We start from the raw sequence: 105,006 nt of genomic DNA, 5'->3' as shown, positions 1-105,006 counted from the left end.
TGCAACTATTTGTCCCTTTCGGCGAGCCAGATTCCCTTTCGCGCGAGGAATAGTCCCTTTCAGAGAGACAGATTCCCTTTCAACAGCTGATTCAATCAAAAAAGGAATCGTCCGAATAGACGATTCCTTTACATTTTATGGTTCTGTTATTTCTTTTTCTGCTTCTTTCATCGCTTTTTTCGATACCTTTTGACCTGATACTTGGACGCGTTTTAAGAAGAACGCTAGAATTAATGCCGCAATTGTAATAAACATTGCGATTAAGAATGAGAAGTTAATCCCTTCAACCATTGCTTTATCCACAAGTGGTTTTGATAATGATTGCCCTAATTCTTTTGCATATTTTAAGGTACTTGGATCTTCAGCTAGTTGCTTACCGTAAGCTGCTAATTCTGATTTAGACATTGGCGTACCTGCTTGTGCTGCTTCTGTTGCTTTTTGTGTAACTTGTTCTGAAATACGTTCTTTCACTTTTTCAGCTACTTGACCTTTTACTTCATCTTCGACACTTGAAGCTTCACTCTTTGTACGAGTTGTCATGATTGTAATCATAACTGCTGAACCAATCGCGCCTGAAATTTGTTGTAGTGTATTGTTCATCGCTGTACCGTGCGGATTTAATTGCATTGGCAATTGGTTTAAACCGTTTGTCATAATTGGCATCATTACCATCGACATACCAAACATACGCACTGTATAAGCAAGCATTAAATATGTGTACGTTGTTTCTGTTGTTAATTGTGATAAGAAGTGTGTTGAGATTGTCACGATTGTTAAACCGGTAATCGCTAAAATTTTCGGACCAAACTTATCGAATAGCTTACCTGTAATTGGTGACATCAAACCCATGATAACCGCACCAGGTAACATTAATAGACCTGAATCAAGTGGTGTAAAGCCACGAATATTTTGTAAATAAATTGGTGTTAAAATCATACCGGAGAACATCGCCATTGATACGACGATTGAAATGATTGAAGCTAATGCGAACATTGGGTATTTATAAACACCGAAGTTTAACATTGGATCTTTCATTTTTAATTGCATAATGACAAAGATAATTAATGCGATTGCACCAATTGTAATTGTACCCCATACATCTATTGCTCCCCAGCCATCTTCGCCTGAAGCTGAACTGAAACCGTATAATAGGCCACCAAAACCAATTGTTGATAATACCAGTGATGTATAACTTAATTTGACTTTGCGTGTATCCATAATATTACGGAACTTAAAGATCGCGATAATTAAAATCGTGATTGATAACGGTAAAATCATTTCGAATAATACATGCCATGTCCAAGTTTCAACAATCCAACCTGATAATGTTGGGCCGATTGCTGGCGCTGTAATCATAACAAGACCAAAAATCCCCATAACTGCACCACGTTTGGCAATTGGGAATGATACAAGCATGATATTCATTAATAGTGGACCTAATACGGCAGCACCTGCTGCTTGAACCATACGTGCTGTTAATAGGACACTAAATGTTGGTGCGTATGCTGCTAAAGCTGTACCGATTGTAAAAATTGATAATGCTGTAATAAATAACGTTCTGTTTTTAATACGTGTAATAAAGAAGGCGCTTGCTGGTACTAAAACTCCTGATACCAACATATAACCCGTTGTTAGCCACTGCACCGTTGAAGCATCTACATCGAAGTCCTTCATAATAGAAGGTAATGCTACATTCAATAATGTATTGTTAAGTAATGCTACAAAAGCACCGATGAACATTAATACAATCATTGCATATGGTGGCTTTTTCTGTAACTGTTCCATATCCATTTATTAATCCCTCTTCTGCTTTATATTTCGTGTATAAAAGTTTACTTTCACTATAATATACTCATAGTCCAATTTTGGCAATAAGAAAATTAAGTTTTCGCAAAAAACATTGCTATTAAAGTATTTTACAGTTAGAATGACAGTATAATATAAAGATTAAAGGTGGACATATGAATAATCGAAAACGCCAAGTTATCTTGGCTTCACTAAAACTATTTGCTCAAAAAGGCTTCCACAGTACATCGATTCAAGACATCTTAGATGAAGCACATATCTCAAAAGGCACATTTTATAATTACTTTTCGTCCAAAAAAGATTGCTTAGTGGCGATTTTAGAAATTGGACGTTCAGATGCAACACTTCGAAAGGCTGAATTATTAATCGGAAAGAACCTATCCGATAAAAGTGTACTCGCAGCCCAAATTTCGACCATCATGCAAGTGAATCGTGAACGCGACTTACTACCAATCTTTGAATCAATTCTGCATTCAGGCGATCAAGAACTCAAAAAAATCGTCAAAGAATACCATTTAAAAGAGATGGAATGGTTATCTAGAAGGTTAGTAGATGTATATGGTGAACGCATTGTACCGTATCGCTATGATGCCACGATTCTTTTGTTTGGGATGATTCATCAGATGCTTCATATTGGAAGCATGACAGCTGGTGAGGCAATTGATCCTGTTGTGACATCAAAGTATGCATTACGTCAACTAGACTTAATCGTGCCTTCACTAATCGAAAATAACGACTATTATTTGGGACCTGACTTACAAAATTATATTTTCGAGAATACGAAGTATGAAGTACCTACACGCGATGAGATTTTAGATCAGTTAAAAGGATTTAGAAGTTGTTTAGAATCCGATATACCCGAATCTTGCATTGAGTACACGGACTGTCTAATAGAAGAATTCTCGATGGAAAAACCGCGTTACTATATTATTGGAACGATTGCGTATCAATTTTACAATAGCTTCCGCGATTCAAAGCACGCACTTGAAACAATTGAAATCGCCAATGAGATTTGGAAAGTCACACGCGCAAATAAAGGCAGTATCCTTAAAAAATAAGAGGCTTGGGAGCAATTCCCAAACCTCTTTTTTATGAATTCTTTTTTGAAAATAAATTCGCTGTTTTTAGGGCAATCCGAACCGCCTTACGATTCAATGTACCTTCTAAATGTTTTGTGCGTACTTGATGGCTTTTCACCTGACTTTTCAACTTTATAATGCGTTCATTTTTTTGTTCTAATACATTACTCATGACCGCCTCAAAGCGCTCTCCCATCTCAGCTGCCGAGCAATGAATAAAGCTTTTTACTGGTGGAAGTAATTGAATTTCTTGTAGCTGTTTGTCGAGTGGCGCTTCCACTAAATCAAGGTCTTGTTCATAAATATGTGGAATTCCATTATGATTTAAGAAATGAATAAAACGATTAAAATTTTCTTCATGTACATGCTCACAACGGTGGAAGTCACTCTTTTCAATTAAGTCCATAATCTGTGTTTGCTCTGTTAATTCGTTCCCAGCCACATCATTTAAAGCATGGTAATCTGTTAACTCACGCATGCGCCCATCTTTTGGAATAATTAAGCTTGGTGTCCCAGCAATTGTCGCTGTAATGTTCCCATGCAGTCGAGCGCCAAAACTAAAGTCCGCTTCACCTATAAAATCAATCCATGATTTAGCATTCAAGAAATAACGCACACGGTCTTGGACATATAGTTCATCTGTTGTCTTCCCTTGATAATATGGCTTTGGCTTTTCGAGATTGGGACCGCCTAAATAAATCATTTTCAACTCTTTATACCACTGCGGAATAAAATAATGATGTTTGAATTCATTTTTGCTTCGATCGATAAATTCTAAAACATGATTTGGAGAAAGTTTAGATGAGTTGATGGTAACAATAGAATTTTCATTAATTTCTGTATCGCGTATACGTAAATGACGTCCATTTGCATACATTGATGGACAACCAATAATGACATGGTCAACCCCCTCTTTAAATCCTAAATGTGTTAAGTAACGTGATGTGAATTCTCCACGTACGCCAATCATAGATGAACGTTTTAATACTGCTTTAACAAAATCGACAACTGCTGGATCATATGGATTCTTTTTTGTGAAGTCTGGCTCGAAGTCAATGCGTACACCAACACCAATGACGTAAACAGGTATTGTCAAACGATTAATTAGTTTCGTGTAAGATTTTAATGTATTTTCAAAATCTGGTCGGAAAGCATCTGCTAATGGAATGAAATATGCATCATAATTCTCGTTAATATAAGGCGCATCTGATGGATTTACACGATAGTAGTCAGGCACAAATTCAACATCTTCTGTCATCAATGTGCGATAAATGCTATATGCATAGATTAAGTTTCCTACATTTCCCCCAATTGAATTGTTGGCAATGATTTTAGCAGCATCAAACACATCTGTCGGTAACATACCGCTACGAATTAAATATTTTTTCATCAACCATTAAACTCCCTTCTATGTATCTATTTTGATATTCTCTTACTTATATTACCTTTTTCAAGGAATATTTGCTTCTTTTAACTCTTTTTTCGTAAATTGTAATTTAGCTGTTATAAAATTTATAGAATCGTTACTTATTTTTTGTTTATATATAACTTTTAAGGGAATTCATAAAAAAGAAAAAGTTGTATAAAGCCCATTACATGACTTCATACAACTTGTATATGCCCCAGGAGGGAATCGAACCCCCAGCCTAAGAACCGGAATCTTATGTTTTATCCATTAAACTACTGAGGCGTATGACTATTATTATACAAATATAAAGTGCAATTGACAACTTGATTTAGACTTTTCAATATTTAACACAATATATTTGACCTTTTTTGACTATGCAATGTACAATAAGAGTACAGCTGATTCTAATCAGTAACTAGATTGAACGGAGGAGAATTAAATGAACTTAATTCCTACAGTAATCGAAACAACAAATCGCGGAGAGCGTGCATACGATATTTATTCTCGTCTTTTAAAAGACCGTATTATCATGCTTGGTAGCGCAATTGATGATAACGTTGCAAACGCAATCGTATCGCAATTATTATTCTTAGAAGCAGAAGATCCAGAGAAGGATATCTTCTTATACATCAACTCACCAGGTGGTTCAGTAACAGCTGGTATGGCAATCTACGATACAATGCAATTCATCAAACCAGATGTACAAACAATCTGTATCGGTATGGCTGCTTCAATGGGTTCATTCCTACTAACAGCTGGTGCAAAAGGTAAGCGTTTTGCATTACCAAACGCTGAAATCATGATTCACCAACCATTAGGTGGCGCACAAGGTCAAGCGACTGAAATCGAAATCGCTGCTCGCCACATCTTAAAAACACGTGAAAAACTAAACAAAATTCTTTCAGAGCGTACAGGTCAACCTGTCGAAGTGATTGAAAAAGATACAGATCGTGATAACTTCATGTCTGCTGAAGAAGCATTAAACTACGGTTTAATCGATAAAATCATGACAAATAACGAAACAAAATAATGTATAAAAAAGAGGTGAAGGGTTTAAAACCCCTCACCTCTTTTTTGTTTATAAATTAAGCGTGTACAACATTACGTAATTCATTCAATTCATAAAAAGATACACCTGATTTTGAGCCGACATTACCTGCTTTTAACGCTTTACCGAATAAAATTTTTGGTTGAACTGCCTGTCCATTTAATTGTGCGTTCGCTTTAAATACATCTACATCTTCTGTTGGTAATGGTTGTACATCTGTATAACCTAATTGACCCAGAATATTTTTTACTTGGAAATCGCGTGCAAGTTCAAAGTCGATTAACTCTGAAATTCCTAAGTCTACTATTTGTTCTGGTTGACCTTCTGTTTGTACATGTGCAACGATTGTAATTTCCATCATGAATGCCTCCTAAATTGCTTCATATACACTTATTTTAGCACTGACATTTTATTTATCAAGGTAAACAAAAAGCGGATTGTCGCTTATTTTGAAACAATTCAACATGAAATAGCACACACTTACGAAAAATAAGTTAAATAATGCACACTATTTTTCACCATATAAAAACAGGAATCGCCATCATGACGATTCCTGTCTATTTAAGCTCTACGCACTCTTTTTACGTCCACGCGCAAATACAACAAGACTTGCTCCAAGTAATGCAATACCCGCTAATGTGTATAATAAGAAGTCGCTTGAACCTGTTTGTGGTAGTTTACCATCTTTGCCAACTTCAGCTGTTACATGCTCACCTTTTGATACGAAATCGTATTCACCTGGTGGTAAGTCTGCGCTAATGTTACCGTCTTTATCAACTGTTACATCACTCGCCACTAAGTTACCATCTTTATCATATACATCATAATGGTCGCCTGGTTTAACACCTGGTTTTGACGGTTTAGAAGAATTTGTATTCTCCTCCGTATCGCCACCTGTGACTACTCCTGGTTTCGATGGTTTTTCTGGCGTTGTTGGTTTATTTGGTTTTCCTGGTTCTGTTGGTTCTTCTGTTTCACCATCTGTAACTGGCGCTTTAAAATCAATCGTTACATTACAACTTGTCATTGTTACAGTTTTTGTTTCTTTTCCAACTGTCACTTTGACTTGATACTCTTTTGTTGCATATTTCGGATCAATTTTCGCATTTCCTTTTGCATCAGTTGTTACGGTTTCAATTAATTTTATAGGATCCGCGAAAGAATAGATACCGAATAATGCATAACATACATCTTTAAAATAAAAAAATACGAGATAGCATCGCTGCTACCTCGTATTTTTACTAGTCTTCTGATTCAATCATTGCACGTAAACCGGCGATTGCCTCTTGCTCGTCTTTTCCATCTGCAAACAGCGTAATCTCTGTTCCATGTGCAACAGCTAAACTCATAATCCCCATGATACTCTTCGCATTTACTTTACGCGTACCTTTTTGTAAAAATACATCCGCATGGTAGCGGTTTGCTTCTTGTACAAAAAGAGCGGCTTGTCTTGCTTGAAGACCAGATTTGAGTTTAACCTCTACCTGCTGCTCTACCATTGCTTACTTCCTCCTTATGTTATGGCAATTGCCGTCAAATTTATCTTATTTCTTCTATTATACATCATTTTATGTTCAGCTTCTCACCAGCTCGTAAAGAATCTGCAATTTCGTCAATTTTTCTTAGGCGATGATTAATCCCTGATTTAGAAACAGATGTTGACATCATCTCACCAAGCTCTTTTAATGTCACATCTTGATACGCTACACGCAATCTAGCAATCTCTTGCAACTTCTCTGGTAGCTGCTCAATGCCAATTTGCTTGTCGATGTACTTAATATTTTCGACCTGACGAATCGCTGCACCAATCGTTTTATTCAAGTTCGCTGTTTCACAGTTCACTAAACGATTCACACTATTTCGCATGTCACGTACTATGCGCACATCTTCAAACTTCATCATCGCTTGATGTGCTCCTACTAAGTTTAAGAAATCAGAAATTTTTTCCGCCTCTTTTAAGTACGTCACGAAACCTTTTTTACGTTCAATCGTTTTTGCGTTCAGATCAAAGTAATTCATCAAGTTCATTAAATCCGTACCATGTTCTTCGTATAATGAATAGATTTCTAAATGATACGCTGACGTTTCTGGATTATTCACTGAGCCACCTGCTAGGAACGCACCACGTAAATACGCACGCTTGGATAAATCCGTCTTAATCAAATCTGGTGAGATATGATGATTCATTAAAAAGTTACCTGATAGAATTTCTAAACTCTCAAGTAACTCTCTCGTACCTTCTCGTACACGACAAATGTACACATTATTCTTTTTTAAACGCATCTTTTTACGAACGAGTAGTTCAATTTTGTAGTCGTATAACTGCTTCATAATCGTATACATCCGTCTTGCAATCGCTGCGTTTTCAGTTTGTACATCTAAACTGAATTGACGATTGGTCAGTGATAGTGAACCATTCATACGAATCATTGCGGAAAGTTCCGCTTTTAAATTAATTTCATTCGACTCAATTTGCGTTAATTCTTTTTTCATTTCTGAAGCGAAAGACATCGTCGTCCCTCCTTTCTAAATTAATAGGACATTAACCACTCCGCTACATTCGTTGCTTCGTGACGAACGCTTCCTTTTTCACTTAAAGTAGCTATTGCACCTTTTTCAACACGAAGTCCCATTCCTTCTAATAATCGGACATCGAAGCGTACAGGTTCGGCATTTTCTTCTTCGTATGCTTTTTGCACTTCTTCTGGTACATCTGCATCATCATTAATTAAGATAGTTTCGATAAAAGGTTCTCCTACATGTGTATGAATCGCACGCACATGATCACTTGCTGTATAGCCTGATGTTTCACCGCGTTGTGTCATGAGGTTACAAATATACACCTTTCTGGCAGATGAACGAAGTACTGCTTTTCGTATATCTTCTATTAATAGATTAGGAATAATGCTCGTATATAAACTCCCTGGACCAATAACAATGACATCTGCTTGCTCAATCGCTTCTACTGCTTCTGGTAGTGCATGGACATGATGTGGCTTTGAAAATACTCGCTTAATCGGTTTACCATATGAAGGGATTTTTGATTCCCCCTCGATGATTTTTCCGTCCTCAAATTCAGCGAATAGTGTTAGACGCTGATTCGCTGCTGGAAGCACACGACCATTAACATTTAGTACACGACTCATCTGTCGAATAGCATGAGAAAAATCACCGGTAATTTCCGTGAGTGCTGTTAGCATTAAATTCCCGAGTGAATGACCATTTAGATGTTCTTTTCCTTGTCCTTTAAAACGATATTGAAACATCTCCTCAACGAGAGGCTCTACTTCTGAAAGTGCGGCAATGACATTTCGAATATCGCCTGGCGGTGGCACATGATAGTCATCGCGTAAGCGTCCCGAACTACCACCGTCATCCGCTACCGTCACAATCGCTGTTAAATCCGTATTGAATTTTTTTAGTCCTCTCAATAATGTTGAAAGACCTGTTCCACCACCAATCACGACAATACGTTTTTTCTGTTTTTTCATCGCATTAGCCCTCTTTTTTCGCAAGATCACGATGGAACACAACAGTTGAAGAAATCTTCGCTAATTCATGTCCAAAGTATTCGGCTAATGTAACAGAACGGTGTTGTCCACCTGTACAACCGAATGCGATAACTAATTGTGCTTTACCTTCGTCTTTATAGCGCGGAACCATAAATTCAAAAAGGTCTGTCAGCTTCTCAATTAATGCTTTTGCATCCTGCTGTTTTAATACGTAAGAAGAAACTTCATCATCTAGACCTGTTTTCGGACGTAAATCTTCAATATAGTAAGGGTTTGGTAAAAAACGCACATCAAAAACTAAATCGGCATCGATTGGCATGCCATGTTTAAAACCAAAAGACATCACGTTAATCGAGAATGTATTTTTTGTTTCGTTTGAAAACTGCTCTAGTAACAAATTGCGCAATTCTTTTGGCTTCATAATCGACGTATTATAAATCTGCTTTGCACGCCCTTTAATATCTGCCAGTAATTCACGCTCTTTTTTAATCCCATCAAGCGGTAATGATTTAGAAGCAAGGGGGTGCGCACGTCTCGTCTCTTTATAGCGTCGCACAAGAGTTTCGTTATCTGCATCTAAAAATAGAATGTACGGTTTAATTTCATCTTCACGTTCTATTTCATCTAGTGCATCCATTAAAGTAGAGAAGAAGTCACCACCACGTAAATCCATTACGACAACTGTGTGTGTAATTTCTTTATTCGAATCTTGCATGAGACGAATAAAAGTAGGAAGAAGTGCAGGTGGTAAATTATCGATACAATAATAGCCTAAATCTTCAAAAGAGCGCACAGCTACTGATTTACCTGCACCCGACATTCCTGTAATGATGATTAATTCTTTTGATTCATCTGTTTGTGGCATGGTTTATTTCTCCTCTGTTGATTGCTGTATTTTTTCGGCTAATAGTTTGAAATCTTTCGTGTATGTGAATGTACCATACTGCATACCACTTTGTTCTACAGCGAACAATAAATTTGTACGGTCTCCTTCAGCCATTGGTAATGTTTTTAAATCTTCAATTGGATGCCACTCTAAAATACCTTCTCGTGTTTCGGTATAGGGTTCTCCAATTAAATCATTTGCTACAAAAGTATAAAGCATCCATTCGTCAACGAATTCACCGTCTTCTTGAATGACCATTGTATAAATTCCTTTTAAATGTGGTTTGACAGCACGCGTCCCTGTCTCTTCAAAAAACTCTCTAGCCGCTGCTTCGTAAATGGATTCACCACTTTCAATTTTCCCACCGGGCGCCACATACCATCCACGTCTAGGTTTTTTCAAAAGAAGTACTTCATCACCTTTACGCACAATTAAATTTGCAATTCGTTGCATACGCGCCACCTCATCTCTATTTTCATATTCTTAGTATTAAAAAAATCCTATTTTCTATTATACACTGTTCCGGGTGTTTCTTACAAAATTTAAAAATTCACACCCTTTTTATTTACCACGAAAAAGAGGAAACGCTCGCCAGCGCTTCCTCTCATTCTGATTTCATCTACTTGAATAGAATCATCTTCACCAATAGTATTTCAAAAAGGGTTATTACACTTTATACTATACAGTTTGAATGTTTCATTCGGGTTACAGAAAGATTAAGAACAAGTATCATCTGTATCTTATGGTTATTTATGCTAATGTTTCTTTTAATTCTTCAACATAATGTTGCACAGCTTGAGCTGCGATACTACCATCACCTGTAGCAGTTACGATTTGGCGTAAAGTTTTATCACGTACGTCACCTGCTGCGTAGATTCCAGGAATTTTCGTTTCCATTTGTTCGTTCGTTGGAATGTAACCCGCTTCATTAGTAATACCTAATGATTCAAATGGTTTTGTTAGAGGGTTCATACCGATATAAATGAATACACCGTCTGCATCGACAGTTGATTCCGAACCATCAACTGTATTTACTAATGTGACACTACCTACTTTACCATCTTTTTCATTGATTTCTTTTACAGTATTATTCCAAATGAAATCAATTTTTTCGTTCGCGAATGCGCGATCTTGTAAGATTTTTTGTGCGCGTAATTTATCACGACGGTGAACAATTGTTACTTTTTCAGCAAAACGAGTTAAGTACATACCTTCCTCAACTGCTGAGTCTCCGCCACCAACAACGATTAAATTTTTGTTTTTAAAGAATGCACCGTCACATACAGCACAGTAACTTACACCACGACCACCTAATTCATTCTCACCAGGTACACCCATTTTTTTATATTCTGCACCTGTTGTAATAATGATTGCGCGTGTTTTATATTCTTTAGAACCTGCTTTAATTGTTTTATATTCTTTACCATCGATGACTTCTGAAACGTCACCGTATGCATATTCTGCACCGAATTTTTTTGCGTGTTCAAACATTTTAGTAGAAAGCTCTGGTCCTAAAATCGTATCGAAACCTGGGTAGTTTTCTACTTCTTCTGTATTCGCCATTTGACCACCTGGAATACCACGCTCAAGCATTAATGTAGCTAAGTTTGCGCGTGAAGCATAAACCGCTGCAGTCATACCTGCTGGACCTGCACCAATAATGACAACATCATAAATTTTTTCTTCTGACATATTTAACTCCTCCTACTAAAAAAACTTCTATATACCCTAGTATGGTATAGCATTTTCTATACCTACTCAAGTTATTTGCTCATGGACGAAACATCGGTAAAAAAGGAATGAGTTCGTTCACATATTTCGTCAACGTTTGCGGTGAAATATGATATTCTTCCGCAATCAATTTCTTCGTTACTTTCGCACGCGATGATCGATACATATATTCAACTGCTGCAGCTAATGCAACCGTATTTTTAAATGCATAACCTTGATCTAGCGCATTTTCACAGATGATGAACCACATTTGGAATGGGAAGGTATCTTCAATTTGCATCGGCTCTACTCGTTGATACAAAATTTCAGCTACTTCGACCATGTGAAATAAAGGTTTTAAGACTGCTTCATCTTCTAAATCGTGCCCTAATACAAAAGCGAGAAATACTTTTTCAATCGCTGTATATTCCTCTACCTTTATAATCGTCGGGTTCGCTAAAATTTCATGTTTATGAGGTGATTTTTCTAATAAAAATAAGCCAAATAAACGTTCCGAGCGTTCATCATGTTGTAATAAACTTTGAATATACTCCACATCACGAAGTAAATCATCTTCTTGTACAATTGCATGTACCCATGGTTCGAAACCTTCTTTTGATGGGTCAACTTCTAATAACTGTGTCCACACTTTACGAGATAGCGCTTCATCTCCTGCAAAATAAGCAGAATGTGATAACCAAAAGTAGAAACTGCCATCACCTGAGAAACCATTCTTATATAAACTTTTCAACCACTTATAAGCTAACTCATACTGTCCAATCAGTGCAAGTGTCGCGCCTAACTTGAAGCGATGTTCAAATTTATACGGATGTAATTTAATAAGTAAACTCTCTAAATAGACGAGTTCTTCATCTTCTTTTGCATAATATGCCATAACCGTTAAGTTACATAGCGCATGTAAATTCCCATAATTCCCATGTAATACTTCACGCAACAAGGCACGTGCCTGTTCTTCCTCTCCCTGATAAAAATAAGCGAGTGCTAAATTATTATAGGCAGACCAGAAGAATGGGTTTTCTGCGATAATCTGTTCAAAAATCTCAATCGCTTGTTCGTGATGTCCTTCTTCCATCAGTTGACGCGCTCGCTCTTGTTCATGTATATAGACGCGATTCACATTCGGTTCTTCTGATGGAATCTTCTCAAGTGTGGCATGTGCAAAATCTAAAATATCGTTTGCCTCTGCTGTAAATTCGCCGCCTTCATCAAAATCTAAATATAAATTAGCATAATAAAGTGCATCTTCTAAAAAACCTAATCCTGCTGAGGTCTCTGCTAAAAAGATAACCGTCTCAGGATTTCTCGGCTCTAATCGATCTGCTTCTAATAGTAATTCGCGTGCCTTCTCAACATTTCCTTGCTCTAACTCAACAACAGCATACTGCAAATAAATCATCGCATCTGTTGGGCTCAGCTCAATCGCTCTTTGTAAATAGATCGCTGCCTTCCCTAAATCGCCACGTCCCATAACATCCTGTGCTTTTTGATAGTAGAAATCTCCCGATGGCAAGAAATATACGATATTCGGTTTTGGCTTTTGTTTGTCGTTAAATTCTTCCAAGAAATATTCCTCCGAAAAGAAAAGCTTGGGACGAAAGGTTCGCAACAAAAAGGAAAAACCGCGTCAATACGCGATTTTTCGTTTTTCATGCGCCATACACATAAGACCAACCTTAAGCCAATCCCAAGCTTTTGCATAATACCGTATATTATAACATAGTTAAAATAAAGTACACTGTGAATTAATGTTTTTCATGACGATTTTGTAAGACACCTAATACATCATATAAATCTAATTTTTGCTCTTGTAATAAGACGAGTAGGTGATACAATAAGTCGGCTGCTTCCCACTTCAATTCTTCTGCATCACGATTCTTCGCAGCGATGACAACCTCCGTTGCTTCTTCGCCCACTTTTTTACCGATTTTATCGACACCTTGTTCGAATAAATACGTTGTGTACGCATTCGCTGGCATTTCTTGTTCGCGCGTTTGAATAACATTCTTCAATGTTTCTAAAATATCGAGTGAACCAATCGCAAGTGATTTTTCAATCACATCTTCATGGAAGCAAGATGTTGCACCTGTATGACAAGCAGGTCCATTCGGTAATACTTCCACAACGAGTGCATCTTGATCGCAGTCTGTACGCATCGCAACGACTTTTTGTGTATGTCCACTTGTAGCTCCTTTATGCCAAAGCTCTTGACGTGAACGCGAGTACAGCCAAGTCTCTTTTGTTTCGAGTGTTTTTTTATACGATTCTTCGTTCATATAGGCTAAAGTTAATACTTCTTTTGTACGTGCATGTTGAATGATGACCGGTACTAAATCATCTGCTCCAAATTGAATTTTCATCGAATCGACACTCCTTTATTTTTTAAATAACTTTTCACTTCTTCTACACTTGTCTCTTTATAGTGGAAGATGGAAGCAGCAAGTGCTGCATCGGCATCCGCATTTTCAAGCACTGTATAAAAATGTTCGGCATTCCCCGCACCGCCACTTGCGATAATCGGTACATTGACTTCTTTTCGTATGGCTTTCATCAATTCTAGATCGAATCCTTTTTTCTCACCGTCTGAGTCCATCGATGTAACAAGTAATTCACCAGCCCCAAGTGCAACAGCTTGTTTAGCCCATGCAACTGCTTCAACATCAAGTCGGTTACGTCCGCCATGCGTGAATACCATCCACGTGTTGTCTTGTTCACTCCACTTCGCATCAATTGCTACAACGATACATTGCGAGCCAAAATAGCGCGCACCTTCTTCAATGATTTCTGGATTTTGTAGTGCAGCTGAATTAAGCGATACTTTATCAGCTCCCGCTCGTAGCATGCGCTTCATATCTTCTAGCGTTCGAATACCACCGCCTACTGTGAATGGAATGGATAATGTAGCGGCTGTTTGTCGCACGACATCTTCCATCGTCTCTCTTCCTTCGTGTGTTGCAGATATATCTAAAAACACTAATTCATCCGCACCCTGTTCATTATAAAAAGTAGCGAGTTCTACAGGATCTCCTGCATCACGTAGCGATACAAATTGAACCCCCTTTACGACACGACCATCTTTTACATCGAGGCATGGAATAATTCGTTTAGTTAGCATTATTCTGCCTCCTTCAGCGCTTCTTCTAATGTGAATTGTCCTGTGTATAAAGCTTTACCAATAATCACACCCGCAATCGTTGTTGATTTCGCAGCTTCTTTCACTGCTTGAATGTCAGCTAAACTACTCATTCCACCCGATACAATAATATTTGCACTTGTTGCACGCGCTAATGCTTCATTTGCTTCAATATTTGGTCCTTGAAGCGTTCCGTCCGTTGCGATATCTGTAAAAACAAAGTGCTTTGCGCCTTTACTTGCAAAATACTTTCCAACTTCAATCGCTGTTTGATTCGATGTTTCAAGCCAGCCATGCGTTGCGACCATACCATCTTTTGCGTCCAATCCAATGACAATACGCTCTGCACCGTATTTTTCAATAAAGGAAGCAACAAGTTCAGGTTCACGAATTGCGAGACTTCCAATAATGACACGTTCTACACCTTGATCTAAATAAAATGAAACATCTTCTTCTGTTCGGATACCGCCACCAATTTGTACGCGCAGAGGTAATTCCTTTGCAACACGGACAACATCTTTTGCATGTACACGTTCACCGTCTTTTGCACCATCTAAGTCAACCATATGTATGAACGTCGCACCTGCATCTGCAAAACTTTTTGCCATATCAAATGGTGAATCACCGTAAACAGTTTCTTGCGCATAATCTCCTTTAAATAAACGGACACATTTACCACCGCGCATATCAATCGCTGGGAAAATTTGAATTGCTGTCATGATTGCGTCTCCCCTTCTACTTGTTGTAACCAATTTTTTAATAGTGTCATACCGCAAGTGCCTGATTTTTCAGGGTGAAATTGCATACCTGTTACATTGCCTTTTTGTACAATTCCCGGAACACGAATTCCTTCATATTCTGCGTAGGCAACTAATTGTTCGGGTGCTAAATCTACACCGTAATACGAGTGAACAAAGTAAACATAATAATCTACTAATTCCTTTGGTTCTTGCCAATTAGGTGTGAATGTAAGGTTATTCCATCCCATATGCGGAACACGTACTTTTTCATCATCAAAGCGACGAATTGTCCCTTTAAAAATACCTAAACCTTTAAAGAAACCATTTTCTTCACTATCTTCAAATAGTAATTGCATACCTAAACAAATCCCGAGTAGCGGTTTTTGTTGTTCCGCTATTTCATAAACAAAGTGATTCAATCCTGTCTTTTCTAAACAACCAATCGCATCTGCAAATGCACCAACACCAGGTAAAATGAACGCATCTGCTTGTTTTAGCTGCTCTATCTCTGAAGACACAATTACTTCATAGCCTAATCTTTTAACTGCTTGCTCCACACTAAACAAGTTTCCCATACCATAATCAACGATTCCTACTTTCATCCAAGTAACCCCTTTGTTGACGGTACGCCTTGTACACGTGGATCAATTTGAACAGCATCATCAATGGCACGCGCAAGTGCTTTGAAAATCGCTTCAATAATGTGATGTGTATTATGACCATATGGCACAATAACATGTACATTCATACGAGCTTCTAGTGCAAACTTCCATAAAAATTCATGTACGAGTTCTGTATCGAATGTGCCGACTTTTTGAGCTGGTAAAGTGGCACGGAATTCTAAATGTGGGCGGTCTGAACAATCCACATAGACTTGTGCTAGCGCATCATCCATTGGTACAAAAGCATGTCCATATCGTTTAATACCTTTTTTATCGCCAAGTGCTTGTCGAACCGCTTGACCTAAAACAATACCTAAATCTTCTGTTGTGTGGTGGTCATCAATTTCAACATCGCCATTCGCTTCAATTTTCCCGTCATATAAACCATGCTTCATAAATAAATCGAGCATATGGTCCATAAATGGTACACCTGTATTGACCGTTACTTGTCCCGTACCATCTAAATCAAAATCAATCGCAATTTGTGTTTCATTCGTTTTACGTGTAATACTCGCTGTACGTGTTCCCATCACTATTCACTCCTTCTCCCAACCTCTTGATTCAACTGCTCTCGCATGTCCTTCCAATCCTTCTAAACGTGCGAGACGTGCAATTTTCGGTGCGTTTTGTTCCCATGTTTTTTCGGTATAATAGACAACACTTGTTTTCTTAATAAAATCATCGACATTTAACCCCGAAGCAAATCGTGCTGTACTATTTGTCGGTAGGACGTGATTTGTTCCTGCAAAATAGTCACCTACAGGCTCTGAACTGTAACGTCCTAAAAAGATGGCACCTGCATGGCGAATTTGTTCACTTACTGCTTCTGCATTTTTCGTTACAATTTCTAAATGTTCGGGTGCTAACTGATTAATAGCTTCTACTGCTTCCGCCATCGAACTTGCTATATAAATACGACCAAAGCGTTCAACTGATTGACGAGCGATTGATTCTCTTGGTAATGTCTGCAATTGTTTTTCCACTTGTGTTGCAACAGCTTGAGCGAGTTGTTCACTCGTTGTAATTAAGATGGAACATGCAAGGGCGTCGTGTTCTGCTTGAGATAGTAAATCGGCTGCTACTTCATCAGCATAGGCAGTTTCATCTGCTAAAATAGCGATTTCGCTGGGCCCCGCGATCATGTCAATTGCGACATCACCAAACACTTCCCTTTTTGCAAGTGCTACAAAAATATTTCCTGGACCTATAATTTTGTCGACGGGTTGAATCGTTTCTGTACCATATGCGAGTGCTGCAATTGCCTGCGCACCGCCCATTTTATAAATTTCTGTAATGCCTAAAATCGAAGCTGCTGCAAGTACTGCATCGGGTAATTTCCCTGTTGCATCACATGGCGTTGCAATGACTACGCGTTCTACACCCGCAACTTGTGCTGGAATCACATTCATCAATACAGAAGAAGGATAGGCTGCTGAACCACCTGGTACATATAATCCAACTGATGTTAGCGGTAAAATGCGCTGCGCTAAATATGAACCATCTTGTAATGGTAGTTTGAATCCTTGACGACTTTGTTGTTCGTGATAACGACGAATATTGGCTGCTGCTTCGCGTAAGTCTTGTAAGATGACTTCATCTATCGCCTGAATAGCTGCAGCGATTTCTTCCTGTGTCACACGAAGATTTTCTAAACGAAAATCATCCCATTTTTCTGTATACGCTTTTACTGCTTCATCACCTTGCTGCTTTACATCTTCAATAACTGCACGAACTGTTTGCAGCTGCATCTCATTCCCTGTTTCAAGTTGACGCTTTAAAGAAATACCTGCTGTTAATATTTGAATATCCATCTACTCACCCCTATTTTACACACGCTTTTAGACGTTTTACTAAATCTATAATACGTTCATTCTTCATACGGTAACTTGCTGGATTGGCAACTAATCGTGACGACACATTCGTAATATATTCATATTCTACAAGTCCATTCTCTTTCAATGTTTGACCTGTTGAGACAATATCGACAATGCGATCTGCTAAACCAATCATCGGTGCTAACTCAATCGAGCCATTCAGTCCGATAATTTCTACTTGTTCGCCGCGCTCACGATAGTAGGCTGACGCAATATTCGGATATTTTGTCGCAATACGTGGAGCAATCTCATCTAGTACGGTATTCGGTAAACCAGCTGATGCAATATGACATGTACTAATCTTCAAATCAAGTAATTCATGCACATGGCGTTGTTGCTCAAGTAATGTATCTTTCCCCGCGATTCCAATGTCTGCTACACCATGCTCAACATATGTAGGTACATCCATCGGTTTTGCTAAAATGAAGCGAATATTTTCAGAAGGTACTTCCAACATGAGTTTACGTGATAAATCAATTGTTTCAGGTAAGTCGAAATTCGCTTGAATTAATAGCTCATATGCTTCTTCAAAAATACGTCCTTTTGGCATCGCAATTGTTAATGGCTCATTCATAACTTGTACCCCCTTGTCCAACACGTACTACTTTCGTAAACTGCTTTTCATATTGTGCGAAATTTTCGATTCCTTCTAAAGATTGCATCGTCGTACGATAACCCTGTTCGCGCAATTGCTGTGTTTGTTCAAGTGCCTGTGCCAATTGTGTCGATACAAATAGAATAAGAACACTCTCTTTTTCATCTTCTATTTTCGGCATTGCTTCTAATAAATAATCAATTCGCAGTGCGAAACCTACTGCACTCATATCTGCACCGAAATTTTCAAGCAATCCATTATAGCGTCCGCCATTCCCAATTGGATAACCTGTATTCGCCGCAAATACTTCAAACATCATGCCTGTGTAATAATTCATATGACTTGCGATTGTAAAATCAAATGCCACGTATTCTTGTACGCCAGCAATTTCCAAAATCGAAGCGAGTTGTTCCATATAAATGAGCGCTTCTTTTTCATAAAGATATTTTGAAATTTGTCGCATATTGGTAAGGGATGTTGCTTCCTCGATAAATGATTTTAATGTGCTAGCCTGTTCAGTCGTTAATACAAAACAATCCACTGCTTCTTCAAAACCAACATAGTTACGATTCACGAGTAGTTGATGTAATTCAGTAAACTGTTCTTCTGTTTGAACATTTTTTCGAATGATCGCTTCTAAAATTCCCGCATGACCAATCGTAATCTTGAATGATTCAATACCTAAGCGCTTCATTAAATCAATCGTCGTTAGAATGACTTCTGTATCTGCGTAAATTGAATCATCACCAATTACTTCAATCCCCATTTGTTCGAATTCTGCCGGCTTTCCACCTTCCAATTCTTGCGCGCGGAAAACATTTGAAAAATAAGCTAATCGCTGTGGTACTTTTTCTTTTAATAGTTTTGTTGAGGCAATACGTGCGATGGGCGTTGTCATATCTGGACGTAACACGAGTGTGTTTCCTTGTGAATCAACTAATTTAAACAAGTTCGACTCTAAAATTGCTGAAAAACGACCAACTGTTTCGTAATATTCCAATGTGGGTGTCTTAATAAAGTCAAATCCTCTTAAAGAGAAAAATTCACGTCCGACTTGGCGTATCCATTCTTTCTTTTCAAAAATCCCTGGTAATGTGTCACGCATACCTAATGGCTTTTCGAATGGGCGAATCATAGACATACTTCCACTTCCTATCTTTTACTTTAGTTCACTAGAGTACTAATGTGATGATGTATAGTATTCTAACGCAATTCTAGATAACCGTCAAATTTCATATATATAAAAAGACATGCTCACGTAAAATAATTCGTCTTTCAACTACTCTATTTCCTCAAACATGCCTTTTTTTCTTTTATTTCGTATTAAGATTTTTCAGATAATTTCTTTTCTCGTTGTTCCTTTGTATAAATAATTTGCATAGGATTTCCACCAACCATCGCGCCTGCTGGTACATCTCGGTTCACAAGTGTCATTGCCGATACTACTGCATCATCGCCAATTGTAACACCTGGTAGAATCGTCGAGTTTGCACCAACCATGACACGACTCCCAATTTTCACATCGCCTAAGCGATACTCATCAATTAAATATTCATGCGCTAAAATTGTCGTGTTATAGCCAATAATCGTATCGTCACCAACTGATATTCGTTCAGGAAACATCGTATCAGGAACAACTTTTAAAGCGAAAGCTGTTCGCTCACCGACTTTCATATGTAGTAGATGGCGATAGAGCCAATTTTTCATCGCGAGAAATGGTGTGATGCGTGCGATTTCAATTACTATAAAACATTTTGCCACTTTCCAAAAAGAAACTGTCTTGTAAATTTGCCACAAAGAAGAGGCTCCCTTTACTTTATAGCGTGTCGTTTTGCGCATAGGCTTCCACTCCTGTAATTTGATATAAATCACGCATATGGTAAAGCATATAAGTTGGGTGTAGTGCTTCTAAAAATGCGGCTCCCTTCAACGACCAAGCGACACCTGCTGTATGAACACCTGCATTTTGTCCGCCTTCAATATCATGGTAGTTATCACCAATCATAATGACTTCATGCTTTTGTAAACCAAGTTCTTGTAGAGCGAGTAAGACAGGTTCTGGATGTGGTTTAGTATGTTCAACCTCATCGTTACTAATAATTACATCGAATAGTTCTTCTACACCTAATACATGTAAACCAGTTAAAATAGCCTCACGTCTTTTTGTTGAGACAATGGCTAATTTCAAACCAGCTCGCTTCAATTGTGTTAGTACTTCGACTACACCGTCAAATTCTGAGACCAATTCGTCATGGTGCACACGATTCCACGTAATATATTCTTCGATTAAATTTTCAGCATTTTGTGGATCAATTGCTGTAAACGTTTCTTTTAAAGAAGGTCCGATAAATTGAGCCATATCTTCTTTTTTATATTTCCCAGGAAATTTTGGTGATAAGACATGATAAAAAGTTTCCATAATTAATTCGTTTGTATCTAATAACGTACCGTCAAAATCAAATAATAATCCTTTATAATACATAGCTAGCACTCCTTTTATATAAAACAACCCGGGCTACGTGATGTAGTTCCGGGCTTTCTACTATTTATCTTTATAACGTACAACTGGATTCATCTTCTTACGACGATAAATCATAACAATTACCGCAATAACTAACGCGATTAATGATACCATCTGCGCTGTACGAAGGGGGCCAATGTACAAACTATCTGTACGAAGTCCTTCTACGAAATAACGCCCGAATGAATACCACATCACATAGATTAAGAAAATTTCCCCACGTAATAGATTCACTTTTCTAAGTAGTAATAAAACGATCAAGCCGACAATATTCCACATTGATTCATAAAGGAACGTCGGGTGATGATAAAATCCTTGAACATTCATCTGTTCAATAATCCAGTTTGGTAAGTATAAGCTTTCTAAAAATGAACGCTCTACGACACTACCGTAAGCTTCTTGGTTCATGAAGTTACCCCAGCGCCCGATAATTTGACCGATTAAAATCGACGGCGCTAGAATATCGGCTACTTTCCAGAAGTTGACGCCACGCTTTTTACAGAAGATTAATACAGTAATGGCACCACCAATCAGTGCACCATGAATGGCAATACCACCTTGCCATATTTGAACAATCTGTCCTGGATGTTCTTTATAGTAGCTCCATTCAAATAATACATAATAAATTCGGGCACAGATGATTGCAATTGGAACCGTCCAAATTAATAAATCTGTTAAAAAGTCGTCTTTAAAACCTCTTTTGGTCATTTCACGCTGCGCAACTACATAGGCAATGATAATACCTGTTGCGATTAAAATTCCATACCATCGAACTGCTACAGGCCCTAAATTAAAGGCTACCGGATCAATTTGCATTAATAAAAAATCCATCTCTTTCTCCTTCCGCGTACAAGACTTACCCCTGTCCTTGAATTACATCTTCTAGTCTCTTTGTAAATTCTTCCGCAGAATTAACACCAAGATTTTTTAGACGGTGATTCATTGCCGCTACTTCAATAATAACTGATAAGTTTCGTCCTGGTCTTACAGGAATTGTCAGCTTCGTTAAATCGGTATCTAAAATACGCATTGTATCTGTCTCGATTCCTAGTCTATCATATGTTTTTTCGGAATCCCAAACCTCAAGGTCGATGACAAGAGAAATTCTTTTATGGCGACGAACAGCTGAAGCACCGAACATTGTCATAATATCGATAATTCCAATACCACGAATTTCTAACATATGTGCAATAAGCGGTGGTGCATTCCCAATCAGTGTGTTCTCACTCTCTTGGTAAATTTCAACACAGTCATCTGCGACAAGGCGATGGCCTTTCTTTACAAGCTCTAATGCTGTCTCACTTTTACCGACACCACTATTTCCTGTAATGAGTACGCCTATTCCATAAATATCAACCAGTACACCATGTACAGCTGTTGAAGGTGCTAAACGACTCTCTAAATACGTTGTCAGCTTACTTGAAAAACGTGTTGTTGATAGATTCGTTGTTAGTACTGGCACATGATTCTCTTCAGAAGCCATACGTAATTCTTCAGGTACTTCCATGTTATGCGAAATAATAATAGCAGGTGTATCTTCTGCACATAACTTTTGCATGCGCTCCATTCTTTCCGCCTTCGGTAACATTAAAAAGAATGATAACTCCGTCTTGCCGAGTAACTGTACACGCTCTGCTGGATAGTGCGTGAAATAACCAGCCATCTCTAAACCAGGTCTCGAAATATCACTTGTTAAAATGTGTCGACCAATTCCTTCTTCACCACAAATGAGATTCAAATTAAATACTTCCATTATATCTCTCGTACATACTTGTTCCAACTTGTTCACGTCCTCTCAATCGTACGTTTATTTTATCATGTCGCGTTCGGAATTTCTTCCTTAAAACGATACAAAAAAACAGCTTGATTGTCATTTCTACAATCAAACTGTTTTTTAAATTACTTTTGAGTTGAAAGCCATTCTGCAACTGCTTTTGCTTCGTCGCCTTTGACAATACCACCAGGCATGCCACCTTGACCATTTTCAATAATGTCTAAAATCTCTTTTTCAGATTTTTTTGCACCGATATCTTTAATTGAAGGCGCATTCCCGTTATTTAATTCATTCCCATGACAGCTAATACATTTCTGTTTTGCAATCTTTTCGCCATCTACTTTTGTTGAATCACCTGATCCTGATTCACTTGAACCACACGCACCTAAAAGTAATGCCGAACCGAGAATAGTTGCAAAAAACACTTTTTTCATGTCTTTCCCTCCAGTACAAGTTCTTCATTCTAACTTATTATACAATAACAGGATTCATACATAGATTTCAATTATCACGAAAAAAGGAACTTTCTACTAAACCAATTGGAAGTTTGTTACCCATTGATTTGCTTTTTCTACAAATTCAAATAGTTCATCTTTTTTTAATTGAAGCTTATCCTCTAAACGTGTTACTTCTTCCCAATCTAAACGTTCTAGTGCAATTGCCATATCTAAAACAGGAGATAAGGATGTTTCACTTCCTGAAATCGTTTCAACAATTTCATCTGACAAAGGTAACTGCGCCAAAATAACGTTCATTGGTTTTTCTAATAAAGCATCAATTAATGAGAACATACCCACTAAAAAATACTCTGAGTTATTACGATAACCAATTCTTTTCGCCATGAGCTCACATATTTTGGCACGACAAAGTGATGTCTTCATTAATTCTTCATACATATCCGCTTTAGGCTTTTTACTCCATTCACGATAAATTAAAATTTGCACCCATCTTTGTAAATCCGTTAACCCGAGTAGTAAAATTGCTTGTTTAATCGAACGGATTTTTCGTTTCGTTCGTTTAGAAGAATTATTAATGAGCTTTAATAATTTGAAAGAAAGCGCAACGTCATGTTCAATATGATCAACTAGCCCATCAATATCTGGTTCTGCACTATTTAATAAAGCAATTACTTTATAATATTGCAGCATATTTGCTGGAATTTCATTACCTTTAATAATTTGAGGCTGTTTAAAATAGTACCCTTGAAACAACTTATACCCAATCGTTCTAGCTTCTAAATATTGTGCTCTCGTCTCTACTTTTTCTGCAAGCAATGTGATATGTGGATAATGTCTTAATACTTTCTCTTCAATTTCATGTCGTTCTACTTCTGTCGATAGCAAAAAATCCACTTTTATGTAATCAACATATTGAAAGAGCTGGTCATATAAACTCACATGATTTTGAAGAACAAAATCATCTAAAGCAATGCGAAATCCCCTATTATGAACCTCTTTGACACGCTCCACTAACTCAGCTGTAATTGGCACATCTTCTAATACTTCTACTACCACTTCTCGCGGTGATAAACTTTCAAATATATCACTTTTTAATAGTGCATCCGTAAAATTAATAAAGCAGGGCTTACCACTCGCTAATTCATCAAAACCAATTGAAAAGAATGAGTTTATAATGACCTCTACCGTTGCTAAATCGGAGTCTACAGCCATATATTCATTCTGTTCTTGGTCATTTCTATATAAGAGCTCATAAGCAAATAATTTTTCATTTTCATCGAAAATCGGTTGTCTACCGATAAAAATCTCCATTTTCCTACTCCCTCACTATTTCGTCCATTTTATTATAGCAATATTTATGACTTTAGTCTTTACCTTCTATATAAAATATATAATTTTTGTACCATACATACAGTTATTCTAACCTAATAAATAGAAAATATTTCACATTTAATTATTTTTATGATAATATCATTTGGATTATTTGGTAAATATTATAAATTTATTCTATCATAAAAAAGGGAAATCGGCTATTTTAGCGATTTCCCTTTCATTTTTATTTTATTTTAATATAACAATTAGTTACTTAGTCTCATTAAAGATAATTGACCATTCTGCTTTCTTATCTAACATCTCTTTCGCTAACTGTTTTGCGCCTTCTAAACTATGGCTTGCTGCCCAGCCACACTGAACTTCGTTACATGCTGGGACTTCTGTTGCGTCTACAACATCTTGTAATGTATTTTCTAAAATTGTTAATACTTCATCATAGTCTGTATGATTAATCATCGATAAATAAAAACCTGTTTGACATCCCATCGGACTTAAGTCTACTACGTAATCTGTATGGTTACGAATATTTTCAGCCATTAAATGTTCAATTGAGTGAAGTGCAGGCATCTCCATATGCTCTTTATTCGGTTGTTTAAAACGAATATCGTATTTATATACCTCATCTCCGTGCTGACCTTTTTTAATTCCTGCTAGGCGAACAAATGGTGCCTGTACTTTTGTATGATCTAAATTAAAACTTTCTACATTCATTTTTTCTGTCATCATGAAAACTCCTTTTAAATTCATTATTAAGAATATTCTAACATATATTTATTTAAAAAAAGACCTTTGCTATTTTTTAAGCAAAAGTCTTTTTATTTTACGATATAGTTGATTTTCTCGATTTGATAAAGCCAACGAATGCTGGAATAACCGAAAGGAAAATAATCACAATTAATACGGTAGAGAAATTCTCTTTTACAATTGGGATATTACCAAAGAAATAACCAAGTAATGTACAGCTTCCCACCCATAACGTCGCGCCTACGATGTTATACATTAAGAAGTAGCTATACTTCATTCGACTTGCACCTGCAACGAATGGAATAAATGTACGAATAAAGGGCATAAATCGTGCGATGACGATTGTTTTACCGCCGTGCTTATTAAAGAACGCCTCTGCTTTATTCATCTTTTCTTGATTAATCATTTTTCCCATAAGTGTACCTGGACGAATCGTCGTCCCTACTTTTTTACCGATTTCATAATTTAATGAATCACCAATTACAGCAGCAAAGAAGAACACAAGAAGCAATGTTGGTAAGCTTAATGAACCAATTGCGGCAAATGTTCCTGCGGCAAATAATAGCGAGTCCCCTGGTAAGAATGGAAAAATAACAAGACCTGTTTCAACAAAAACGATTGCGAATAAAATACCGTATGTCCAGTTGCCAAAGTCTCGAATGATTTCTACAAGATGTTGATCGATGTGTACGATAAAACTAATAATATATTCAATCATGCTAATCATCTTTTTTCATCCACAATCCTTTTCTATGATTTCTTTGTCTATCATACCTTTTTGTATATAAACTGTCATGTGAAATTGAACGTCACCATCATGGAAAAGTTGCTATTTTAAAAAAAATTACAATTTCTTAACAAACCAATTTTGAATGGCTTCTAATCGCTGTAAACGCAAATTCGGTAAACCAGTTCGTGATAAATCATGATTTGCCTGTTCAAAACGAATAAACTCTACCTCTTTCCCCATTGACTTCATTGTTGCATACAGCTGTTCTGCTTGTTCAATCGGACAACGATCATCTAATTCTCCATGTAGAATCATCAGTGGTGTTGTACTATTTTTGACATATTTTAATGGCGAATGCTCCCAAAGTTTGTTTACATCATGCATATCCCCTTCAATTTGCCATGGTGTGAAATAGTAACCGATATCGGATACGCCAAAGAAGCTCACCCAATTTGAAATAGAACGTTGCGTCAATGCAGCTTTAAATCGGTCTGTATGTCCAATAATCCAGTTTGTCATAAATCCACCATAGCTACCACCTGTTACACCTAGACGACTTGAATCAACCCATTCGTATTCTGATGTTGCTAAATCCACTGCTGCCATTAAATCTCGGTAATCACCGCCACCATAGTCACCACGACAACCATTTACGAACTCTTGGCTATAACCATGACTACCACGAGGATTCATGTATAGGACACCATAACCTTCTGCAGCGAGTAACTGCATTTCATGCATGAATGTATTCGCATACATCATATGTGGACCACCATGAATCGCTAACAACAATGGATATTTCTGTCCTTCTTGATACTGAGTTGGCTTCATCAACCATCCCCATACAAGTTGTCCCTCATTCTCCACTTGAATAATTTCTGGCTTAACTAGATGATGTGTTTGTTCATAGTTTTCATTGAATTGTGTAAGTTGATGACGTTCGCCTGTTGTAACTTCATGTAAATAGAGGTTACTAACGGTTGTCGGTGACGAACAAGCAATCAATGCATATTGTCCGTCCTTTGTGATGTCATACCCGTAAATATGTTCTTCTTCAGGTGTAGCAGGATAGATTGCCCCACTCAATGTTGCGTAATACAGGCGTACATCGCCCATTGATGACATTTGGAAGTAGAGATCATTTCCTTCCGTCCAAACAACAGAAGGTGCTTGAACACTCTGTTGTACATCGCCAATTGCATAGTCTCCAACAGGTAAGTCCATCATCGCGGTTAATGACCAAGCGGATTGCTGTGTTACATCGTATACATACACTTCATTATGTGTGGCATTACGATAGGGTTCGTTTGGCGACACCTCAAAAGCAATGTAAGCTCCGTCATGTGAGTACGTTGCTCCACCTAACGAACCATCCATATCAAAGATTTTTTCCATTGTTTTTTCTTCTATTGAATATTGTAAGAGTTGCATCGAAAAATCGTCATCTTTTGCTGTAGACCAATTCGTTAATAATACTGTCTGACCATCAGGCGAAACATGCTGTACACTATAATTCGTTTCATCTTTTATAAGCGGTGTTATTTCTCCAGTTGTTACATCCAACTTCGCAAAAGCAGCGTATTGTTTCGTATTGAGTAAACCTGTACCATTCAATTTATAGCGCATACGATCGACATGATAGGCTTCTGGTCGTTTCTTTTCTCTCTTTTCTTCGAAAAAATCTTGCTCTATTTTTGCTGTAAAATAAATTGTCGCACTATCTATATGCCATTGATAAGAAGTAATGTGACGTAATTCTTTTACAACCGCTCGTGCTTCTCCGCCATCAATCGGTAAAATGTATAAAGTTGCCTCTTTCTCCCTTGTTGAAATAAAGGAAACCATCTTGCTATTTGGAGACCATTGAACCGAAGAAATACGTTCTTTTCCAAAAGTAAGCTGTTGTATCTGTCGTGTTTGTAAATTTAATTGATACAAATAGTTATAGTACGTATTTTCTTTTTCGTCTATTACTGTTTTCAGAAAAACAGCCTGTAACTGATTCGGTGCGATAATAGGTGTCGCAACTGATACCAATTTAAATAAATCTTCTTTTTCTACATATTTTTTCATCTAATTCACACTCCTCTACTACCATTATAAACCTGTTATAGAAAATATCACAAATCTAATTAATACACATTATTTCTCGTTATACTTTAAAAGTAAATCAAAAATACATAAATTTTCTATCTTGCCTATTTTTTCATATCAGTGTACACTTTTTAAGTATTATAAGTGCTTGAAACCACTTGTATTTTCTGAATTTTTAAGAGATATAATCTATTTATATCATGTGAATTGGAAAACATTATGCTATCATGTTATGGAAACACAAAAAATGCACTAAGGAGAGTTGTTTTTTATGAGTAATAAGCAACCAGAACTCAAGCGAGGTCTCGAATCAAGACATATTGCATTGATGTCGCTCGGCGCTGCCATCGGAGTAGGTTTATTCCTCGGTTCAGCTGGCGCTATCAAAATTGCGGGTCCAGCGGTCTTACTGACATACGCAATGGGCGGTCTTGTTATTTTCTTTGTTATGCGTGCTTTAGGTGAAATTGCAGTTGAAATTCCTGTAGCAGGATCATTCAGTCGTTATGCACAACAGTTTTTAGGACCACTAGCTGGATTTATTACGGGGTGGAATTATTGGTTCTTATGGATTGTAACGTGTATGGCAGAAATTACAGCAGTCGGTATTTATATGACATTATGGTTTCCAGATTCACCAAAATGGGCTTGGGCACTTGCAGCACTTGTTGCGATGACATTAGTCAACTTAATTGCCGCAAAAGTATTTGGTGAATTCGAATTCTGGTTCGCCTTTATTAAAGTATTTGCGATTATCGCGATGATTGTAATTGGTTTAGCCGTTATTCTATTTGGAATTGGCAACGGTGGTGTTGCAACCGGTTTCTCTAATTTATGGTCACATGGTGGATTCATGCCAAATGGATTCTCAGGCGTAATCGGCGCATTACCAATTGTTATGTTCGCATATCTAGGGGTGGAGATGATTGGCGTAACAGCTGGTGAAGCCAATAATCCAAAAAAGACATTACCAAAAGCAATTAATACGGTATTATGGCGTGTGTTGATTTTCTACATAGGTGCATTAACCGTTATTCTGTCGATTTATCCTTGGAGTGATATGGACGGTCAAAGTAGTCCATTCGTTATGATGTTTGATCAAGTAGGTATTCGCTACGCTGCTGGTATTATTAACTTTGTTGTACTAACAGCTGCTTTATCAAGCTGTAACAGTGGTATTTTCAGTACAGGTCGTATGTTATTCAACCTGGCTGGTCAAAAACAAGCACCGAAAATTTTCCACAACGTTGGAAAAACAGGTGTACCAACTGTCGCAATTCTATTCTCAGCTATTGTTTTATTAATTGGTGTTGTTTTAAACTACTTCGTAGATGAAAAAGTATTTATCTACTTAACAAGTGTGTCGACATTCGGTGCCATTTGGACGTGGCTCATTATATTATTTGCGCAAATTAAATTCCGTAAAACGCTGACAGGCACTCAAGTAAATAAGTTGTCATTTAAAAATATTTTCTATCCATTAGGTTCTTACTTTGCAATCGCTTTCTTATTCATGGTTGTTGTGCTTATGTATTTCAACGTGGATACTCGTATTGCACTCATCGTAGGCCCTATCTGGATTGCCTTACTCATTTTCTTCTACTTTGTTGTTTACAAAAAGCAAAAGAATCAAGGCGATTCATTCTAAATTTCAATACGAAACAGACTGAAGCATATATGCTCCAGCCTGTTTTTTATTTTGAATCCGTATTTTTTTGTTCAGTCTGTTCATTGTATTTTTGCTCTTGTTGCACTTTTTCACGCGTTTGTGAAATTGGATTACGCCCATCTATATCAGGTCTTGTACCGGAAGTCGCCTCATCAAATGGTGCATATATGTGATCTGCTTTATTGTGTCGGAATAAATATCTAAAAATCACATAAATCACAAGAATAACGAGTATTAGACTAATCGCTCCCCAAACAATTGTTGCAATCATCTCAGTTCCTCCTCTGCTAACTGTCTTTTCAATACCTTACCTGTAGAATTCTTTGGTAATTGCTCGACAATTCGTATTTCTGTAGGACACTTATACTCTACTAAATGCCCTTCACAATACATTTTCAAACGTTCTGGATGAATTTCTTCTTTCAACGTAATATATGCACATACCTTTTCACCGTATTCTACATCATTTAATCCAACAACAGCTGCTTCTAATACCGCTTCGTGTTGATATAAAACTTCCTCAACCTCTCGTGGATAAACATTATATCCACCTACAATGATTAAATCTTTTTTACGGTCAACAATAAATACATAACCCTCTTCGTCCATATAGGCTAAATCACCTGTGTATAGCCAGCCATCTTTTAAGACATTAGCGGTTTCTTCAGACATTTTATAATAACCTTTCATCACATTCTTACCACGTACTGTTAATTCACCAATCTTCATACGCGGCACTTCGAATCCTTTTTCATCTACAATACGATTTTCTACATGAACGATACTCTGCCCAATTGAACCCACTTTTTGTTTACCTAAAGGATTAAAACATGTAACTGGAGAAGCTTCGGATAAGCCATATCCTTCTGAAATACGAAGCTGGAATCGTTCTTCAAATTGTTCAATCACTGCTCTTGGTAAAGATGAACCGCCTGAAATAGCTAAACGAATTGAACCGAGTGGCTTTTCATAACTAGATTCTGTATGTAGTAAAAAATTATACATAGTAGGAACGCCCGCCATAACAGTGGCTCCTTGTTCATTTGCTGCTTCGAAAATTCGAACAGGGCTAAAATGTGATTGAAGAAGTAGTGTTGCGCCTTGTAAAAGTGGCGCATTGACAGCTACGGTCAATGCAAATACATGAAATACAGGTAATACTGTAATCATACGATCATCATGATAAATACCTAGAAATTCTGCTACATCTCGAGCATTTTCAAATAGATTTTCATGCGTTAACATAGCTCCTTTGGGATGACCTGTCGTACCTGATGTATATAAAATAACAGCCACATCTGCCATAGAATGTATATGAGTATCTTGTAAACAGTTGTTTATAGAGAATAATCCAACCATTTCCACAGGACATACTATTGCCTCTAATGCTTGATATTGTTGTGTGACCAGTACAGTCTTTGCATCACTTTGTTCTAGAATGTATTGAATTTCATGTTTAGTATAACTTGGGTTAATCGGAATAGCTGTTGCACCCATTGCCCAAATGGCATAGAGTGAAAAAATAAATGTTGGTTCATTGCCCATCATAATCGCAATATGGTCCCTTGCTTTGTACCCTTTCTCCTTTAAATCTCGTTGAATTCCTTCGATTACACGACTCATTTCTTCGTATGTATAAGATTCACGTTCTGCTTGAATCGCTAATTTAGTTGGGTTTTTTCGCACATTTTCAATAAAGCTGTTCAAAAGACTCATATCATCACGCTCCTATTACGTTACATTGTATGTTAATTTTTTGCATTTCACAATGTTAAGAGAAAAACAGACTGGGACAAAACAGTTCATCTTCTTTTTTAGCGTTCGCAATGAAAAACTGGAACCGCACCATAGCGCGATTCCAGTTCTTCTTATGCTCATGTAGGTTCATGTTTTTACACTTATACCCTTATTTATCTTTTAGTTAAATATTTATTTTTAAATGCGCTAAATAACGCCAGCGAATGAGATAAAAATAGAGCAATTGTAAGAGTGATACGCCAACCATCACTAAAATAATCTCCCTCATAATTGATAAATCTGCAATACCTCGCCAAAATACTTGTAAAGAGATGAAGGCAAATAAGCTATTCACCATCGCAATTGCCCATGGTAAAAAGAACTGTGGAATGAGTTGTCGATTGACGAGTTTACGAATTTCTTTCTTCGTTACACCCATTCGATATAATGTTTCGTATTGTTTTTTCTCTTGTTCTAGATTCGTATAAAGCTTAAAGTAAATAAAGCTTCCTGCTGCTAAGAAAAAGACCGCTGCAGCTAATAATCCAATGAATAATAACAGTGCGAATGTCGAACGAATAAACGAATAATCTAAACCTGTATTTTCAAAATAAAAAGGTAATGATGCTTCAGTTCCCATCGCATAAGCAGTATTAATCATCATTTCTAAGTCATGTCCTACGTATTTAGTATCTTGCCATTTTGGGACATTAAAAATATAAATATGACTTGAAGACTGTGTACCATTCATGCCCGTCATAGGTGCATAAATACGTTTAAAATCTTCATCACTGACAATAATTTGATTCGTCCCTAACTTATCTGCTGGGAATACAATTTTCGGATAGGCAGAATCAATATGTAGTTTCACATTTGATTCTTGTAGCGTTGTATAAACATTTTCTTTTGATAGCATTTTTAATGATTCTTCCGAATACGCTAAGAAAAGTGCATGTCCTTTTTCTAGTGAGACAAGTGGATAACCTAACGAAACAGCTAAATTATTCAAATCTTTTTCGCTAATAATCTTAACAGGTGCATGCGTTTTAGAAGAAGTCTGCCTTTTTACGACGACACGATCTAATCGATAACTTAACCCCTCTTCTTGTAGTTCATGTTGAAGGTTCGTAATATGACGATGTTCATACGGGTTGTCAGCCGAACTTGTGTACACGAGACTGAGTGGATTCAGTTGATGATATTTATGCGAAAATGTTGATAGTGAACTCAATGTGCCAATCGCTAAAAAAGCGAGCGTTGATACCATCGACGAAATGAAGAACATGCGTGCATTCTCTTTTAACATCGCTGCTACTTCTGAAACAGATAGTAAACGATATTTACGCCAGTAAACATGTTTATTTTTCCGAATGAGCTTTAAAAAGACTTGTACTGTATCTGTAAAGAATAAATACGTACCGAGTGTCACGATTGGTGGTAATAATCCTGCTAATGTCACTAAGTTACTCTTCGTCGCATTGGCAGCTAAAACGTACCCTACAACCAGTAGTACCATACCAAAGATTGCACGCGCCCATGAGAATGTGACATCTTCTGGTTTTCGCTGTGTTCCTTTAATTAGTTGAATGACATGATCGTCTTTAATCGTAAAAATACTCACATAGGAGATGACGATAAATAGTGTCATAAACGTACCAATCGTAAGTGCAAAAGGCTTCCATGAAAAATAAAGTGCAAGCGATTTAATCTCTAAAATTTCACGTACAACCATGAAAAAGAACTTTGAAAAAACAAAGCCAAATAGAATACCTAAAATGACTGAAGTCATACCAATAATTAGAATTTCTAAAAGAACTAAACGATTCAACTGTTTTTTTTCCATTCCTAATTGCATTAAAATACCGAATTCTTTTGAACGCGCTTCTAAAAAGGCACGTACAGAATAGAATAAAAAGAACAGCATAAATAACACTAAAATAATTTCCGCAATAAACATCCCACGAAATGCAATCTCTGTTACAAATTCATTCTCAACACGCGGATGATACATGAGCATGGAATAAATGAAAAATACCATGACCGATGAAATACTTGCCATAAAAAAGGCCGCATATACACGGCTATTTCGAATGACATTACGGAAGGCGAACTGACGTAAAGTCACCAACATTCCCCCCTAGTAAGCTCAAGACATTCAAAATCCCTTGGAAGAATGTTTGTCGCTGATTGTCTTTATAAATTTCATTGAAAAACTCTCCGTCTTTAATGAACAGTACGCGGTCACAATAACTTGCTGCAATCGGGTCATGTGTTACCATAACAATTGTGGCGTTTTCTCGTTGATTAATGCGTCCTAATAACTCTAGTACATCCTTTGTTGATTTAGAATCTAAATTCCCTGTTGGTTCATCAGCTAAAATCAGCGTAGGACGGTGAATTAATGCACGACCAATGGCTGTCTTTTGTGCCTGACCACCTGAAATTTCGTTCGGTCTTTTTTCTAAAATTTTCGTTAAGTCCAGTTCTTGTGCTAATACATCAATACGACGCTGCATCTCCTCTACATTCATACCATCAAGTGTTAGAGGTAGCACCATATTTTCTTCGACATTGAGCATGGGAAGTAAGTTGAAATCTTGAAATATAAAGCCGAGTTCTTTTCTTCTAAAGTAAGCAAGCTCTGTTTTATTTAAGTCATGTGGATTCACACCGTCTAATTCAATCACGCCAGAAGTCGGACGATCAATCGTGGAGATAAGATTGAGAAGTGTCGTCTTGCCACTACCAGATGGTCCCATAATCGCTAGAAACTCACCCTTCTCTACTTCAAAGCTAAATTGATTCAAAGCACGATGCGTCACTTTACCTTCGTATACTTTCGTCACATCTTCAATTTTCAATAAAGCCATTTTCATCCCTCATTCTAAGCGTATTTAAAACAAACGGTAATTGTTGTTCCTTCTCCGACCGTTGATTCAATCGTCAATTTATGTCCTAATTTTGTGCAGATTTCCTGTGCTAAATAAAGCCCCATTCCTGTCGATTCTCCCGTTTTACGACCATTCTCTCCTGTAAAGAAAGCTTTCGTAACACGTTTTAAGTCCATCGCTGGAATACCAATTCCTTCATCCCGAATTTGAAGTGCAATTCCTTCTTCATGTTGAATCGCTGAAATATATATTTTTTTGCCATCTTCAAACGTATATTTCACCGCATTCGTTAAAAACTGCCCTATCATGAACTTGAGCCATTTTGGATCAGTTGGTACTTCAATATCATCTGATACATCAATACTTGGAAAGACATGATTCGAGATAAAAAGGCGTTTGTGTTGATTGACGACTTCTGTCACGATTTGTTTCAAATGTGTTTGCTCAATTTTTAAATCTTCTTCAAATGTATCCAATCGTGCATTCATTAATACCATTTCTAAACCATGTTTTAGGCGTTCCATCTCTTCACGTGTACTTTTTTTATCGAGTGGTTCATCTTCTTGCAACATCAATTCCATCACTGCAATTGGTGTTTTCATCTGGTGTACCCATTGATTCATAAACTGAAGATGACGATTTTGTTTTGCATATAATTCTTGCGCTTCTAGCTGATAAATACGATATAACTCATGCATGTACTCCTCGACTTGTACTTCTTCTGCTGTTTTCGCATTTTTTTGAAGCGCATCATCCATCGTCGTTGGTAAATGCACAATTTTTTTATAGAATGCTTGGCGCATCATATAACGTAAAGCTAAAAAAGTCAGCGTAAACACAATCGTTACGATGATGGAGTAAATAGCTGTACTCGTATTACGAAAGCCATCTAACCAATAAAGTAGCAGAATAAATGCTACAAGAAACAATTCGAACACGAAGAAAATAGCGTGGTCACGAATGAAAAGCTTAAGTGCTGCCATGCTACGCCTCCTCCTCATGCAATAAAAAACGATAACCTGCTCCTCGTACAGTTTCGATGGTTGACTGTACGTCATAATCCGCTAGCTTTTTTCGAACGCGCGTCATATTTACATTTAGCGTATTTTCATCAACGAAAGCTTGGTCGTCCCATAATTCTTCTAATAAATGTTCACGAGAGACAACTTTTGGTGCTTCACTCATAAGTAACCCTAAAATGACACATTCTTTTTTCTGTAAAGGAATCATCTCATCCCTTACTTGTAATTCCATACGTTCTAAAAATAATTGTAATTGCCCTTGTTGTACGGTTCTCTCCTCTTGTTTTGAAGCATATTCACCATACGTTCTTCTTAAATGACTTTTAATTTTTGCAAGTACGATTTCATAGTGAAATGGTTTCGTAATAAAATCATCGCCGCCATTTTCAAGTGCAAAAATTTGATCCATTTCGCCCGAACGAGCAGATATATAAATGATGGGTACTGTTGTGAATTGTCGTAATTGGCGACACCAATAGTAACCATCATAAGAAGGTAAGTTGATGTCTAACAAAACAAGATGAGGAGAGAAAGCCTTAAACTCTTCTATAATCTGATCAAAGGCCTGTACAGTTTGGACTTCATAATGGTATTTTCGCAATGTATCCGCAAGCATAGAAGCAATTTTCAAATCATCTTCTACAATTAAAATACGGTGCTTGTCCATTTTGTTCCCTCCTTCTCTATTAATACATTAATTGTACAAATTCTTCTTCTGTCACGCCACCAAAGTAAGTTGGTAAATCAAATGGTTGAAGTGCCTTTCGTATAGCGCTTGCTTCATATCGAACACCTTTTAAAGCTTGTTCTAAATCTACCATATCGCCAACACCGAAGAAATCGCCAAAGATTTGAATATCTTCAATCATACCTTTTTTCACTTCAATGTGTAAGTCGATAAAGCCCGATGCAAACTTTTTTGAACGCTGTGTATTGAATTTCGGTGATTTCCCGTAATTCCACTCCCACTTTTGATAGCGTTCTTCTGAAATTTTATGAATCGCTTTCCAATCTTCTTCTGTTAGTTCATAGTAGCGAATTTGATCCTCTCCACCAAAAATAGCCTGTAAAATTTCTAAACGGAAATCTTCGATTGTAACCGTTTGGTCATCTAATAAATCAATAATATTCGTAACGCGTGAACGAACTGATTTAATCCCTTTTGACTCCATTTTTTCCTTTTTAGGGCGTAAAGCGCGTACAACTTCTTCAATGTTTGCATTGAACATCAGTGTACCATGACTGAACATGCGGCCATTTGTTGAAAACATCGCATTCCCTGAGAATTTCTTTCCTTCAGCTAAAATATCATTTCGCCCTGATAATTCTGCTTTTACACCCATGTGATTTAGTGCGTCCACTACAGGTTGCGTGAATTTCTTAAAATTTTGGAAATTATCTCCTTCATCTTTTGTTAAAAAGCTAAAGTTTAAATTACCTAAATCATGATATACAGCACCACCACCTGAAAGACGGCGAACGACAATAATATCATTTTCTTCGACATAGTCCGTATTGATTTCTTCGATTGTATTTTGGTTACGACCGATAATAATCGACGGTTGATTTATGTAAAACAGTAATAAGCCCTCTTCTACATCTAAATTTGTCAGTGCATATTCCTCAATTGCTAAATTTATACGTGGGTCTGTAATCCCTTTATTATCAATGAATAACATAGATTCGTTAGCTCCTTTTTTAAGTTCTCACATCTATTTTACTTTATTTTTTATGTTTTGTATTGACTTTTCATTCTGTATTATAATACAATGTTAAATAACAAATCAGTAATATAACAGATTGCTTAGGAGGCGAATTCAAATGTTAGAAAACGTTGTAGAATTTTTCAAGAACCTGCCGGACAAACACTGTGCCAAATGTGGAGAGAAAATCGAAGAACAAAGTGAGTGTTACTCAAACACTTGTCATCATTGTGAATCACTGTAATCAATACTGTTATGTGCTGAGCTAGAAATTCCCCAAAATATTTCTAGTTCAATCACTACCGTTTATATTCTAGACTGAACCATAGAATATGAACCTATATAAAGTCGCTTAATTTTATGGAGTAAATCCAAAAACGCTTAGAGATTCTGAACCAATCTCTAAGCGTTTTTTCATATGTAAAAAGCGCTTCTACCTCCTATATAAAGGCAGAAACGCTTTTATTTTTATGCTTGTGTTTCTTCAGTTGGTGTACCTGAATAGCGTTTTTTGAATAGTAATTGGAAGTAACCGAATGTTACAAGTAAACATACGACGATAATTGAACCGAGTACGGCGATGTTTTCCCAATAGAAGTCAAAGTCACCTGTTGAAATGGCTGCTTTGAACGCTTGGATTGTATAGGTCATCGGCATGAATTTATTCAATTCTTGTAGCGGTTCTGGAATTAATTCAAGTGGGAATGTACCAGCACTTGATGTTAATTGCAGAACCATTAGAATAAGTACGATGTAACGACCGACATCGTTGAATAATGTTACAAACATTTGAATGATTGCCATGAACGTGTAACTTGCGACCAACGCAAGTAAGAACACAGCACCTAAGTTTTGAACTTCAATACCTAAGAATAACTTCACAAGACTTACAACAATGACAGATTGTAATAAACCAATTACAGCTAATACACTTGTTTTACTTAAGAACCAAGATGTTCCATTCGTTGGACGAATAGCTGGGTGAACAATTGAAAAGATGACTGTTACAACAATACCACCAACAAGTAATCCCATTGAGATGAAGTATGGTGCAAAACCTGTACCATAGTTTTCAACATGGTTGATTGGTTTTTTATCCACTTCTACTGGTTTACTTACCATGTCGTATGTTTCATTTGTTGCATGGATCTTTGCTACATCTGATGAGGCATCACCCAATTTTGTTTGTAATGTTTTCGCGCCATTTTGAAGCTTTTGTGTACCATCAACTAGTTGACCTGAACCATCTTCTAACTTCAGTGTACCACTTAGTAATGACGTTGTTCCATTTGATAATTTACCTAGACCCGCTACTAAACTTGTCGAACCTGTTTGTAATTGTCCCATACCATCTGTTAATTTAAATGCACCGTTTGATAACTCACTTAAACCTGATACAAGACTATTAGAACCTGTTTGTAATTTTGATAGACCGTTATTTAGAGATGAGATTCCTGTATTTAATGAACCTGCACCTTCGTCTAATTTTTTAGCACCTGCAACCGAGCTACTCCAATTCTGTTCAAGTTTTTCTGTACCAGCTGCTAGCTCCGTTGTACCTGGTTTTAATTTATTTTTCACTTGATTACTTGCTGTAGCTGCACCTTCTGCTACCTGTGCTGCCCCAGATTTTAACTTACTTAAATCGCCAGCTTCAGGCACTTGTATTTTTGATACTTCTGAATTTAATACCGCTGTATTAGAGCTTAAACTTGCCGCTCCGTCACTTGTAGCTTTTGCACCTGCGCTCACTTGTTTCGCTGTTGCAAGTAATACAGCCTTCTGTTCTTCTGGAATTTCTAAAGCCGCAATTTGTTGTTCAAGTGCTGCTGTTCCATCTGCTACATTTTTTGTACCTGCTGCTACTTTTGCTGCACCATCATTAATACCGGATACACCATTTTGTAGTTTTGATACAGTTTGTGGTAAGGCTCCTAAACCATCCACAAGCGCTGTCACACCATCTGATACAGATTGTGAACCATTCGCTAACACACCTAAACCTTTTTGTAGAGAACCTACACCATCATTTACTGCTTGTGCACCGTTATTTAATGCTTGAATATTCGATGTGTTATTTTCTAAACCCGATACAAGCGTTGCTGTACCATTTTTTAATTGCTGTGAACCATTTTGTAATTGTGTTGAACCATCTGAAGCTGAGCTAATCCCATTATTTAATTGGCTTGCTCCGTCTTTCGCTGATAATGTACCATCACCTAGCTGTGTTGCACCTTTTGCAGCAGAAGCAATTCCTGTACTTAACTGTCCCGCACCATCTTTTGCTGATAATGCCCCGTCGTTTAACTGGCTTGCTCCCTCTTCGGCGCTAACAATCCCGTCTTTCAGTTCATTCGCACCATCTTTTAATTTCCCGGCACCATTTTTTAATTTTTTAGCGCCGTCTGAGCCTTCTTGGAATCCATCGCCCAATTTAGCAATGTTTTTAAAAAGTTGCTCAGCATATGTTTTTGATACTTCTTCATTTACCTCTGTACGAATCGTTTCAATTGCACTCTTACCGATTTGACTTGCTAAGAAGTTAATTCCTTCATTCGGTATATATTTGATTTTTAGTTTTTCAGGTTTATCTTCTAATAAAGTACCTGCATTTTTACTAAAATCTTTCGGAATGCGAATCGTCATATAATATGTACGATCCTCCATTCCTTTTTCAGCCTCTTTTTCAGAAACTAATTTAAAGTTCAAATTTTTCTTATCGAGTAATTCATTTGTCAAATCGTCGCCTAATTTTAATTTCTTCCCATCAACTGTTGCACCGCGATCCTGATTCACAACTGCAACTGGTAGCCGATCTAAATGACCATATGGGTCCCAAAAAGACCATAGGAACATACCGGCGTAAATGATTGGAACAAATAAAATTGCTACTAATGAAATGAGCATCATTTTATTTTTGAATATTTTCGTCCACTCTGCTTTAATCAATTCCATTTCCCTCCTAAATATTTAATGACTAAAAACCTCATACAGTCATTCGATTGTTTAAATACACTCTATGGTGTTAAACCACCAAAGAGTGTATTTTTAAATAAATCTACAATTGTATGTTCATCAAGTTCTTCGTCATGTGTTTCTGACCATTCTACAACAAAAGATAAATAAACTTTAAAAACTAAGTATGCAACATGCTCAGGATTACATGGTTTGATTTCTTTTTTATCAATGGCAATTTGAATCTTACTTGAAATATACGTTAAGATTTCGTTTTCGATTTTTTTCAGGACATTTTCTACTTGTGGTGTGCGAAGTGCATGACCTTCTTCTACAAGCTTCGCATAAAGTTTATGTACATCCCTAAATTGCAAGAGCTTCATTAAAATTTGATGTGTATTTTCTAAAAAACTAACATTTGGATTAATAATACGCTCTGCTTCGTTTTTCATTTCTTCAATCATACCCATCACAATCTCTTGAAACAGTACATCTTTATTTTCGAAAAATGTATAGATAGTTCCCTTCCCAACATTCGCCATACGCGCCACTTGATCCATCGTTGTAGCTTTATAACCGAATAATGTGAAAGACTTATTTGCCGCGACCAATATTTCATGTCGACGATCCATTTCCTCACACCCTTTATAATAAGTAAAAATGACCAGAAACCACTTTCGGTCACCTAGTCATTTATTTTATACCTACATAACGAATTTAGCAAGCACTAAATATATTCTTTTTCTTATCTTCTATTGTACTTCAATTTTTTGTTTTGGCATAATGTGCAGACCATGTGCTTCTGTATGTGCATAGACATAATATACGCCTTTTTTCTTTACTGTAGCCTGCGCAGTATAGTGACCTTCTCCTATATGTTTCGCATCAATCATACGACTATCTTTTCGCTCACCATCTCGCCAAATTTCAAATCGTACAAAACTTGCATCTTCCACAGGCTTTTTGTCTTGTGTCACTTCAACTTCTAACGGAATCTCTTTTTTCTTAAATTCATCTGGGTTGATAAACTGAACCTGTACTGCCGCAATCGTCTGGTCTGCTTCTACTGAATCTTCTATTGAACAACCCGAAAGAAGAAGGAGAAAGAATGCAGCCAACATCATTCGAATTTTCATTCTTCCATCTCCTCCATTAATGGTAGGAATATGCATATAGTCGTCCCTTCATTCAAAACACTCTCAATTTGAACACGTCCACCGTGTGCTGTTACTAACTGTTGAACAATTGATAAACCGAGACCACTTCCGCCATCTGCACGACTTCTCGCCTTATTCACACGATAGAAACGTTCCATAATATGTGGTAAATCTTGTTCTGGAATACCAATTCCATGATCTTCAACTTCAATACATGCTTGATTCTCTACTTCATAACTTCGTACATAAATAGATGTTCCTTCATTTGAATAGCGAATCGCATTTTCAAGTAAATTAATCAAGATTTGTTTCATGCGCAGTTCATCTGCATTCACAATCACATGATCGTCTAAATTCGTATGAATCGTAATATCAGCTTGTTTCGCACGTCCCTCAAGCATATGCACTACTTCTCGAATCGTTTCAGATAATGGTAGTGGGTACAACTGCAATATTTCCTTTTGTTCAATCGTACGTGATAACTGTAGTAGTTCATTCGTCAACTTTTCCATACGTCCCGCTTCTCGAACAATTAATGCTAGTTGGTCGTTACGCTCTTGTTCAGATATATTACTTGTAAGTAATGTCTCACCATACCCTTTAATATAGCTAATCGGTGTACGCAATTCGTGTGACACATTCTCTAAAAATTGGCGCTGTCTCTGATCTTCTTCTTCAATTGCTTGTGCCATCTCATTGAAAGTTTGTGCTAATTGTCCAATTTCATCTTTTGATGTACTCATGACACGCGTTTGATAATGCCCCTGTGCCATTTCTTTTGCTGCATATTGAAGCGACTGAAGCGGCTTCATAATGACACGAATTCCTTTAAATATAATAAAGCTAATTAAAATTAAAAAGACAATTGCTGAACCAATTAAAAAAGCAACTTCTTTTGAAGCAAGTTCTGTAATTTTTTCCAGTGGGAAATAGAGATATAAAATCCCTTCTAGCCTTTTTTCATCTACAAGCGGAATCACAACAGAGATCACTTGACGATCAAATCGCTTTTCATATCCTTGCTTCGTAATGATATTCCCTTTTAATAATTCATGTCGTTCGTCCGGTCCAATTAACGTATCATAATCAATATCAAACGGGACACAGGCACTCAATTCACGTGGATTTCGTACAGCAAATACATTGACATTCGCATATGTATTATAACGGTCTACATGGTCGATTAATTCGTCTGTTACTTTACCACCTGTATACATCTTTGAAAGCTTTTCACCGATTTCGATCATGGAGTTTTCTGCATCTTTTACATACAATCTTTCGTATAAAAAATTAGTTAAACCATACATAAATAGAACCGTCACTGCTACTGTGGCTAATACAAATACCCATATCTTCGTGGAGATTTTTTTCATCGTTGTTCCTCAAAGCGATAGCCAATACCCCAAACTGTTTGAATAAGCCGACTATATTCTTTTCCAAGCTTTAAGCGCAATGTTTTAATATGTGTATCGACTGTTCGTGTACCACCATCATAATCAAGCGACCAAATTTTCTCGAGTAATTGTTCGCGTGTATAAACAATATTCGGTTGTTTCATAAATAAATGTAGTAAATCGAATTCTTTTAATGTAAGTGGAATTTCTCTACCTTCCACTGTCACACGTCTCGCAATTTCATCTAGGCAAATATTACCGCGTTGAATAATTTGTGTATGTGTTACATCTTGTTGTGGTTGGTAGCGACGTAAAACTGCTTGAATACGTGCGATTAATTCGGAAGCAGTGAAGGGCTTTACCATATAATCATCTCCACCTAATCGTAGTCCACGCACTTTATCGGCATTTGCATCTTTCGCTGTTAAAAAGATAATTGGGATATCTGAGTTCTTACGTATTTTCTGACACACTTCAAAACCATCTTCATCTGGCATCATGACATCTAATAAGATGAGGTCAATGGGTTGACGGTCTAAAATATCATATGCCTCTTGTCCGCCACTGGCTTGGTAGGTTTGAATATGTTCTTGGTGAAGCATAATCGAAATCAGATGACGCATTTCCTTTTCATCATCTACAATTAATACGTTCATTTGACATTCTCCCTTACTAAAAGTTGAAACGGTGCTTGTCCTACTTTTGTTTTTTTCACGATATGATGGTCTTTCACCCAATAAAGTGTTTGATCGTCATACCCTGCAACGACAATTTGATTTTGAAAGGCTTCAACTGCAAATGGATTTGAGCCAATCTCTTGTTCCCAACTAATCTGTTGCCGGTCATTCAATTCATAGAGCATACTTTCACCATGACTGAGTACAAATTCACGTTCATCTAACTTTGCAAAAGCGATGGGCATAATCGGTAAATCCATCTTTCCAACAACTTTTGAAGTTTTCGGATTGATTTTTAATACATGTGTATTCGGCTTTTCACCTGCTCCATGTCCACCTATCCACAGTTCACCGTCCACAAAGTCTAATCCATGTGATGATTTTGGAATTGGTATTTTCTTTTCTAATTTTTTCGTCGTTGTATTGAATACTGAAATAAACGTATCTTTAAAATTCACGACATATAAATGCCCATCTTCTGCTAACATCGCCATTGGATAGTTCCCAGTTCTCATTGTTTGAAGTTGTTCACCCTTTTGATTATAGGCAGTTACTTCGTTTAAGCCACTATTCGCTATATAAAAAGTTTTGTTTGCACCATCATAGTAAGCGTTCGTAGCACCTTTTGATACATCAATTTTCTTTTGAATCTCACCCGTATCAAGATTCACTAAATCAGCTTGTTCTAATTGATTACCATATAAAAGAATTGCATGTTCACCAACCAATGTAGCTCCAGTATATGCTTCTTTTAAATCCCATGTTTCGATTTTTTCACCATTAGGCCGAATAAAATCAATAGATGGTTCACCAATATTCACCGAAGCGATAAAGGGTTCATCTTTTGAAATTCCTTTGTAATCTGTTCGATTGCAGGCTGTTAGTACAGCAAGCAACAATAATAATGACAGTATACCTACCTTTTTCATAACAACCCTCCTGCCCCTTATTTTATATGGAATATGTGAAAAAACAATGAAATATACTTCATATTTTCAATCGTTCGCATAAGGTTCACATTCCGTAAATTTACTAAATAAAAAACAAGAGCTTTCAGCAAACACTCTGCTGTCCTCTCCTGTTTTTTAAGACTTTTTTATTCGATTACAAAGGATGGCAAATCTTTTAACTCTTGCATAATTTGCTCTGCACTCTCAATTGCTTGACGAACACATTTTGGAATACTAATGCCATCATAGGTATTCCCAATCAAACGAATTGTTGGGTAGGCTTCATATAAAGATTCTTTCGATTTTCGCACGCGCTCTAAATGTCCAATCGTATATTGCGGCATAGCGTTTTTATAGCGCGTCACAATCACTTTTTCAGGCGCGCCTGTAATCCCCACTAAACGATGTAAATCTTGCAACACGACTTTTTCAATTCCTTTATCGGATAACTCAACAATAGCTTCATCACCCACGCGTCCAATGTAAGCTTTAATCAACACCTTACCATCTGGTGCCGTACCTTGCCATTTACGATTCATAAATGTAGCCGCAGTAATAGATAGATCATTATTACGTGATACAACAAAATCCGTTCCGGTAAAATGATGAGCAATTTGAGTTTCATCAAAAGCTAAAGAAACAGTAGCTACTGTGTTCAATGGGATACCATCTAATTGTTGTAAAATCTGTTTTTCATGAAATAATGACTGCGCAATTGTATGAGATGTTGCGATAATCACCGCATCTGCTTTAATTGAACTTTGATTATTTAATGATAGTAAGAGTTGATGATCGCATTTTTGAATATTCGTTACACGAACACTCTTTTTTAGCTTCACTTCAGTTAATTCATGTACTAATGCATCAACGAGTGTCTCAAGTCCTCCTATGAACGAAAAATTTTGTTCTGCATCTGTTAAATAGCTCGAAGAACGGGTGTAAGACTTCATACTTTGAATCAAGCCACTTGAAGTTTTGCTGTGTGTAGAAAGAAAGGGTAATACAGCCTGTAAACTTAGTTCGTCTATATCTCCATTATAAATCCCCGACAACAAAGGTTCGGTCAAGTTTTCTAATACTTCGCCACCTAATCGCTGCCTCACCCACTGTCCAAGTGATTGATCTTCTGTCATTTTTCCTTGTGGACGTAAAAAGTCGAATGTAGCTCGTGCTTTACCACTCCAAGACACCAAGTCCGATGTCAAAAAGGGTGTCATTTCTGTTGGAATACCGAATTGCACACCTTTTGGAACTGCGTGCAATTCCTCATTCACCGCCACAAACTTCCGCTCTTCTTTACTCCGAACAAGCTGTTTTTCAACTTTTAATTTTTTCGCTAATGTAGCAACCGTTCCTTTATGATCTGTAAAAGAATCCGGTCCTTTTTCAATTTGATAGCCATCCTCTACGATGGTCTGAATCTTTCCACCAAATCGATGCGATGCCTCAATCAATACAATCTCAATTGGTAATTGTGCTGACTTTGCTTGCTCTTGTAAATAATAAGCAGCGGTTAATCCCGATATTCCTCCACCGATGATTGCAACCCTGCGCTTGTCATTCGTCACATCAATCATCACTTTCTTTTTAAGCTTCAGCTAATCTTCTTGTTACAACATTAGCTAATCCATCAATGAATAGTGGATCTGCATTTGGCATTTTTGGACGACGATAATTTACGCCTAACTCATCACATACCACTTTACATTCGTAGTCATTATCGTATAGAACTTCTAAGTGTTCTGCTACAAAACCTACTGGTGTATACACGAATGAACGATATCCTTTTTCGTTATAAAGGTCGCGTGTTAAATCTTGTACGTCTGGCTCTAACCACGGCTCTGGTGTTTGACCAGCTGACTGCCAACCGAACTCTACATTTTTTACACCTGTACGCTTTTGTAAAATATCTTTTGTATCAAACATTTGGTCGCGGTATGGGTCACCCATTTCGATAATACGTTGTGGTAATGAGTGTGCGCATACGATTAAGCACGCTGTTTCACGTTCTTCTTCTGTCATATCAGCGAAAGCTTCATTAATTTTTTCAGTCCAGTATTGTAAGAATTTTTCTTCTTTATACCAGCTATCCACTGTATAGAACTTCATTGAACTACCTAACTCTTTCGCTTTATCCATAGCACGTGTGTGATATGCTTTTGTTGAGAATGATGAGAAGTGAGGTGCTAGTACGATTGATACCACTTCTTCTACACCGTCCTTCACCATATCTTCTACTGCATCTTCTACGAATGGTGCGATATGTTTTAAGCCAAGATATAGTTTATATTCCACTTCGTCTTGCATCTCGTTTAAACGATTTACAAGTGCTTCACTTTGTTCAAGTGTCGTTTTTGCAAGTGGTGAAATACCACCAATCGCTTGATAACGTTCACGTAAATCTTCAATTTGTTCATCGCTTGGACGACGACCACGACGAATATGTGTGTAGTAAGGGATTAAATCTTCATCTTTTTCTGGTGTACCATACGCCATTACTAATAAACCAACTTTTCTTTTCATCTCAATCACCTCATAAAATTATTGTTATTTCTTCGATGCGCTATATTCATGAATAAATGCTGTTAAACGTTTTAGAACATCTGGATTTACTGAAGGGAATACACCATGTCCTAAGTTAAAGATATGACCTGGCATTTCTAATCCTTGATCGATAATATCTTTTGTACGAGCTTCTAATACAGACCAGTCCGCTAATAATAATGTTGGATCTAAGTTACCTTGAAGCGGTTTTGTAATCCCCATTTGACGGGCTTGTTTAATTGGTAAGCGCCAATCTAAACCAACTACATCAACAGGTAGCTCATTCCAATCCATTACTAAATGACTTGCACCTACACCGAATAAGATTGAAGGAACACCTTCATCTTTTAATTCTGTGAAAATACGTGTCATGATCGGTTTAATAAAAATTTGATAGTCTTCATGATTTAAAGCACCTACCCACGAGTCAAAAATTTGGAAGGCTTTTGCACCCGCTTGAATTTGCGCCTTTAAATCTAAAATAATCATATCTGCTAATTTATCCATTAATTTAAACCAAGCTTGTGGTTCAGATACCATAAAGGCTTTTGTTTTCGCATAGTTTTTCGATGGGCCACCTTCAATCATATAGCTTGCCAATGTGAATGGTGCGCCTGCAAAACCGATTAATGGTACATTCAATTGTTCTGTTGTCAGTAACTTAATCGTATCTAACACGAAAGGCACATGCTCTTGTGGGTTGAATTCACGCAGTGCATCGACATCTTTTACTGAACGAATTGGATTTGAAATGACAGGACCGATTCCTGCTTCAATCTTCACATCTACACCCATACCTGGTAGCGGTGTTACAATATCTTTATACAAAATTGCCGCGTCTACGCCATAATTTTGTACTGGTAAGTGTGTCACATATGCACATAATTCTGGTTGGTGTGTAATTTCCTCAAGAGAATATTTTTCTTTAATTTTACGGTACTCTGGCTGTGAACGCCCTGCCTGTCTCATATACCATACTGGTGTATGTTCTGTCTGTTCGCCTCTTGCTGCGCGTAAAAGTGTATCATTAAATTTCGTCAATTGATTAGCCTGCCCTTCCTTCAGTTCATCTTTTTACTTTTGATTCACTTCATGTAAATCGTCTGTTCTATATTGATATCCATTTTCACTATAGACTTTTCATATATTAAAGTATAGTTTCAAAACCTTTTTGTCAAAAAAACTTTTTCAATTCTTGTCTTTTTTTTGACAACGCTATCATAACGTGAAAATAATTTGGAAAAACGACTAGACATTTTCAAATGTTGTGAATCTTTCATGTTAAACGGATATACTAATAAAGAGAATCAAATAAAATGATAAAGGTGGCGTTCAGTATGTATGTTTATTTAGCAACCGGTACAGCCGATTTTATGGAGCATTTACAAGCAAAATATAAAAAAGAAAATATGACGGTTTTATATGGCGGACAACAATCTGTATTAATGCATGTGACAGAAGGTAAAACAAAATTTGCAACACCACAGTCATTTGAAGTTGTTGAAGAGGTTGGTGAATTTGAACCGGGTGGTTTCTATGCCATTACGTATATCGATATTTTTGAAGATAGCCAATTATCTTTTGAAAATCGTCTAAAAAGTAAATCATTCCATTTTGTTAACGAACCTGGATTTATCGCGTATAAATTATTAAAGCCTATTAAATCAACTGTATTTGCGATTATCCAGCAGTGGACAGACCCGAATTCATATCAAGTTTGGCGCAATTCAGCAAACTATGCAGAGGATTTTGACTTTATAGGGAGTCATGAAACAGACCGCAGACCAACAACACTTGCTGTTGCACCGTACACAAAACTTTATGGAACAGCACCTGTTGAAGAAGTAGAAGAAGACCGTGATGATCGTTTTTAAGAGAGAAGGTATTATAGATGAAAGAAGTTATTTGGAATGAATTAGAAGAACAGTTTACATCGATGCAAGAGATTCGACGTTATTTACACATGCATCCTGAATTATCGTACAAAGAACATGAAACGGTTGAATATATTTGTAATTTTTATGATGAATTTGATATTCCTTACGAAAAAAATATTGGCGGGAACGGTATTGTTGCGCGAATCGAAGGTGGTTTACCAGGTAAAACAGTGGCACTACGAGCTGACTTTGATGCCTTACCTATTCAAGAAGAGACAGGCGTTGCTTATCAATCGACTGTCCCGAACGTAAGTCATGCTTGTGGACACGATGGGCATACAGCGACGCTTCTTGTACTTGCAAAAACATTATTCCAACATCGTGAACAACTAGCTGGTAACTATGTAATGATTCATCAACATGCTGAAGAAGTAACACCAGGCGGCGCAAAAGCAATGGTTGAAGCAGGTTGTCTAGAAGGTGTCGATGCTGTGTTTGGCACACATCTATGGTCACAATTCGAAGCTTGCAACATTCAAACGCGACCTGGTGCCATGATGGCTGGAGCAGATTCCTTCACACTTACGCTACATGGAGTTGGCGGACATGGCGCAATGCCGCATACAACTGTTGATACAGTAACGCTTGGAGCGCAAATTGTTACAGCGCTACAACATGTGGCTTCTCGTCGCATTAATCCAACAAGCCCTGTTGTACTCACAGTTGGTTCATTCCACGCTGGTGATGCTTTTAATATTATTGCAGGAAGCGCCGAACTAAAAGGAACGGTTCGTACATTCGATGTAGAAGTACGCGAGCAAGTAATTGTTGAGATGGAGCGCATCATCAAAGGACTTTGTGAAGCTGCAGGTGCAACATTCACATTCGACTACACGCGTGGTCACCCTCCTGTTATTAATGATGCTAAGATGGCACAACATATATTAGAAACAGCCCAGCATGTCCCGAATGTAAAAGCTGCTCAAATTATGGATGCAAACATGGTTGGTGAGGACTTTTCTTACTATTTAAATGCGCGACCAGGAGCATTCTTCTTTACAGGTGCAAAGCCTGTAGATGGCCCAGCTTATGCACATCATCATCCTAAATTTAATTTTGAAGAATACGCGATGGTAGCAGCCGCTCAAACATTAGCTGCTGTAGCCATTGATTTTAATACGAATGCTTAATATAAAAAGAGGCATCACACGTCTATTTTCGTGTAATTGCCTCTTTTATGTTTAATTTTCTTGTAGCTCTTTTAATGCTTGCATGATGATCTCATATGAATGGACGCGTTCTGCTGGTTCATAAATATGTGATGTCACCATAATTTCATCTACTTGTGTAATTTGCAAGAAACTTTGCAGTTGATTCTTCACTTTTTCTGGACCGCCTTTGAATGTATAACGAAGCGCTTCTAATACGGCATAGCGCTCATTCATCGTCCAAATCTCTTTCATCGAATCAACAGCAGGCATTAATTTTTTCGGTGAACCTTTTACAATTCCTAAGAAATATTGATACAAGCTCGTTACCATGCGCTCAGCTTCTTCATTCGTATCTGCTGCCATACCATTCACACATGCAATTGTGTAAGGCTTGTCTAAATACTTCGATGGCTTAAACTGCGTGCGGTAAAGTTGTAGTGCTTGTTCTAAGTAATTCGGGGCAAAGTGACTAGCAAATGCATATGGTAGTCCCATTTGTGCTGCAAGTTCTGCACTGAATAAACTTGAACCTAAAATATAGATGGGTACATTCGAGTTCTCACCTGGGAAGGCATGTACACGCGCTCCTTCGTTTGCACCTAAGTATGTTTGTAATTGTTCTACATCTTCTGGGAAGTGATTCGGAGCCCCATATGCACTTCTACCAAGTGCCTCTGCAGTTGTTGGATCTGTTCCCGGCGCTCTGCCTACACCTAAATCAATTCGTCCTGGATACATTGCATCCAGTGTACCAAATTGTTCCGCTACAATAAGCGGTTTATGGTTCGGTAGCATAATACCACCCGAACCTACTCGGATTATTTTTGTATGTTCTGCAATTTTACCAATCAATAATACAGTAGCTGAACTCGCAATGCTTGCGCTATTATGATGTTCTGCAAACCAGTAACGCTCATAACCTAATTCTTCTGCTTTTTGAGCGAGGTGTACACTGTTATGAATGGCTTCTCCTGCTGTAAATCCTTCTCCTACAGCAACTAAATCTAATACAGATAATTTGACGTTTTTCATCTCTTACCCCTCTCTTTCCTAAACTAGCCTAACAAATTCAAAGAAAAAAATGAAGTTTCCTTACTCGGACTTTTCCAAATAAAGAAACTTCACGTATTATTTTGATAAGCGTAATGTAATTTCTCCTACTACGAGAATAACAATGCCTTGTAAGTAGCAGTAAGGTGTACCAATGCCTGCAAGCGTTACAATTACTGCTTGTGCAATTAATGTATAGCGCGTTACTTTTTGTGCGGCTTTTTGACGTGCATCAACTGGTAATGGATAGAGCATACTCATTGAGAAATCGACTGGCTTTCCTAGTGCTTGTTTTAATTGAATCGCTGTAGCAAAAGCAAGAGCTGCTGCGACAATCCCTACAATAATCGGCATATTCACAAATGCTGCTACTAACGCTGTAATCACCGTAAGACGGAACCAAAGGAAGAAATAATCATCCGTTCTTATAAAGCTTCTAACTAAATAATATTCGAATGTTGTTTTTTTCGTTTTCGGTACAGCATTCACAAGGAAGTCCAGATAGCGTCTTCTTTTAATATTTCCTTTTACAGCAGGTACATCCGTAAAGTAATTCGCAAAGCGGTAAATACGCATCATGCGATTTTCTTCTAATTTTACAAAGTGTTCGTAAGGGAATGGCTCTTCCAATGTTTTTTTCTTACACATGACAGGATAAAGTGCCAAAATGATAATCATAATAATCGCGTATAAACTGTCATGATTTAATAAGAAGTATAAGAATACACCTGAAAGAATACCTCGTACAATGCGGTCTAGCCAAACATAACGACCTTTTGTCGCCCAGCGGAACATGAATTCCACATGTACATTCCACCATTTTAGTAATACAGTGAAAGCTAATCCGATTGCAATCCCAGAAACCTCAATTTCGCCCACTTGTCGCATCATCGGCCACATCACAAGATAGACGACGAGCGCGACTCCTAATTGACTGAAGACGGTGTAGTTTAAAACACGATTAAAGTACATTGGCATCTTTGTCTCAAGTGGTAATAAATATACTTCGTCTGGCTTCTTAATAAGCGTTACAGGTTTACTCATTGTGAGAACAATCCCCATCACTGTTGTGACGAAAAGAATCGTTGGGAAGTCATGCGGTGCGACTTTTAACCATTCACTGTACTGATAACCGCCAGCACCAAGTAAAAATACAATAACGAGTGCCATATGACCTGTGAAGATATAGCGCATATATTTTTGTAATTCTGTTATATAGTAATTAAACCGTTTACGCCAAACATCTTGTAAATTACTCATGTTCTTTTTCCTTTGTCATCGCGATGTATAAGTCATCTAACGTCGCATCTGGCATGTTGAAAGATTGGCGTAAGTCATCCATCGTACCAAATGCACGGACATATCCGTTGTGAAGCAGTAGAATTTTATCACAATGTTTTTCAGCAGTAGCTAATACATGCGTTGACATTAAAATGGCTGCACCTTCTTTTTTCTTCTCATCCATTTGTTCAAGTAATAGTGAAATGGCAAGTGGATCAAGCCCTAAAAATGGTTCATCAATAATATACAGAGATGGTTCTACTAAGAAAGCACACATAATCATAACTTTTTGACGCATTCCTTTTGAAAAGTGAGATGGGAACCAATTCAATCGTTTTTCCATACGGAATTCACTGAGTAACGGGGCAACACGCTCACGCATCGTTTCTAAATCGATTCCGTACGCCATCGCTGTTAATTCTAAATGCTCTTTTAATGTTAGTTCATCATATAAAACAGGTGTCTCAGGAATGTATGAAAAAGAAGTTCGGTATACATCCATATTCTCTTTCATCGTTTTTCCATTAATTTTAATTGTTCCTTTTTGTGGTTGCATCATTCCAATGATATGTTTGATTGCTGTACTTTTCCCTGCACCGTTCAGACCAACTAAGCCGACTAGCTCACCTGCTTCTAGTTTGAAGTTTAAATCGTGTATAACGGGTTTTCTTGTATAACCACCTGTTACAGCAGATACTTCTAATATTGACATCTTCATCACTCCATTCTCAGACACAATTGCCTGAAACATCCTATTTGAATATACTTAGTTTATCAAAAATTCAATTATATCGCAGTTGTCATATGATAGAATAGAAAGAAATATATGAAAGGTGTGTGAAATAGAATGGCTGATTGCGTATTTTGTAAAATTATTGACGGTTCTATTCCAAGTAAAAAAGTGTATGAGGATGATTACGTATATGCCTTTATGGACATTACGCCTTTATCAAAAGGTCATACATTATTAATTCCAAAAGAGCATGTTGCGAATGTATTCGAATTATCTCCTGAAACAGCATCGCATCTATTCTCTGTTGCACCTGTAATTGCGAATGCGATTAAAGATGCATTCCAACCTGCAGGTATGAACTTATTAAACAACAATGGTGAAGCTGCGGAACAAAGTGTATTCCACTTCCATCTTCACTTCATCCCTCGTTACGATGAAAAAGATGGCTACAAGCCAATTTGGAAAACAAAAGAAGACGAGTTTACTTCTGATGTTATTACACAAGTAGCAGATGAAATTGCTGCACAATTAAATAAGTAAGCGCACTTGATTTTACGTGGTTGACACGATAGAATTACGCTAAGTTTCGCTAACGCTCACGAGGAGACGTTAGGAGACGAAAAAATTTTAGAAGAGCTTAGGAGAGATGAGAAATGAAAACAAAAAACTTAGTATTAATGGCATTACTTGTTGCGGTAGGTGCTGCACTGTATTTAGTCATCCCAGGATTCAACGGAGGAATGAAACCAGATTTCATGTTAACGATGATGTTTATCGGTATTTTCCTATTCCCGAATTCTCGTGACGTATTCTTGTTAGCTGTCACAACAGGGATTTTATCTGGTCTATTTTCTACATTCCCTGGTGGTTTTGTACCGAACGTGATCGATAAGTTTGTAACTGCGTACGTAGTATTATTCCTTGTGAAACTATTAAAAGGACAAGCAAAGAATTTTGTCTCATCAGCTATATTAGTTGGCGTAGGAACAATCATTTCAGGCAGTGTATTTTTAGGATCAGCGATTTTAGTGATTGGTGCAAACATTCCATTTATTGCACTATTCTCAACTGTTGTACTACCAGCAATTGCGATTAATATCATTGCGTTTGTTGTAATCTATCCTATTATTACAACACTCGTAAAACGCTCTAAGTTTGATACTTCATTGTCACATGCATAAGTAAGACGAAAATCGGTTGCTACTAAAAGTTAGGCGCTACTCATTAGAAATTGATGAAAAGACGATGACTTTTGAGGGCAACCGCTTTTATTTTTCTTGAATCATGTTTTAATATAATAAAAAAAGGAAATATTATCATTAGGAAGGAGCTTTTCACATATGAATGTAAAAACATTTGTGCTTGGCATCGGCGCTGGTCTTGTAGCAGGTGCTGCCGTAACATTATTCACAACTCCAAAATCAGGTAAGGAATTAAAGGGTTCTTTAACACAGTATAAAAATAACTCCTCAGACATTAAGAACGAATTACAGCAACGAATTACAATGATTAAGCAATCGGTTAATTCGATTAAATATGAAGTTCAAAACACGCTACCTGATGCAGTTTCAGGTATTAAAGAAGCTATTAGTAGATTCCAAGAAACTTCAGCTCCATCACAAGAAAACTTGAAGAAACACATTGAAGGTTTAAAAAAATCAGCCGATGAATTAAACGCTGAGATGGAAGAGCTTCAAAAAATTACACTGAAGAAAAAAAAGGGCTCAACAAACTAAGAGCATGAAGATTTTAAAAATTCATTTATTTCATTCTTTTCTCGTTGTATATTTTTGGGAAATAATGATATAATGAAAAAAAATGCGAAAGTGGTGGTAGCATGTCTGAAGATTTATATTCGGTGAAAGAAGCCATGATTTATTCACAACGAATTGCCCATTTATCTAAAGCACTTTGGAAGGCTGTTGAAAAAGATTGGCAAGCCTGGATTAAACCGTATGACTTAAACATCAATGAGCATCACGTTCTTTGTATTGCATCTAATTTAGAGGGCGCGTCTATTTCAGATATCGCTAAATTTGGTGTTATGCATGTATCAACAGCATTTAACTTCTCAAAAAATCTTGAAGAACGAGGATTACTTTCTTTCTCTAAACGTGATGATGATAAGCGAAATACATACGTTGAGATTACAGAAAAAGGTCAAGCACTGTTGCAAGATCTAAATGACAACTACGACAAAACAAATCATACTGTAGTCGACGGTTCGCTTCCGTTAAAAGAAATGTATGGTAAATTCCCGCAGTATCTTGAGTTAATGGCTGTCATCCGTAACATTTATGGTGACGACTTCATGGATATTTTTGAAAAGTCATTTGAGAACATGGAAAAACAGTTATAACATAATCAAAAATCCTCTTCAATTTCTTTATTGGAGAGGATTTATTGATACCATCACATTGTAAGCGTTCTCTTAAATTCATACTAAAAAAAGTACTTGCTTTTGTCATTAAAAAGACTTATGTTATGTATCGACGATTTTTATTCCCTGTTTTGGGAACGTCGCTGTACAAAGGAAGGACTACTACTTGGAAGCCCTTCAGTTATGAATGAATGGAGATGCTTACAGTGCATTGTTGGAAAACTATTAATGTGCAAAAACAATACGGACATGATCGTATTTTTCTATTTTCGATGATTTTCGTTTTTATTGTTTTTTCGTTTTTCTATATTTCAATTAATGTCTTTCGTCACGGTCCTATGTCTGATCAACGATTTTCATGGTTTTTACTCGTTTTATTATTGACATACCCTTTGCATAAATTATTACATTTTATGCCGATTGCACGTTATCGCAATCGACTACGCTTTTCAGTCGAAAGAAAATTCGGGATTATTCCCCTTTTAAATATGCGAATTCATGAACCAATTATGAAATCACGCTATTTGATTTCACTTATAATGCCTTTTATTATTATTAACTCGATCTTTATTATAGGTGCTATCACATTACCAAGTTTCCGCCACTACTTTACGATTCTACTCGCTTATCATAGTGGACTTTGTCTTATTGACTTGTTATATGCGAAACATTTATTAAAGACACCTAAAAAAGCATTGGTCGAAGAAACAGATAAAGGTTTTGAAATATTAGTTCCTTATACAAATACGCGAACAAACTTGTCAGCATAACAGTTCATTTGATATGCTTGAAGTGTATGATAGGAAGGGGGAACGGTCTTGATTATAATCGTCATTTTATTTGCGGTTTTTTACTTATTCCAGATCAATCGCATGACATATGCTCTATGCGCCAGAAAAGAAATTCCAGAAGAAAAACAACCAACGGTATACAGAACAATCAATATCTTAATCACGATTTTATTAGTTTCTTTATATTTAAAGACCTACTATTCAATTTAAGCCTCACTTCTATCTTAAAACGTATATTTTATACTTAGATTATAAACAGGAGCAGCGAACGTCGCTGGTTCTGTTTTTATTTGCATATTTTTAGTGTAAAAAGCAGATAAATATTTTTTTAAAAAATAATATAGTAAAATATGTATTTTTTTCATATCGTTGTATAGGCAACCTTTTTATTTTTTTATCGTTCTATGGTATAGTTACAAAAGCAATGGTTTATTAGGCTTAAAGAGATATTAGGTTGGGAGAGAATTTAATAATGAAAAAGACAGTATTAACATTGACACTTGCGGCTTCAGTACTAGGTTTAGCTGCTTGTGGTAATTCAGGTGACGAGAAGGTAGTCACTTCTAAAGTTGGCGATGTAACACAAGAACAACTTTATAAAGAACTAAAAGAAACTGCGGGCGATCAAGCACTTCAATTAATCATGATTGAAAAAGTACTTGAAAACAAATACAAAGTATCTGATAAAGAAGTAGACACACGTTACAAAGAACAAAAGGAACAAATCGAAGCACAAGGCCAAGATTTAAAAACTTACTTAGCGTCTCAAGGTATGACAGAAGATAAATTCAAACGCTACCTTAAACTGAACCTTCTACAAGAGAAAGCACAAACAGACGGCATCAAAATCTCTGATAAAGAAGCGAAAGAATATTATGATCGCACAAAGAAAGAATTAAAAGCGAGCCATATCTTAGTAGCAGATGAAAAAGAAGCGAAGAAAATCGAAGCTGAATTAAAAAAAGATTCAAAGAAATTTGCTGAACTTGCAAAGAAAAACTCAACAGACCAAGGTACAGCATCTAAAGGCGGCGAACTTGGTTGGTTCGGTCCAGATCAAATGGTACAAGAATTCACTGATGCTGCTTATGTAATGAAAAAAGGTGAAATTTCTGAGCCAGTAAAATCAAGCTATGGCTACCATATCATTAAATTAGAAGATACACGTGTGAAAGAAGTAAGTAAATCATTTGATGATGAAAAAGATGCAATCAAACAAACACTTGCTCTTAAGAAAGCAAAAGCTGAAGATCCAAACTCTACAAAACTACAAGAAAAAATTGCTAAGTTAATGAAAGATGCTGATATTAAAATCAAAGATAAAGATTTAAAAGACGCTCTATCTTCATTCTTAGGTTCTTCTAAATAAGTAAAGAAAAAGCATGATGGAGAATTATGATTCTCCTCATGCTTTTTTATTTATTCAATTGTTGGTTTGTAGAAAGCACGATTATCAAGAGCAAACAGACGCTCTGTAAATTCCCCTGCTTCTGTTTTTGATAATGCGCGTTTTAACATATTCATCTTCGCATCAATATTATCAATATAATGTAAAATCTCCGCTTCTTGAATCATTGGTTTTTTCGGGCTACCCCACTCTTCTTTACCATGATGTGATAACACCATATGTTGAAGTAGCATTACTTCCTCCCCTTCAATCCCAAGTTCCTCTGCAATCACTTCAATTTCAGACACCATAATTGTAATATGTCCCAGTAAATTCCCCTTCACTGTATAAACAGTTGAAACAGGTCCTGATAGCTCTACTACTTTACCGATATCATGTAAAATAATCCCTGCATATAATAAATCTCGATTAATTGTTGGGTATAAATCTGCAATTGCCTTTCCTAGACGTAACATTGACGTTACGTGATCAATTAACCCCGATGCATAGTCGTGATGATTCTTTGTCGCAGCTGGATATGTCATAAACGCAATCTCATGCTTTTTCACTAATTGTCTTGTAATACGATTAATCGCTGGATTGTGAATATCGAATAAATAAGATTGTAACTCCTCATACAATTGTTCTTTTGGTGTATCAGAAGATTGAACAAGGTCCGACACCTGAATTGGTTCGCCTTCTTTTACAGGTCGTATTTGTTTAATGCGTAACTGTAACTTCCCTCTGTAATCTTGAATTTCTCCACTAATATGCACAATACCACCTGCTGGATACATTTGAACTTGTTCATCACCTGCATCCCATAATTTCGATTCAATACTGCCACTCTTATCTTGCAAAATAAGGGTCATAAATGGTTTCCCCATTGTTGTAACACCCTTCGTTGCTTGTTTGATTAATAAATATTGGTTGACGGCTTCGCCAACACGTAATGTTGCAATTCCTTCCATCTCTTAATCAATCTCCTTTCCTCTGAAGTATTTTAAAAAACGCTTCAATATGATACTTACATAACATTTATTGTACCACTTTGGTAAAAAAGAAAGTATTTTAAATCCATTCGATTTCATCATAGTACATACTTTTTTTATCTATTCCTTGAAAAGCATAGTTATCCCTAGAAAGTTTTTAGTATTTCATATTATAATGAATAAGTATTCATTATTTTAAAAAGGGGTGCTTTATAATGAAATTTCGCTTTACTGCTTTTCAACCAACTGGGGAAGTTATTTTAGATGAAGATTGGGAATTTGAAAACGATCATGAAGCCAAAACAGCGGGTGCTGAAAAAATCGCCTCACTTGAATTAAGTGAAGCTACACATCGCTTAGTCAATTCAGAAGGAAAACTCATCCTTTTCCATTCGTAAAAATAAAGACTAGGAAACCACAAATATGTGTGGTATTCCTACTCTTTTCTACTCCCCTTTAAAGTTTGGTTTACGCTTCTCTACAAATGCGCGAATACCTTCCATATGATCTTTTGTATCTCGCATTTTCTTCTGACCTTCTGTCTCTTTCAACAAAACCGATTCGAGCTCTGGTAAGCGGCGTTCATTTAGAACCTTTTTCGTCTCAATCATCGCTTTTAATGGCGCATGCGAAAAACGTTGCACCATAGATTGTACAAATTCATCCACAGCACCCTCTGCTACAATTTCATCCACAAGACCAATTTTCTGTGCTTTTGTACCGCTCATAACCTCTCCTACCCAAATAGCTTGCTTTGCTTTCACATTGCCTAAACGCTCCTGCATGAAGAAATGCCCACCACCATCTGGAATTAACCCAATACCAATGAAGTTCATCGCAATTTTAGCTGTTTCTTCAGCGATGACATAATCTGCTGCGAGCGCCGTACTCAATCCAAGCCCTGCTGCTGCCCCGTGGACTTGAGCAATGACAATCTTCGGTAATGTATATAATAAACGCGTATAACGCGCTACAAGCGTCATAGCTTCTTCCAAATCTAAATCACCTTGAATCATTCCTTTAATATCTCCACCTGATGAAAAGGCCTTTCCCTGTCCCTTTAAAATAACGACTTGAATTTCATGTTGATGATGAAGCTCCTCAAAACAATCGCCTAACTCTTTCATCATTTCTAAATTAATTGCATTCATCGACGTTGGTCGATTCAATGTAATCGTTGCAACACGCCCTACCTGTTCAAAAAGAATTGTTTTTTCTGTCATATGGACACCCCTTATATTATGAATGATCATTCATTATTAATATTCGTGAAAAATCTGAAAAGTCCTTTATTTCTTTTTGTTACGAACATTTATACGAATGAAAAAAACGTATTTTAACACTTTACTACACTAATGGATAAGAACTTTTAATGTTTACGGAAACCCCTAAACCTTACACCTTCAATATTGTAAGCGTTTTACTTTTACTCTCTGATACAATTTCAAAGCTTTCATTGTCCTCTCTAAAAGAACGAACATTTAAATGATTAATAATTAAAAATGTTCGTTTTAATTCTTTTTAAAGGTCTTAAAAAAGGTTATTTTTAATATTTTTTTAAATTATCGTTGACATTACTTAACATTAGCTTTAATATAGATTTAAATTCAAATCACGCACAAATATGATGACGAAGACATGCTTATGATTTTTGAAAATCCCACAGCGAGCTGATGGTCGGTGCAAATCAGCGATTTCATGCATAAGTTCCACTTCTGAATAGGTATTCTGAACATCCAAAAGTAGGTTTACCCGGCACATGCACGTTACGCATATAGATAAGACTGTCCTCTTTGTATGGACAGTAAATTAGGGTGGTACCGCGTTACTAAATGTATACATTTAGCCTTTCGTCCCTTGCAATTTTTTTGCAGGGATGGAAGGCTTTTTATTTTTTCAAAAACGAAAGGGGAAATTTCATTATGTTAACAGATTATCAATTATTACGTATTCCAGGACCAACACCAATCCCACCGAGTGTAGAGAGAGCGATGACAAAACCGATGATCGGGCACCGTGGTAACGAAACTAGTCAGATGATTCAAAATATTAAGCCAAAACTGAAAAAAGTATTCGGAACAGAGCAAGATGTCATGATGCTAACAGGTAGCGGTACTTCTTGTTTAGAAGCTGCAATCGTCAATGTTGTACATCCAGGTGACAAGGTACTTGTCGTTGCAACTGGTGTATTCGGAAACCGTTTCACAAAAATTTGTGAAGCATACCAAATCGACGTAGAAGAGTTCCACGTTGAATGGGGTACAGCACTTGACCCAGAAGCTGTAAAAGCACATGTTCAAGCAAACCCAGAAATTAAAGCCGTATTTTCTACTTACTGTGAAACATCTACAGGTGTCTTGAATCCTGTTGGTCGTTTAGCACAGGCTGTACATGAAGTATCTGAAGCACTTGTCATCGTTGATGGCGTATCTTGTATGGCAGGCGTTGAAACGAAGATGGATGAGTGGGGATTAGATATTGTTGTAACAGGTGCTCAAAAAGCATTAATGTTACCAGCTGGTCTTGGCTTTATCGCTGCAAGCGAACGCGCTTGGAAAGTGATTGAATCAAATCCAAAACGCGGTTTCTACTTAGACTTAACAAAATATCGCGATAACTTAGCAAAAGATACGACACCATTTACACCTGCTCTATCTTTACTATTCGGCTTAGAGCAAGTTCTTGAAAACTTAGAAACAGAAGGTCTTGAAAATGTCTATGCACGTCACCGCTTAATGCGTGATATGACACGTGCTGCTTTCAAAGCACTAGATGTTCCGCTATTCACAAAAGATGAAGATGGTTCTCCAACTGTAACATCTTTAAAACCAACTGATTTCGATGCAGAAGCATTCCGTAAAGAAATCAAAGGAAGTTTCAATCTAACAGTTGCTGGTGGACAAGCTGAATTAAAGGGCAAAATTTTCCGCGTTGGTCACATGGGTTACTGCGCACCAACTGACGTACTTCAATATTTAGCTGCAATGGAAATTGCATTAGTAAAAGTAGGTAAGAAAATTCAGTTAGGTGCCGGTGTAGCTGCTGCACAGCAAGTATATCTTGAACAAACACAACAACGCGAACTAGAAGGAGCGAAATAATCATGGCAATTAATATTTTAATTAGCGATCCACTAAGCGAAGATGGGATTTACCCTCTTCGCCAAGAACAAGAATTAGATTTAAATATCGTTAGTAATACAGGTTTAGCACCTGAAGAACTAAAAGCAATCATCAAAGACTTCGACGTATTACTTGTTCGTTCTCAAACGAAAGTAACGCGCGAAATTATTAAAGCTGCCGACAATTTGAAATTAATTGGTCGTGCTGGTGTTGGTGTCGATAATATCGACTTAGAAGCTGCAACAGAAAAAGGGATTATCGTTGTCAACGCTCCAGATGGTAATACAAACTCTGCTGCTGAACATACAACAGCGATGATTATGGCGCTAGCTCGTCATATCCCACATGCTTACCAATCTTTAATGGAAGGTCGCTGGGATCGTAAAAAATTCGTTGGTGTTGAATTAAAGAATAAAACACTTGGTGTTGTCGGTTTTGGTCGTATTGGTCAAGAAGTGGCTCATCGCGCAAAAGGTAACCGTATGAACGTCATCGCTTATGACCCATTCTTAACAGCTGAAAAGGCAGAAAAAGCGGGTGTTGATTACGGTTCTGTAGAAGATGTCGCAAAAGTGGCTGACTTCATCACAGTCCACACACCATTACTTGATTCTACACGTCATATGATTAACGAAAATATTTTTAATATTATGAAAGATGGCGTACGTATCATCAACTGTGCACGCGGTGGAATCATTGATGAAGAAGCTCTTTATGCAGCAATCGAGTCTGGTAAAGTAGCTGGCGCAGCGCTTGACGTAATGGAAGAAGAACCTTTCGTAGGAAACAAATTATTAGACTTGCCACAAGTCATTGCAACTCCTCACTTAGGTGCTTCTACAATTGAAGCACAAGAGTCCGTTGCAGTAGATGTAAGTAACGATATTTTAAGTTACTTCAAACATGGTACAGTTTTAAATCCTGTGAACATGCCATCTGTTCCTAAAGATATGGTCGCAAAAGTAGAACCATTCTTCGAACTAGGCGATAAAATTGGTAAATTAGTTTCTCATTTAACAGACGAACCAATTAACGAAGTCAATATCTATTACTCTGGTGATTTAGCAAACTTCGATGTTCGTCCATTAACGAATAATACAGTAAAAGGAATTTTAACGCGTAACTTAGGTAATCACGTAAATAACGTAAATGCACGTTACCTAGCGGATCGTAATGATATTAAAATTAACGAGCATAAATCAACGCGTGCGAAAGCATTCTTAAACTCAATTACAGTTGAGTTAGTAACAAACAATACAACACATAAAGTAAAAGGTACGCTACTTGCTGGACTTGGCGCACGTATTGTACAAATTGATGACTATAATGTAGATATTAATCCAGAAGGACATATCTTATTCATTAAACATACAGATAAACCAGGTGCAATCGGTTTAGTTGGTACACTACTTGCAGATCAAAATATTAATATCGCAACGATGCAAGTTGGACGTGCAATTGAAGGTGGGGATGCCATCATGGTACTTTCAGTTGACCACGTAGTTGAACATGTTGACTTCTTAAAACAACAAAAAAATATTTTCGAAGTAAAAGCGATTACACTATAAATCATTTTCACAAAGGTAACAAGAGGAGGCGCGTTAATGCGTCTCCTCTTTTTTGCCATCATAAAGAGGATTACACATAAGCGTAATCCCCATCTTTTATTGTTTCATTTTATATAGACATACTGCAATTGTAAGTAACAACGACACAAAGACAATACGTTTCTTTTTACGACTTCGATTCATATTTCTTCCAATTCCTCCTCATGCCATTATAGAACGTGACACAAAAAAGAAAGTTTCCATTAAGCTTCAATAATTGCTTTTAATTCGCGCAAGTTCTGAATTTCATATGTAGGAATAACCGTCTCAGAAGGTGCTTTATGTTCGCGATTAATCCATACATTCTTCATACCAATACGTGATGAACCTAAAATATCAGTCATTAAATTATCACCAACCATAATTCCCTCACCTGCTGAAATATTGGCTTTTTCTAATACATATTCAAAAATAGAAGCATCTGGCTTTCCTTTACCAAAATCACCTGAAATAATAATATGATCGAAGTATGGCACTAACTCAGGTGTGATTTCTAATTTTGTATTTTGTAGACTTGGCGCACCATTTGTTAATAATACTAATTGGTATTTGCCTTTTAATTGCTCTAATACTTCAAACGTTTCCTCATATACAAAAGGACTTCTTTTACGCGCTTCAATAAAATATTCCCCTAACATTTCACCAAGCTGCGCATCTTCAATACCATATTCTTTTAATCCTTGTGTCCAAGCATCTTTACGATATTGCGGTACAATCGTCTTCATCTTTTGGAACGAAGGTGTTGGATCGTCGAATGTTCCCCACATTCCTTCGAAGGGATTGATACCAATCATTTGTGTGTAATCGTAGACTTCATAACTTGCGTATAATTTTCTCGCTGCCGCACGAACAGCCGCTTCTAACTCTTGAACATTCACTTCTCCATCCACATGTTTTGCTGCTTCTTCACATGTTAAACAAAAAGCTTCTGCAATACTTTTTTGATCCCATAATAGCGTATCATCTAAATCAAAAAGAACTGTTGTAATCGTCATATTAACGCCCCTATATCATTCATTTTTCTCTCTTTATTGTACTATATTTTACAATACAAACGACATGAATTCAGAAAATTACGATAGATCTTTATGAATAAAATTAAAAAAACGAACGAAAAACGTAACATTCAAACTAATGAATAATGTTTTCGTTCGTTTAGGCACTAATAATCAATAATACGTCCTTTTTCGGTCTCTGCTTTCCACACTTGAATTTGTTCGTCCGTTCCAAATACGTAGTGTCCTGGGTAAACTTCATGCGTCGTTTGAGTAGCACTTACACCTTCTGGTATATAAGGAATCCTTGTTCTTTTCGCTTCGGATATTGGATCTGGTAATGGGATTGCTGACAGTAAAGATTTTGTATAGGGGTGGATTGGGTGATTGTAAATGGCATTAGCATCGCCAAGTTCCACAATCTTTCCATGATGCATGACAGCGATTCTATCACTAATATATTTCACCATTGATAAATCATGCGCAATGAATAAGAAAGTTAAATTGCGTTCTTTTTGTAATTTTTTTAAGAGGTTTACGACTTGCGCTTGAATCGATACATCTAATGCTGAGATAGGTTCATCTGCAATAATAAAACTCGGATTTAAACTGAGTGCGCGCGCGATCCCAATACGCTGGCGCTGACCGCCTGAGAATTCATGTGCATAACGCCCTGCATGCTCACGATTCAAACCTACTGCTTCAAGCAATTGACTAATAACTTCTTTACGCTTCTTTTTATCTTTATGCATACCATGAATATCAAAACCTTCTGCGATAATCTCGCCGGCTGTCATACGTGGATTGAGTGATGCATAAGGGTCTTGGAAAATCATTTGCATCTCTTTATTAAACGTCATCTGTGATTGTCGATTTTTTCGCCCATGTACATTCTCATCGCGAAATCGTACTTCACCATCTGTAATATCATATAGACGAATAATTGAGCGCCCTGTTGTCGACTTTCCAGAACCCGACTCACCAACTAATCCTAGCGTCTCGCCTTCATACACTTCAAAACTAATATCATCGACTGCTTTAACTGTGCCGAAATATTGTTTTAAATTGCGTACCTCTAAAATTTTATTCGCCATCTACTGTTCTCCCTTCTGCAAGTATCCATCAATTCGTTTTTGTACTTCTTCTGGAATTGGAACGTTCGGCGCATCTGGATGAAGGAGCCATGTTTTTGCAAAATGAGTTGGCGTTACTTCAAACATCGGCGAATCTTTTTCGTAATCAATTGCCATCGCAAACTCATTACGTGCCGCAAAAGCATCTCCTTTTGGTGGATTAATCAAGTCGGGAGGCGATCCTGGAATCGTACGCAATAATTCGTCTGATTTATTATCTAAATCAGGCATTGAACCGAGTAAACCCCAAGTATAAGGGTGACGTGGATTATAAAAAATTTCATTTGCTGTACCATACTCGACAATTTGCCCTGCATACATCACTGCCACGTAATCAGCGACATTCGCCACAACACCTAAATCATGTGTAATGAAGATGATGGACGTATTACTATTACGCTGAATTTCTTTCATCAATTCAATAATTTGTGCTTGAATTGTTACATCAAGTGCTGTTGTTGGCTCATCTGCAATCAAAAGTTTTGGATTTGCTGCAAGTGCAATCGCAATTACAACACGTTGACGCATACCGCCTGAAAATTCATGCGGATATTGAGAAAAACGCTTTTCAGGATATGGAATTCCTACTTCATCTAGTAATTCAATCGCGCGCTTTTTAGCACCCTCTTTTGAGAAGTTCTTTTTATGTTTTAAAATTACTTCCATGATCTGTTTTCCAACTTTCATCGTTGGATTTAAAGCAGTCATAGGGTCCTGGAAAATCATCGCCATTTCATTGCCGCGTATTTTCGTCATCTCTTTTTCAGTTAACTTGACTAAGTCACGACCATCAAAGAGGATTTCTCCTTCTGCATAAATACCTGGAGGTTGCGGAATGAGCTTCATTAAAGCATTACTCGTTACAGACTTCCCAGAACCAGACTCGCCTACAATTGCTAAAGTTTTACCTTTTGCAATTGTAAAGTTCACACCACGTACAGCTTGTACTGTACCTGCATTCGTCTTAAAGTTAATCTTCAAATTTTTGACTTCTAAAATGATTTCATCCATATAAAACACTCCCTTATTTACGTAGTTTTGGATCGAGTGCATCACGCAGTCCATCACCAATGGCGTTAAAAGCAAAAATCGTTAGTGAAATAAAAATTGCTGGGAAAATCAGTCGCCAAGGTGCTGTATCAATCGCATTATTACCATCTGATGCCATCGTTCCCCAACTTGCTTGTGGTTGTGGTACACCTAGACCGATATAGCTTAAAAATGACTCTGTAAAAATAGCGTTTGGGATTGTTAATGTCATTGTTACGATAATCGCACCGAGAGCATTTGGAATAAGATGTCGCATAATGAGATGTCCTGTACTTGCGCCAAGTGTTCTCGCCGCGAGTACATACTCCTGATTTTTAATGGAGAGTACTTCTCCACGTACAATACGCGCCATATTCACCCACCCTGTAATGGAGAGGGCGATAATCATTGGTAACAAACCCGGTTGTAGTACAACAAGTAAGATAATGACAACTAATAAATACGGAACAGCTGTTAAAACATCTGCAATACGCATCATAATATCATCTACTCGACCACCTACAAGTCCTGAAATTGCACCCCAAGCAACACCGATAATTAAGTCAATGACTGCAGCGGCTAAACCGATAAATAAAGAAATACGTGCTCCGTACCAAATACGGGTAAATACGTCACGTCCTAAGTCATCTGTTCCAAACCAGTTTTTTGAGCTTGGTGGTTCATTAAACTTCCCTAAAATTTGGTCATATTTATAAGGAGATAGCATGGGTGCAAAAATCGCCATGAGTGCAATCAAGATAATTATAATTACCCCAATTACAGCCAATTTATTATGAGAAAAACGAATCCATACTTCTTTCCAAAAGGAAATGGATTTATCAGCTAATTGTTCATTTTTACGTTCGTCGACACCGACGATTTTAAATTTTTCAGGCGGGATTGGTTGCGTCATGATTTTTTCGCTCCTTTCAACTTGATACGAGGATCAATGAATCCGTATAAAATGTCAACGATGAGAACACCTAGGAGTAAAATAATCGAATAGAAAACGGTTGTACCCATGATAACTGTATAATCACGGTTTGTAATTGAGGTAACGAAATATTTACCAAGTCCAGGAATCGCAAAAATTTGTTCCACGATAAAACTGCCTGTAATAACTCCGGCAAAAAGAGGTCCTAAATAGGTGACAACTGGGAGAAGTGCATTACGGAGGGTGTGTTTGAAGACGGTTGTCCACTTTCCAATACCTTTGGCGCGAGCCATTTTAACATACTCAGAACTGTTTTGTTCTAACATGCTGGAACGTGTTAATTTTGCGATGAAGCCCATATGTGTAATCGCAATGGAGAGGGCGGGTAAGATGCTATAAGCAAAGCCATTCCAACCGCTGATGGGTAGCCAGCCTGCTTTGAGTCCAATAAAATATTGTAAAAGTCCTGCAAGAATAAATGACGGGACGGATATACCGAGTACAGCAATGATCGTACCTAAATAATCTGGGAATTTATTATGATAGAGGGCGGTGACGACACCGATTAATACGCCTAAACCAACTGCAAGTAACATGGCTTCAACGCCGAGTGTGAGTGATACTGGGAAACTTTCTGCAATCATATCATTCGTGGAGCGGTCTTTGTATTTCATGGATTGACCAAAATCAAATTGTGCAGTAGAGATGAGGTAATCTTTGTATTGAATGTACCAGGGATTATTGAGTCCATATTCTTCATTCATTGCTTTTTCAATTTCAGGTGGCAAACTTTTTTCGCTTGCGAAAGGACTACCAGGTGCGATACGCATTAGGAAGAATGTGATTGTTACAATAACAAATAGTGCAACAAGAATATAAGCAAACCTTTTTAAAATATATTGAAGCATCTTTCTACCTCCTTCTATTTTTGAATAAAACAAGAGGCTACACTTAATCGAATCCTCGACTAAGTGTAGCCCTCTTGTGTGAAGCCTAATAAGTGAGGTTCACTTATTATTTTTCAATTTTAACATCTTTTAAGCTGATTTCACCAAGGCGGTTAGGCGCCATGTCTTTAACGTAATCTTTTTCAACCCAAAGGTTTGTGTAGTAGTAGATTGGTGCTACTGGGAATTCAGTCATAAGAATTTTCTCAGCTTTTTTCATAAGCTCTTCACGTTTCGCTTCGTCAGTTTCTTTCGTAGCTTGCGTCATTAGAGATTTGTATTCTTTGTTTTCCCAACCAGTGTCGTTGTTACCGTTCTTAGCAGTGTCATAACGCTCTAAGAATGTGTAAGGGTCGTTGTAATCAGCAATCCATCCTAGACGACCTACATCATAATCTAATGAAGAAATCTTATCTAGATATACTTGCCACTCAGCGTTATCAATTTTAACGTTGATACCTAAGTTTTTAGTCCATCCTTCTTGAATGTACTGTGCGATTGCAGCATGTGCTTCAGAAGTGTTGATTGAGATACCGATTGTGATATCTTTTGCATCTTTAATACCTAATTCTTTCATACCTTCAGCAAGAGCTTTTTTAGCGCCTTCTACATCGTTATCTTTGATGTAACCGCGATCTGTTTCAAAGCCTTTGATTGCTTTTGGAACCATACCTAAAGCTGGTGTTTGCTCACCTTTTACAACGTTATCGATTAAACCTTGACGGTCAATTGATAATGTTAAAGCTTTACGGATGTTTTCGTTCTTAGTGAATTTACCTTTTGTATTGAATTTATACTCGTAAATAGCAGCATAGTCTTCAATTTTAAGTGATTTATCTTTTTTGTAACCATCGATTGCATCAAGTGGAACTGTTTGGAATGGAGAACCTAGGAAATCAATGTCACCGCTCTTGAACATACGGTTAGCAGTTGCTTCTGATTCAACCATCTTAATATCTACAGTACTTAGAGTTACGTTTTCTTTATCCCAGTAACTGTCGTTCTTTTTAAGAGTAATTGAGTCTGAATGTTTCCAATCTGATAAAGTGAATGGTCCGTTTGATACGTAACCTTTACCGCCTTCAGCTGACCATTTTGCATTTTTCTTAGCTTCTTTTTCATTTACTGGCATTGCCGTGTAGAATGCAGTAATTTCAGTGAAGTAAGGAGTTGGATTTTCTAACTTAACTACTAATGTTTTATCATCTTTTACAGTGATACCAACATCAGAATCTTTACCTTTACCTTCGTTGAATGCTTGAGCACCTTTGATTGGATATAGGATTGACGCATACTCAGAAGCGTTCTTTGGATCTAATGCATACATCCAAGCGTATTTGAAATCGCCTGCTGTTACAGTGTCACCATTTGACCATTTTGAATCACGTAATGTGAATGTGTAAGTTAATTTGTCATCGCTTACATCAATTTTCTCAGCAGCTGCTGGTTGCACATTACCATCTTTATCAACGCGAGTTAAACCTTCGAATACTGAACGTAAGATTGCGCCTGATGTACTGTCTGTTGCTTTTTGTGGATTTAAGCTTGGTGGTTCAGATGGAATAACTAAGTTTAGTTGTTCATTTGAATCCTTACCGTTGTCTGAGTCTTTGCCGCCGCTTTCATCTTTGTCTTTACCGCCAAAGCCGCAAGCTGCAAGGACTAGCATTACTGCTGATAATAATACAAGCAGTAGTGACTTTTTCTTCATAAATGAAGCCCCCTTTATTGAAATTATTCTTCCAAGTAGAAAAATAGCTACCTTGTATAGCTATTAATATAATATCAAAATGTATAGAAAATTAAAAACATTATCTTTTAATTTTTCAAAAAAATTAAAATAATTGTAAGTTTCTATTTTTTCTAACATCTATGACCAAATTGAAAACAAAAAAATATCATTATTTTGAATGTGCTTTTATCCTCAAAAGTAATAAAATACTTCATCACATTAAATAATTGATTCAATGAAACGAAAACAAAAACCATTATATACCATTTTTCAGTTATCTATTAACTAGTTAATTAAAAAAGCATGTTGGTAATTTATTTTCACATTCTAATGTTTCGCACAACAAAACTTCTCACTTATATTGTAATAATGAGAATATATAGTGAAGAAGTCACTTTTTTTAAAAGCGACTTCTTACTATTATATTGTTATATTTATGGACGCCATCTCTTCAATTGCTCTTCTGTTCCATAAACAAAATGACCTGGGAATACTTCATGTGTTTTTCCACCTTCGCCTACTTCCTCATGTTCATAAGGAATTCGTACACGTGTCGCTTCTGTTTTTGGATCTGGCAATGGAATAGCTGATAATAATGACTTTGTATATGGGTGTACAGGATGATAGTAAATATCTTCTGCTGTACCTAGTTCAACAATTTTACCACGGCGCATTACAGCGATACGATCACTGATGTATTTCACCATTGATAGATCATGCGCGATAAATAAATATGTTAAATCACGCTCTTTTTGTAATTGCTTTAGTAAGTTTACCACCTGTGCTTGAATTGAAACGTCTAATGCAGAAATTGGTTCATCTGCAATAATAAAGCTAGGGTCTAAGCTTAATGCGCGTGCAATACCGATACGTTGACGTTGACCACCTGAGAATTCATGTGCATAACGCCCAGCATGTTCACGATTTAAACCTACTGCCTCTAGTAATTCTCCAATAACTTCTTTACGCTTCTTTTTATCTTTGTGCATGCCATGGATATCAAAACCCTCTGCGATAATCTCGCCTGCTGTCATACGTGGATTTAATGATGCATAAGGGTCTTGGAAAATCATTTGCATTTCTTTATTGAATTGTTGTAATTCTTTTTTCGATTTTTTACCATGAATATTTTGACCTTTGAAGATAATTTCTCCACCTGTAATGTCATATAGACGGATAATCGAGCGACCTGTTGTTGATTTTCCACAACCTGATTCACCTACAAGACCGAGTGTTTCACCTTTATAAACATCGAAACTAATTCCATCGACTGCTCTAATCGAACCAAAATGTTGTTGTAAATTTTTAACTTCTAAAATTTTCTCAGACATATTGCTCGACCTCCTCACCTAAATAACCTTTAATGCGCTTTGCAACAGCTTCAGGTAATTCTACTTTTGGTGCATCTGGATGTAGTAACCATGTTTTCGCGAAGTGTGTTGGTGACACTTGGAACATTGGTGGCTCTTCTTCGTAATCAATTTGCATCGCAAACTCATTACGTGCTGCAAACGCATCACCTTTTGGTGGGTTTGTTAAGTCTGGTGGTGAGCCTGGAATCGTACGTAATAACTCATCTGCATTATTATCTAAATCAGGCATCGAACCAAGTAATCCCCATGTATAAGGATGTTTAGGATTATAGAAAATTTCATTCACTGTACCATATTCTACAATTTGTCCAGCGTACATAACCGCTACACGATCAGCTACATTCGCTACAACACCTAAATCATGCGTGATGAAGATGATTGATGTATTACGCTCTTTTTGAATTTTCTTCATTAATTCAATAATTTGCGCTTGAATTGTTACGTCTAGTGCTGTTGTTGGTTCGTCTGCAATAAGTAGTTTTGGTTCTGCTGCTAATGCAATAGCGATTACCACACGCTGACGCATACCACCAGAAAATTCATGTGGATATTGCGAGAAGCGCTGTTCTGGATAAGGAATCCCAACTTCATCTAATAATTCAATCGCACGTTTTTTTGCTTCTGCACGCGATGTATTTTTATTATGTTTCAAAATAACTTCTGTAATCTGCTTTCCAACTTTCATCGTTGGGTTTAGTGCTGTCATTGGATCTTGGAAAATCATTGCAATGTCATTTCCACGAATTTTTGACATTTGTTTTTCAGTCAGTGGAATTAAATCACGACCTTCAAACAAAATTTGACCATCTGCATAGATGCCTGGTGGTTGTGGAATCAGTTTCATCAATGCATTACTCGTTACAGATTTCCCTGAACCTGACTCACCTACAATGGCAAGTGTCTCACCTTGTTTCAAATCGAAGTTTACACCACGTACGGCATGTACAAGACCCGCATACGTTTTGAAATTTATTTTTAAATTTTTAACTTCTAAAATGGTTTCAGCCATTTTCCACACCTCCTATTTACGTAGTTTTGGATCGAGTGCATCACGCAAACCGTCACCGACTGCATTGAATGCAAAGATTGTTAATGAAATGAAAATTGCTGGGAAGATTAAACGCCAAGGTGCTGTATCAATCGCATTGTTCCCGTCTGATGCCATTGTTCCCCAACTTGCTTGTGGTTGTGGTACACCTAAACCGATATAACTCAAGAATGACTCTGTGAAGATGGCATTTGGAATTGTTAATGTCATCGTTACGATAATCGCACCAAGTGCATTTGGTACTAAGTGACGCATAATTAAATGCCCTGTACTTGCGCCAAGTGTGCGGGCAGCAAGAACATACTCTTGATTTTTAATAGATAATACTTCACCACGTACGATACGCGCCATGTTTACCCAACCTGTAATCGACAGTGCGATAATCATTGGTAGTAAACCTGGTTGTAAAACAACAAGTAAGATAATAACAACTAATAGATAAGGTACTGCTGTTAGTACATCTGCAATACGCATCATAATATCATCGACTTTTCCGCCTACAAGACCAGCGATTGAGCCCCATGCAACCCCGATAATTAAATCGATTACTGCTGCTGCCAGACCGATAAATAATGAAATACGTGCTCCGTACCAAATACGTGTAAATACATCACGACCTAAGTCATCTGTACCAAACCAGTTTTTTGCGCTAGGTGCTTCATTAAAGCGACCAAGAATTTCATCATATTTATAAGGTGATAACATCGGTGCAAAAATAGCCATTAAAGCAATAATCGCAATGACAATCATCCCTACTACTGCAAGCTTATTATGAGAGAAGCGAATCCATACTTCTTTCCAGAACGATACCGACTTATCGGCTAAGCGTTCACTTTTCTTTTCATCTACACCGACAATTTTGAATTTTTCTTTTGGAATTGGTTGTGTCATGATTTTTTCGCTCCTTTCAGCTTGATACGTGGATCGATGAATCCGTATAAAATATCAACAATTAATACACCAAGTAATAAGATGATTGAATAGAATACTGTCGTACCCATAATAACTGTGTAATCACGGTTTGTAATCGATGTTACGAAATACTTACCTAATCCTGGAATCGCAAAGATTTGTTCCACGATGAAACTACCAGTGATAACCCCTGCAAATAATGGTCCTAAGTACGTAACAACAGGTAATAATGCATTACGAAGTGTATGTTTGAATACTGTTGTCCATTTACCAAGCCCTTTTGCACGCGCCATTTTCACATATTCAGAATGATTTTGTTCTAACATACTAGAACGTGTTAATTTTGCGATGAAGCCCATATGCGTAATGGCAATTGAGAGGGCTGGTAATATACTATATGCAAAGCCATTCCATCCACTAATCGGTAACCAACCTGCTTTTAAACCGACAAAGTATTGTAAAAGGCCTGCCAAGATAAAGGATGGGACGGATATACCGAGTACGGCAATTGTCGTACCGAGGTAATCTGGGAATTTATTATGATAGAGTGCTGTGACAACCCCGATTAAGACACCAAGTCCTACTGCAAGTAACATCGCTTCTACTCCAAGTGTTAAAGATACTGGGAAACTTTCCGCGATCATATCGTTTGTTGAACGATCCTTATACTTCATTGATTGACCGAAGTCGAATTGTGCTGTTGAAATTAAATAATCTTTATATTGGATATACCATGGATTGTCTAAGCCGTATTCAGCATTCATTGCTTTTTCAATCTCAGGTGGTAAACTCTTCTCACTCGCAAACGGGCTACCCGGTGCGATACGCATTAAGAAGAATGTAATTGTTACAATTACGAATAATGCCACTAAAATATATCCAAGACGTTTTAAAATATACTTTAACATGTTATAGCCTCCCCTTATTTCTTAATTAAAAGATGGGCTGTTCAGAAGTTAACACTCCTAAGCAGCCCCAGTATGGTGTTCATCTGTCACCATACGCACTGACCTTACATTATGTCACTCACTTACAGACATAGCCCCTATTCCATGCCCCCATAAAACCTTTGTGTTATTACCATGATCAGCAGTTGTTATACACAATGAACAATGTATTCGCATCATTGCCACTCGATTCACCCCATGCGACCAACTTGATAATCAAAATTATTATCTTTGATTATTCACGTATGTTTACTACTCTCTTTTTTCTATACTTCTGTTGAAAATGTACTACGTTCATCTACGTTTCGTTTATGTAAAAAATATCCGTCTCTATAGATATGTAGAAGTTGTACAACTAACTTGTATAAAGTAAGTGAATAAAAAGAATAGAACCATTCGCAAATAGCATGTTATTACTATAGCAAAACAATTTTAAGAAAAAAAGAAGTTGAAAGAATATTTTCAACTTGCACATAATTATATCTTTTCTAAATTAACATACTTATTTATCCAATTCTAATTTCTCTTGCATTTTTATTAGAAAAAAGAGTTCAAAATCGTCAAATAAATAATAAATATACTATGAAATAATTATTTATAAATATTTAATTATTCAGACTAATGTTGTATGGATTAAAAATAGTTCGTACACTAATTCGTTAAAGTATTGATTTTTTAGTGTAATTTGTGTCTTTTTATCTATTTTTAAACTATAAGAATATTTTAAAAATTCGTATTTTCTTAAATAATTGATTTCTCGCACAATTTCTAAGAAAAATGCTTTTTTTAGCACATTTTATTCTTTTTATATGTTTTTTTAGTTTTTTCAATATAGTAAGACTTCGAAATATCAAAAAAACAAAAAAAGACTCTATACTTTTAATATAAAGTCTTTTTTAAAAAGTAAAAGATATTTTAGGTAAGCACTTTTTCACTTCAGCAAGCAAAAGTGGTTGGTTTTCACACAAATCGAGGCGAATATATAAACTCCGTAAAAGAGACTTGCAATTTTTATACAAATTCCAATAGTTTATATGTGTCATCTTTTCTTTTTGTCCTTCTAAAAATGCAGGTACTCTTTCTAAAAAATCAATGATTTTTTGCTCTGAAAAGTCTTTTTCTAACAGTAATTGAATAAAGTCTACTGTTATTTCTTCTTCATCATACTGATAGATTATCTGTGCTGTAAAAATCTTATTCATAACTGTTTGAAAAATCTGCGTATATTCTGCTGGATCTAGACGAGTATTTTGAACAATTGCATACAATGCTTCTAGACTAAAAAGAACACTATTCACCCATCCCATATCCTCCGTATAAAAACGATAATCTTGTTCAAGATTAGTGTAGAGAATCACTTCTCTTTTAAGCAAATCAAATGTGTCATGTGATAAAAAAACATCTTTTACATCTCTCTCTACTAATTCTTTAATAACATACATCGAAAATGCACGAGTCATTTTATAACGTGTAACAGTATCCCCAATTTCTTTATATAAATGTTCTTCATCGACACATTTTTTGGCTAATGCTTCTAAGGCCGATTCTGTTAGATGATATTGAACCATCTCTGACAAGAGGGGTTCTATTAACTTCTCTTTCAATTCAATATCGGTTGTTTGTATATGATCAAACATCTCTCGAACAACGTTATTAACATCTACTTCATTCCATTCAATATCTTGTTGTTGAATTTGGATTAAGTAAGATTTCAAACTTTCTTCTGTCATGCGCGATCCCTCCCACTTTTTCGTAGGATTCAAACTACGATTTGAGTCATAACACTTTATACCTTAATAAATATTGGATTAAACACCACGTTATGACATTCTATTGAAAAGAAATTTGTTGTAAACACTTTTGAAGTGATTTTTCCGGTCTATTTAAAGCTTCTTCTATTGTTATTTCTTTCGTGATAATTTCATGTATTTCATCAAAGTAAATAGCGAGCATATCTTTATTTTCAACTTTTCCAGAAATCAACATCGTCTTTTTATTTTGTAGCTTTGTTTGATATGCAATTTGAAAAGGAGCTTTACCTTCCAATGTTTGTCGATCTGTTTTTCCCTCTCCTGTAATGACCCAATCTGCTTGTTGAAGATGTTGCTTGAATTGCTGTTCCTTCAATACAATCTCTGCACCTGATACCATTGTTGTATTGAAGAAAGCTAATAACGCTGCCCCAATACCTCCTGCTGCACCTGCTCCTTGTTCATTCATGACACTTTTTTTCGTTTTACGTTCATATAAGCGACCCACATGATTCATATATGCATCATATTCTTCGAAATCTTCTTTTGATAATCCTTTTTGCTCCGAAAAAACATACGTTGCTCCTTGTTCACCACATAAAGGGTTGGTTACATCGGATGCAATCGTTACATGAAGCTCTGTTGGTACATGCATCTGGCTCGTATCAACTGTATCAATGTCATGTAGCTTAGGAATTTCCAAATTTTCACCTTGCGCGTTATAAAACTTTGCACCTAGTGCGGCAAGCATACCTGCTCCTCCATCATTTGTTGCACTCCCACCAATACCAATCACAATTTCGCTTAACCCCTTTTCAAGTGCTAAATGTATCAGTTGCCCAACACCATATGTCGTTGTGATTTTAGGATTTAATTGCGTGGCTGAAAGTAGCATTACACCTGCACACTGCGCCATCTCAATAATCATTTTTCCATCTTTTATGCCGTACATAACTTCTATTGGCTCGGCTATTGTATTCAGTACAGTATGGTGAAATCGTTCTTCCTCTGAAGTCATCGCTTCTAAAAAGCCTTCTCCTCCATCTGACATAATCATCTTTTTTACTTCATGTTGTGGATTTTGTTTTATAATCTCTTGTTCAATTATGTTAGCAACTTCTTGTGAACCCAACGTTCCTTTAAATGAATCAGGTACAACTAAATAATAGCTCATATCCATTCCCCCTATTTTGTCATATCTCTATCGTATCGAAAGAAGATTTAAAAAAGCAAAAATTAAAAAGAAGCCATAACATTTGTTATCACTTCTTTTCGATTCTATTTAATTTTCACACCATACATGTCATTTAAAAGTTCAATCTTCTTATTAATTGAATCTTCATACGTCATAATATAGGCGGCTGGCTCTTTTGGATTATGGTACTGTTCAATCTTACCTGTGTCAGCATGAACAAACTTGCTTGAAGCACCACAACCGAGACCAATGATAGTTTGAACCTCTTCCATAATGGCTATATTGTATATACTTTCTTCTCCAGGCTTAGAATAGCCTATATTTTCTAAGTTACCAACGATATTTTTTTGTCTATACAAATAGTATGGTACATAATTATTTTCAGCTGTCCATTCTTTTGCACGATTCATCATCTTCTCAGCTGTTTGACGATCTGCTACTTTGTAACGATCACGATTATGTGTCATTTCAGAAGCACGTTTGAATGATAGTGTATGAACAGTTAATGATTCTGGCTGCATTTTCGCTGTTTCTTCAATAGAATGTTCAAACTCCTCCATTCCCTCATTTGGTAATCCAATAATTAAATCCATATTAATATTACTCATTCCCTCTTTACGAGCTAACCAGAATTTATCAATCGTTTCTTGTACAGTATGATGGCGACCAATTGCTTTTAATGTTTCGTCTGTATAAGATTGTGGATTTACACTAATACGGTCAATTCCCCATTTGCGAAGTACAGCTAATTTTTCTTCCGTAATTGTATCTGGTCTACCTGCTTCAACAGTTATTTCACGAATTGTTTCAGGATTTGGGAATGAACGATACATCGTCTCATATAGCGCATCCATTTCTTCTGCTTCAATTGAAGTCGGTGTTCCGCCGCCCCAATAGACTGATGTAATCTTCATATTATTTTCAGTCAGCCACTGTCCCATTCGTTCAATCTCAATATGCAAACCATCTAAAAAAGTGGCTACGCGACCTTTTTTACGGTTACTTTGAATTGCATAAGCAGGGAATGTACAATAGGCACATTTTGTCGGGCAAAACGGAATACCAATATAGATACTCACTTCATTACCAATTGTATCTAAATCAGGAATTGTCACTAGTTGTCTTTCTACAATTTTTTCCATTAAATCTACTTTTTCATTTGATAATCTAAATTCTGTCGCTAGTTTGTTTCTTATTTCCTCTTTAGATAGACCATTTCTCCTAAATTTGTGATACAATTTGGTCGGACGCACCCCTGTAAGGATACCCCACTTCTGATAAATTTTTGTCATTTTTTCAAGGTTTTCTAATAAAACGTGCGAAACCGCTCGCTTCAAGCGGATATTCACACCACGTTTATCTGCATCTTCTTCATATTTTTGGGTGAATTCACTTACAAACTGTTTATTATCAACTACTAATATTGATGTTACAGAAACCGTGAAGTCCTCCGAAATATCATACATAAACGATACATGGACATCTGCTAATTCATTTTTTGTTGTTACTTTAGAATCCTCAAAGAATAAATTACAAATATGCGTAATAACACGAATCCAATCTTGTGGATACGTTTGATCTAGAGCAATCAATTTCATTTATTTTGCACTTCTTTCTTTTTAATTATTTACATACTTTTATTACACAAAAGGAGCTGATGATTCATGCCAAAATTCACAAGGAAATCAATCACACATCAACTAGAGGATTGTATGGCAAAAGAAACACCATATGTTCTTATCGCTTCAGATTTAAATCATTCAATTCAAACACAAATTCAAATGATTCAACTGACAGTCGATGACCTAGCTATTTTACGCGTTATGCGCCCTATCGTACAAGACAATATCGATTATATTGTAGCAAACTTTTATGATAATCTCGAAAAGGAACCTTCGCTAGGTAGAATCATACGTGATCATAGTACAATCACACGCTTACAACAAACATTAAAAAAGCATATTATCGAAATGTTTGATGGTGTTATTAACGAGAATTTTTTACAAAAGCGTTATCGAATTGCTACCGTACACTCGCACATTGGCTTGGAACCAAAATGGTATATGAGTACTTTCCAAGACTTATTAAATTATTTTTCAAATTTGGTACAAACAACATTGTACCCATCTGAAGAACAATTTAAAATGTTAATAGCTGTTTCTAAAATTTTAAACTTTGAACAACAAATAGTTTTAGAATCATATGAAATTCATCATCAAGAAGAATCAAGAAGAATTAAAACAAGAAAATAATCGTCAAGCTGAGATGATGAGCGCAATACGCGATAACTCCGTTTCATTAAGTGAAATGACACATCAAACTAATAACGATTTAATTCATATGATGACGGTACTAAGTCAACTTGAAGAACTTTCAAGTAATAACTCCGCACTAGCTGAAGAAGTGCGTGAAGCTGCTATTAAAGAGCAAGAACAATTGAAAGAAACAGAGCAAAATTCTGAGCAGCTACAAGAAACGATGCATACGATTCAAGAGAGTGTTAATCAACTTCACACATTGAATAAAAAAGTGTCGTCCATCGCACAAATGATTACACAAATTGCAAATCAAACAAATCTACTTGCATTGAATGCTTCTATTGAAGCAGCACGCGCTGGCGAACATGGGCGTGGATTTGCAGTTGTTGCTGAAGAAGTGAGAAAACTAGCTGAAAGTACAAAAGTGTCGCTTAGTGAGGTCGATCAAATTTTATCTGAATCCTACGACAAGACCGAAAATATTTCTGAAATTTCTAAAAAATTACAATCGTTAATTCATCAGTCGAGTGAAAAAGTAATGGCAACAGGTAGTTCATTCTGTAATATTGTCGATTATATGCATCAATTAACGGAACGAAACGATCACCTATTCCAAAGTGTTTCTGATTTAACGGCGAGCGTGAATTCCATTCAACAAAACTCTGAACGTATTCATCAATCTTCTGAAGATTTAGCTGGTATGTAATTTTAAAAATCAGGACAGGACACTTCCCATTTTAGCGTTCGCAACGAAAAACTGGAATCGCGCCACAGCGCGATTCCAGTTTTTCTTATACTCATATGGGATGAAGTTTTTACACGTATGACCCATCACGATTTCTATATTCATTATTCTGCGTCTGGAATACTGTCGTATAGAGCTTGTACAGGTTTAATAATAACGCTTGTAATTTCATTAATTACGGCACTTACTTCCATCTCAGCTAATAGCATTGCATTGATTTTTTCGTTTTGTTGTGCTAATTGAGCTGTTTTTTGAGCGTATTGTAATTCTTCTTCTGATAATTCTTCACCACTCGCTTGTTTTTCTTGTAATGTTAATTGCATTTTACGGAAGTTTGAGAATAGCGCTACTGCATCAGCATCTTTCTTCACTTCTTCAATTGTAAATTCAAGTGCTTTGAATTGTTCTGTTTTACGGAATGTTGCTTCTAATTTGTTTAAGTCGTCATAAATATTAACCATGTGTAAAAACTCCTTTGTATTTAAAATGCGACAGCGATAATCCCTTGCACGACACCAATGATTCCACCAAGTAAAAATCCTAGTACGGTAATCATTTTAAATTCGCGCTTTGAGATCCCAAGTACTAAATCTTCAAGTGTTTCTACCGGGAATTTATCGACTTGTTCTCTTACAACATTCTCTAAATCCATACGCGATAAAATATCTTCTAATTTATTTTCTACTTGTGTAAAGGTTGTCTCAACTAATTTTGGATATACATTGTCCTGTAACCATTTTGCACCATCTGGTAAGTAATGTACAAGCGGTAAGTCTAAACGATCTCGAATTGCTAATTGTTCACGTGCATATTTTTGAATGCGTTCCGTTGTAGAAGTGAAATCTAAATCACCTAATAATTGCGGAACTGTTTGAACTTGTAACTTATCCCACTCTTTTTGAAGTAAATTATTAAGCACATGGAATGTCGAATCCGAGCTTAAAAACTTCTTCACTTCTCTTTGAAGCATAGGCACAAGTGATGAACCATCACCAATAAACATCTGAATCATACCACCGAATGTTCCTTTTGAGCTTAGGAAACCGTCAATTAAGCCTTTAATTGCCTGTTCTCCCTCAACTGTATCAAAGTATTGATCGCCTTTATTCAAAATGTAACGTGAAATTTCTGGAATTTTTGATTCTGCACGTTCTTTCCAACTAGCTGGTAGTAACTGTTCAACTGTCTGTGTAGCTAATACATTTTGTACTTGATTTACTTGTTGAACGATTAAATCATCTAATTTTTTCTCAATCATTTCTGGTGCATGTGAAAGTCCTGCTTGATCTAACCACTGCTGCAGTGTTTTTTCTTCTGTGAAAATTTTCTCTGTCGTTTGTTGCCCTAACCATTCTAAAACTTTTTCGCGCATCGCCGCATTGAAAAACTTTGCTCGGAATGTGTCTGGCGTTAATAAATATTTTACAACTGTTTTTCCAAGTTGCTTCGCTAATTCATCTCGTCTACGTGGAATCAATCCAGGCGTAAATGGTAGTCGTTTTCCCCAGATATAAACTGGATTATGTGGACGAAACAACATTTTAATCGCTAAATGATTTGTCACACCACCGATTAATGAACCAATAACAACCATGAATAGAATTGTAATGACCGTATTCATGTAATCCACCCTTTTCTTTAAACTATCGTTATTATAACAGAGGATACTTTGTTCGGAAAATGAATCGTTTAGAAGTTTTAATTCGCTTTCCCTCCCTCATTCTGTTTATACTGAAAAAAAGGGGGATGAATGATGATTCAACATTTTACATTTGAACGATTATACGCAGGAGAAATGCCTGGTTGGCGTCTTTCTTTCTATTATAACAGAGAAAAGGTGACTGCTCTTTATCATGGAGATGGTGAAATTGAAATCGTGCAACCACAATCTTTTATCATTACTGAACAATTAAAAAAAGATATACATGAATTAATGGTCTTTCATGTATATGACCATTAAATAAAAAAGCAAACGAATCGATTTTCAACCGTTTCGTTTGCTTTTCGTTCATTATAAACTATGCTGTTTATTCCCAGACTGTAATTCATACATTTGACTATAGCGTCCGCCTAGTGCAAGTAATTCATCATGCTTTCCACGTTCTACAATCTCCCCTGCATCTAATACTAAAATTTGATCGGCATTTTTAATTGTTGAAAGACGGTGCGCAATGATGAATGTTGTACGACCTTTTTTCAAAACATCCATCGCATGTTGAATAATTTCCTCTGTTTCCGAGTCAATATTTGACGTTGCTTCATCTAAAATGAGAATGGCTGGGTCAAATGCAAGCGCACGTGCAAATGATACAAGTTGGCGCTGCCCAGCAGATAGTGTACTACCACGCTCGATTACAGGTTCATCTAAACCTTTTGGTAGATTTTTTAGTACACGTTCCCCACCAACCGCAACTAACGCATCTTCTATTTGTTTTCTTGTAATGCGTGCATCATTCAAACTAATATTGGATGCGATTGTTCCTGTAAATAAATACGGGTCTTGTAGTACGATCCCCATATGCTGACGAACGGTTTGTCTCGCATGATTTTCGATATTTTCACCATCAATTTTGATCGTTCCTTTTGAAGCATCATAATAACGGAATAAAAGATTGATAATCGACGACTTTCCCGAACCTGTATGTCCAACTAGAGCAACTGTTTCTCCTGGCTTAGCATCAATTGAAATGTCTTTTAATACATATTCTTCATTTTTATAAGCAAACCATACATGTTCGAACTGTACATGACCTTTATAACGTGCAATTTTCTCATCGCTAACCTCTTCACCACTATAGTCTAGTAATTCAAATACACGTGTCGCTGCAACATTCGCACGCTCTAATCGCGAGAATTGATCGACGATTTGCATGATTGGGTTCATTAAACGTGTAATGTACTCGACGAAGGCATATAAAATACCAACAGATGCAATCGATGTACCTGTTACTTCAAGTGAACCAAAGTACCAAACGAATGCAATGAGAATGATACTACGAACAACACCGACTAAATTGTGTGATGTAGCAGAATCTAAAAATAATAACTTATTATTGTAGCGAAAATGTTCATCATTAATTTGATTGAACTCATTCTTCATATTCTTCTCTTGCCCATATGCTTGAATAATCGTCATACCATTCATTGATTCATTCAACATACCATTTAAGTCAGATAGTCTTGAACGAATCGCATGATTATATTTCGAAGCATATTTACGGTACACAATCGACCATACAATGAGGATTGGGACAACGATTAATGCGAAGAAGCCCATCCATGTGTTTAAAGAGAACATGATAATAAAAATCCCGATTAATGTCATAAAACTTGCGGCAAATTGTGAGACAACAGTTACGAACAACTCACGAATTGCTTCAGTATCATTTGTAATACGCGACACAACTTTCCCAGCAGGTAGTCGGTCAAAATAGTTAATTGATAGACGTTGTAATTGACCATATACATCTTTACGCATTTTTTGGACAATGCGATTTGAACCGATTTGCAGCATATAAAACTGTGTATATCGGAAAATTGCAAAGATGACAATGGTTCCTAAATAAGCACCTAACATTAAATACAGTGGCTTTACTTCTAATCCAGATTCCGGCATGTTGGCAACGTAATTGTCTAAAATATATTTAATAATTAATGGACCTGATAAGTCAGCTCCAACTGATATAGCAAGTAGCACAAGTCCCCAAATCATCGGTTTCTTATAAAGTAGTGCATACTGCCATAATCGCTTACGAACGGGCATCTTATTCGCCCCCTTTTACTTGTTGTAATTTGAATTGTTCTTGGTACCAACCAGGTTGTCTAACCAATTCATCATGTGTACCATATTGAATAATTTCACCATCATCGACTACAATAATTTTTTCAGCATGTAAAATTGCTGATAATCGGTGGGTTACAATAATCGTTGTTTTATCTTTTCGTTCATTTTGAATATTGTCGATAATGCGACTCTCTGTTTTTGCATCCACTGCAGATAGTGAGTCATCTAAAATAAGAATTTCTGGATTACGAATAAATGCACGCGCAATCGAAATCCGTTGTTTTTGCCCACCTGATAACGAGATTCCTTTTTCTCCAACCATCGTATCTAAGCCTTCTGGCAGACGTTTTAAATCGTCTTCAAAGTTCGCCATACGAATTGCTCTAGCAATATCCTCTTCTGTTGCATCTGGCTTACCAAAGCGAATGTTATCACGAATTGTACGTGAGAATAGAATGTGACTTTGCGGTACATAGCCAATCCAATTCAGCACTTGCTCCTTATCTTGTAATTGAATCGCTTCATTCGCAATTTCTACGTCCCCTTCACCATGTGGATATTCACGCAATAACTGCTTCACAATCGTCGTTTTACCACTACCTGTCTTTCCGACAATACCAAGTGTTTCACCACGATTTAATTCAATGTTTACATTCTTTAAATTAAGCGATTTTGATAATGGATATTGGAAGCTTACATCGTTAAATCTAATTGTCGTTGGTGTTTGAACGACCTTCCTTTCTTTAGGATTCGGAACGTCTTCTTTTTCGTTCAATGTCTCACTCACACGATCCAATGAGGCATTCCCTTGTTGCATCGTATTGATTAATTCACCAATCGCCATCATTGGCCAAACAGCCATACCAAGATAGACGTTGAAAGCGACTAAACTTCCTACTGTAATATCGTTAATCGATACGAGATACGCACCGTATCCAAGTCCAATGACATAACTAAAGGCTGTAATGAATTTACTGACGGGCGCGAATAAACCATTTACACGAGATACACGTAAATTCTTTTCAACGACTTCTTCGGTCTTTTGTGCAAACTGCTTTTCCATTTCACGTTCTTGCACATAGGCACGAACAACTCGTACACCTTCGACTGCTTCTAGTACGCTATCATTTAATTCACCAAATGCGGCTTGAGAGATGGTATAACGTTTATGAATGAATTTGCCAATTTGTTGAAGTGCAATCGCCAATAATGGTAATGGTAATAATGCTGCAAGTGTTAATTTCCAAGAGGTAGTGACACCCATCATAATAATGATCGTTCCAAGATAAAGCGTAGAATCGAGTAACGTCATGATGCCAAAACCAGCTGTTTCAGATACAGCTTGTAAATCATTCGTCGAACGCGCCATTAAATCACCTGTTCGATTACGTTCGTAAAATGGTGGTCGCATCCTTAAGAAATGGTCCATTAATTTCATTCGTAAGTCTTTTTGTAATACATTTGCGCCACCAAATAATTGATACTGCCAAATAAAATTGACAATATATGCTGCAAATAATAAAGCAACAAGTGCCATGATATAATTCCATAACAATTCAGCTGTTAGTTCTTTTGTATGAATGGCATCAATCGTATTTCCAATAATTTTAGGTGGGATGACTTCGATGATATTCGCAATTGTTAATAAAATAACCGCGCTCGTGTACCTTCCCCAATTCTCTTTAAAAAACCATTTCAGTTTCGTAAATACAGAAAACATGTTTTCTCCTTCTTCCTTTTTACAAATTACCCCTTTAAAAAACAACAAAAAAAGGCGCACACCCTAAGGGCATGCGCCTATATTAGAGTATTGATGTGACACACCAATACAAATAAATACAAAATCGCTACATGTTGTCTTGTAAAGGTATGTGTCCATATGAATAGTTGTGTGTTACTGCAATTGTGTTTACTACTGTTAAGTTATTCATGTTTCATACCTCCGTTTTTTTATTTCACATTTCGTGTTTCTAAATACTAACATTTCGATTTCCGAATTGTCAACAATTTTTAGAAAAAAAGATTATTATCCTTTCTAGTCTTTACGTAAATATTATTTTTTTATGACGTTTTTTCTTTATACATACAACTTTCATCCCATAAAAGCAGTTTGATGGTTTGAATTTTTTCTAGTTCTATCTTATTATTAGAATACTGAACATTTTTAAACACACAGGAGGTGTACACTTTACTCTCCCCCTCATTTGGGCTAGGAGTAAAGGGATTCTTTGGAAATAGCCATACGGTTGACAGCATTCGCTGTCTTAATCGCCTGCTCTGCTTACTTTGTTGCAACGGAATTCTCCATTGTCAAAGTCAGAGCAACTCGAATTGATCAGCTAATCGCTGAAGGTAATAAAAAAGCTTTAAAAGCAAAAAAAGTTATATCTAGTTTAGATGAATATTTATCTGCATGTCAGTTAGGTATTACGATTACATCGCTTGGTTTAGGTTGGTTGGGTGAAGGTACAGTGAGCATGATTTTACGCCCTGTCTTTGATTTAATAAATCTAAATGGTAGTGTAACAACCATCGTATCCTTCATTGTGTCCTTCTCAATCGTCACATTTATTCACGTTGTAGTAGGTGAGCTTGCACCAAAGACACTTGCAATCCAAAAAGCAGAAGCTGTAGCTTTAACAACAGCACCATTTTTAATTCTATTCCATAATGTGATGTATCCATTTATTAAATTATTAAATTCATCTGCAAATGGTTTAGCTGCATTATTTGGTATTCGCAATTCAAATGATTCTGAAGTTGCTATGACGGAAGAAGAACTACGTATTATTTTATCTGACAGTTTAAAAGGTGGAGAAATTAATCAGTCCGAATATAAATATGTGGATAACATCTTCAACTTTGACGATCGTATCGCTAAAGAAGTTATGGTTCCACGTACTGAAATTGTTGGGATTGAAAAAGATCTAACACTAAAAGAAGTTTTTGAAGTAATGGGTGTCGAGCAATATACGCGTTACCCAATTATTGACGGCGATAAGGACCACGTCATCGGTCTTGTTAATATGAAACATCTATTAACAGCTTATATTCGAAATCCAAAAGAAAATGGAGCAAAACCTGTTACAGCATTCATGCGTCCTGTTATTCGCGTCTTTGAAACTGTTCCAATTAGTGATTTACTATTAAAAATCCAACGTGAACGTATTCATATGGCCATTTTAATGGACGAATATGGTGGAACATCAGGTCTTGTAACGATCGAAGATATCATCGAAGAAATTGTTGGTGATATTCGAGATGAGTTTGATGCAGATGAAATTTCAGAAATTCGTAAACTTGGGGATGGGCACTATATTGTAGATGCAAAAGTTTTATTAGAAGAAATTAATGACATTCTAAACATCGAAATTGAAGATGATGCTATCGATACAATCGGCGGTTGGTTTATGACTCGTCATTTTGATGCGAAGAAAGGCGACCGAGTCTCTGAACAAGGCTATGATTTTATCGTGCGTGAGTTAGAAGGTCACCACTTAATTTACTTAGAGATCATCAAACATCCTGAATTAGAAACAGAATCTGATTCAACACTACTTACACAAGAAATATAGTACGGGCGACGTTACATTAAAAAATGTAACGTCGCTTTCGTATCCCTAGATTTCTTTCAGGGAGGAAACATTGTGGACCCATATGAAAAGTTACGCAAAGGAGAAAAAGGGGCATGGCTTAGTATCATCACATATATCTTTCTCAGTTTCGCAAAATTAATTGTCGGTTACTTCGGTCATTCTGAAGCACTACAAGCAGATGGTCTGAATAACACGACCGATATTATTGCTTCTGTTGCTGTACTTATCGGCTTACGTATCTCACAAAAGCCACCAGATGCTGATCATGCTTACGGGCATATGCGCGCCGAAACCATTGCCTCACTCATTGCTTCATTTATTATGGCAGTTGTTGGTTTACAAGTATTATTTAATGCAATCAAAGGCTTTTTTGCTAATGAACATGAGCCACCCTCACTTTTAACAGCGATTGTGGCAATTATCTCAGGTGTTATCATGTGGGGCGTATACCTTTATAATATTCGACTGGCAAAAGAAATTAATAGCTCGGCCGTTAAAGCTGCTGCTTATGATAATCGTTCCGATGCATTTGTCAGCTTCGGTGCGGCAATTGGTATTTTTGCAGCGATTATTGGTTTCCCAATCATTGACTCGATTACTGCAGCCATTGTAGCTATAATTATTTTAAAAACAGCGTATGAGATTTTTGCTGAAAGTGTGTTAACGTTAACAGATGGATTTAATCAAACAGATATTGAGACGATTCGCACTACTGTTTCAGCAGTTGAAGGTGTTGTTGAATTGCGTGACGTTAAAGGACGTTATCATGGAAATATGGCTTTAATTGATGTAACTGTATCCGTTAATCCTTATTTAAATGTATGGGAAAGTCATGAAATTACGGAGAAAATTGAAGAAGCAATTCTTGAAATACTGCCTAGTTCTGTAGCGCTCGTTCATATCGAGCCTGAAGAATCTTTAAAAAGAAATTGACGAATTCTGTTAAAGTTGTTATGCTAGGTCTAACTTATAAAGGGAGCAGGTGAAGTATTATGATGAATAAATATGAGATTGCGACAACTTCGCACGTATTTGGTATGCATAAAACTTTTTCCTGCCATGTAGCGCTATAATTATGTTATAGCTCTCTTTCAATGTGCGGTTAGGTTTATTGCATCCATTACGGTGCAATAAACCTTTTTTTATTACCACATTATTGGAGGAAATTACATTGACACAACTACAACAATACGGCTTTAAAGAGCCTTTTACATCTGAAGCTACAGCACTTTTAACACAAGTAGGTCATGAAAATTACTTGATTGGGCGTATCACACTTGAACATAAGCATAGCTACCGCATTCGTACAGAACAAGGTGAACTGCTTGGGACGATCTCTGGTAAGTATGCCTACAACGCTTTTATGCGTAAAGATTATCCAGCAATCGGTGACTGGGTATTAGTTGAACAAATGCCGGGCGAACAGCGTTGTTTAATTCATCAACTTTTAACACGTACTTCGACATTCTCACGCAAAATGGCTGGTGTCGAAATTGATGAACAAATCGTTGCGACGAACGTCGATCTTGTGTTCATCGTTATGAGCTTAAATCACGACTTTAATGTTCGTCGACTTGAACGCTATGTACTAGCTGCTTGGGACTCCGGTGCATCTCCAGTCATTATCTTAACAAAAAAAGATCTATGCGAAGATATCAAGCCATTCATTGAACAAGCAGCACAAGTAGCGATTGGTGTGCCAATCTATGCAATCAGCACATTAACAGGAGAAGGAATTGAAGAGATACAAAATTTACTTCTACCACATAAAACAGCAGCATTAATGGGTTCTTCAGGGGTTGGAAAATCTACTCTTACAAATGCGCTCGTTGAAGAAGAAAAAATGACCGTTCAACACATTCGTGAAGATGACTCTAAAGGGCGTCATACAACGACACATCGCGAACTTTTTATCTTACCAAATGGCGGTATTCTCATCGACACACCTGGAATGCGCGAATTACAACTATGGTCAACAGAAGGTGCTTTAGAATCGAGTTTTTCTGATATTGAACAACTAGCTGACGCATGTCGTTTCCGTGATTGTTCACATAAAAATGAACCTGGTTGTGCCATTCAACAGGCTCTTTCAGATGGCTCATTGGAACAAGCACGCTATGCTAGCTATGTGAAGCTACAACGTGAAATTCGCTATCTTGAACAAAAGACGAATAAGCAAGCACAACTAGCAGAAACACGTAAATGGAAACAAGTATCTAAACAACTAAAAAACAAAAAGAAAAATCGTCTATAATATATAAAAAGGAGGCTGCGTACTTTTACGCAATGCCTCCTTTATTTTTCAGTTAAACCGTATTTCACAGCGTATAAAGCTGCCTGCGTACGATCTTGTACTTCTAATTTCGCAAAAATATTTGAGATATGAGTTTTCACCGTTTTCTCTGTAACAAATAATGAAGAAGCAATCTCTTTATTGCTCTTCCCTTTCGTTAATTCCGCTAAGACATCTTTTTCACGGCGAGTTAGTGGATTTTTCACATGCGGCAAATGTTGCGTTGATTCTTGGTTCTGATCGAGTTGATGCGTCACTTCAGGATGCATAATATTTTCGCCCGCAATGATTTTACGAATTGTTAAAACGAGTTCATCTGGTTCAATATCTTTTAATTGATAGCCCGCTGCTCCAGCTTCAATCGCTGGTAAAATATGATCTCGATCTGAAAAACTCGTCAACATCAAAATTTGAATATGTGGATACACAGATTTAATACGACGTGTCGCTTCAATCCCATCCATCTCTGGCATGACTAAATCCATTAATACAATATCCGGTTGATACACTGAAGCGAGTTCTACTGCTTCCTTACCATTTCGTGCTTCCCCCACTACCTCAATATCTTTTTGTGTTTTTAAAAAGAAAAGTAACCCTCTTCTTACAACATGATGATCGTCAGCAATCAATACTTTAATCATACAATCCCCTCCTTAATAAGGTAGTCGAATTAATATTTCCGTCCCTTTTCCAATATCACTCACCCAGTCAATCGTTCCTCCAAGTGCTTCTGTACGATCACGCATACTTTGTAAACCAAGCGACGGAAGTGCAATAGACGAATCTACTGAGAAACCACGACCATCATCTTTAATAACAAGTAAAATATCACTATGTGTCACACGAATAATGATTTGAGCTTGTTTTACACCTGCATGTTTTCGTACATTATTCAAAGCTTCTTGTGCAATCCGGAATAGTGCTTCCTCAATTTTAGAAGGGAACTGTAATACACCAGATACTTTTACATCAAGTGTGATACCAAGCATTTCAGCATAACCTTTTAGTGCTTCAAGTAACCCTGTTTCCAATCCTTTAGGACGCAGTTGCCAAATAAGTGCACGCATCTCTGTTAAAGCCTCTTGTGTAAGCGATTGAATTTCTGCAAATGTCTCTTTTACTAACGGTTCATCTGTCATTTCGATGCCTGCACGAGAAGTCAGTGTGACTGAAAAAAGTAGCTGATTAACTGAATCATGTAAGTCACGTGCTAGTCGATTTCGTTCCTGTGCAAGTGCAACGTCTTTTTCTTGTTTTGTAAGTAGAATACGCTTAATAGCTGAACCAATTTGGAATGCAATCGACTCTAATAATGCAAGATCATCATCTGAAAAACGTACTGTATTAGGTGATGCGACATTTAATAGTCCGAACTTTTCTGGACCTGATTGTAATGGAACCGTTGCATGATGGGTAATCGCATCGTGCGCTTCATTAGAATGCTTATTAGCTAATTCAATGCGCTGGCATTCTATAATATTCGACGCTTTTTCTAATTCATTGTTATGGTATTTCGATAAACACCAACAACCACCCTTACATAGATAGCGACACCCCTCTTGTTCTAAATTATTCGGTAAGTTCGCTTCAGCAATCAGTTCATGGCGGCGACGATCTTTAATAAGAAAGATCCATCCCGTTTCAAACTTCGTGCCTTCAAGTAACTTCTCTAGTGCTAATTGAAGCATTTGTTTCATTTCAGTTTCTTCATTTAATAATTCTGCAATTTCTTTCAATAATGCGATATTTGAATGGTCTGCTTTCGTCAAAGTACCACCCTCCGTTCTATACTACCTTCTATTGTACATGGAAATGCCCTTTTCTCCTATGCGAATCCTTTCATACTTTTGACGGGTATTATAAGAGTAAACCAACAAAAAAACTTTGAATTTGAGAGAATTCTATTTTACAATGTTTGTAAAAGCCTTTATACTCAAGTAGGAAAATAATGTAGAACTAGGAGAATTATAATGTCTAAAAAAATAGAATATAGTATGTTATTTATGTGGGTTGTATCACTTGTAGCGATGATGGGTTCTCTATTCTTCTCTGAAGTGATGAAATATGAGCCTTGTACATTTTGTTGGTACCAGCGTATTTTAATGTATCCACTCGTATTGATTATTGGAATTGCGTATATTCAGCGTAATGCACAGATTGCTGTTACTACACTTGTCTTTTCATGTATCGGTGCATTGGTAGCACTTTATCATTACGGTATGCAAAAAATACCGTTTTTACATGATAATGCAATAGCTTGTGGACGTGTACCATGTACAGGAGAATATATTAACTGGCTTGGTTTTATTACGATTCCTTTCTTGTCACTTACTGCATTTGTATTGATTTTCATCACAAGTATCTTTATCCTTAAACAAGGAAAGAAGGAGGAAATGTAATGGCAAAAAAGAAAACGAATGTCCCTAAGAAAAAAAATAATGCTGGAATTCTAATTATTATTGCTTTAATTATTGTAGCTATTTTTGCAGCTTTATTATTACTTAATAAAAGTTCAAATGATAAAAAAGAAGAAGGTTCTTCACTATACGGAGACCATAAAATTAAAACACAATCAACAATCGATCAATTAGATGATGAAAATTATCAAAATATCATCTTACCAGATGCCTTAAAAGAAAAAATTGATAGTGGTGAAGGAACTTACGCTTACTTCTTCTCACCTGAATGTGTACATTGTCAAAAAGTAACACCAGAGTTAATGCCTTTAGCAGATGAAGCAAAAGTAGATATTAACCAATATAATGTTTTAGAGTTTGAACAAGGTTGGCAAGATTATAACTTGGCAGCGACACCTACACTTGCTTATTTCAAAGACGGTAAGGAAGTTGGGCGTCTTGTCGGTGAACAACCAAAAGAAGCATTTGTGAAGTTTTTTGAGGATATGAAAAAACAATAGAATTCATTGGAGAGGAATCGCCTGTATATGCGGTTCCTTTTCTTCTGATATGCTATAAAAAGGGGTTATACATATGTTCGGAACGATTTTTAATTGTTGCATGATTTTGATTGGTAGTACTATCGGAAGCTTAATGAATAAAGGGCTAAAAGAACGCTATCAAACGATTTTGTTACAAGCGATGGGATTTGCTGCTGTCGCACTTGGTATTAATGCAGTAACACAATATTTACCGAAAAGTGAAGAACCAGTTCTCTTCATCGTTAGTTTAGCAATTGGTGCAGTAATTGGTGAAAAAATCGACATTGAAGTACGTTTCAATCGATTTGTTGAACGCTTTTCAGACGGGCCACTCGCAAAAGGTCTATCTACAGCTATTCTTTTATTCTGTATTGGTACATTATCCATTCTTGGTCCTATTAATAGTGCCTTACAAGGCGACCATACATACTTAATTACAAATGGTATTTTAGACGGTGTAACGTCGCTCGTACTCGCTTCTACATTCGGTTTCGGCATCGCATTATCCGCAGTGGTACTCTTTTTATGGCAGGGCTTCTTCTATGTGATGGCTTTATTTTTAAATGACTTTATGACGGAGTCTTTATTAACTGAAATCTCGATTATCGGAGGCATTCTTATTTTTGCGACTGGTTTGAGTATTTTAGGAATTAAAAACTTAAAAAGTCTGAATATGTTACCTGCCCTTTTAATACCACCAGTTTACTTAACTTTAAAACATTTTTTCTTATAAAAAAAGAAATGGAGCTGAGGCAAACATTTCACTTTCTTTTTTTGCGTTCGCAACGGAAAACTGGAATCGCACCACAGCGCGATTCCAGTTTTTCTTATACTCATGTAGAATTGCGTTTTTCATATCCAGCTTCATTTCTTTATTTTTTCAGGTGGAATGTATCTGGATGCGAGCCGTAACGTTCATCTCGATTTAACATATCAATCGCTTGCATATCTTCCGCAGTTAGTTTGAAATCAAAGACATCGGCGTTTTGTCGAATACGTACTTCTTTTACAGATTTCGGAATGACAATTAAGTCGTGTTGTAAATGCCATCGAATAATCACTTGTGCCGCTGATTTACCGTACTTTTCTCCAAGCTTCACAATTGCTTCATCTTCTAATACGCGACCGCGACCAAGTGGTGACCATGATGTAATCGCAATGTTATGTTGTTTTGCAAAATCACGATTTTTTTGTTGAATCAAATGAGGATGTAGCTCGATTTGATTCACCATTGGTTGTACATTCGCTGTCGCCAATAACTTCTCAAGATGATGCGGTTCGTGATTTGATACACCTGTAGCGCGAATTAATTTTTCATCGTATAAGCGTTCAATCGCACGATAAGTATCTGCATATAATTCAGGAACCGGCCAATGCGTTAAATATAAATCTAAATAATCCATATCTAATTTCTTTAGACTTGTCTCAAATGCTCGTAACGTTTGGTCGTATCCTTGATCGGTATTCCAAACTTTCGAGGTGATGAATAATTCCTCACGCTTCTTTTTTGAATCGCGCACAGCTTGTCCTACTTGTTCCTCGTTATCATATAAAGCAGCTGTATCAATCGCAATGTATCCTGCTTCAAGTGCATGTGACATGGCACTATATGCTTCATCTGGATTCGTCATTTTATATACACCTAAACCAAAACGTGGCATTTCAACACCATTTACTAACTTTTTCGTTGAATGTAGATTTAACAAATGCTTTCACTCCTTTCCTACAGTATACCTCTATTGTCACATTATTTCGAGAATACTTATTTTTTCAATACACCTTGCTTTTTCACCTCTTAGCGAATATTATAGACGTTGTCAAAAAAATCGTTCGGCTTTAAGGAGTTATTATTATGTTTAAATTAAAAGAAAATGGAACGTCCGTTAAAACAGAGCTTGTTGCTGGTGTTACAACGTTTTTAACAATGGTTTATATTATTATCGTCAATCCGACAATTTTAAGTGCAGCAGGTGTACCGAGCCAACAAGTGTTCATGGCGACAATCATTGCCGCAGTATTCGGTACACTGTGGATGGCTCTAGTTGCCAATTACCCCATTGCGATTGCACCAGGTATGGGTTTAAACGCTTTCTTCACGTATTCAGTTGTTCAAGCATCAAATGGTGAATTACATTATACAACTGCTTTTGCTTCTGTATTTATCGCCGGTATTTTATTCATTATTTTATCCTTAACACCTCTTCGCTCTAAATTAATTACAGCGATTCCGAATAATTTAAAATTAGCAATTACTGCTGGTATTGGTTTATTCATTTCGTTTTTAGGATTACGTATGGCGGGTGTCGTTGTAGACGACCCAACAAACTTAATTAAATTAGGTGATTTAACAAGTCCAAGTGTGCTATTAACACTTGGTGGTCTTATCATTACAGCGATTTTCATGGTACGTCGTGTACCAGGTGCTATTTTCATTGGGATGGTCATTACCGCCATCATCGCGTTCTTTACAGGGCAATTAAAAATTGATGAGCTTGTTACGATGCCTCATTTACCAGAAGGTATTATTGTGTGGAATCCAATTGATGCTTTAAAAGAAGTTATTGCACATAGTTTATACGGTGTTGTATTCTCATTCATCTTAGTAACACTATTCGATACAACAGGTACATTAGTTGGTGTAGCGCGCCAAGCTGGTTTAATGAAGGATGAGACACTACCTCGCGCACGTAAGGCTTTACTTGGTGACTCATTCGGTACAACAATCGGAGCAATGTTTGGTACATCACCAACAACAGCTTATGTAGAATCATCTGCAGGTGTTGCGGCTGGTGGTCGAACAGGCTTAACTGCTTTAACAGTTGCCGTTCTATTTATTATTGCTTCATTCTTCTCACCTTTAGTTGCTTCGGTGTCAGGTGTTTCTGCCATTACATCACCTGTTCTAGTCATTGTCGGGACATTGATGATTGCATCTGTTCGTCACATTGAATGGGATACATTTGATGAGGCACTTCCTGCATTTTTAGTGATGCTTATTATGCCACTCACTTCAAGTATTTCAACTGGGATTGCCTTCGGATTTATCGCATATCCGATTCTAAAAATTGTCAAAGGTGAAGCGAAAAAAGTACATCCATTACTTTATCTATTCGCTATTCTATTTATTATTCAACTTGTCTTTATCTAAAATAATAAAAAGCCAAAATCACAACACACATACGATTTTGGCTTTTCTTATGTTCAGATGAATCAATATACCATCTTCTTATATTTAAGTATTATTTCGCTTCTTCTTTCTTCTCATCTTCATCATCATATTGTACGGGATCTTGTGTATAACCATCTCGTTTTAGCTCTTGTTCGTCGCGTAGTTTTTCCATCTGTTTTCCTAATTCTACAACGTCACTGAAGTTATTCGTCATATGTCCACTCGACACATTATCTTTACCTTTTTTCATCTTTACCACGCCCCTTTTTAAACCTTTACTATGTGTACCCTTTTAAAAGACTTTTCAAACCTATTTATGCTATGCTATTTGAAAAATGGAGGCGATTGGCTCATGCGTATTTTATGGGACTTTGATGGAACCATTATGGATACCTATCCTGCTTATACCGATATTTTATACGATATATTGAACGGACAATTTACAAAAGAAGAAATCTATAGACAGCTAAAAGTTTCGCAATCACATGCGATGGACTATTTTCAATTAACCGATGAACAACGAAAAGAAATGATTGAAAAAAGTCGTGCGATTACGAATTACACACCATTCCCCTATGTTGAAAACGTTCTACAACAGGCTGAAGTAAATGTTATTATGACACATATGAACCGAGCTTCTGTTGAACGTATTTTACAAGAAACAGACTTAGCCAAATACTTCACAGAAATTGTCGCCGGTGATGATGGTTTTGCACGAAAGCCAGACCCTGCTGCTTATGTCTATTTACATGAACGCTATGAACTCGACTATGCGATTGGTGATCGTGAGCTCGACTTAATCCCTGCTAAAAAAGCTGGCTTTAAAACGATTATGTTCCAAAACGATTGTGACGTTGCTGATTATACCATTAATGACTATCATCATTTTTTCGATTTAATTCCTTAAATATCAAAAAGAAGAAATCGTACAATCACACGATTTCTTCTTTTTTTATTCTATAAAATTGGTTTAAAGCTTTGTTGACGTAGCGCTTCGTAAATAATAATCGCTGCTGTATTTGATAAATTTAATGAGCGTACGTGGTCGCTTTGTGGAATTTGTAGGCACATATGTTGTTTGTCTTCAATTAATTCACGTGGAATACCTGTTGTCTCTTTTCCAAACATAAAGAAGATATCTTCTTCTGTATTCGAATAATCGAACTCTGTATAATTTTTCGTCCCAAATGTTTCAATAAAATAAATTGTCGCCTGTTGATGCTTTTCAAAAAAAGCTTCTACATTGTCGTAATATGTGATATTCACACTTGACCAATAATCCAGCCCTGCTCTTTTTAACATCTTATCATCAGTTGAAAAACCTAATGGACGAATCAAATGTAGGTGTGTATTAGTCCCAGCGCAGGTTCTTGCAATGTTACCTGTATTTGCTGGGATTTCGGGTTGATATAGGACGATGTGTAACGTCATCTAAGGGCACTTCCTTCTATTTTGTAATAAATGATAATCCTTTTTCTATTTCCTCAAGTACTTCTTCATCTTGTTCATTTTGTAACGCTTGTTCTAATATTGCTTTTGACACTGGCGCATCAATTTTCCCAATCGCATAGGCCGCTGCACCGCGAATAACAGGTCGTATATCTTTTTGTAGCACTTCTGTTAGTGTCGGAATGGCTGATTCCTCTTTAAAATGTGCAAGTGCATAAATCGCATTTCGCTGCAATGGTTTCTTCCCTCGCCAAGAACCTGAAACATGACCAAAATCTTGTTTGAACTGTTTATTGGACATGGTTAGTAGTGGTTCAAGTAACGGTTTTGCAATTTCAGGATCTGGGAAAAACTCTTCATGAATTAAGTTATGCTTGCGCTTATTTTTTGGACAAACAGTTTGGCATGTATCACAGCCATAAATCCGATTCCCTAAATGTGTTCGAAACTCATCTGGTAATGTATCTTTTGTTTGTGTTAAAAAAGCAATACAGCGCTGAGCGTTTAGTTGTCCTGCTTGTACAATCGCACCTGTTGGGCAAACATCTATACATAGGCGACAATCTAAGCATTCATCTTCCACCGGCTCATCCGCTATAAATGGAATATCTGTAATAATCTCTCCTAAATAAACATAAGAACCGAACTCTGGCGTAATAATATTCGTATTTTTACCACTCCAACCGATTCCCGCTCTTTCTGCAACAGCTCGGTCGGATAACTCACCTGTATCGACCATCGACTTCGTTCGTGCATGTGGATGATGTGTATGAATAAATTCTTCAAGTAACGCTAATTTCTCACGTAAGACGGTATGATAATCGACGCCCCAAGAAGCACGACAAAAAATACCACGTCTCGCACCTTTCTTCCCTTGTGGTGCATTCAACATCTTAGACGGATAAGCTAATGCAATCGCAATGATACTTTTTGCGTCTTCTAATAACAAGGTAGGCTCCGTACGTAAAGTGACATCAGATTCTTCAAATCCAGACTGATAGTTTAACTGTTGTTGCTGAATAAGACGTGCTTTTAAATCAATAAACGGTGTAGCAGATGCGAAACCAATTTTATCGATTCCAATGGACTGAGCATATTCTCTAACTTGTTGTTGAAACGATAAAACATTCATTTGGTTTCATTCCTTTCTATATGATACAATTGGCAAAAATGAACAGATAGGTGATGTTTTATGCACATTCAACTAAATAAACAATTAACCAATCAAATAACAGATTTTAAAATCGGCACTGTCCATTATACCAAAATTATCGTAGAAGAATCGCCCCAAATGATTAAAGGACGTACACAATTATATCAAGAGAATCTATTTTTAGATTTGCAAGATACACCTGTCGTAGAACATAAAGCCATTCAAGAATGGCGACACATTTTTAAAACACTCGGTGCTGATCCAAGTCGCTACCGTCCATCTGCTGAAGCATTACTACGTCGCATTGCAAAACAACAATATTTACAACCCTTCCACTCTGCTGTCGACTTAAATAACTTCTTTTCACTACAATATGAGATTCCTGTAGGGATTTATGATACGCATGCTTTACAAGGCGCTATCGAAATAACTGTAGGAACAGAGATTAGTATGTATGAAGGATTAAATGGTCGTGATGTCAAGTTAGCTGGAATACCTATAAGCTGTGATGAACAAGGTCCATTCGGTAGTCCTTATGTTGATAGTAAGCGTAGTGCAGTGACCGAATCGATAACAGACGCACTTCAAATTTTCTATTTACCACCATCACTTTCTCATGAGTCATGTGAGCAGTTACTCGCTTCTGCCTCTAAGATGTTTACACAAATTCACGGGGGCGATGCAACATATGCCATTTTGAATAAAGAGCACTTACAGACGACTATTTAAAAAGTTCGGGCACGATATGTGTCCGAACTTTTTCTTTATTCCACTCCTGGCAAAAAGGCTAATACTTTTTCATCTGCATCTAAAATAACATCTACGCCTAAAGGAATTCCGACATTTAAATTTTCATGTCCAAATTTAAAGCCACTCACAACAGGCTTATTGAAGTCTTTAAAATAACTTGTAAATAGTGCATCTAAAGACGGTGAATCTTTATAATCACGTGGTTCTGCGTGTGTAAAGCTACCGATGACTACACCCGCACAATGTTCGAACTTTCGTGCCATGCGTAATTGATTCAGCTTCGCATCAATCTGTGCTGGCTCTAATCCAATATCTTCGATGAGTAACACTTTATTTGCTGTATCCACTTCAAATTTTGTTCCGAGTGATTCACACAGTAAGGTTAGATTACCGCCAACAATCGGCGCACGTACACGCCCTTTTGCGATTGTTTGAAGTGGTGAAATACGTTCATCATAGTAAATCTCTGCTGGATTAAATAACTGCTCAAACATTAAATACGTACGTTCTGGGATATCCTCTCTACCTAAAGAGGAAAGTGTTGGGCCGTGGAATGTTACCAAGTTACTCAACTCACCAATCGCTGTGTGTAAAAATGTAATATCTGAAAAACCCCAGAAGATTTTTGGATTCTCTTCAAATAGCATATAATCTAGTTGATCTGCAATACGCGCAGAACCATATCCACCACTTGCACAGAAAATAGCACGAATAGACGGATCTTCTACCATACGCTGTAAGTCACGTACACGTAATTCATCACTACCAGCTAAATAATGTTCTTTCGCTGTAACACTCTCACCCATTACATATTGAAGCCCTAACCCTTCAATAAAATCGAGTGATTTTTTTAATTGCTGTTGATTCGGCGGACTAGCAGGAGCGACAATCCCTACTGTGTCACCTTTTTGTAAACGCATCGGTCTTTGTTTCATATGTCAAACTCCTTTTTTATACTCTCCTCTATTATAGAGTGATTTGAATCATAAGTGTACACACTTCAATCACTAAACCGCAAATGACACCTACACAAATCGCTTTTTTCTTCATCTGAACCTCCGAATTTTTTTCTTTCATTATAAAAATCGAATATGTCAAACAGATGTCTGTTATAATAAGAACAAACATTCGTTTTTTGAAAGGGAGATGACAATGGAGAAAACACGTTGTGCATGGGCAAATGTTTCAGAGCTTGACCAACAGTATCATGATGAAGAATGGGGTGTACCGATTACTAAAGATTCGGATTGGTTTGAAACACTTATTTTAGAAAGTATGCAAGCTGGCTTAAGTTGGGCAACCATTTTAAAAAAGCGTGAAACGATGCGCGAAGCATTCGATTATTTTGATTATGAAAAAATTGCACAATATAATGAAGCTAAAATTGAGCGCTTACTACAAAACGAAGGAATTATTCGTCATCGTGGTAAATTAACAGCAATGGTTCACAATGCTACCTTATTCATGGAGATTCAAAAAGAATTCGGAAGCTTTAATGAATTCATTTGGGCTTACACAGGGGGTACATCAATTCAAAATCACTTCACACAATTATCTGAAGTGCCTGCGACTACAGAACTTTCCACACGCATTAGTAAAGATTTAAAAAAGCGTGGTTTTAAATTCTTAGGTCCGACAACGGTTTATGCTTTTATGCAAGCAAGTGGCCTTGTAAACGATCATATAACAACTTGTTTTTGCTATAAAAAAGGTCTGCATAGTGCTTAAAAGCATGCAGACCTTTTATTTAATACTTATCAACAAAATCCGAGAAGAATCCATGAACCCCCATTTGTTTATGTCTTTTCATCGTACTTCGATCATTCACAGTATAAGTATAAGAAACAATTTTTTTCTTTTTCAATGTTTGTACTAAAGGGGTATTTACAAATGTTTTATCAATACTCACTGCCCGAATACCTCGTTCATCACAAAATTCGGCTAATGACTGATTCGTATAACTTTCTCGACCAATCACATAGAGTACATCTTTAAAACCATAGTTTTTTAATAGTTGATAGTCTTGTTTGTAGAACATTTGAGGAATAAGACGTTTTTTATCACGTGGCTTTAAGTTTTTAGTATAGACATTAATTTTTTTATATAGCGTTCGTACTGCTTGAGGTGACTTTGTTTTACCATCTAAAATAATATAAACGTCATCATATTTCTTCAACAATTTAATAACTTGTTGAAAATCGATTGATTTATATTTGTCTTTATAAAGTCGATTCTTAAAAGTTTCATATGTTTGGTCTTTTGTATCTTTCCAATCATGTCGCGCTACTACTTTTCCATCACTTGTCATATTAATATCTAACTCAATGAGGCGATGACCTTTCTCATAACTATTTTGAAAAGCCTCAAGTGAATTCGTATATTTATCTCCCTCTATTCCACCACCTGCATGTGCAATGATGGTATTTTCAGTCCACTCATAGGACTGGGCAAATGTCATATAGCTCGTAATGACAGCAATTAAAAAAAGTGCAGGAACAAAGATTGCAATAAAACGTTTCATTTGTACCCTCCTTTTTCTAAGACATCATATCTATCATACTATATGTAAAGGGAAATAGAAAAAATTTTTAAATAAGAAAATAGATTAACTAAAAGTATTTCATATACCTTTTAAAATTCAAAGAGGTTGTGACAAACAGTTCATTTCCTCTTTTAGAGTTCGCAACGAAAAAATGGAACCGTGCCACAGCACGATTCCGTTTTTTTCTTATACTTCATAATCATATTCATATAATTTTACTTATTGCTACCTTCACTAACTACCTTAAAAGCAATCGCTTCCTTTGGTTTAATCACATATAAGACAAATCCAATGAGACACCATACACCTAAAATTAGCCATTCCATAGGCCATACAAGTGCTGAAGGCATGCCTGGTAAATAGAATGTAATGAATAAAATACTCAATGCAATCGCTGCCACTCCTGTAAATTTCCAATATTTAATACGATATGGACGGTGTAATTCTGGTTCTACTTTTCGTAATTTCATAAACGCAAAAGATACTAATAAGTAACCTACGATAATACCGACCCCACCAGCATCTACAATCCATACAAGTGCTGGCCGCCCTAAGAAAGGTGCAACTGCTGCTAAAATACCTAAAAAGATAATCGCATTTGTTGGCGTTTTGTATTTCGGGTGCATATAGGCAAACCATTTTGGAATCATATGATGTTCTGCCATCGCATATAAAATACGACTCCCTCCGATAATGAAGGCATTCCAACTTGTAATAATTCCTGCAATACCACCAATCACTAGGACATATCCCCAAACAGGACTACCAAATAGTGCAACCATTGCGTCTGCTGTTGCTAATTGACTTGTTAAAAGTTGTTCATCTGGTAATGCTGCTGCTACACCAAAGACAACGAATAAATAGAAACATACCGCACTGACAATTGATACAATAATAATACGACCAATTGTTTTACCAGGTGCTTTAATTTCTGCTGCTACTTGTGGAATAACATCAAACCCTACAAATAAGAATGGAATCATAACAAGTACAGATAGTGTACCTCCGAATCCATCTGTAAACATCGGATCTAAATTTTTCATATCACCATTCGCAAAAGCCCCATATACCATAAGAGCTGCTACTAATACAATCGCAACTGTAAAAACATTTTGGAAAATAGCTGCTGGTTTAATTCCAAAGAAGTTTAGTGCTGTTAGTGCGACTGCACCTACAGAACCGATTAAAGCCCATGTAAGATACACTTCCCAACCACCTAATGTCCAAAGACTTACTTTATGTTCAACAGGCATTACGTAATCAATAACCGTTGGTAATGCAACTGCTTCAAATGTTACAACAGATACATAACCAAAAAGTACACCCCATGCTGCTACAAATGCACTCTTTTTACCAAATGCACGCTTAACGAATACTAATCCGCCACCTGTTTTAGGAATCGCTGCCGAAAGCTCCGCATACGTTAAACCGATAAAAATTACAAGTAATCCTCCTAATATAAATGCAATAATTGTTCCTAAAAAGCCTGCTCCTGTAATCCATTCTCCTGATAAAACAACCCATCCCCAACCAAGCATGGCGCCTAGTGATAGGAAAAGTACATCAACCTTTGACATCGACTTTGTAAATTCTTTGTTATTCTGATTCCCCATGTTATTTCCCCCTTCACGCTGTAGACTCTCGTTGCTTTCAAGCTTAAAAGCATGCTACACATTTTCAAAAAAAGCTAATACAACCCCATATATTCTGTATTAACTTATATAAATTCCCCTTTATTCCTTTCTTTATAGTGCTTACATAGATTATGAAGAATACCACTTTAAAATAAAAGAACCATCTTTTTCTTTTTTTGGAACCAGTTCATTAGCACAGTATTTACTTATATTTAAAAGACAGATACATACATTTTCATAATTTTTACAATTCAACTAGAACACATAAACAGAACAAAAAAAATCGACCTAATCAGTCGATTTTAATTTTTCACAATATGAAATTAAAAATTCCGCAAAATCAATTACTTGATTCATTGTTTCTACAGAAACGACTACTAACTCATTTTTCCTTATACGGATAGCTAGTTGAATAACTGGATGCCATTGTTTCGGTAAATGCTGTAATCCATATATACCAGCATCATATTTTGAAGTCACCCCCACCTCCTTTAACGTATAAAATTGACGAAGTAACCCTAATACAATCCATTCAATTTCTTCTTTTATCTCTTCATCAGAAATAGATAAATCTAATTGAACTTCTCGCTTCAACCTCTCGATATAAGGTTTCCAATACTGTTGCATATTCTGAAATACATAGTCTCGAAGTTGAGAACCTGTAGTCGTTGGAAAAGGAGGATCTTGATAATTTTGATGTAAAGTCCACCAAGTAACCAGATTAAAGTTAAAGTAATCACCATAACTTAGTGTTCCTTCATTATAGTAAAAATAAGTATTTAAAAATGGGGATTGGGATGATAGATCTGCTTTAGCTATATATACACAATCCATTGGTATGTTTTCTTGTTGTTCAAATTGCAAATGGAGTTGATTCAATATTTCTTTCTGGTCTAATGTTAGTTCTGGATTCGTTACAATAATACAATCGATATCACTTTTGTTTAATTCATATGTGTTTAAGCCAATAGAGCCATGTATAAAGAGCTCTAACTGATAATCAGGTAATAACTTATGGCTTAACGACATATAAGTATCTATAGCCTTCTTGACCGTTTCAGGAATAAACAATAGATTACCACCTTTCCAATTGAATTAACTTTAGTGTAAAAGAATAATAAAAAAAAGACTACTAGAATCTAGTAGTCTTTTATAGGATACCGGTGGTCGGGGTCGAACCGACACTCCAAAAGGAACACGATTTTGAGTCGTGCGCGTCTGCCAATTCCGCCACACCGGCATAATAATATGTAAAGTTTTAGAAATAAAAAAAAATGGAGGCGGCAACCGGATTTGAACCGGTGATAAAGGTGTTGCAGACCTGTGCCTTACCACTTGGCTATGCCGCCATCTCATTATGAAATAAATTATGGAGCGGAAGACGAGGTTCGAACTCGCGACCCCCACCTTGGCAAGGTGGTGTTCTACCACTGAACTACTTCCGC

The 105,006-nt window shown here is 36.7% G+C and carries 105 protein-coding genes and 4 tRNA genes; 29 read left to right on the top strand and 80 right to left on the bottom strand.

The features are described 5' to 3' along the window. Positions 1 to 135: 135 nt before the first annotated feature. Positions 136 to 1,791 (bottom strand): DHA2 family efflux MFS transporter permease subunit, encoded by a 1,656-nt coding sequence (locus KGI01_RS02390; RefSeq protein ID WP_141272957.1) that lies wholly within the window; start codon positions 1,789 to 1,791, stop codon positions 136 to 138. A gap of 170 nt (positions 1,792 to 1,961) precedes the next feature. On the opposite strand from KGI01_RS02390, the gene KGI01_RS02385 reads away from it, so the two are divergent. Further along, positions 1,962 to 2,864, top strand: a complete 903-nt coding sequence (locus tag KGI01_RS02385; protein WP_141272955.1) for a TetR/AcrR family transcriptional regulator — start codon at positions 1,962 to 1,964, stop codon at positions 2,862 to 2,864. 31 nt (positions 2,865 to 2,895) lie between these two features. Here the strand turns inward: KGI01_RS02385 and KGI01_RS02380 are convergent, their stop codons facing one another. After that, positions 2,896 to 4,275: a polysaccharide pyruvyl transferase family protein gene (locus tag KGI01_RS02380; protein ID WP_141272953.1), complete on the bottom strand. Its 1,380-nt coding sequence runs from the start codon at positions 4,273 to 4,275 to the stop codon at positions 2,896 to 2,898. Positions 4,276 to 4,503: 228 nt separating this feature from the next. Continuing rightward, a tRNA-Arg gene (locus KGI01_RS02375) sits at positions 4,504 to 4,575 on the bottom strand. Positions 4,576 to 4,732: 157 nt separating this feature from the next. Here KGI01_RS02375 and clpP point away from each other — a divergent pair. Next, a complete protein-coding gene (clpP, locus tag KGI01_RS02370; RefSeq protein ID WP_141272951.1) occupies positions 4,733 to 5,323 on the top strand; it encodes an ATP-dependent Clp endopeptidase proteolytic subunit ClpP in 591 nt (196 codons plus the stop codon). A 55-nt stretch (positions 5,324 to 5,378) separates the two neighbouring features. Here the strand turns inward: clpP and KGI01_RS02365 are convergent, their stop codons facing one another. From KGI01_RS02365 to KGI01_RS02240, 26 genes are all read right to left on the bottom strand, one after another. After that, a complete protein-coding gene (locus KGI01_RS02365; RefSeq protein ID WP_082701355.1) occupies positions 5,379 to 5,702 on the bottom strand; it encodes a hypothetical protein in 324 nt (107 codons plus the stop codon). A 207-nt stretch (positions 5,703 to 5,909) separates the two neighbouring features. Then, on the bottom strand, positions 5,910 to 6,401 hold the full coding sequence (locus tag KGI01_RS02360) for an LPXTG cell wall anchor domain-containing protein (RefSeq protein WP_141272949.1): 492 nt from the start codon (positions 6,399 to 6,401) through the stop codon (positions 5,910 to 5,912). A 181-nt stretch (positions 6,402 to 6,582) separates the two neighbouring features. Continuing rightward, the gene (locus KGI01_RS02355; RefSeq protein WP_068451217.1) at positions 6,583 to 6,840 is read right to left on the bottom strand and encodes an HPr family phosphocarrier protein; all 258 of its coding nucleotides are present in this window, start codon (positions 6,838 to 6,840) and stop codon (positions 6,583 to 6,585) included. 64 nt (positions 6,841 to 6,904) lie between these two features. Beyond that, a complete protein-coding gene (gene whiA / locus KGI01_RS02350; RefSeq protein WP_141272947.1) occupies positions 6,905 to 7,852 on the bottom strand; it encodes a DNA-binding protein WhiA in 948 nt (315 codons plus the stop codon). A gap of 20 nt (positions 7,853 to 7,872) precedes the next feature. Beyond that, positions 7,873 to 8,832, bottom strand: coding sequence for a gluconeogenesis morphogenetic factor MgfK (locus KGI01_RS02345; protein WP_141272945.1), 960 nt, complete (start codon positions 8,830 to 8,832; stop codon positions 7,873 to 7,875). A gap of 4 nt (positions 8,833 to 8,836) precedes the next feature. Further along, the gene (gene rapZ, locus KGI01_RS02340; RefSeq protein WP_141272943.1) at positions 8,837 to 9,718 is read right to left on the bottom strand and encodes an RNase adapter RapZ; all 882 of its coding nucleotides are present in this window, start codon (positions 9,716 to 9,718) and stop codon (positions 8,837 to 8,839) included. A gap of 3 nt (positions 9,719 to 9,721) precedes the next feature. Further along, positions 9,722 to 10,192 (bottom strand): NUDIX hydrolase, encoded by a 471-nt coding sequence (locus KGI01_RS02335; protein WP_141272941.1) that lies wholly within the window; start codon positions 10,190 to 10,192, stop codon positions 9,722 to 9,724. A 297-nt stretch (positions 10,193 to 10,489) separates the two neighbouring features. Next, positions 10,490 to 11,431, bottom strand: a complete 942-nt coding sequence (gene trxB, locus KGI01_RS02330; RefSeq protein ID WP_068451204.1) for a thioredoxin-disulfide reductase — start codon at positions 11,429 to 11,431, stop codon at positions 10,490 to 10,492. 79 nt (positions 11,432 to 11,510) lie between these two features. Next, complete coding sequence (locus tag KGI01_RS02325; protein ID WP_255314708.1) at positions 11,511 to 13,031, bottom strand: tetratricopeptide repeat protein; 1,521 nt, start codon at positions 13,029 to 13,031, stop codon at positions 11,511 to 11,513. Between the two features lie 181 nt (positions 13,032 to 13,212). Then, positions 13,213 to 13,827, bottom strand: coding sequence for a bifunctional phosphoribosyl-AMP cyclohydrolase/phosphoribosyl-ATP diphosphatase HisIE (gene hisIE / locus KGI01_RS02320; protein ID WP_141272939.1), 615 nt, complete (start codon positions 13,825 to 13,827; stop codon positions 13,213 to 13,215). After that, positions 13,824 to 14,582 carry an imidazole glycerol phosphate synthase subunit HisF gene (hisF, locus tag KGI01_RS02315; RefSeq protein WP_141272937.1) on the bottom strand — a complete coding sequence of 253 codons (759 nt, stop codon included), beginning with the start codon at positions 14,580 to 14,582 and terminating at the stop codon, positions 13,824 to 13,826. The genes hisIE and hisF overlap by 4 nt, the downstream gene beginning before the upstream one ends. Beyond that, entirely contained in the window at positions 14,582 to 15,319 is a 738-nt protein-coding gene (gene hisA, locus KGI01_RS02310; RefSeq protein WP_141272935.1) for a 1-(5-phosphoribosyl)-5-[(5-phosphoribosylamino)methylideneamino]imidazole-4-carboxamide isomerase, read from the bottom strand. The genes hisF and hisA overlap by 1 nt, the downstream gene beginning before the upstream one ends. Next, positions 15,316 to 15,942, bottom strand: coding sequence for an imidazole glycerol phosphate synthase subunit HisH (gene hisH / locus KGI01_RS02305; protein WP_141272933.1), 627 nt, complete (start codon positions 15,940 to 15,942; stop codon positions 15,316 to 15,318). Before hisH ends, hisA begins: the two co-directional genes overlap by 4 nt. Continuing rightward, a complete protein-coding gene (gene hisB / locus KGI01_RS02300) occupies positions 15,939 to 16,532 on the bottom strand; it encodes an imidazoleglycerol-phosphate dehydratase HisB (protein WP_141272931.1) in 594 nt (197 codons plus the stop codon). Before hisB ends, hisH begins: the two co-directional genes overlap by 4 nt. Before the next feature lie 6 nt (positions 16,533 to 16,538). Next, complete coding sequence (hisD, locus tag KGI01_RS02295; RefSeq protein WP_141272929.1) at positions 16,539 to 17,813, bottom strand: histidinol dehydrogenase; 1,275 nt, start codon at positions 17,811 to 17,813, stop codon at positions 16,539 to 16,541. Between the two features lie 10 nt (positions 17,814 to 17,823). Further along, a complete protein-coding gene (gene hisG, locus KGI01_RS02290; RefSeq protein ID WP_141272927.1) occupies positions 17,824 to 18,450 on the bottom strand; it encodes an ATP phosphoribosyltransferase in 627 nt (208 codons plus the stop codon). Continuing rightward, complete coding sequence (locus KGI01_RS02285) at positions 18,443 to 19,612, bottom strand: ATP phosphoribosyltransferase regulatory subunit (protein WP_141272924.1); 1,170 nt, start codon at positions 19,610 to 19,612, stop codon at positions 18,443 to 18,445. The genes hisG and KGI01_RS02285 overlap by 8 nt, the downstream gene beginning before the upstream one ends. 182 nt (positions 19,613 to 19,794) lie before the next feature. Then, complete coding sequence (locus tag KGI01_RS02280) at positions 19,795 to 20,310, bottom strand: acyltransferase (RefSeq protein WP_141272922.1); 516 nt, start codon at positions 20,308 to 20,310, stop codon at positions 19,795 to 19,797. Then, positions 20,288 to 20,953 carry a pyrophosphatase PpaX gene (gene ppaX, locus KGI01_RS02275; protein WP_141272920.1) on the bottom strand — a complete coding sequence of 222 codons (666 nt, stop codon included), beginning with the start codon at positions 20,951 to 20,953 and terminating at the stop codon, positions 20,288 to 20,290. Before ppaX ends, KGI01_RS02280 begins: the two co-directional genes overlap by 23 nt. 60 nt (positions 20,954 to 21,013) lie before the next feature. Further along, complete coding sequence (gene lgt, locus KGI01_RS02270; RefSeq protein WP_141272918.1) at positions 21,014 to 21,823, bottom strand: prolipoprotein diacylglyceryl transferase; 810 nt, start codon at positions 21,821 to 21,823, stop codon at positions 21,014 to 21,016. Between the two features lie 25 nt (positions 21,824 to 21,848). After that, positions 21,849 to 22,772 carry an HPr(Ser) kinase/phosphatase gene (hprK, locus tag KGI01_RS02265; protein ID WP_141272916.1) on the bottom strand — a complete coding sequence of 308 codons (924 nt, stop codon included), beginning with the start codon at positions 22,770 to 22,772 and terminating at the stop codon, positions 21,849 to 21,851. Positions 22,773 to 22,891: 119 nt separating this feature from the next. Continuing rightward, positions 22,892 to 23,200 carry a cytochrome c551 gene (gene cccB / locus KGI01_RS02260; protein ID WP_068451163.1) on the bottom strand — a complete coding sequence of 103 codons (309 nt, stop codon included), beginning with the start codon at positions 23,198 to 23,200 and terminating at the stop codon, positions 22,892 to 22,894. 96 nt (positions 23,201 to 23,296) lie between these two features. Next, a complete protein-coding gene (locus KGI01_RS02255; protein ID WP_141272914.1) occupies positions 23,297 to 24,535 on the bottom strand; it encodes an EAL and HDOD domain-containing protein in 1,239 nt (412 codons plus the stop codon). Positions 24,536 to 24,805: 270 nt separating this feature from the next. Then, positions 24,806 to 25,279, bottom strand: a complete 474-nt coding sequence (locus tag KGI01_RS02250; protein WP_141272912.1) for an S-ribosylhomocysteine lyase — start codon at positions 25,277 to 25,279, stop codon at positions 24,806 to 24,808. 97 nt (positions 25,280 to 25,376) lie between these two features. Continuing rightward, the gene (locus KGI01_RS02245; protein WP_255314709.1) at positions 25,377 to 26,024 is read right to left on the bottom strand and encodes a VTT domain-containing protein; all 648 of its coding nucleotides are present in this window, start codon (positions 26,022 to 26,024) and stop codon (positions 25,377 to 25,379) included. A gap of 120 nt (positions 26,025 to 26,144) precedes the next feature. Further along, positions 26,145 to 28,103, bottom strand: a complete 1,959-nt coding sequence (locus KGI01_RS02240) for a S9 family peptidase (RefSeq protein WP_141272908.1) — start codon at positions 28,101 to 28,103, stop codon at positions 26,145 to 26,147. 292 nt (positions 28,104 to 28,395) lie between these two features. Here KGI01_RS02240 and KGI01_RS02235 point away from each other — a divergent pair, with 292 nt between their 5' ends. Continuing rightward, entirely contained in the window at positions 28,396 to 29,772 is a 1,377-nt protein-coding gene (locus KGI01_RS02235) for an amino acid permease (protein WP_141272906.1), read from the top strand. A gap of 46 nt (positions 29,773 to 29,818) precedes the next feature. Here the strand turns inward: KGI01_RS02235 and KGI01_RS02230 are convergent, their stop codons facing one another. The 7 genes from KGI01_RS02230 to KGI01_RS02200 form a co-directional block, all read right to left on the bottom strand. Next, positions 29,819 to 30,064, bottom strand: coding sequence for a hypothetical protein (locus KGI01_RS02230; RefSeq protein WP_141272904.1), 246 nt, complete (start codon positions 30,062 to 30,064; stop codon positions 29,819 to 29,821). After that, positions 30,061 to 31,509, bottom strand: a complete 1,449-nt coding sequence (locus KGI01_RS02225; RefSeq protein ID WP_141272902.1) for an AMP-binding protein — start codon at positions 31,507 to 31,509, stop codon at positions 30,061 to 30,063. Before KGI01_RS02225 ends, KGI01_RS02230 begins: the two co-directional genes overlap by 4 nt. 205 nt (positions 31,510 to 31,714) lie before the next feature. Continuing rightward, positions 31,715 to 33,655 carry an FtsX-like permease family protein gene (locus KGI01_RS02220; RefSeq protein ID WP_141272900.1) on the bottom strand — a complete coding sequence of 647 codons (1,941 nt, stop codon included), beginning with the start codon at positions 33,653 to 33,655 and terminating at the stop codon, positions 31,715 to 31,717. Beyond that, entirely contained in the window at positions 33,627 to 34,400 is a 774-nt protein-coding gene (locus KGI01_RS02215; protein ID WP_068451145.1) for an ABC transporter ATP-binding protein, read from the bottom strand. The genes KGI01_RS02220 and KGI01_RS02215 overlap by 29 nt, the downstream gene beginning before the upstream one ends. Before the next feature lie 14 nt (positions 34,401 to 34,414). Then, on the bottom strand, positions 34,415 to 35,404 hold the full coding sequence (locus KGI01_RS02210) for a sensor histidine kinase (RefSeq protein ID WP_141272898.1): 990 nt from the start codon (positions 35,402 to 35,404) through the stop codon (positions 34,415 to 34,417). Between the two features lies 1 nt (position 35,405). Further along, positions 35,406 to 36,110 carry a response regulator transcription factor gene (locus KGI01_RS02205; protein WP_141272896.1) on the bottom strand — a complete coding sequence of 235 codons (705 nt, stop codon included), beginning with the start codon at positions 36,108 to 36,110 and terminating at the stop codon, positions 35,406 to 35,408. 19 nt (positions 36,111 to 36,129) lie between these two features. Next, entirely contained in the window at positions 36,130 to 37,122 is a 993-nt protein-coding gene (locus tag KGI01_RS02200; RefSeq protein WP_141272894.1) for a lipoate--protein ligase, read from the bottom strand. Positions 37,123 to 37,264: 142 nt separating this feature from the next. Between KGI01_RS02200 and yhfH the strand changes: the two genes are divergently transcribed. After that, a complete protein-coding gene (yhfH, locus tag KGI01_RS02195) occupies positions 37,265 to 37,390 on the top strand; it encodes a protein YhfH (RefSeq protein WP_082701353.1) in 126 nt (41 codons plus the stop codon). A 224-nt stretch (positions 37,391 to 37,614) separates the two neighbouring features. On the opposite strand, the gene KGI01_RS02190 is transcribed toward yhfH, so the two are convergent. The 9 genes from KGI01_RS02190 to hemE all read right to left on the bottom strand — a co-directional run bounded on the left by KGI01_RS02190 (position 37,615) and on the right by hemE (position 47,864). Further along, positions 37,615 to 40,095, bottom strand: coding sequence for a YhgE/Pip family protein (locus KGI01_RS02190; protein ID WP_170214702.1), 2,481 nt, complete (start codon positions 40,093 to 40,095; stop codon positions 37,615 to 37,617). Positions 40,096 to 40,163: 68 nt separating this feature from the next. Next, positions 40,164 to 40,733, bottom strand: coding sequence for a TetR/AcrR family transcriptional regulator (locus KGI01_RS02185; RefSeq protein ID WP_141272890.1), 570 nt, complete (start codon positions 40,731 to 40,733; stop codon positions 40,164 to 40,166). Positions 40,734 to 40,853: 120 nt separating this feature from the next. Next, complete coding sequence (locus tag KGI01_RS02180; RefSeq protein WP_170214701.1) at positions 40,854 to 41,237, bottom strand: FixH family protein; 384 nt, start codon at positions 41,235 to 41,237, stop codon at positions 40,854 to 40,856. Then, the gene (locus KGI01_RS02175) at positions 41,234 to 42,631 is read right to left on the bottom strand and encodes a sensor histidine kinase (protein ID WP_141272885.1); all 1,398 of its coding nucleotides are present in this window, start codon (positions 42,629 to 42,631) and stop codon (positions 41,234 to 41,236) included. The genes KGI01_RS02180 and KGI01_RS02175 overlap by 4 nt, the downstream gene beginning before the upstream one ends. Next, entirely contained in the window at positions 42,628 to 43,308 is a 681-nt protein-coding gene (locus KGI01_RS02170; RefSeq protein ID WP_068451123.1) for a response regulator transcription factor, read from the bottom strand. Before KGI01_RS02170 ends, KGI01_RS02175 begins: the two co-directional genes overlap by 4 nt. Then, positions 43,305 to 44,258 carry a YncE family protein gene (locus KGI01_RS02165; protein ID WP_141272883.1) on the bottom strand — a complete coding sequence of 318 codons (954 nt, stop codon included), beginning with the start codon at positions 44,256 to 44,258 and terminating at the stop codon, positions 43,305 to 43,307. The genes KGI01_RS02170 and KGI01_RS02165 overlap by 4 nt, the downstream gene beginning before the upstream one ends. A 167-nt stretch (positions 44,259 to 44,425) precedes the next feature. Next, positions 44,426 to 45,847 carry a protoporphyrinogen oxidase gene (gene hemG, locus KGI01_RS02160; RefSeq protein ID WP_170214700.1) on the bottom strand — a complete coding sequence of 474 codons (1,422 nt, stop codon included), beginning with the start codon at positions 45,845 to 45,847 and terminating at the stop codon, positions 44,426 to 44,428. Between the two features lie 19 nt (positions 45,848 to 45,866). Continuing rightward, positions 45,867 to 46,802, bottom strand: a complete 936-nt coding sequence (hemH, locus tag KGI01_RS02155; RefSeq protein ID WP_141272879.1) for a ferrochelatase — start codon at positions 46,800 to 46,802, stop codon at positions 45,867 to 45,869. A gap of 24 nt (positions 46,803 to 46,826) precedes the next feature. Continuing rightward, positions 46,827 to 47,864, bottom strand: a complete 1,038-nt coding sequence (gene hemE / locus KGI01_RS02150; protein ID WP_141272877.1) for a uroporphyrinogen decarboxylase — start codon at positions 47,862 to 47,864, stop codon at positions 46,827 to 46,829. Between the two features lie 296 nt (positions 47,865 to 48,160). Here hemE and KGI01_RS02145 point away from each other — a divergent pair, with 296 nt between their 5' ends. Both KGI01_RS02145 and KGI01_RS02140 read left to right on the top strand, forming a co-directional pair. Further along, complete coding sequence (locus tag KGI01_RS02145) at positions 48,161 to 48,697, top strand: antibiotic biosynthesis monooxygenase family protein (protein ID WP_170214699.1); 537 nt, start codon at positions 48,161 to 48,163, stop codon at positions 48,695 to 48,697. 17 nt (positions 48,698 to 48,714) lie between these two features. Further along, a complete protein-coding gene (locus KGI01_RS02140) occupies positions 48,715 to 49,890 on the top strand; it encodes an amidohydrolase (RefSeq protein ID WP_141272873.1) in 1,176 nt (391 codons plus the stop codon). A gap of 51 nt (positions 49,891 to 49,941) precedes the next feature. Here KGI01_RS02140 and KGI01_RS02135 read toward each other — a convergent pair whose 3' ends face one another. The 3 genes from KGI01_RS02135 to KGI01_RS02125 form a co-directional block, all read right to left on the bottom strand. After that, positions 49,942 to 50,943: an LLM class flavin-dependent oxidoreductase gene (locus KGI01_RS02135; protein WP_141272870.1), complete on the bottom strand. Its 1,002-nt coding sequence runs from the start codon at positions 50,941 to 50,943 to the stop codon at positions 49,942 to 49,944. 96 nt (positions 50,944 to 51,039) lie between these two features. After that, a complete protein-coding gene (locus KGI01_RS02130; RefSeq protein WP_141272868.1) occupies positions 51,040 to 52,221 on the bottom strand; it encodes an ABC transporter permease in 1,182 nt (393 codons plus the stop codon). Beyond that, the gene (locus tag KGI01_RS02125) at positions 52,214 to 52,954 is read right to left on the bottom strand and encodes an ABC transporter ATP-binding protein (protein ID WP_068451101.1); all 741 of its coding nucleotides are present in this window, start codon (positions 52,952 to 52,954) and stop codon (positions 52,214 to 52,216) included. Before KGI01_RS02125 ends, KGI01_RS02130 begins: the two co-directional genes overlap by 8 nt. A gap of 135 nt (positions 52,955 to 53,089) precedes the next feature. Between KGI01_RS02125 and KGI01_RS02120 the strand changes: the two genes are divergently transcribed. The 7 genes from KGI01_RS02120 (at position 53,090) to KGI01_RS02090 (ending at position 57,515) form a co-directional block, all read left to right on the top strand. Then, a complete protein-coding gene (locus KGI01_RS02120; protein ID WP_141272866.1) occupies positions 53,090 to 53,515 on the top strand; it encodes an HIT family protein in 426 nt (141 codons plus the stop codon). 113 nt (positions 53,516 to 53,628) lie between these two features. Beyond that, positions 53,629 to 54,156 (top strand): tryptophan transporter, encoded by a 528-nt coding sequence (locus tag KGI01_RS02115; RefSeq protein WP_068451095.1) that lies wholly within the window; start codon positions 53,629 to 53,631, stop codon positions 54,154 to 54,156. 159 nt (positions 54,157 to 54,315) lie between these two features. Further along, positions 54,316 to 54,711: a YtxH domain-containing protein gene (locus tag KGI01_RS02110; protein ID WP_141272864.1), complete on the top strand. Its 396-nt coding sequence runs from the start codon at positions 54,316 to 54,318 to the stop codon at positions 54,709 to 54,711. Between the two features lie 101 nt (positions 54,712 to 54,812). Next, positions 54,813 to 55,334 (top strand): HTH-type transcriptional regulator Hpr, encoded by a 522-nt coding sequence (locus tag KGI01_RS02105; RefSeq protein ID WP_068451090.1) that lies wholly within the window; start codon positions 54,813 to 54,815, stop codon positions 55,332 to 55,334. Positions 55,335 to 55,561: 227 nt separating this feature from the next. After that, positions 55,562 to 56,125 (top strand): DUF3267 domain-containing protein, encoded by a 564-nt coding sequence (locus KGI01_RS02100; protein WP_068451087.1) that lies wholly within the window; start codon positions 55,562 to 55,564, stop codon positions 56,123 to 56,125. Positions 56,126 to 56,173: 48 nt separating this feature from the next. Continuing rightward, positions 56,174 to 56,356 (top strand): hypothetical protein, encoded by a 183-nt coding sequence (locus KGI01_RS02095; protein ID WP_141272862.1) that lies wholly within the window; start codon positions 56,174 to 56,176, stop codon positions 56,354 to 56,356. 262 nt (positions 56,357 to 56,618) lie between these two features. Beyond that, on the top strand, positions 56,619 to 57,515 hold the full coding sequence (locus tag KGI01_RS02090) for a peptidylprolyl isomerase (protein WP_141272860.1): 897 nt from the start codon (positions 56,619 to 56,621) through the stop codon (positions 57,513 to 57,515). A 50-nt stretch (positions 57,516 to 57,565) separates the two neighbouring features. Here KGI01_RS02090 and yhaM read toward each other — a convergent pair whose 3' ends face one another. Continuing rightward, positions 57,566 to 58,504 (bottom strand): 3'-5' exoribonuclease YhaM, encoded by a 939-nt coding sequence (gene yhaM, locus KGI01_RS02085; RefSeq protein ID WP_068451077.1) that lies wholly within the window; start codon positions 58,502 to 58,504, stop codon positions 57,566 to 57,568. A gap of 236 nt (positions 58,505 to 58,740) precedes the next feature. Between yhaM and KGI01_RS02080 the strand changes: the two genes are divergently transcribed. After that, on the top strand, positions 58,741 to 58,923 hold the full coding sequence (locus KGI01_RS02080) for a YhzD family protein (protein WP_373863109.1): 183 nt from the start codon (positions 58,741 to 58,743) through the stop codon (positions 58,921 to 58,923). A gap of 48 nt (positions 58,924 to 58,971) precedes the next feature. Here KGI01_RS02080 and KGI01_RS02075 read toward each other — a convergent pair whose 3' ends face one another. Continuing rightward, positions 58,972 to 59,748 carry an enoyl-CoA hydratase gene (locus KGI01_RS02075; protein ID WP_141272856.1) on the bottom strand — a complete coding sequence of 259 codons (777 nt, stop codon included), beginning with the start codon at positions 59,746 to 59,748 and terminating at the stop codon, positions 58,972 to 58,974. 699 nt (positions 59,749 to 60,447) lie between these two features. On the opposite strand from KGI01_RS02075, the gene KGI01_RS02070 reads away from it, so the two are divergent. Together KGI01_RS02070 and serA are read left to right on the top strand one after the other, a co-directional pair. Further along, positions 60,448 to 61,626: a pyridoxal-phosphate-dependent aminotransferase family protein gene (locus tag KGI01_RS02070; RefSeq protein WP_141272854.1), complete on the top strand. Its 1,179-nt coding sequence runs from the start codon at positions 60,448 to 60,450 to the stop codon at positions 61,624 to 61,626. A gap of 2 nt (positions 61,627 to 61,628) precedes the next feature. Continuing rightward, the gene (serA, locus tag KGI01_RS02065; RefSeq protein ID WP_141272852.1) at positions 61,629 to 63,215 is read left to right on the top strand and encodes a phosphoglycerate dehydrogenase; all 1,587 of its coding nucleotides are present in this window, start codon (positions 61,629 to 61,631) and stop codon (positions 63,213 to 63,215) included. Between the two features lie 242 nt (positions 63,216 to 63,457). On the opposite strand, the gene KGI01_RS02060 is transcribed toward serA, so the two are convergent. The 13 genes from KGI01_RS02060 to KGI01_RS02000 all read right to left on the bottom strand — a co-directional run bounded on the left by KGI01_RS02060 (position 63,458) and on the right by KGI01_RS02000 (position 78,848). Continuing rightward, a complete protein-coding gene (locus KGI01_RS02060) occupies positions 63,458 to 64,249 on the bottom strand; it encodes an HAD family hydrolase (RefSeq protein WP_141272850.1) in 792 nt (263 codons plus the stop codon). Between the two features lie 167 nt (positions 64,250 to 64,416). Next, positions 64,417 to 65,343, bottom strand: a complete 927-nt coding sequence (locus KGI01_RS02055; protein WP_141272848.1) for an ABC transporter ATP-binding protein — start codon at positions 65,341 to 65,343, stop codon at positions 64,417 to 64,419. Next, positions 65,344 to 66,393: an ABC transporter ATP-binding protein gene (locus KGI01_RS02050; RefSeq protein WP_141272846.1), complete on the bottom strand. Its 1,050-nt coding sequence runs from the start codon at positions 66,391 to 66,393 to the stop codon at positions 65,344 to 65,346. Between the two features lie 13 nt (positions 66,394 to 66,406). Next, the gene (locus KGI01_RS02045; RefSeq protein WP_141272844.1) at positions 66,407 to 67,324 is read right to left on the bottom strand and encodes an ABC transporter permease; all 918 of its coding nucleotides are present in this window, start codon (positions 67,322 to 67,324) and stop codon (positions 66,407 to 66,409) included. Next, positions 67,321 to 68,253, bottom strand: a complete 933-nt coding sequence (locus KGI01_RS02040) for an ABC transporter permease (protein WP_141272842.1) — start codon at positions 68,251 to 68,253, stop codon at positions 67,321 to 67,323. Before KGI01_RS02040 ends, KGI01_RS02045 begins: the two co-directional genes overlap by 4 nt. 106 nt (positions 68,254 to 68,359) lie before the next feature. Then, the gene (locus KGI01_RS02035) at positions 68,360 to 70,003 is read right to left on the bottom strand and encodes a peptide ABC transporter substrate-binding protein (protein ID WP_141272840.1); all 1,644 of its coding nucleotides are present in this window, start codon (positions 70,001 to 70,003) and stop codon (positions 68,360 to 68,362) included. Between the two features lie 455 nt (positions 70,004 to 70,458). Further along, complete coding sequence (locus KGI01_RS02030; protein ID WP_068451045.1) at positions 70,459 to 71,355, bottom strand: ABC transporter ATP-binding protein; 897 nt, start codon at positions 71,353 to 71,355, stop codon at positions 70,459 to 70,461. Then, on the bottom strand, positions 71,348 to 72,406 hold the full coding sequence (locus KGI01_RS02025) for an ABC transporter ATP-binding protein (RefSeq protein ID WP_068451042.1): 1,059 nt from the start codon (positions 72,404 to 72,406) through the stop codon (positions 71,348 to 71,350). The genes KGI01_RS02030 and KGI01_RS02025 overlap by 8 nt, the downstream gene beginning before the upstream one ends. Before the next feature lie 12 nt (positions 72,407 to 72,418). After that, positions 72,419 to 73,336 carry an ABC transporter permease gene (locus KGI01_RS02020; protein ID WP_068451039.1) on the bottom strand — a complete coding sequence of 306 codons (918 nt, stop codon included), beginning with the start codon at positions 73,334 to 73,336 and terminating at the stop codon, positions 72,419 to 72,421. Next, positions 73,333 to 74,265, bottom strand: coding sequence for an ABC transporter permease (locus KGI01_RS02015; protein ID WP_068451036.1), 933 nt, complete (start codon positions 74,263 to 74,265; stop codon positions 73,333 to 73,335). Before KGI01_RS02015 ends, KGI01_RS02020 begins: the two co-directional genes overlap by 4 nt. 935 nt (positions 74,266 to 75,200) lie before the next feature. Beyond that, a complete protein-coding gene (locus KGI01_RS02010) occupies positions 75,201 to 76,034 on the bottom strand; it encodes a DUF2785 domain-containing protein (RefSeq protein ID WP_141272838.1) in 834 nt (277 codons plus the stop codon). A 100-nt stretch (positions 76,035 to 76,134) separates the two neighbouring features. Continuing rightward, a complete protein-coding gene (locus KGI01_RS02005; protein WP_170214698.1) occupies positions 76,135 to 77,229 on the bottom strand; it encodes a glycerate kinase family protein in 1,095 nt (364 codons plus the stop codon). Positions 77,230 to 77,333: 104 nt separating this feature from the next. Next, positions 77,334 to 78,848 carry a coproporphyrinogen III oxidase gene (locus tag KGI01_RS02000; RefSeq protein WP_141272834.1) on the bottom strand — a complete coding sequence of 505 codons (1,515 nt, stop codon included), beginning with the start codon at positions 78,846 to 78,848 and terminating at the stop codon, positions 77,334 to 77,336. A gap of 66 nt (positions 78,849 to 78,914) precedes the next feature. Here KGI01_RS02000 and KGI01_RS01995 point away from each other — a divergent pair, with 66 nt between their 5' ends. Continuing rightward, positions 78,915 to 79,502: a protoglobin domain-containing protein gene (locus KGI01_RS01995; RefSeq protein ID WP_141272832.1), complete on the top strand. Its 588-nt coding sequence runs from the start codon at positions 78,915 to 78,917 to the stop codon at positions 79,500 to 79,502. Next, positions 79,453 to 80,214 (top strand): methyl-accepting chemotaxis protein, encoded by a 762-nt coding sequence (locus KGI01_RS01990; protein ID WP_141272830.1) that lies wholly within the window; start codon positions 79,453 to 79,455, stop codon positions 80,212 to 80,214. Before KGI01_RS01995 ends, KGI01_RS01990 begins: the two co-directional genes overlap by 50 nt. Before the next feature lie 143 nt (positions 80,215 to 80,357). Here KGI01_RS01990 and KGI01_RS01985 read toward each other — a convergent pair whose 3' ends face one another. Beyond that, positions 80,358 to 80,714 (bottom strand): YlbF family regulator, encoded by a 357-nt coding sequence (locus KGI01_RS01985; RefSeq protein WP_141272828.1) that lies wholly within the window; start codon positions 80,712 to 80,714, stop codon positions 80,358 to 80,360. 20 nt (positions 80,715 to 80,734) lie between these two features. Beyond that, on the bottom strand, positions 80,735 to 81,874 hold the full coding sequence (locus KGI01_RS01980; protein ID WP_141272826.1) for a DUF445 domain-containing protein: 1,140 nt from the start codon (positions 81,872 to 81,874) through the stop codon (positions 80,735 to 80,737). Between the two features lie 132 nt (positions 81,875 to 82,006). On the opposite strand from KGI01_RS01980, the gene KGI01_RS01975 reads away from it, so the two are divergent. Continuing rightward, a complete protein-coding gene (locus KGI01_RS01975; protein WP_068451017.1) occupies positions 82,007 to 82,213 on the top strand; it encodes a DUF5342 family protein in 207 nt (68 codons plus the stop codon). A gap of 51 nt (positions 82,214 to 82,264) precedes the next feature. Here KGI01_RS01975 and KGI01_RS01970 read toward each other — a convergent pair whose 3' ends face one another. Together KGI01_RS01970 and KGI01_RS01965 are read right to left on the bottom strand one after the other, a co-directional pair. Then, positions 82,265 to 84,016, bottom strand: a complete 1,752-nt coding sequence (locus KGI01_RS01970) for an ABC transporter ATP-binding protein (RefSeq protein WP_141272824.1) — start codon at positions 84,014 to 84,016, stop codon at positions 82,265 to 82,267. A gap of 1 nt (position 84,017) precedes the next feature. Further along, positions 84,018 to 85,757, bottom strand: a complete 1,740-nt coding sequence (locus tag KGI01_RS01965; RefSeq protein ID WP_141272822.1) for an ABC transporter ATP-binding protein — start codon at positions 85,755 to 85,757, stop codon at positions 84,018 to 84,020. Between the two features lie 508 nt (positions 85,758 to 86,265). Between KGI01_RS01965 and KGI01_RS01960 the strand changes: the two genes are divergently transcribed. The 3 genes from KGI01_RS01960 (at position 86,266) to rsgA (ending at position 89,887) form a co-directional block, all read left to right on the top strand. Beyond that, positions 86,266 to 87,612, top strand: a complete 1,347-nt coding sequence (locus tag KGI01_RS01960) for a hemolysin family protein (protein ID WP_255314707.1) — start codon at positions 86,266 to 86,268, stop codon at positions 87,610 to 87,612. A gap of 72 nt (positions 87,613 to 87,684) precedes the next feature. Continuing rightward, complete coding sequence (locus KGI01_RS01955) at positions 87,685 to 88,566, top strand: cation diffusion facilitator family transporter (protein ID WP_141272820.1); 882 nt, start codon at positions 87,685 to 87,687, stop codon at positions 88,564 to 88,566. Between the two features lie 238 nt (positions 88,567 to 88,804). Continuing rightward, on the top strand, positions 88,805 to 89,887 hold the full coding sequence (gene rsgA / locus KGI01_RS01950; RefSeq protein WP_255314706.1) for a ribosome small subunit-dependent GTPase A: 1,083 nt from the start codon (positions 88,805 to 88,807) through the stop codon (positions 89,885 to 89,887). A 41-nt stretch (positions 89,888 to 89,928) separates the two neighbouring features. Here the strand turns inward: rsgA and KGI01_RS01945 are convergent, their stop codons facing one another. After that, positions 89,929 to 90,567 carry a response regulator transcription factor gene (locus KGI01_RS01945; protein WP_141272818.1) on the bottom strand — a complete coding sequence of 213 codons (639 nt, stop codon included), beginning with the start codon at positions 90,565 to 90,567 and terminating at the stop codon, positions 89,929 to 89,931. A gap of 12 nt (positions 90,568 to 90,579) precedes the next feature. Beyond that, positions 90,580 to 91,695, bottom strand: a complete 1,116-nt coding sequence (locus KGI01_RS01940) for a GAF domain-containing sensor histidine kinase (RefSeq protein WP_068450998.1) — start codon at positions 91,693 to 91,695, stop codon at positions 90,580 to 90,582. A gap of 201 nt (positions 91,696 to 91,896) precedes the next feature. On the opposite strand from KGI01_RS01940, the gene KGI01_RS01935 reads away from it, so the two are divergent. From KGI01_RS01935 to KGI01_RS01925, 3 genes are all read left to right on the top strand, one after another. Further along, complete coding sequence (locus KGI01_RS01935; RefSeq protein ID WP_068450995.1) at positions 91,897 to 92,325, top strand: disulfide oxidoreductase; 429 nt, start codon at positions 91,897 to 91,899, stop codon at positions 92,323 to 92,325. Next, positions 92,325 to 92,843: a thioredoxin family protein gene (locus KGI01_RS01930; RefSeq protein WP_068450992.1), complete on the top strand. Its 519-nt coding sequence runs from the start codon at positions 92,325 to 92,327 to the stop codon at positions 92,841 to 92,843. Before KGI01_RS01935 ends, KGI01_RS01930 begins: the two co-directional genes overlap by 1 nt. Positions 92,844 to 92,916: 73 nt before the next feature. Then, entirely contained in the window at positions 92,917 to 93,597 is a 681-nt protein-coding gene (locus KGI01_RS01925) for a DUF554 domain-containing protein (RefSeq protein ID WP_141272817.1), read from the top strand. Between the two features lie 139 nt (positions 93,598 to 93,736). On the opposite strand, the gene KGI01_RS01920 is transcribed toward KGI01_RS01925, so the two are convergent. Next, positions 93,737 to 94,525, bottom strand: coding sequence for an aldo/keto reductase (locus tag KGI01_RS01920; protein WP_141272959.1), 789 nt, complete (start codon positions 94,523 to 94,525; stop codon positions 93,737 to 93,739). A gap of 191 nt (positions 94,526 to 94,716) precedes the next feature. Between KGI01_RS01920 and KGI01_RS01915 the strand changes: the two genes are divergently transcribed. Continuing rightward, complete coding sequence (locus KGI01_RS01915) at positions 94,717 to 96,012, top strand: NCS2 family permease (protein ID WP_141272815.1); 1,296 nt, start codon at positions 94,717 to 94,719, stop codon at positions 96,010 to 96,012. A gap of 91 nt (positions 96,013 to 96,103) precedes the next feature. Here KGI01_RS01915 and KGI01_RS01910 read toward each other — a convergent pair whose 3' ends face one another. Beyond that, positions 96,104 to 96,283, bottom strand: a complete 180-nt coding sequence (locus tag KGI01_RS01910) for a hypothetical protein (protein ID WP_141272813.1) — start codon at positions 96,281 to 96,283, stop codon at positions 96,104 to 96,106. Positions 96,284 to 96,385: 102 nt separating this feature from the next. Here KGI01_RS01910 and KGI01_RS01905 point away from each other — a divergent pair, with 102 nt between their 5' ends. After that, entirely contained in the window at positions 96,386 to 96,940 is a 555-nt protein-coding gene (locus tag KGI01_RS01905) for an HAD-IA family hydrolase (RefSeq protein WP_141272810.1), read from the top strand. A 50-nt stretch (positions 96,941 to 96,990) separates the two neighbouring features. Here KGI01_RS01905 and trmL read toward each other — a convergent pair whose 3' ends face one another. Together trmL and queG are read right to left on the bottom strand one after the other, a co-directional pair. Beyond that, positions 96,991 to 97,464: a tRNA (uridine(34)/cytosine(34)/5-carboxymethylaminomethyluridine(34)-2'-O)-methyltransferase TrmL gene (gene trmL, locus KGI01_RS01900; RefSeq protein WP_141272808.1), complete on the bottom strand. Its 474-nt coding sequence runs from the start codon at positions 97,462 to 97,464 to the stop codon at positions 96,991 to 96,993. Between the two features lie 16 nt (positions 97,465 to 97,480). Further along, positions 97,481 to 98,614 (bottom strand): tRNA epoxyqueuosine(34) reductase QueG, encoded by a 1,134-nt coding sequence (queG, locus tag KGI01_RS01895; protein WP_141272806.1) that lies wholly within the window; start codon positions 98,612 to 98,614, stop codon positions 97,481 to 97,483. A 60-nt stretch (positions 98,615 to 98,674) separates the two neighbouring features. Here queG and KGI01_RS01890 point away from each other — a divergent pair, with 60 nt between their 5' ends. Further along, entirely contained in the window at positions 98,675 to 99,364 is a 690-nt protein-coding gene (locus KGI01_RS01890) for a B3/B4 domain-containing protein (RefSeq protein ID WP_141272804.1), read from the top strand. Positions 99,365 to 99,399: 35 nt separating this feature from the next. Here KGI01_RS01890 and KGI01_RS01885 read toward each other — a convergent pair whose 3' ends face one another. Continuing rightward, complete coding sequence (locus tag KGI01_RS01885) at positions 99,400 to 100,320, bottom strand: S66 peptidase family protein (protein WP_141272802.1); 921 nt, start codon at positions 100,318 to 100,320, stop codon at positions 99,400 to 99,402. Between the two features lie 217 nt (positions 100,321 to 100,537). Here KGI01_RS01885 and KGI01_RS01880 point away from each other — a divergent pair, with 217 nt between their 5' ends. Next, positions 100,538 to 101,113, top strand: a complete 576-nt coding sequence (locus KGI01_RS01880) for a DNA-3-methyladenine glycosylase I (protein ID WP_141272800.1) — start codon at positions 100,538 to 100,540, stop codon at positions 101,111 to 101,113. A 19-nt stretch (positions 101,114 to 101,132) separates the two neighbouring features. On the opposite strand, the gene KGI01_RS01875 is transcribed toward KGI01_RS01880, so the two are convergent. From KGI01_RS01875 to KGI01_RS01850, 6 genes are all read right to left on the bottom strand, one after another. Continuing rightward, the gene (locus KGI01_RS01875; protein WP_141272798.1) at positions 101,133 to 101,906 is read right to left on the bottom strand and encodes a glycerophosphodiester phosphodiesterase family protein; all 774 of its coding nucleotides are present in this window, start codon (positions 101,904 to 101,906) and stop codon (positions 101,133 to 101,135) included. A gap of 236 nt (positions 101,907 to 102,142) precedes the next feature. Further along, positions 102,143 to 103,540, bottom strand: coding sequence for an APC family permease (locus KGI01_RS01870; protein WP_141272796.1), 1,398 nt, complete (start codon positions 103,538 to 103,540; stop codon positions 102,143 to 102,145). Positions 103,541 to 103,849: 309 nt separating this feature from the next. After that, the gene (locus tag KGI01_RS01865; protein ID WP_141272794.1) at positions 103,850 to 104,632 is read right to left on the bottom strand and encodes an aminoglycoside adenylyltransferase domain-containing protein; all 783 of its coding nucleotides are present in this window, start codon (positions 104,630 to 104,632) and stop codon (positions 103,850 to 103,852) included. Between the two features lie 87 nt (positions 104,633 to 104,719). Continuing rightward, positions 104,720 to 104,801: transfer RNA gene (locus tag KGI01_RS01860), tRNA-Leu, on the bottom strand. A gap of 35 nt (positions 104,802 to 104,836) precedes the next feature. After that, positions 104,837 to 104,910 (bottom strand) — tRNA-Cys (locus KGI01_RS01855). Positions 104,911 to 104,931: 21 nt separating this feature from the next. Further along, positions 104,932 to 105,006, bottom strand: a tRNA-Gly gene (locus tag KGI01_RS01850).

This window comes from Kurthia gibsonii (assembly GCF_006539985.1).
Lineage (GTDB): Bacteria > Bacillota > Bacilli > Bacillales_A > Planococcaceae > Kurthia > Kurthia gibsonii.
This window is presented reverse-complemented; position numbering and strand designations above follow the sequence as displayed.

Excerpts from the sequence above, each read along its gene's own strand:
- KGI01_RS01995 (WP_141272832.1), top strand. The coding sequence starts at position 78,915 with ATGCCAAAATTCACAAGGAAATCAATCACACATCAACTAGAGGATTGT.
- cccB (WP_068451163.1), bottom strand. The coding sequence starts at position 23,200 with ATGAAAAAAGTGTTTTTTGCAACTATTCTCGGTTCGGCATTACTTTTA.
- hisH (WP_141272933.1), bottom strand. The coding sequence starts at position 15,942 with ATGAAAGTAGGAATCGTTGATTATGGTATGGGAAACTTGTTTAGTGTG.
- KGI01_RS01880 (WP_141272800.1), top strand. The coding sequence starts at position 100,538 with ATGGAGAAAACACGTTGTGCATGGGCAAATGTTTCAGAGCTTGACCAA.
- KGI01_RS02175 (WP_141272885.1), bottom strand. The coding sequence starts at position 42,631 with ATGAAAAAAATCTCCACGAAGATATGGGTATTTGTATTAGCCACAGTA.
- yhfH (WP_082701353.1), top strand. The coding sequence starts at position 37,265 with ATGTTAGAAAACGTTGTAGAATTTTTCAAGAACCTGCCGGACAAACAC.
- KGI01_RS02235 (WP_141272906.1), top strand. The coding sequence starts at position 28,396 with ATGAGTAATAAGCAACCAGAACTCAAGCGAGGTCTCGAATCAAGACAT.
- KGI01_RS02345 (WP_141272945.1), bottom strand. The coding sequence starts at position 8,832 with ATGAAAAAACAGAAAAAACGTATTGTCGTGATTGGTGGTGGAACAGGT.
- KGI01_RS02125 (WP_068451101.1), bottom strand. The coding sequence starts at position 52,954 with ATGTCAATATTAGAAGTATCTGCTGTAACAGGTGGTTATACAAGAAAA.
- KGI01_RS02050 (WP_141272846.1), bottom strand. The coding sequence starts at position 66,393 with ATGGATGAAATCATTTTAGAAGTCAAAAATTTGAAGATTAACTTTAAG.
- yhaM (WP_068451077.1), bottom strand. The coding sequence starts at position 58,504 with ATGGAAGGAATTGCAACATTACGTGTTGGCGAAGCCGTCAACCAATAT.
- hisD (WP_141272929.1), bottom strand. The coding sequence starts at position 17,813 with ATGGATATTCAAATATTAACAGCAGGTATTTCTTTAAAGCGTCAACTT.
- KGI01_RS02110 (WP_141272864.1), top strand. The coding sequence starts at position 54,316 with ATGAATGTAAAAACATTTGTGCTTGGCATCGGCGCTGGTCTTGTAGCA.
- KGI01_RS02170 (WP_068451123.1), bottom strand. The coding sequence starts at position 43,308 with ATGAACGTATTAATTGTAGATGATGAAAAGGAAATGCGTCATCTGATT.
- KGI01_RS02285 (WP_141272924.1), bottom strand. The coding sequence starts at position 19,612 with ATGTCTATGATTCGCCCATTCGAAAAGCCATTAGGTATGCGTGACACA.
- KGI01_RS01980 (WP_141272826.1), bottom strand. The coding sequence starts at position 81,874 with ATGAATACGGTCATTACAATTCTATTCATGGTTGTTATTGGTTCATTA.
- KGI01_RS02020 (WP_068451039.1), bottom strand. The coding sequence starts at position 73,336 with ATGACACAACCAATTCCAAAAGAAAAATTCAAAATTGTCGGTGTAGAT.
- KGI01_RS02040 (WP_141272842.1), bottom strand. The coding sequence starts at position 68,253 with ATGCTTCAATATATTTTAAAAAGGTTTGCTTATATTCTTGTTGCACTA.
- KGI01_RS01875 (WP_141272798.1), bottom strand. The coding sequence starts at position 101,906 with ATGAAACGTTTTATTGCAATCTTTGTTCCTGCACTTTTTTTAATTGCT.
- KGI01_RS01990 (WP_141272830.1), top strand. The coding sequence starts at position 79,453 with ATGAAATTCATCATCAAGAAGAATCAAGAAGAATTAAAACAAGAAAAT.
- KGI01_RS02115 (WP_068451095.1), top strand. The coding sequence starts at position 53,629 with ATGAAAACAAAAAACTTAGTATTAATGGCATTACTTGTTGCGGTAGGT.
- KGI01_RS02120 (WP_141272866.1), top strand. The coding sequence starts at position 53,090 with ATGGCTGATTGCGTATTTTGTAAAATTATTGACGGTTCTATTCCAAGT.
- KGI01_RS01970 (WP_141272824.1), bottom strand. The coding sequence starts at position 84,016 with ATGCCCGTTCGTAAGCGATTATGGCAGTATGCACTACTTTATAAGAAA.
- KGI01_RS02365 (WP_082701355.1), bottom strand. The coding sequence starts at position 5,702 with ATGATGGAAATTACAATCGTTGCACATGTACAAACAGAAGGTCAACCA.
- KGI01_RS02390 (WP_141272957.1), bottom strand. The coding sequence starts at position 1,791 with ATGGATATGGAACAGTTACAGAAAAAGCCACCATATGCAATGATTGTA.
- KGI01_RS01890 (WP_141272804.1), top strand. The coding sequence starts at position 98,675 with ATGCACATTCAACTAAATAAACAATTAACCAATCAAATAACAGATTTT.
- ppaX (WP_141272920.1), bottom strand. The coding sequence starts at position 20,953 with ATGTATTATAAAGGATTATTATTTGATTTTGACGGTACGTTATTAGAT.
- KGI01_RS02205 (WP_141272896.1), bottom strand. The coding sequence starts at position 36,110 with ATGGACAAGCACCGTATTTTAATTGTAGAAGATGATTTGAAAATTGCT.
- KGI01_RS02380 (WP_141272953.1), bottom strand. The coding sequence starts at position 4,275 with ATGAAAAAATATTTAATTCGTAGCGGTATGTTACCGACAGATGTGTTT.
- KGI01_RS02355 (WP_068451217.1), bottom strand. The coding sequence starts at position 6,840 with ATGGTAGAGCAGCAGGTAGAGGTTAAACTCAAATCTGGTCTTCAAGCA.
- KGI01_RS01945 (WP_141272818.1), bottom strand. The coding sequence starts at position 90,567 with ATGATTAAAGTATTGATTGCTGACGATCATCATGTTGTAAGAAGAGGG.
- hisIE (WP_141272939.1), bottom strand. The coding sequence starts at position 13,827 with ATGAAAATTCAATTTGGAGCAGATGATTTAGTACCGGTCATCATTCAA.
- clpP (WP_141272951.1), top strand. The coding sequence starts at position 4,733 with ATGAACTTAATTCCTACAGTAATCGAAACAACAAATCGCGGAGAGCGT.
- KGI01_RS01985 (WP_141272828.1), bottom strand. The coding sequence starts at position 80,714 with ATGGTTAATATTTATGACGACTTAAACAAATTAGAAGCAACATTCCGT.
- KGI01_RS02045 (WP_141272844.1), bottom strand. The coding sequence starts at position 67,324 with ATGACGCAACCAATCCCGCCTGAAAAATTTAAAATCGTCGGTGTCGAC.
- KGI01_RS01885 (WP_141272802.1), bottom strand. The coding sequence starts at position 100,320 with ATGAAACAAAGACCGATGCGTTTACAAAAAGGTGACACAGTAGGGATT.
- KGI01_RS02090 (WP_141272860.1), top strand. The coding sequence starts at position 56,619 with ATGAAAAAGACAGTATTAACATTGACACTTGCGGCTTCAGTACTAGGT.
- KGI01_RS02135 (WP_141272870.1), bottom strand. The coding sequence starts at position 50,943 with ATGAAAAACGTCAAATTATCTGTATTAGATTTAGTTGCTGTAGGAGAA.
- KGI01_RS01870 (WP_141272796.1), bottom strand. The coding sequence starts at position 103,540 with ATGGGGAATCAGAATAACAAAGAATTTACAAAGTCGATGTCAAAGGTT.
- KGI01_RS01975 (WP_068451017.1), top strand. The coding sequence starts at position 82,007 with ATGATTCAACATTTTACATTTGAACGATTATACGCAGGAGAAATGCCT.
- KGI01_RS02080 (WP_373863109.1), top strand. The coding sequence starts at position 58,741 with ATGAAATTTCGCTTTACTGCTTTTCAACCAACTGGGGAAGTTATTTTA.
- queG (WP_141272806.1), bottom strand. The coding sequence starts at position 98,614 with ATGAATGTTTTATCGTTTCAACAACAAGTTAGAGAATATGCTCAGTCC.
- KGI01_RS01935 (WP_068450995.1), top strand. The coding sequence starts at position 91,897 with ATGTCTAAAAAAATAGAATATAGTATGTTATTTATGTGGGTTGTATCA.
- KGI01_RS02200 (WP_141272894.1), bottom strand. The coding sequence starts at position 37,122 with ATGTTATTCATTGATAATAAAGGGATTACAGACCCACGTATAAATTTA.
- serA (WP_141272852.1), top strand. The coding sequence starts at position 61,629 with ATGGCAATTAATATTTTAATTAGCGATCCACTAAGCGAAGATGGGATT.
- KGI01_RS02035 (WP_141272840.1), bottom strand. The coding sequence starts at position 70,003 with ATGAAGAAAAAGTCACTACTGCTTGTATTATTATCAGCAGTAATGCTA.
- hisF (WP_141272937.1), bottom strand. The coding sequence starts at position 14,582 with ATGCTAACTAAACGAATTATTCCATGCCTCGATGTAAAAGATGGTCGT.
- hisA (WP_141272935.1), bottom strand. The coding sequence starts at position 15,319 with ATGACAGCAATTCAAATTTTCCCAGCGATTGATATGCGCGGTGGTAAA.
- KGI01_RS02005 (WP_170214698.1), bottom strand. The coding sequence starts at position 77,229 with ATGAGCTATTATTTAGTTGTACCTGATTCATTTAAAGGAACGTTGGGT.
- KGI01_RS02165 (WP_141272883.1), bottom strand. The coding sequence starts at position 44,258 with ATGAAAAAGGTAGGTATACTGTCATTATTATTGTTGCTTGCTGTACTA.
- KGI01_RS02105 (WP_068451090.1), top strand. The coding sequence starts at position 54,813 with ATGTCTGAAGATTTATATTCGGTGAAAGAAGCCATGATTTATTCACAA.
- hisB (WP_141272931.1), bottom strand. The coding sequence starts at position 16,532 with ATGGGAACACGTACAGCGAGTATTACACGTAAAACGAATGAAACACAA.
- KGI01_RS02385 (WP_141272955.1), top strand. The coding sequence starts at position 1,962 with ATGAATAATCGAAAACGCCAAGTTATCTTGGCTTCACTAAAACTATTT.
- KGI01_RS02240 (WP_141272908.1), bottom strand. The coding sequence starts at position 28,103 with ATGAAAAAATATGTAGAAAAAGAAGATTTATTTAAATTGGTATCAGTT.
- KGI01_RS01925 (WP_141272817.1), top strand. The coding sequence starts at position 92,917 with ATGTTCGGAACGATTTTTAATTGTTGCATGATTTTGATTGGTAGTACT.
- KGI01_RS02335 (WP_141272941.1), bottom strand. The coding sequence starts at position 10,192 with ATGCAACGAATTGCAAATTTAATTGTGCGTAAAGGTGATGAAGTACTT.
- hisG (WP_141272927.1), bottom strand. The coding sequence starts at position 18,450 with ATGAATGAGCCATTAACAATTGCGATGCCAAAAGGACGTATTTTTGAA.
- KGI01_RS02130 (WP_141272868.1), bottom strand. The coding sequence starts at position 52,221 with ATGAGTAATTTACAAGATGTTTGGCGTAAACGGTTTAATTACTATATA.
- lgt (WP_141272918.1), bottom strand. The coding sequence starts at position 21,823 with ATGGATTTTTTATTAATGCAAATTGATCCGGTAGCCTTTAATTTAGGG.
- KGI01_RS01910 (WP_141272813.1), bottom strand. The coding sequence starts at position 96,283 with ATGAAAAAAGGTAAAGATAATGTGTCGAGTGGACATATGACGAATAAC.
- KGI01_RS02075 (WP_141272856.1), bottom strand. The coding sequence starts at position 59,748 with ATGACAGAAAAAACAATTCTTTTTGAACAGGTAGGGCGTGTTGCAACG.
- whiA (WP_141272947.1), bottom strand. The coding sequence starts at position 7,852 with ATGTCTTTCGCTTCAGAAATGAAAAAAGAATTAACGCAAATTGAGTCG.
- KGI01_RS01920 (WP_141272959.1), bottom strand. The coding sequence starts at position 94,525 with ATGCCACGTTTTGGTTTAGGTGTATATAAAATGACGAATCCAGATGAA.
- KGI01_RS02070 (WP_141272854.1), top strand. The coding sequence starts at position 60,448 with ATGTTAACAGATTATCAATTATTACGTATTCCAGGACCAACACCAATC.
- KGI01_RS02055 (WP_141272848.1), bottom strand. The coding sequence starts at position 65,343 with ATGGCGAATAAAATTTTAGAGGTACGCAATTTAAAACAATATTTCGGC.
- KGI01_RS02140 (WP_141272873.1), top strand. The coding sequence starts at position 48,715 with ATGAAAGAAGTTATTTGGAATGAATTAGAAGAACAGTTTACATCGATG.
- hemH (WP_141272879.1), bottom strand. The coding sequence starts at position 46,802 with ATGAAAAGAAAAGTTGGTTTATTAGTAATGGCGTATGGTACACCAGAA.
- KGI01_RS02230 (WP_141272904.1), bottom strand. The coding sequence starts at position 30,064 with ATGATTGCAACAATTGTTTGGGGAGCGATTAGTCTAATACTCGTTATT.
- KGI01_RS02145 (WP_170214699.1), top strand. The coding sequence starts at position 48,161 with ATGTATGTTTATTTAGCAACCGGTACAGCCGATTTTATGGAGCATTTA.
- KGI01_RS01905 (WP_141272810.1), top strand. The coding sequence starts at position 96,386 with ATGCGTATTTTATGGGACTTTGATGGAACCATTATGGATACCTATCCT.
- KGI01_RS02015 (WP_068451036.1), bottom strand. The coding sequence starts at position 74,265 with ATGTTAAAGTATATTTTAAAACGTCTTGGATATATTTTAGTGGCATTA.
- KGI01_RS02280 (WP_141272922.1), bottom strand. The coding sequence starts at position 20,310 with ATGCGCAAAACGACACGCTATAAAGTAAAGGGAGCCTCTTCTTTGTGG.
- KGI01_RS02060 (WP_141272850.1), bottom strand. The coding sequence starts at position 64,249 with ATGACGATTACAACAGTTCTTTTTGATTTAGATGATACGCTATTATGG.
- KGI01_RS02000 (WP_141272834.1), bottom strand. The coding sequence starts at position 78,848 with ATGAAATTGATTGCTCTAGATCAAACGTATCCACAAGATTGGATTCGT.
- KGI01_RS02010 (WP_141272838.1), bottom strand. The coding sequence starts at position 76,034 with ATGACAGAAGAAAGTTTGAAATCTTACTTAATCCAAATTCAACAACAA.
- KGI01_RS02255 (WP_141272914.1), bottom strand. The coding sequence starts at position 24,535 with ATGGAGATTTTTATCGGTAGACAACCGATTTTCGATGAAAATGAAAAA.
- KGI01_RS02030 (WP_068451045.1), bottom strand. The coding sequence starts at position 71,355 with ATGTCTGAGAAAATTTTAGAAGTTAAAAATTTACAACAACATTTTGGT.
- KGI01_RS01965 (WP_141272822.1), bottom strand. The coding sequence starts at position 85,757 with ATGTTTTCTGTATTTACGAAACTGAAATGGTTTTTTAAAGAGAATTGG.
- KGI01_RS01915 (WP_141272815.1), top strand. The coding sequence starts at position 94,717 with ATGTTTAAATTAAAAGAAAATGGAACGTCCGTTAAAACAGAGCTTGTT.
- KGI01_RS01930 (WP_068450992.1), top strand. The coding sequence starts at position 92,325 with ATGGCAAAAAAGAAAACGAATGTCCCTAAGAAAAAAAATAATGCTGGA.
- KGI01_RS02025 (WP_068451042.1), bottom strand. The coding sequence starts at position 72,406 with ATGGCTGAAACCATTTTAGAAGTTAAAAATTTAAAAATAAATTTCAAA.
- KGI01_RS02215 (WP_068451145.1), bottom strand. The coding sequence starts at position 34,400 with ATGGCTTTATTGAAAATTGAAGATGTGACGAAAGTATACGAAGGTAAA.
- rapZ (WP_141272943.1), bottom strand. The coding sequence starts at position 9,718 with ATGCCACAAACAGATGAATCAAAAGAATTAATCATCATTACAGGAATG.
- KGI01_RS02225 (WP_141272902.1), bottom strand. The coding sequence starts at position 31,509 with ATGAGTCTTTTGAACAGCTTTATTGAAAATGTGCGAAAAAACCCAACT.
- trxB (WP_068451204.1), bottom strand. The coding sequence starts at position 11,431 with ATGTCAGAAGAAAAAATTTATGATGTTGTCATTATTGGTGCAGGTCCA.
- KGI01_RS02210 (WP_141272898.1), bottom strand. The coding sequence starts at position 35,404 with ATGGCAGCACTTAAGCTTTTCATTCGTGACCACGCTATTTTCTTCGTG.
- KGI01_RS02180 (WP_170214701.1), bottom strand. The coding sequence starts at position 41,237 with ATGAAAATTCGAATGATGTTGGCTGCATTCTTTCTCCTTCTTCTTTCG.
- KGI01_RS02250 (WP_141272912.1), bottom strand. The coding sequence starts at position 25,279 with ATGACAGAAAAAATGAATGTAGAAAGTTTTAATTTAGATCATACAAAA.
- trmL (WP_141272808.1), bottom strand. The coding sequence starts at position 97,464 with ATGACGTTACACATCGTCCTATATCAACCCGAAATCCCAGCAAATACA.
- KGI01_RS02185 (WP_141272890.1), bottom strand. The coding sequence starts at position 40,733 with ATGGATCGTCGACATGAAATATTGGTCGCGGCAAATAAGTCTTTCACA.